Below are 81500 nucleotides of genomic sequence, written 5' to 3' on the forward strand. Positions count from 1 at the left end.
TGGCGATTTAATCAGATCACACTGAGGGCCTTTTTTCCACACCTTTCAACTACTTTTGCTTAAGATCCTGTGTATGACAGCACCCTATGACAGAAGCCGAGCCGATTCGTGTTAGGTTAATGGGAGTAGGGGATTACTCAGTCAATATTAATGTGATGGCCTATATTTGCTGTCGAGATAACGAAGAGTTTATGGCGATACAAGAAGACATTCTATTTGCAGCACTGACCCAAGTAGAGCAAGTTGGCGCCAAAATTGCCCACGCGAATCAGTACCAGTTGGTCGACCCTGCGTCCAGTCACGATCCGAAACAGCAAAATGAAGCGGCGAAAACGGTGGCGCAGTGGCATGAAAATGACACTTATCCGTTTCCAGATTTTAGTTTTGAATATAAATATGAAATCAAAGGCAGCATTATTTATCCGGCTCAAACGTCAGCTGTGCGGCAAACAGCGATGAGCTAAGCAATTATGGTTTTAGTGAGATAACTAAAACCTTGATGACTTTGCTTTACTGATTTATTTTGGGCTCCGGCTGGCCTAACCCATCAAAGTATTGCTGTATAATTTGATGCAGCAATTGGTTTAGCGGAAAACCTCGCTTTGACTGCAAATAGCCACCATTTAATTGAATTTGGCGGGCGTCTTTGGGCATATCGGGCAGTGGGTAGCAGCTGAGCGCTGGGTCATTTTGTGTCATGAAACTGCTGCCATAAGAAATAGCGTTGGAGTTTTTAAGCTTATTCAATAACACGGTTACGCTGTGCGTTTCTAATACTAAATTGGCTTGGTAGCCTTTTGCTATGTATAACTCTTCCATTGGCGAGCGTTTGGCATTGATACCATCAATCAAGATTCGGGTAATCGGCAACTCATGAATCGCTTGCCAGTCACTGCTTTTTTTCAGTACTGGATGATTTTTTTTCGCGATTAAGCAGAGTTTTACCTGTTTTAGCTTATGCTGGTAAATTTCTTGTGGTAGCGGAAAGGCGGCAAAATGCAGCATATAGTCAATTTGGCCATTTAACATGTCCCCCACGCTTTGGTCTTGCCAATAGGTCATTTTAAAATTGGCATTTGGCAAAACGTCGCGCAGTGCAGTGAAAATTCCTTCTCCAAATAAATCCAAAATGAATATATTCATCGAGATATTCACGTTGCCGCGAAAGTTCTCCGGTTCAAAGTTTTGGTAAGACTCCATGACTTTTACTACAGGTATAAACATTTCATCAGCAGCAATCGCTAACCTGGTTGCTAACTCAGATGGCTCTACCCCGTGAGCTTTGCGAATAAATAACTGATCGCCAAAGGTTTCCCTTAATTTTGCCATGCCTCGGCTAACACTGGTTTGAGAAATCCCCAGCTTGTCTGCAGCCAGGTGGGTGTTGCGGGTTTCAATCACAGCTTGTAGTAATTTAAGCAAGTTTAAGTCTAAGTCTCGCAACTCTCGCATCGCATTTCCTTATAGCGCAGTGTAAGTGTCTGACTTATAGAGTAAGGGAACTGAAATATTGTTCAAGCTAAGATGATAGAAGAGTAAAAAAAGCAGGCGGTAGCGTCCTTGCTACTAAAGGATAGAGTTAGCTTAGCAAAGCATGAATTTCTTGGCTGATTTCAGTGATGCCAAGGGTAAAGAATTGCACGCCCATGCAAATTAATAAAAACCCCATGATACGGGTAAATGCTTGAATGCCATTTTGACCTAAGAGTTTTAATAATGGGTAGGCCATGCTTAAGGTCAGGGCTGCGATGGCAGCGACCACGGCAAATCCCAGTACCACCCCAGTGTAAACGCTCAGAGTTTGCAGCTCTTCACCTTGCATTGCCAGCTCAGCGGCTAAACTGATGATCAGTGCCATGGTGCCTGGGCCACATACAGAAGGAATGGTCAAAGGGACCAGCGCAATCGAGTCTTGTGAGGGTGTTGTGCTAGTACTGTCTGAATTAGGAAATAGCATATTGAAGCCAATGGCCATTATGATAATGCCGCCGCCGAGGCGCAGGCTTGGAATGGAAATGCTAAACAGTTCAAGTACTGATGAGCCAATAAAAAAGGTGATGCACAAGGCCACAAAGAGGTAACAGCCAACGGTTTTGGCTTGCGTCACCATGTAAGCTTTGTCTCGCCCTTTACTTAGCCCCAGTAGAACGGTGGCAGCCGCAGGCGGATTCATCATCGGCAATAAGGCCAGTACGGTTAAGCTGAGATAGGTCAGCATGGTTTCTAAGTTCATAAAAGAGTCCTTATTAATAGGTTAAAGTAAAATCATGCTTGCCAGTGTCAGCACACTTAAAAATGAAATGGCATCGGTTAACGTGGTCAAAAGTGGGCTGGATAACATCGCGGGATCCAGCTTTAACTTGGCTAACAGCAGAGGTAAAGCGCCACCAATAAGTACCGCGAGGGTAGATGAAATCATGTAAGCCATGGCAACCAATAAGGGCAGGGCGAGCTGCTCTTCACCGTAAGTGAAATAAGATAACAGCGCCAAGACGGCGCCAATTAATACACCGTTGACCATGCCTATGGGGATTTCCTTGGCTAATACATAGAGCCAGTCTTTACTGGATATGGTGCCCACGGCAAGCTCGCGAATAGAGATAGCCACAGCCTGATTCCCCGCCGCGCCAGACAAATTAGCCACTAAAGGTAAAATGGCGGCCAGCAATGCAAACTGCGCAATGGTAGACTCAAACTGCGCAATAATGGATACCGCCGCATAGCTCAGGACTACGGACGGCAATAAAAAGGCCAGCCGACGTATGTTGCGCTTTAGGGTAGGCATGGTGCGAAACTCATCGCCGCCAAAAACGCCTGATTGCTCCAGTAATTGCTGTTTAGATTGGCGATATAAGGCTTCATTGAGCTGCTTAAAACCTACCACTCCTAACTGCAAGCCGCGACTGTCTACCACGGGCAATACAGGATGGGGGGTATTGTTCAGTTGGCTTCTCAGCGCTTGTAAGTCAGAGTCAGGCTTAATGACCGGCAACGAGGCGTCCAAGTAATCTTGTAACAAGCTATCTGGCGGCAAGTTAAACACGTCTTTTAATTTCAGACCGCCCAAATAGCGGCCATCTGGATCGTGTAAAAACACATAACGCCATTCTTGATATTCGTAATGCTGCTCATCATCATGCAAAAACTGGCTTAATTGCGACACGGTAGCGTGTTGGCTTAGCTTTACCACTTCATTTTTACATATGCCGGCCGCGGTATAGGCTTGATAGGTTAAGCTGGCCTCTTCGGCAGCTTTCCAAGTTGATGGCATGGCTTGCTGTAATTTTGTTTGCTGTTTGTTGGGTAAATCATTGAGCAAAATACGGCGGTCACTGGAGCGCAAATACGGGAAAAGGGTGTTAACACAGTTGTCAGGCAGGGCGCTGGCTAATTGCACCATTTCCGTATTGCTGTAGTGATCCAGTAGGTTTGCCGCTAGCTCAGGGCTGACTTTGCTGAGAAATGTCCAAGTGAGCACGCGCTCTTGCAGGGTGAGTTGCCTTAGCAGCGCTGGCATCAATGTCGGCTCGGCGTTACTTAAAGTGGTGAATATTAACTGCCCATCGTGAGTATTAATGGCAAGTTGTACCTGTAGGTATAAAGCCGCTGCCGCTGAAGTTTGATGGGCAAGAGGCAGTGAAATAGAGACGGTCATAATAGACTCCTGAATTGATGACTCAGTTGGAGTTTGAGTGGATAGTGGACTGGCGGCGCTGTTTGGTTAAACGAACAAACAGCGTAATAAAGGCGCTTACCATTAGCGTGACGCTAAAGATCAGCAAGCCTTTGGTGGCTACTTCTTGGTAGGCCATCACTAATGGGTGGCCCATGAGCCATTGCCCCGCCAGCAGTAAGACGAGCACCCAAGTAAAAGAGCTGGTAAAACTGATTATCACAGTGCGAGTAAAGCTCAGTTTTGACACTCCCATTAACATGGGGGTAAGCACGCGAACAAATGGGATAAAGCGCGAGATAAACAAGGATGAAAAGCCATACTTGCTTAGCAGGTGTTGAGAGCGAAGCAGCGCCTTGTCGGGCAAAATGACTTGCAGTTTTGGCATCAATGAGCTGCCTTGCAAGGTGCGCCCTTGAATGTAAGCCAATAAAGAGCCCACAAACGACGCCAAGGTTAACCACAATAATGCTTGGGGGAATGAGATGGCGTCGATTGCCACAAGGCCTCCCACAAAAAGCACTAGACCATCACCGGGTAATGGCAAAAATACAAAGCTTGACTCAAGCAATAATACTGTTGCCAACAATAAGAGTAATAAGTGCAAAGAGCTAAGGGCGAGTAAAGACTCAAAGTCTTGCATCCAAATAGCAGAAAGAATGTCTTGCATGGCTGACTCCAAACGGCCCCCTAATAGCATTGAGCTATCAGGGGGGAACGAGGTTAATCAAACATTAAAATGATGTAGGCGAAAAATAAGATTAAGTGAGTGGCGCCATTGAGCGAGTTGGTGCGCCCGCTACTGAAGCTGACGCTCGTCATTAACAAGGTGGCAATCAGTAACACAATTTCTGCCGGGCCTAAGCCAAGTTGAATTGGCTCACTCATTACTCCGGAGATAAGCAAAACAGCAGGTACGGTTAGGGCAATGGTTGCCAGTACCGAGCCGAAAAATAGGTTCATTGCGCGCTGCAGTTGATTGGTAAATGCGGCTTTTACAGCCCCAACGGCTTCGGGAGCTAAGATAATTAAAGCCACAATCAGTCCGCCGAGCGCGGCTGGTGCGCCCATTTCCGTGATGCCATCATTTATAGGCAGAGCTAAGCTTTTGGCTAAGAAAATCACCACCATCAGGTAAGCCACTAGCATAATGGTATGAAACAGGTTGCTTTGCAGCGGGCCGTGATCTTCATGACTATCTTGGTGGTCCGCATCAACAAAAAAGTGAGTGTGGCTGCGGGTTTGCACAAACAAAAATACCGCGTAAAGGGCTACCGAAGTCAGTACCAAAGTCCAAGTTAAACCACTAGACATATTGCCAAGGGCATTCACGCTGGTAAAGCTGGGTAGTACCAAACACAGCATGGCTAGAGGAATAATGGCAACCAGGTATGCTTTTATGCCTTCTAAGTTATAGGTTTGGGTATGGTACTTCATGCCACCGATTAATAAGGTAATGCCCACAAAGCCGTTGAGCACAGCCATGACAACCGCGAACATGGTATCTCTGGCCAGTACCGGGTTAGACTCGCCCGTTAGCATCACTGAAGACACCATAATCACTTCGAGTAACACCACGGATAAAGTTAAGATCAAAGTGCCATAAGGGTCGCCAAGCTTGATGGCGAGGGCATCTGAGTGGCGCACCACAGAGAAAATCGCGGTCATCACCACATAGAGCAGTATGCCCGTGGTTAGCATATAGGGCAGGGGGGCCATGCCACTGGCAAGTAAGTTGTCTCCTATCATTTTAAAAAATAGAACTGCGATGATGCCAATAAGCATCTTGTATTCTTGCTGTATGAGTTTGAGCATATGACGCCTTTTTAAGTGCCGCCAACGACCGGTTATATCCTTCAACAAGTAAGTTGGACGAAACAAGCTACTGATTCCAATGCTGTAGTCGATGGTGTCAAACTAACGATGAATGCAGCTGAAAACCATGAATTAGAGAAATTCATAATTGGGGGAAATTTGATAAGAATCAGCATATTTGAATTTCTCTAATTCGTATCCAAGCGTGGTTGCGCGCCATAACATTTTCCTCGTCAACAACACGAGGAAATCAAAATGAAAAAAACAACTCGCACTAAAATTACCGTCGGTGTATTAGCATCTGTTATGCTGGCGACGTCTTTTGCCGGCCAAGCCAACTCGTTGTTCAAGCCTCATGATTTTACTTCTTCCATTGCGGCAGGCTATGGCAGTGAAGGCGCACAATTAGGTGTGCAAAGCGCGAAACAAATGTCTGATAGTCATGGTCTTGTATTGGCTTATGAGGCGAAAGAAGACTTCGATGTGCATCATTTCTCAGGTGAGCTGATTAACCTTGATGGCGGCCTTGGCTACCATTTAAGTTATGAATATGGCCGTCATCACCTGGCCGACGGTGAGCGCTCTCATGAAACTTACTTAGCCACGTTCCAACGTTTTGCTCTTGGCAGTCAATGGAGTATTACCCCAGACGTAGGTGCAGGCATACTGACTCACTCACAAGCTTCCAATAATACTTTCTTTGCAAAAGTAGGCGCTGAGCTAACTTATCAGCCAACCCCAGAGGCTTGGCTAAGTTTTACTCCTAGTTATGCTTATGGCCTTAACACGATGAAATATAAAGACGGCTCGTCAGACAAGCTCAGAGACTTAGATTATCAAGCCCGCATAGGCTTTTCATTTGCCAATAATCATAGCCTTGAATACAGCTATACCTGGGCGGATAACGACGATAATCAATCGTTGATTTCATACCGCTTTAGTTTCTAAACCCCATGGCGGCGCCCGGTGTTAAATGAGGCGCCGTAATGTATGTCATATCGAAGGCATTCACGCTTTATTTGCTGTTGCCTTCATTCATTAAATAAGCAGATACAGTAAGGCAAAGGGTGAGCATCATGTTAAGAATCTATCAAACCACGGCAGCAAAATGGATTGCATTGGGCCTGTCATTAAGTCTTGTGAGCGGTGTAAAAGCCGATATTTTTAGTCATCCACAACAGGTTTACAATGGCGCAGAGGTAACGCTTGGCCAGTTTGCCAATGGCGGTTTGGTAAACGCCAGTTATATGGCCAAGTTAAACCAAACCCAGCCCGAGCAAGCTTATATCAAACAAGTGACCGACGGAGTCTGGGCCATTGTTGGTCACCACTTTAGTTATAAAACCGTAATTGAAGGGGATACCGGGTTGATTATTTATGATACCGGTGACGATCTTGAAGAAGCGCAGGAGGTGCTGGCGCTGATTCGTCAGCATATCAGTGATAAACCTATTCACACCGTTATATATAGTCATGCTCATTATGCGTTTGGCACTCAGGCTTTTGCTGATGTATATCAAGGTGCGCTGACGGTGATTGGTCACCCAAAGTTAAACCATAACATCTCTGCAAGCCTTGGCATGGGGGCGGCCATTCCCGAGCTTGCCCCAGTGTTAACCGCCAGAGCGTTGCAACAATTCTCGGTATTTTTGCCTAGTGAAGGGCCTGACGCTGAAGGAAAATCACCGATAGGGAAAACGCAAGGGTTTGTACCCGTAAATACCCCAGTTAGCCATGGCCAAGCCATGACCATAGACGGGGTAGACATGGTGTTTTACACCGCATTTGACAGCGATAGCAATGACCAAGTCATTGTTCATTTACCTGAGTCTAAAACGGTGCTTAATAACCATTTATGGCCAACTTACCCTAACTTTTATACCCTACGAGGCTCGGTGTATCGCGACCCAACAGTGTGGGCGCAGGGGATCCGCTTGATGCGAGATCTACAGCCCGAGCATTTAATTAACACGCACACACATCCCATTAGTGGACAGGGGCAAATTCAAACCACGTTAAACGGCTATTACGATGGCATTATGTACCTTTATGACCAGACTATTCGCGGTATTTTGCACGGTAAAACCCCACAAGAACTACGATATTCCGTGCAGTTGCCTAAAGATTTGGCCGACATGCCTCACAACCAAATGACTTATGGTGAATTCTCGTATTACCCAAAATATATATATCAGCATGCTTTAGGTTGGTTTGGCGGTGACGTTGAAAACTTGAACCGAGTGGATCCTGATAGAAAGGCGCAAGAGATTGTAACGGGCTTTGGCGGCGTAGATGCGGTAAAACAAGCGATAAAAAAGGCACTAGCTGAGCACGACTACGCATGGGCGTCAGAATTAGGCGGGTATTTAACCCGTTATGTGCCAAGTGATGCACAAGCGAAGCAGTTATTAGCAGACGCATTAAGGCAGATGGGGTATCGCACCGAAGCCTCTATTCCCCGCTCTTGGTACTTGACTCGAGCGCTTGAATTAGAGGGAAAAATTACCTTGCCACAAGTCGTTTATGCAAATGCCGAGACAGTGTTTGAGGCAGCCGATAGCACCTATATCAGCCAGTTTAGGGTTCGCCTCGACCCCGTTAAAAGTTATGGCGCAGACCAATTACTCGCGATTGCATTTACTGACAGTGATGAGACAGCAATGGGCTTACATGTGCGCAGTACAGTAGCAGAATTTATAACCGATGTGAGCGCTTATTCTCGCCAGCCCGATATTGAAATGCGCTTACCTAAGCGCACTTGGGCGCAATATTATGTGGGGGAAAAGAGTTTGCAACAAATGTTGGCAAGTGAAAGCGTCACCAGCAGTGATAATCAGCGAGTGGAAGCGTTTTTTCAGTTGTTTGATCAGCTAGATGAGAGTCAAACGCAGTGGCGCAATACAGCGCAGCATACGCGTTAAGAGGTAACCATCGACCGCGTTTTGAATGTTGAATTTGGGGCTAAGTGGATATGGAAATTTCTTAGCCTTTACTTTAACTTAGAATTAGTCGCAGAGAGGGCTGTAAAGCTACGGCAGATACAAAAAAGGCCAGCTAACAAGCTGACCTTATAAATGTGGTCGGTATGAGAGGATTTGAACCTCCGACCCCTGACACCCCATGACAGTGCGCTACCAGGCTGCGCTACATACCGATATTTCCCATATTAAGCATTTTTGCTCCCTTTGCAAGGGAGATTTTATGCAGTTGAATTAACTGCTTAGTCTTTGACCACTTACTTCGGTTTGGTTAAGGGCTGGCGCTAATTATTAGGGTAAAAGCGGCGTAATTCATTCAATACCTTCATCAGTACTTGAATGTCTGGCTCAGCGTTTTCCAGTTCATGATAATTTCTGTCCAGCACGTACGCGTTGCCTTTAGGGGTAAACTCAGTGATGCGGTCAGCTTGATATACCACGTAGTTTTCTTCGTCACCCAACAAAATGAAATCGCGCTTAAGTGGACCAAATAAATTTAGCCCTGAGGTGTAATAACGACTTGCCGTTGTGGTTTCAAACAGGCCTTGCATTAAAGTAGGCACGATATCTAAATGACTGGTGTCTTTGTCTACTTGTATTGGCGTTTTACCCGGCCAGTGGATCACCAGTGGCACCTGAGTTTGGGCCCACGCGTAATTACTTTGGTGACCCCAGTTATTATTCCCCGTATCGTCAAACTCTTGACCATGGGCCGAAGTCACAATCACTATCGTATTTTCAAGCGCCGAAAGTTGGGCAAGTGTTGTAAAAACCCGATTAAGTTGTTGGTCAGTGAACAATACAGCGTTCTGGTAATCGTTAAACAAGCCTTTAATTAGGCTCTCAGGCCCAGCTTGCTGAGCTTGTAGCATGGTACTGGTCGGCTGGTGCGGGCCATCAAACTCTGGCGGCACTTCCATTCCGGTAGGTGTGTTTAGATACAAATAACTAAACCAAGGTGCACCATTATTATTTTGCTGATTGAGCCATTGTTGCCATTGTTTGACGGCTTGGGTATCGCCATCGTAAACCGGCGATATAGGCTCGGCCATGTTGAGCTGTTCAATACTGTTAAAGCTGGTTTGCATGTGCTCAGGTTGTAAAAAACCTTGGCCTGAAAATAAACCAAATTGGTAACCCGCTTGCTGCAGCTGGGTCATTAAGATAGGTGGCGTGTAGGCGTCGCTGATGTCTGGCCAGTATTGACTTGGCAAACCATAAAACGTGGTAAATATGCCCAGTCGTGCATGATTACTGCCACTAAAGTGATGGTTAAAGGTACTGGCCGAACCGGCAAATTGGCTAAGCGCAGGCATATTCGTGGGGTTTAACATGTCTGCACGCAAGGCATCAATCATCACCAATAGCACGTTCATTTTCGGCTGTGGTTGATTGACCTCTATGGCGCGTAATGGGTATTTAATTTCACGGCCAGGATGTGTATGGCGGTTACTTTTCTCTTGCTCGTTTTGTTGCATCCAGCCGTGGCGTATTAAAAACGTTTTTGCTGTCATGGGGTAAGACAGTGGAAAATTCGCTTTTTGCATCGTGATTGGGCGATAGTAACTCGCGTCAGCCCAGATATGGATAGTATGAGTCAATAAAAAAGCCACGAATAAGCTGGTCGCGATCACCGGCCCTAACTTCTTTTGATGCAAGGTTTTCAGATTACGCCAAATCAGCCCGGATGCGGTGAGCTGTAACAAGAAAATGAACGGAATGGCGATAAACAATAAATTGGTAGCTTGTGGGCCTTCACCGCCAAACAAATAATTCCACACCAAGGGGTTGAGGTGAAAGTTAAACAGGGTAAAGCTTTGGGTGTCGAGTAATAGCGTGGTGGTGCCCACTGTGGCGATAAAAACCGCAATAAGGCGCATGGCCTTTTCGTTTGGCACCAAAAAGCTGATGGGGAAAATCAATAACAGATAAAAGGCAAAACCGAGAAAGCTGAAATGGCCTAACCAACTGACCAGCATATAGCCTTGACCCAATAAACTTGGGGGCCAGTCTGCCGCGACCAAATAACGGGTGGCAATAACCAAAGCAAAAAGGATATTGATAAAGCTGAACCAGTGTCCCCAACTAATCAGTTTGGACACGTTATCCATGTATCTGTTTCCGGTTTCGACCATGAGTCTGCTAGTTTTCCAATAATTATTAGAGTGTTGCGCAATAATCTTGGTTACGCAACTGCTAACTTATTCTTGATCAATTGCAGCAGTCAGGGCAGCAGCGAACTTTTCGGCGATGGCCGCGCGCTGGGCAGGCTGAATGTTGGAATTAATTAAGTCTGAGGTAGTATTACCTAACACCATGAGGGCGAGGTCCATCGGTGCATTGTGCTGTTGTAATACGGCCACTACGTCATTGATGATAGCTTCGACTTGTTCGTTTTTATACTTAGAAACGATAGGCATTGTTTAATCCTATGCTGATTGTTTTGGCAAAGCCGCATATAATACCTTACCGGTATCCTTAACACTATGTTTTCTTATGAGCCTCGAACTAAATGATATTATACTTCATTCACTTGTAATGGGAGATGAAGGCCAGTTAATTTGTCACACTCGTGAACAAGAGTTACCTATCACCAATAATGTGGTGGGGTTGGTGGAAGAGCTGCAAACCAGTTATCAAAGCAAAGCAGGTAAAGGTTTTGGTTATTTCACCAAAGATGAGGAAAAAGCCACGGCATTCCCTGAGCAGCTAACGCAATATTTGGCGGGCGATTTAAGCTTTGTTGAGATGTCTAAATCGAGTGCGCACTTGCTCGCGAATGAAATTTCTAAGTATGACTTTGCCGAAGAAGGCGTATTTCTGTTAGCCAAATACTCTTGGGTTGCCAGTGATTACTTACTGTTAATTTTACTCGCTAACAAAGAAACCGTGTCAGTGACAGACGAGCTAGATGTTAGCCCCAGTCGCCACCTTGACTTAAGCAAGGCGCAACTTGCCGCGCGCATTGATATTACCCAGTGGCAACAAGACCCAGACTCCAACCGTTATATTTCATACATTAAAGGTCGCGTTGGGCGCAAAGTGGCTGACTTTTTCTTGGATTTCATGGGCTGTGAACCAGGCTTAGATGCCAAGGTACAAAACCAGGGCTTAATGCAAGCGGTGGATGAATATTGCCAGCAACAAGCGTTACCACCTGAAGAAAAACAAGAATACCGCGAAACGGTTTTTAATCACTGTAGTGAACAATTAAGTCAAGGGGAAGACGTTGCAATCAAAACGCTCTCTGAAGCGCTTCCCAGTAATGCTGAGGGCAGTTTCTATGACTTTGTCAGTGAAGATTACCAGCTGGAGGACAGCTTTCCAGTTGATCGCAGCACGATCCGTAAACTTACTAAATACGTGGGCTCTGGCGGAGGTCTAAGCATCAGCTTTGACCAAAAACATTTGGGAGAGCGGGTAATGTATGACCCGGAGACCGATACCTTGACCATTCAAGGAACGCCGCCTAACCTGCGTGAGCAATTGAAAGGCAGCTAATCGTCGTTGGGCGCTTTACGACTCCTGCCAATGTAGATGCGAAGGGGTCAGCTCCTAAAAAAACACACTTAATGCTATGATTATGTTGTTAAATGCAACATAGTCATAACCATTAGTGGACGATTATTAAGTTTTTCTCAAAAACGCCTTGTCCGACTTTCGCTTTGCTATTGGCTGTGGGATAAAGGCAAGCATTAGGCTCGGTGTTGTTTTGAGTAGGGTTTGTTTGCAGTTCCATCAAAGGTTAAGGAAAACGTCTTGGTTTCACTCTATCGTGTGCTTTGTTGCTTTGCGTTATTGTTAAGTTGTTCGTTGCACGCGGCGCCTGAAAAGCTATTAATCTGGATTGAACCTTCCCAAGCGCGCCAAGGCTTGGAAAAAGTGGCTGCGCGTTTTTCTGAGACGTTTGGCATGGCGGTGGAAGTTGAAGCGCCGCCGATAGCTGCCAGTAAGTACCCACTGTTTGCTGCCAATGGCAATGGTCCTGATATTATCATCTGGTCCCATGACAAAATTGGCACTTGGGCTCGCCAAGGTGTGATTGCCCCTGTTCCTTTGAGCGCTAAGCAGCAAGCGCAATTTGTGCCTTTGGCAGTGCAAGCCATGACGTTTTCAAATCAGGTTTACGCCTACCCATTAGCGATAGAAGTATTGTCCTTGGCGTACAATAAAAACTGGGTCTCGCAAGCGCCGAAAACTTGGCGCGACATTGAGCAGTTACAGGTTAAGCTGGCCGCTGAGCAAGTGCAAAGCATTCGTTGGCATGATACTGACTCCCATTATCAATTTCCCTTTTTAGCCGCTTTTGGCGCCTACAGTTTTGCTCGCCACCATAACCAATACGACACCAGTCACTCTGGCATTGAAGCTGGTAATGCCCATCAAGGGTTAGATTTTCTGCGCGATTTGTACCAATCGGGTTGGTTAGTGCAAGGCTTTGGTCAGCACACTATTTACAATGATTTTCAGCAGCAACGCCAAGCCATGATTTTAGTAAACCCGACCCAATGGCGACAATTACAACAACTCGACTTTCCGGTAGGACTGACGACCTTACCTGAAATCTATGGCCGGCCAATACGACCTTGGATCACCGTTTACGCGGCCATGATCAACCGTTATAGCGAACAGCAAGACGTGGCGCAGTACTTTATAGAGCAATTTTTATTAACTGAGCCAGGTTTGCATGCATTAAACAGTGATGTGCCGCTTGGCGTTCCTGCTTTTATTCCCTATTTAAACCATATCGCCAGCCACCCTTGGGTTCAGGTAAGTTTCAATTCACTTAAACACGCCGATTTATTGCCTAATGTACCGAAAGTAGGGCGGTTGTTGGCAGCTTTAACCGGGGTCTGGCAAAACCTGCATTCTGAGGTTCCTTCTAAAGAGTTGCTCAAATACGCGGACAAAATGGTGGAAATGCCATGAAGGCTTATTTACTCGCTAAGCTGCAGCGTATTTGGTTATTTGCCCGCTTTTGGTTGTTGGTAAAAGCGGTGATAGGCATGGCCCTCGGCGCTTTTGTAGTTGCGCTCTTATGGCAGCAAGAGTATGTGTTTGCGATAATCTTTACTTTACTGGGTTGCAGCGGTCTGTGGGTGTATAGTAGCGTTAAAGGTAAGCCATATCGACTTTTATACCCGGCTTTTGCCTTTGTTGTATGTTTTACGTTAGTGCCCTTATTGTTCACTGTGTTTATCAGTTTTACCAATTATTCCGCCAGTCACGGCGCTTCCTTGCAGCGCACTACTGACTTATTGCTAGAGCAAACTTTTGCCCAGGGCAAACGGTATCAATACAGTTTGTTGTTTGATGGCAGCTTGTATCGTTTGAAGCTGTATCATGGGGCGCATACTTTTGTAAGTAATCACTTCTCGTTAAAGCAAGATGAAGTCAGTGAGCTGCAGCTTAAACCCGGCGGCTCGGGATTGTTTTTGGCCAAAACCAGTTTGAAAGAACAGTTAACCTTTCGTCAGCTTTATGGTGCACAAACGTTAATTTTGCCAACAGGGGAGCGTATTCAACGCATTGATTTTCAGCATTACAGCCAATTTCAACCGTTATACCAACAGTTGAAAGAGGGGGTTGTGCTAACCAATGGAGACATGCTCACCGATGCCTATACTTTGCTGAACAAACAAACCAACGCCTTGCTTCGACCAAACATTGCCAGTGGTTATTATCAGCACATTGATCAGCAAGGAGAGTTTATTGGTGAGCCGATTGCTCCGGGGTTTGTGCAGTTTGCACACTTATCTCACTATCGCGAAGTACTGTCGAAAGATCATATCTTTAACCCCCTTGTTAGTATTTTGATATGGACTTTTTCATTTGCCTTATTGTCGTTACTTGGCGCTTTGTTTGTGGGCATGATCTTAGCGGTGCTAACCAGTCAAAAAAACGTGATAGGTGCTGGTATTTACCGCGCTATATTGCTGCTGCCATGGGCTTTGCCGCCCTTTATCACGATCTTAACGTTTAAAGTATTACTTCATCCTCACGGCGGCCAACTTACCATGCTGCTAGAAGCATTATTTCACGTCAAAATTGATTGGATGACCGATCCCGCAGTCGCCCGCAGCTTGGTGTTATTTGTCAGTGTTTGGCTAGGTTATCCATATATTATGTTGCTTTGCATCGCCAGTTTAAGAAGCATTCCATCGGTGCTGTATGAGTCTGCACGCATAGCCGGTCACGGTATTATTAGCCAATTTTTACGCATAACCTTGCCGCAACTCATCAAACCATTAAAGCCCGTATTGTTGGCGCTGTTTGCGCTGAATTTAAATAATTTTGTATTGGTTTATTTCTTAACCGATGGTGGGCCTGGCATCGCTGGTTCTTTTCCTAGCGCCGGCTATACCGATTTATTACTGAATTATGTGTTTGATACGGCGTTTGGGGCGCAACAAAATTACGCGCTGGCGGCGGCGGTAACATGTTTAGGCTTATGTTTTATTTCGGTATTGGCATTCTTTTGCTGGAAAGCATTAGCGCCTCATAATCGTTATGAGAGGTTAGAATGAAGGGCATGATCAAGGCAGTTGCGACGCATGCGGGCTTGTTGCTGGCTTCTGCTACTGTGTTGTGCCCATTATTCATTATTACCTGGCTGTCTTTTGGCGCGCCAGGGTTGGGCGGAAATCTAGCCACGCTAATGCATTGGAAATTATTGTTTAACTTGCCGGTGACAACCGTAAATGGCGAGTTATTGACGCCAGATTTGCCGGCGCTGACTTGGCTCTGGAATTCATTGCGCATTGCCCTCATTTTTGCTGTCACTGCGACAGCTTTGGCGGCGATGTCTGCTTATGCGCTGGTTAGAAAGAGCTTTATAGGTAAGCGAGTACTTAATCGCGCTATCTTGTTGGTGCAGTTTTTACCTTCGGTATTAGCCCTGGTGGCCGTGTATATTTTACTGCGTAAGGTCGGCGGATATTTTCCACTCTTTGGGGTTAACTCACCGCTTGGTTTGGGGCTGGCGTATTTAGGCGGATTAGCGTTTTATATTTGGATATTGAAAGGGCAAATTACCAACTTGCCAAGTACCTTTGAAGAAAGTGCTCGTATCTCTGGCGCCAGCCAATGGCAAATTTTATGGCGGGTGATCATTCCTTTGATTATGCCCGGCTTGATGATCACTTTTCTTATCGCTTTCGCGATGGCCTATAGCGAATTGCCGCTGGCCACCATATTATTGCAAGACAAGCAGTCATACACCTTGGCAATTGGAGCTGGCCAATACTTGGCCCAACAGCAGTTTTATTGGGGAGAATTCGCCGCCTTTGCCTTGTTGTCGTCGTTGCCTGCGATATTTTTATTATTGCTTTTACAGCGCTGGTTATTACGCGCTAACCGGTATTAAGGACCGCTATGCCTCAAGTTTTATTTAGTCATGTGAGCAAAAGCTATACGGCGCAAGCGCGGCCTGACACCCTCTTAGACATTAACTTTCATGTCAATCAAGGGGAAAGCTTAGCCATTGTTGGCCCTTCCGGTTGCGGTAAAACCACTTTGCTGCGCATGCTGGCAGGCATTGAGTCGGTTACTAAAGGTGAAATTAGTATTGCCGGTAAGGTGGTGAATAATTTAGCGCCAGCCAAACGCGGTTTAGAAATGGTGTTTCAAAGCCAGTCTTTATATCCTCACATGACGGTACAGCAGAATTTGTCGTTTGGTTTGCTCAATAAACGCTTAAAGCGGGCAGAGATACAACATAGGGTAAAGTGGGCGGCCAAGTTACTCGATATTGAGCGCTTTTTAACCTTATACCCTCACGAACTGGCTAAAGGTGAACGGCAAAGGGTAGCCATCGCAAGAGCGTTAGCGCCGCAAACACCTTTGGTGCTCTTTGATGAACCGTTTGAGCACTTGTCCGGTGAGATCCGTAGCCACTTAAGGCTAGAGCTCATTCGCATTCAACGTCAGCTAGGCACCACTATGATCATGGTCACTCATGATCATGAAGATGCGATGGGCTTTGCTGATCGTATGGCGCTGCTGAGTCAACTTGATGCCAGCAGCCATACCAATTTAGAGCAAATTGGGCCGCCATTGGAGTTGTATCATCATCCTCGTAATATCAAGGTAGCCAGCTTTGTAGGTAAGCCCAAAATGTCATTTTTTCAGGCTAAATTGACAGATAAAGCAAATCCAACCAGTACTATCGCGCTAAGCAATGGTGAGACCTTGTCTGTTTCGGCCGATACCCGACACGGTGAAGAAGGTGAATATGTCACCTTGGGTTTAAGGGCTGAGCATATTGAGTTAGCCAGTTCAGCCGCAGCGGGTCAAATTCATGGCCAGGTTATCGGCATTGAGCGTTTTGGCAGTGATACATTTGTGTACCTTGAATATCAAGGAGAGCAGATCGCTTTTCGCTGCGATCCGCATCAAAACCTGCCAAGTAGCAGCCAACTTGCGCTCAAAGTCAGTCCTCAAGTATGTTATTTATTTAACCATCAAGGCGTAGCTTACCCGCGAACGGTGGAGCACCTTTATACATAATTGTGAGGCAACCGCGAGTAATCCTTGTTGCCCTATGCTTTCTGGCTATAATAGCGCTACTTGTTAATTTGATGGCTAGTTTATGAAACTGTTTGTACGCGCATTAACCGTGATAGATTCTTCCTTTCTTGATGTTCAACGAGGCATGGTAGGGGAAAGCTATCAAGTCGATGTTGAGCTTGACGGCCAAGTCAATGAACAAAACATGTTGCTGGATTTCTCTTTAGTCAAAAAGCAAATCAAGCAGATCATCGATGCCGAAGTGGACCATCGCCTGATCGTGCCTATGAAAGTGAGTGGCATTGATAAGCAAGTTGCAGACGATGAGGGCCAACAAACAGAGTTACATTTCCCATTAAGCAGTGGCCAATACATTAGTTTGTCGTGCCCGGAGCAGGCATTTTGTTACTTGCCTGCAGAGCAGGTTAATGTGCGCACCCTGACTACTCATTTAGAAAGTATTATTTTAGCAAAATTGCCCGATAATATTTCTGGCTTAACCATTAACCTGAGCCATGAAATTATTGCGACACCGTTTTATCATTACAGCCATGGCTTGAAAAAGCATGATGGTAACTGCCAACGCATCGCCCATGGCCATCGTTCGCGGTTAGATATTTACGTTGATGATTTGTGGCACAAAGACTCGGTTAACCTATGGGCAGAGCGCTGGCAGGATATTTATCTAGGCTCTCTGGAAGATCAAGTGGCTCTTCAGAAATTGTCCATAGCCAACCTCAACAGCGCTGAAAGTTTTGGCTTTCGTTATCAAGCTCAACAGGGCATGTTTGAACTGATAATGCCTGCGCACATGTGTGATGTTATCGATATTGATACCACCATAGAGTCCATCGCAGAGTATTTGTGCCAGCAAGTAAAACAGTCTCACCCTGATAGTAAGGTTAAAGTGCTCGGCTATGAAGGCATTGGCAAGGGCGCTATTTTTGAACTTTAAATAATACGCAGATTTACTCTGCCTATTACAGGGCATAAAAAAGCCGGGCAATGCCCGGCTTTTTGTTGGGATAAACTGAGTTACAGTTTGAAATGGCTGACCAGTTCATCTTGGTTTTGTGCCAGCTCTTCCAAGATGTGTCCGGCATTGGCGATTTCTTCGATGCCTTGATAGTTCACATCTGAAATATCTGAAATACGGTTAATATTATTCGCAATTTCAGCGCTGGTTGCTTGCTGTTCTTCTGCCGCTGCTGCGATTTGACTACTCATATCAGAAATCAAAGTGACAATGCCTTGGATCTCTTCCATTGCGCCATTAGCGTCTGAGCTTTGGGCTATGCTGGCTTCCATTTCATGGGAGCATTCCGACATCACGTTAACTGCGCGGCGAGCACTGGACTGTAAGTTTTCAATCATCGACTGGATTTCAGACGTTGAGTTAGTGGTCTTTTGCGCAAGGTCTCTCACTTCATCTGCTACTACGGCAAAGCCTCGTCCTTGCTCTCCGGCACGTGCAGCTTCAATGGCAGCATTAAGAGCTAATAAGTTAGTTTGGTCAGCAATGCCACGGATGACATCTAAGATGCCGCCGATGTTATTACTCAAGGCCCCCACTTCTGCGATAACATTGCTGGAGTCTTGAATTTTATCTGACAGCTGGTGGGTGGTAGAAATATTCAGCGCCATGACCTCTCGGCCGGTATTAGAGGCTTGCTCTACCTGATTCACTTGCTCTAAGGTCATGTTTGCAGCATTGGCCACTTCACGTACCGACTGCTCCATTTCGGTCATGGCTGCCGCTACGCCTGCTGTTTCATGGCGTTGGTTATCTAGCTCATCTTTCGATTTATCCATGGTGACTTGGTTTGTGGTCGCCAAATCATTAAGTTTGTGGGACGCCTCGGACAGTTTACTCAAGATAGAACGCATTTGTTCAACCAAGGTATTCACCTGGCTGGAAAGTTGGCCAAACTCGTTATTACTGGTGTATTTGATTTGTTGTGTCATGTCGCCATCTGTGACGGCGGTTAATACCTGTAGCAAGTTTTGCAGTGGTTTTTTGATGCTGCGCGCCACGCTAAAACCAACCACTACCGCGATAGCCAAGGAGATCAGTGCGCCAATGATAATATTACTGCGACTGGCCACCAATGCTTGGTTAGTATTACTTACCGCGTCGTCAACCACGCTCTCTGCGCTTGCGTTGATTTTGATAAGTTCAGCCACTGCTTGGTCAACTTGTTTTGCACTCTCTTGAACCGCGTTAATCATTTCATTTTGTACCGTCACTAACTTTTGGTAATCCGCCAGTAGGCCGGCTTTAGGGTTAGTGGTGTCCGCAACAAACTGATCAATCAAATCTTTGGTCTGACCGTTAAACCCTGGAATGCTGTTTCCTAGGGTTTTCGCTGAGTTTTGAATCGAGCGAATTTGCATTTTGTTACGACGCATGGTCGATTTGACTTTCTTCGGGTCGTTTTGGTTCAAGGCGTCATTGGTGCCCAGCTCTAAAATAGCGATTTTGCTGACGATGGTATCGGCCGTAAACTGATGACTGGGGGAGTCTTTAGCCAAATCCGCAATGCGTTGTTTGAGGTTGGGTGTCATCACCGCAAACTGACTTTTCTTGGAAGCAAACGCTTTGTTTTGCTCTAAAAGCGACTGCCATTGCGGCATAACTTGCGCGGCAGTTTCAAAATAGTCCTTTTCCAGTTTTATAATGCCGTCAATTTGTCTTTGTAATTGCGGCTGTCCAGTGGCCATCATTTTTAGTTGCTTTAGGCCATCCTCGAACTCCTTCTTTTCGCGCTCAAATTCGGCTTTTTTGGGCGCCAGTTCATCCACTTTATTGGTTAATAGGTAATATTTAAGCTCGTTATCGGCTTGCAGCAGTGCGACTGCAATTTTGTTAGTCTGCAGTACGAGCGGGGTTGCTTTTTCTGTCACATCAGACATCAAGCTTTCGAGTTCGCTGCCTGTTTTCAGTGCCATCAAATTGTTCAACATGATCATCGCCACCAGCAGTACAAAACCTGAGATGACCATGTGGACTATCGAGAGATTGTTCCAAAATTTCTTCATAATATTACTCGTACTTCCTGTTGGAGCTAAGTTATGCACTTACGTAACTTGCACAACAAGCACGCCTATATAGTAATTAACCAATGTTCAGGATTAACAATAGCCTAATGCCTGAGTATGACTTTACCTGTATCGCCTTTAGCCGATGATTCTTGAGCCTTGCGGTGATTTAAATAGCTTTTTATGCCATTATTTGCGTTGAATCACCTTTTACAGCTTATACCGAACTATATTGCCAGCTAAAAAACGTTATTACTGCTGTAAATAACCCGTTTTGAGAGTTAGGCATATCAAGCTTTTAGCATTAAAATAAAAAAAATATTAAACAGTTAAGCATGGCGCTCTCAAACCGCTTAAAGTAGATTAAGCCAACGGCAAGAGCACTATTCTGACTTGCCGATATGAATTAAAGATAGCTGATATTTAGGAGAAATTTGTGGCTGAAGAAACGATTTTTAGCAAAATTATTCGCCAAGAGATCCCAACCCCTTTGTTGTATCAAGATGATTTAGTGACCGCGTTTAGAGATATCGCGCCACAAGCCCCAGTGCATATTTTAATTATTCCCAATAAATTGATTGCTACGGTGAATGATATTGAGGCGGAAGATGAACTTACCTTAGGAAGAATGTATAGCGTAGCGCGCCAGCTGGCAAAAGAAGAAGGTATTGCCGAGTCGGGGTACCGTTTGGTCATGAACTGCAATGATGACGGCGGCCAAGAAGTTTACCACATACACTTACACTTGTTAGGCGGCGAGCCGATTGGCCCATTACGAGGTCGAGCATAATTGATTCGCATCCAATCTGTCACTGCCGCGATGTTGCTCCTTATTTTAACTGGGTGTAGCACAGTGGCAGTGAAAAGTGTTTTTGTTGGCTATGACCAACAATTACAATCGACACGACAACTGGCGTGGCAAGGGCAGTTTGATGCGGCTGCGCAAAGCATTGAATTAGGTCCGGTTGACTCTCGCAATCATATTTTACAATTGCTACAGCAAGGCCGTGCATTGTTTCTTGCACAAGATTTCGAAGCCAGCTTAACGCGGTTTCAACAAGCTGCGCAGGTGTTGGCTCAGCTAGACCGTCAAGCGCAATACCGTTTGTCTCAAGGGGTGAATCTCGCAGCGACAACGGTTACCAATGATAACTTGATACCTTACGAACTGCCGGATTATGAACGCACCATGTTGCATCATTACTTGGCTATTAACTATTTGGCCCTAAGTCGGGTAGAGCCGGCGTTGGTTGAAGTCAGAAAAGCTCGACAAGCTCAGTTGATGGCGGCCCAAAAGCGCCAAGATGAACTGCGCCAAGCTGCCAATGAAGCTGCGGAGCAAGGTGTTATACCTGATGTTAACGCTGCATTTAATGGCTACCCGGACATGTCAGGTTTGATTGGGAACGTGAAAAATGGCTATCAAAATGCGTATACATTTTATGTTTCGGCCTTACTGTACGAGCTGGTTGATGAGCCTAATGCAGCATATATTGATTATAAAAAAGCCTTAGAGATAGCGCCTGATAACCGTTATATACAGCAGCGATTACTTGTACTTGCGAAGCGCTTAGGCATGACGCAAGACTTGGCTATGTATCAAAAGCTCTTTACCCAGTTTGATAGTCATTCGGCTCAAGACGGGCGAGTGGTTATCCTTATCGAGCAAGATCTCGTTGCTGCTAAACAAGACATGCATTTACCAATTCCTATTCGTTCAAGTGATGGCTATTACGGTGTGTTTAACGTTGCGGTACCTGTATATAACCAAGCTCCGCGCCGGGCTGCACCTTTGAGCATCTATCAAGGAAATACCTTGGTGGCTCACAGTGCAGAAATTACCGGAATCACTAATCTGGCGGCAAAACAGCTACAAGAAGACATGCCCGCGATGTTAGTCAGACAAGCCATCCGGGTTTATACCAAAGAAATGGTACGCAAGAACGTGGCCGACAGTGCCGGTGATTGGGGCAATTTGCTGGTTAATTTATACAACACCCTGAGCGAGACGGCGGATACGCGCAGTTGGAGTTTATTACCTGGTAATGTTCAGGTGATGGATCTATCGCTGGGAAGCGGTGAGCAAAGCCTTGAATTACGTCAAGGCGCCAGTAGGCTACCGCTGAACATTGCGGTGGCACCTGGACAAACCCGCTTACTGCTTGTGACATCTATGGCCGGTAAGCTTTATTTATCAGCGTCAAATTGAGGTAGCTATGAACACAAAAACAATGATTCGGTGGAGCGGGGCGCTGATTGTCGCGTTACTGAGTATTAGCGGTTGCAGTCAAAAAAAATCATCCGGTATTGGCGCACAATCGGCGCCAGCGGGCACTGAGTTTGTGGTTGATAACCCAGATTTGGCGGCTAAATTACAATTATCTAATGTCATGCAAAAGCGTGAAAATAACTTTTTAGTAGTGCAAGCTCAGCTTGCGAGCCTGTATGATTTTGAACAAAAACTGCAATATCAATTTCGCTGGTTTGACGAAGCTGGCTTTCAAGTGGAAAAAGACAAAAGCGCTTGGCGCGCGTTAAAGCTCCACGGCAAACAAACGGTGACCTTGCAAAGCACGGCACCTACAAAAAAAGCGCAACATTTTACAATTTATGTCCGAGAAATATTAGATAAATAAGGATCACCAATGAAACGTACTGCACTTGCGATCACTCTAGGTTTAAGCGTGTTAACCATGGTGGGTTGTTCTAACAAGGTAAGTTACGGCGATGCAACCGAAGTAGAAACTGTCGATGTGGGCTTTGGCTCAACCGATCTGCAAACCGTGGCTCAACAAATGACGGATGATTTACTGACTTTCCCTGCGGTAGTCGCAATCACAGCGAAAGAGCGCCCTGTGGTGTATGTTGAACGTATTAAAAACAAAACCAGTGAGCATATTGATACTGAGTCCATCACGGACAGTATCTCGACCAAGTTGCTGCGCTCAGGTAAGTTTCGCTTTGTGGATATGGCTAGGGTAGATTCGGTGCGTCAACAGCTTGAGTTTCAAAATAGCGGCGGCATGGTTGACCCTGCGACAGCGGTCTCATTTGGTAAACAAATTGGCGCGCAATATATGTTGTATGGCAATTTATCGAGCATAGTTAAAGACAATGGCAAACAAAAAGACGTTTATTACAAGTTCACCATGCGCTTGATGGACTTGCAAACCGGCATCTTAGAATGGGCTGATGAGACCGAAATTCGTAAAGTTGAAGAGCGCAGTAAGTTTGGTCTATAAGTTTCAGAGTTTGTTGTAAAAAACATCCCGATCTCACTTTCAATAGGGGTGAGATCAAGCAAGCAATAAAATGCCATTGACGCTGCTTTAAGTTCGGGTACATTGGCAATAAAACAAAGTAATTAGGTTTAGATCAATGTCTAAACCAGAGGAATGCCTATGATTATCTACCTACACGGGTTCGACGCAACGAGCCCGGGTAATCATGAAAAAGTGATGCAATTGAAATTTATTGATGATGACGTGCGGTTTGTTCACTACAGCACGATTCATCCAAAAATGGACATGAGTCACTTGCTCAAGGAAGTACACAAACACATTCAAAATTGTGATGATCCCACCCCACTAATCTGTGGTGTTGGCCTCGGCGGTTATTGGGCTGAGCGTATTGGTTTTCTGTGTAATATCAAGCAAGTTATCTTAAACCCTAATTTGCACCCAGAAGATACCATGGTTGGCAAGATTGAATGGCCAGAAGAATATGAAGACATTGGAAGTAAGTGTGTTTCTGATTTTCGTAATAAAAATTCAAATAAATGCGTAACCATCCTTTCAACTGGCGATAAAGTATTGGATAATGAAAAAACAGCGTCAGAACTGAAAGAATATTACAAGATCATTTGGGATGAGACTCAAGCACACAAGTTCAGGGATATCTCGCATCATTTGCAAATGATCAAAGCATTCAAAGCTCAGGAATAATTGCACGACACAGATCCAAGTTAAGCCGTGCGGATCCCTGAGCCCGCAGCTTAAATTGGAGAAGTGTTGCAATGACAAAAATTATCGTAGTAGGCGGTGGTGCCGGCGGATTAGAGCTGGCCACTAAACTGGGACGAAAGCTCGGCCGTAAACAAAAAGCCGAAATCACACTGGTTGATAAAAACCGCACCCATCTATGGAAACCATTGCTACATGAGGTCGCTGCAGGCTCTTTGGATGACGGCGTTGACGCTCTCAGCTACCGCGCGCACGCAAAAAATCACGGATTTTTCTTTCAATTAGGTTGCCTAAGCAACATCAATCGTGATGACAAAACCATCACTTTATCGGCCATGCTAGACGAAGAAGGTAATGAAATTTTAAGCCAACGTAAGTTGTCTTACGATTACCTTGTGATGGCTCTTGGCAGCGTCAGTAATGACTTTCGCACTCCTGGCGTTAAAGATAACTGTATCTTCCTCGACAGCCCTGAACAGGCGCATAAATTTCACCACAAAATGCTCAACAAGTTTTTACAACTGGGTGAGAAGCAAACTCAAAAAGTCAACGTGGCAATTGTTGGCGCAGGCGCGACGGGAGTAGAGTTATCCGCCGAGCTTTATAACTCTTTAAAGCAAGTTAAGAGCTATGGCTTTGATGATATCTCATCGTCAGACTTAAACGTGACCTTGGTCGAGGCGGGCGAGAAAATCCTGCCAGCATTACCGGTACGTATTTCTAGCGCGGCGCATCACGAGTTGTCGCAATTAGGCGTTGACGTTCGCACCGCAACCATGGTGACAGAAGCCACCGAAGCGGGTTTGATGACTAAATCTGGTGAGTTGATTGAAGCTGACCTGATGGTGTGGGCTGCAGGCATCAAGGCACCCGATTTTTTGGCAGATATTGCAGGCCTTGAAACGAATCGGGCGAATCAATTAGTGGTTGAGCGGACTCTGCAAACCAGTCGTGACGGCAATATTTATGCGATTGGTGATTGTGCGGCGTGTACGCTGGAAGATGGTAAGCAGGTACCGCCAAGGGCACAATCTGCACATCAGATGGCCAGCTGCGCTTACGACAATATTATTGCGCGAATTAATGGTAAGCCACAAAAAGACTATCAATACAAAGACCACGGTTCGTTAGTTTCACTCAGTCAGTTCAGTACGGTGGGCAGTTTAATGGGGAACCTGATGAAAGGCTCCATGATGGTCGAAGGGCGCATGGCTCGTTTTGTTTACGTGTCGCTGTATCGCATGCACCAAATTGCTTTACACGGTTACGTGAAAACGGCGTTAATGACCATGGTCGGACGAATTAACCGCGTATTAAGGCCAAGGTTGAAGCTACATTAACCTGATTTATTTGCTAATCAAAATGGTGAAACAGCGGCTTAAGCCGCTGTTTTTTTACCTATTTGATAATCGTTAAAGCTGGCGGCTAAACGCTTGCTGCTGGCTACGTACAATAAAATCCAACAAGCCAACACTAACTGCACTGAAGCGTGCCACGAATAGCTGAAATGGTGAAACAGCAAGCCTTGTATTTGCAAGCTGATATCTACCAGGGTGGCCAGTAATAATAAGCTGCGTCCGCGGTGCCATATTGGCGCGAGCCAACGGTTTTGTTTTCGGTGAGCAATTAAAAACAACAAGACTGCGCACACGCCGCTGGCCAAACCTAATAAGAAATTGGCTTTCAATGGGTAAAATAAGGCTAAGATTTTACCGCCGTCTGGCCTGATGGTTAATGACATGATCCAAATGACCCAGGTGCGGGCTAAAAAAATCAAAGACAAATAAAACCATAAGGGTGGTTTTAAGTCCCCTTGCTGATCATAATGGGATATTGGATATAACCGGCGCATACATCACTCCTTCGTTTATGCTGATATGGGGGTGAAAACGCATAACACAAGCAACTACTATGAAACTCAATAAAGACGTGCCTAATCCTTGGCAAACGCTGAACATTTCAACTCGTTATGAAAACCCCTGGCTCAAGGTGGAACACCATGACGCGATAAACCCAGCAGGTCAAGCTTGTATCTATGGCAAAGTGCACTTTAAAACCCGCGCGGTGGGTATCATTCCCATTGATGAAAATGGTTACACTTGGCTGGTAGGCCAAACACGCTACACTTTGAATGAGTTCAGTTGGGAGATCCCCATGGGCGGGGTGCCGTTAGATGAAACCAATTTAGCCGGGGCGCAGCGTGAGTTATTAGAAGAAACTGGCTTGGAGGCGCAGCAATGGCAATCTCTTTTAGCCATCCATACTTCAAACTCGGTCACTGATGAACAGGGCGAGGTGTTTGTGGCCCGCCAGTTATCCCAGCAGCAAGCTTGTCCCGAGCCCAGTGAAGACATTCAAATGTTACACTTGCCTTGGCATCAAGTAGTAGAAATGGCATTAGAAGGCCAGATCACGGATGCCATCAGTCTTGCCGCTATATTAAAATTAGCGCTGCAATGCCCTAATTTATCTGTTATTTCTGCCTCAAATTAAGTAGAGTTTGGGTTTTATTTATATTTTTCGTTTTTAAGGAGCACAATGAAGCGCTTGCGACTGCAACATTGGATGCTTGTATGCTTGGTCATGGTTCTGACGGCTTGTGGAAATCAACAAGAAGAACTGCGAGATAAAAATATCCAAGTAGCCAAGCATAAAGTAGAAGCGTTAGGGCAACAGCTCAGTACTGGGCAAGTTCGTAACGCCAATATACTCAAACAATATGGCATGATGCTCAGTCAGCAAAAGCCGGATTATGCTTCCTTGGCCGAAGTAATGGTGCAAGATGCCACCACGCAAGGGCCGATGTACCAAAGCTTGGTTCGTCGCTTAGATAACGCGACCAGCTCACCGCAAAACTTTGTCAGTATTGAAGAGCAAATTGACGAGTTAGAAAATATAGCGTCCGCAGCTGATCCCGTGCTTTTTTCGGATGCCTTATCCGATCCCATTAACGTATTAGCAGATGTTTCTGACGGCAAACTGGCGCGGGTAAATTCAGTTAGCAAAGAAGCCAGCATACAAGCGAATGGTGCAGAGGACTTTGGCGCTGGCAGTCAATTGGTGGGTAACCCCAGTTATGGCCAATGGCAGACAAACAGCAGCGGCATGTCTTTTTGGGCTTGGTATGGCATGTATTCCATGTTCTCCAACCTGACGCGACCTGTGTATTACGATTCGTGGTCAAGAGGACGTGATTACAGCTACTACAACGATTACGGCCGTTCTCGTTACACCAGTCCTTCGCAGTACCGCCAGCAAGAGCAACAAGTGGCGCGCACCAAAAAGACTTTTGGTAACAACAAGTCCAGCTTTAAAAGCCCATACGCTAAAAACCGTACCGGCAGTACGAATGTTTCCAGTGCCAGCCGTAAAGCACAATCTGCAACCAGCTTTGCAAGTCGTTCGAGTTATGCCAAAAAGAGCAGCTCCAGTAATCGCAGTAGCAGTTTTAGAACCAATCGAAACACCAGTTCCCGCAGTCCAAGTCGTGGCAAATAAGGAAAGGCAACAGACATGAACGAAACCCTATCTATCATCGAGTTTAACCCTGAACTGCTGGTGTTCTTACTGATTGACATCACCATCGCTATTTTACTACTGAGTACCATGCGTTATGTCATGGGCTTAACAGGCAAGGTGGACACCACCGACGAACTGGCTAAAAAAGACAACTTTGCTTACGGTATCAGCGTGGCAGGTAGCGTCATGGCTATGGGTATTGTGCTAACGGGAGCCATCACGGGGGAGTTAGCCGAAACGTATTTATCTGAAATCATCGGCATGGCGGGCTATGGCCTGGTAGGGCTTTGCTTGATCAAAGCCGGTCGCTGGGTACACGATAAATTCTCCCTCAACCAATTTAACAAGCACCAGCTGGTTCTTGAGCGTAACATCGCGGTGGCGCTGACCGACGCGGCGAGTGCTATTGCAACGGCCATCATCGTTCGTGCTGTATTGATTTGGGTAGATGGCTTTGACATCTCAACCTTTGTTGCCATTTTGGTCGGTTGGTTAATTAGCCAAGTCATTTTATTGTTGGTCACTCGTATTCGAGAACGACGCTTTAATCGCAACCATTCTATGAGTTTCCAGCAGTCGCTGGTGCAAGGTAATGTAGCAATAGCAGTGCGCTACAGCGGCCATTTGATTGGTACAGCAATCGCCGTAACAGCAGCAAGCCACTTTGTATATTATGAACCCGATATGTTAATTGCTGGCTTAGGCGCTTGGTTTGCTATCAGCTTGGCGATGATGGTGCTGTTAAAAGTCTTATCTCACCTTGCGAAACGTATCGTGTTAATGGGCATTAACCGTGACCAAGAAATTGAAGATCAGCATAATGTGGGCGTAGCGGCCATTGAGTTTGCCATTAACCTAGGCTTGGCACTCGTGCTGAGTGCGCTAATGGCATAACCTTTTTGTGATTCGTTTAAGCCCTCGCCAGCGGCTGCTGTTAGACGATACCTTATTAATTTCCATCATGGCTGTATTAGCGGCCTGTGGATTAATTTACGAGTATTTGTTGTCTCACTATGCTGCCAGAGTCCTTGGCAGCATGGAAACCGTCATATATGCCATGATTGGCATCATGATAGTATCGATGGGGTTGGGGGCGTTTGCCGCAAAACACATCAAAGATCCGTTTAAAGGCTTTGCTTGGCTTGAAGTCAATGTTGCCTTGTTAGGTTGCAGCGCCACCATCATTTTGGCCAGTTTGACCGGCTTTACGCTAGCATTGCCTAGCATTATTGCCAACACCTTCTCGATTCCTCAAGACATGTTGCCACTGGGTGGTTTATACCAACAGTTGGTTAGCGTTACCGAAGTCTTACCCTATTGTTTTGGGTTTGTTCTAGGCTTTTTAATTGGCATGGAGATCCCCCTTATTGCGAGGATCCGCGAGCATGTTTACGGCAAACACCTAGCCAACAATGTGGGCACGATTTACGGCGCCGACTACATAGGCGCCGGTGTTGGCGCTGCTGTGTGGGTGCTTATCATGCTAAAACTTGAAATCAACCAAGCCGCAGCCATTACGGCGAGCTTGAACCTGATTGCTGGCGGCTGTTTTTTATGGCGTCATTTTAAGCATATTAAACAAGGTACCTTACTGATCATTTGCCACTTAGTATTGTTGGTCATGATTGTTATGGTGTACTCATTGGGTGGGCGTTGGTCAGAGAAAATGCAAGACTTGTTGTATCTCGATAAAGTGGTGTACCAGCAACAAACACGATTCCAAAATTTGGTGTTTACCCAGCGTGACATGTCCGGTGAAATGGGCAGTATTTACAGTTTTTACATCAATGGTCGGTTGCAGTTTTCAAGTTTAGATGAGCAAATTTATCACCAAATGTTGGTGCACCCGGCAATGGCTATCTCTGCCCGTCAAGAAAAGGTATTAGTGATAGGCGGGGGAGACGGTCTAGCCCTGCGAGAAGTGCTTCAATGGCCCGTAGAGCAGGTGACCTTAATTGACCTTGATGATGAGTTGGTGGCGTTGTTTAAGCAACCTGAACGTTTTTTACCGCCGCATTTAGCCGATAAAATGAGTAGTTTAACTCAGGGAAGCTTCAGCGATCCTAGGGTCGAGTTATTTCACAACGATGCTTTTGTACAAATAGAGCAACTGTTGGCCCAAGGTCAATTATATGACAGCGTGATCATTGATTTACCTGATCCTAGCCACCCAGATTTAAACAAGCTTTACAGTAAGCATTTCTACGCTAAAGTCAGGCAGCTATTAGCGGCAGATGGTGCCTTAGTCGTGCAGTCTACGTCCCCCTTCCATGCTAAACACGCGTTTATTTCCATCGGTAAAACCGTAGCCGCTGCCGGCTTTCAGCATACCCAGCAATACCATCAAAACGTCCCCAGTTTTGGCGAGTGGGGCTGGACTATTGCCACCAAAATGGGTGCGTCGCCAGAGCAAAGAATCAATACCATGATGGCGCCTTGGCCAATGGAGTTTAGCTGGCTTAATGAAGCCGTATTAAAGGCGGCTTTTGTTTTTCCTCATCGTTTTTACGATAGTGCGCCCGACGTTGAAGTCAATGAGTTGGGCTCCCATACCCTCTATCATTATCATCACAACGCCTGGCAATCAGAAATGGGCGTATTCATTGAACCTGAAACGCGACCTTAACAGTGAAGACTGCTTGGCTATAGATCAGACAATTTAAAATGACAGACTTGGTATTGCTGCTGGCTAATATACTGCTGTCGTAAGCGTTTTAGCCAGCTCGAGCCCGTTGGCTTAAGTGGGATTCCTTGCGTCTTAATCAGCTCTAAGCCCGCATGAAGAGCGCAGATATTCTGTGTTGGCTCATTACCATACGTGCAACGCTCCAACAAAATATCCACTTGTGGGAAGGATTGCAGCAGTTGGTCGCATAAGGCGCCAATGTGGCGTCTGTGGGTAAGCTTGTCAGCATTCATTAACACCACGACTTTTTGCCCCGGTTCTCGCCGTACTTTGGTTAGCCAATCAAGCTGTTTGATCGAGCCTGCAATGCTTGTCGCGTAGCGACTTCTTGCTTTGCCGGATTGATTGACATCAATCCAAGTAAATGGCTGATTTTTGTCGGGTGCGATGTCGTGCTTAGTCAAATTCAGTACTATTGCGTGTGGGTTTCGTTGTAAAAGCGTTTGCGCACTACGCGCTAATACTTGGTTAAACGGTTTTCTTGTAGCCACGTCAGTTAATTGTGTTTTCATATCCCCTCGCTATTTTCAACCTGAAAAATATAGAAGCAGGACAGGCAATTGTGAAATCGATTTCTGTTAAATTTTAATGACAGTAATGCAATGATTTGCTGTAAGTTTTAGTTAAGTGGTGGAGCATAGCAGTGGTGCGAAGGGAAGGGGGCATGGCAGCATATTGTGACGAACAAAGATAACTTGGCTAAAGGAAGAGGATAAGGCATAAAAAAACGCGGCCAAGCCGCGTCTTTGTTCCTTTTTTTAAGCCATCATTGGTGGGTTACATTCGACGAATTTGCACTAACATGCCCATTAGAGGGTGATCAAAGTAGTGTATTTCACCGCTTTTCACGCGACGCTTTTGCTTAAACGGGTACTGGTGCAAGTAGCTATCTAGGCTGCTTCCATCACCACTGGCGCTGACCGGCTCACGTAATAAAAATTCTGATTCTATGTACAGGTAATGCTGTAAATACACCCGAAACATACCGTCTAGCTCAAACACTGGGCCACCATCACTTTGTTCTGCTTTTAATGGGATGTCAGTGAAATATTTACCGCCAATCAAGTGCGCAGGTTTAGCGTCTATGCTATTTCTCACCGGCATCTGCCAGCCCATGTGCAACAGGGGCTGGTAAGCCGCATTGCTCGCTAAACGATTGCGAGGTGTTTTAAGGCGCAGTTGATTAGAAGGAAGGATCTTAAAGCTACCTGATCCTGAATGCGCAGTGCGGCCATCGACCACAGTAGGAACATCACCGTAATTCAAACTGTTCATGACTTGCATGCCTTCACTGCGAGCATGCATAGGTAATGAAAAGTCCCAATTTTCTGCGCTATTAGCAGGGTTTACGTTACGTTTGAACACTAATATTTCGATTTCGAACCAACGAGCCGCGTGGGCGGTTTGAATACTGCCTAGGCATAAGATCAGCAAAGGTAATAATAAACGGACTAACATGTGGCTCCTTTAAACTAAATTGGCTGAAAATTCAGCAAGCATGGAAGAGACTAACTGAATGCGATCTTCTCGTTCCGGTGCAGGAATGGTAAAGCGCAATCGTGAAGGACCGTCCATACGATATATATTAGGTTGATTCTGCAGCAAAGATACCAGATAAATAGGATTAACTTTAGTTTTTTCTTCAAACTCTACGTATCCAGATTGGCCGTTGGCTTCAATTTTCTTGATCCCCATTGGTGCTGCCAGTAATTTGAATTCTGCCAATGAAATAAGGTGCTTACTTGGCTCTGGCAGTAATCCAAAGCGATCTATCAGTTCCACTTTTAAGTCTTTTAGTTCAGCTTCGGTGGCACAGCTGGCAATGCGTTTGTACAAAGACAAGCGCATGTTTACGTCTGGAATATAATCGTCCGGTAATAAGGCCGGCATGCGTAATTCAATTTCGGTTTGGCCACTGAGTAGCTGTTCTAAATCGGGTTCTTTACCCTCTTTGAGTGCGGCAACAGCTTGTTCGAGCATTTCCATGTATAAGGTAAAGCCAATGGAAGCAATTTGACCGCTTTGCTCATCACCCAACAGTTCCCCCGCGCCGCGAATCTCTAAGTCGTGGGTCGCTAGGGTGAAACCTGCGCCTAAGTCTTCTAACGAAGCAATGGCCTCTAGGCGTTTTTTGGCGTCTTTGGTCATCATTTTTGGATGCGGCGCTAATAAGTAGGCATAAGCTTGATGGTGAGAGCGACCTACACGGCCTCGTAACTGGTGAAGCTGTGCCAACCCTAGGTTGTCCGCTTTATCCATAATAATGGTGTTAGCGGTAGGTACATCAATGCCAGTTTCTATGATGGTTGTACATACCAAGACATTAAACTTTTGGTGGTAAAACTCACTCATCACACGCTCTAGCTCGGCTTCTCGCATTTGACCATGGCCAACCGTGATGCGAGCTTCTGGCACTAATTCTGCCAGCTCTCTGGCTGTTTTCTCTATTGTTTCAACCGCGTTATGCAAAAAGTACACTTGTCCACCGCGCATGATCTCACGGCGAATGGCTTCTTTTAGCAAAGCATCCGATCTTTGTCTGACAAAGGTTTTAACCGCTAAACGCTTCGCCGGCGGCGAGGCAATAATCGATAAGTCACGCATGCCACTCATGGCCATGTTCAAGGTACGCGGAATCGGTGTGGCGGTGAGGGTTAAAATATCAACGTCTGCTCGTAGCGCTTTAATTTTCTCTTTTTGTCTTACGCCAAATCTGTGTTCTTCGTCGACAATAAGTAAACCAAGCTCTTGAAACTTGATGTCTTTACTTAGTAATTTATGGGTACCAATCAAGATGTCGACTTTGCCTTCATCCAACCGCGTCAAAATGTTTTTTTGTTCTTTGGCTGTGCGAAAGCGCGACATCACCTCCACTTCTACGGGCCAGTTAGCAAACCTGTCTTTAAAGTTCTCAAAATGCTGCTGGGCAAGCAGGGTTGTGGGCACTAACACGGCTACCTGACGGCCGCCATGTACCGCAACAAATGCCGCACGCATGGCGACTTCGGTTTTACCAAAGCCAACGTCACCACAAACGAGGCGATCCATGGCTTGATTTTGCTTCATGTCATTGAGTACGGCGGTAATCGCATTAGCTTGGTCTTCTGTTTCCTCAAACGGAAAACCGGCAGCGAAACTGGCATATTGGCCTTTATCGATGGCAAATGCGTGGCCCGGTTTGACCGCGCGATTGGCGTACACATTCAGTAACTCTGCTGCTACATCTCGTACTTTTTCGGCGGCTTTTTGTTTTGCTTTTGACCAGGTTTCGCCGCCTAGTTTGTGAATATGTACGGTATCATTATCGCCACCGCTGTAACGGCTGATAAGGTGTAGCGCAGAAACCGGTACGTAAAGCTTGTCGCCGCCGGCGTATTCTAAGGTGAGGTATTCGTTGGCCATCCCCCCGATATCTAGGCTTTGTAAGCCTAAGTAGCGACCCACACCATGGTCGAGGTGCACCACAGCTTGGCCGATTGAAAGCTCTGCAAGGTTGCGAATAAGGGCGTCGGCGTTGGTGGTTTTTTTGTCTTTACGACGACGCTGAACCACACGTTGTCCGAGTAACTCGGTTTCACAGATGATTGCCACGTTCAATTCGTTCAGAATAAAACTGTGGTTAATGTCAGCAACAATCAAACCCAGCGGGCATGTGTCTGTGGCAAAGTCATTAAACTGCGCAAATTCTTTTGGCTTGATGTCTGCTTTTTGCAGCAGTTCAAACAAGGTTTCGCGGCGACCTTCCGATTCTACCGAAAATAAAATACGGCCATCAAACTCAGCCATAAATTGCTGCAGCGCCTGATAAGGTTCACTGGCTTGTGGCTTTATCGCCACTTGAGGCAGCGCGTTAATGTGCGCATTCACTTGGCCAGATTTGGCGTCTAAGGCTTGTTCACAGAAGTGCAGGCGAGGTCTTTGTTTTAGCTGTTCAAAGCATTCTTCAATGCGTAAATATAGCTGCGCCGGGGCTAGCAGCGGGCGCTGTAAGTCGTACCTGCGGTCTTCATAACGCTCTTCGACGTCAGCTAAGAAGCGCTCTGCGGCATCTTGAATGTCGCCAACACTGGCAACAGCGGTATGCTCAGGTAAATAGTCAAAGATGGTTGCCACACTTTGGTAAAACAGTGGTAAATAATATTCAATGCCCGCCGGCAATGTGCCTTTAGTGACTTGTTGATAAACGGAGTCTGCTTCTCTGCTGGCGTTAAATTGCTCTCGGTATTGACTGCGAAATAACTCAATGGCTTCCTGATGAGTCGGGAATTCTCTGGCTGGCAGCAATTTAATCGCATCAACTTTTTCGGTACTGCGTTGGGTTTCTGGATCAAATTGGCGAATACTGTCCACCTCATCGTCAAAAAAGTCGATGCGGTACGGCGTTTTGCTGCCCATGGGAAATAAATCAAACAAAGAGCCGCGAGCAGAGTATTCGCCGTGCTCCATGACTTGGTCAACTTGATAGTAGCCGGCTTGATCAAGCTGAGTTCGCAAGGTTTGAATGGCACTTTTTTCGCCGGTGTTGACGATTAAGCTCTGACGGGTCAGGTAATCTGGCGGCGCACAGCGCAGCAGCAAGGTGGATACGGGTAAAATAAGTACCCCGGTTGTTAAACTGGGCAGCTTGTATAAGGTGGTTAAACGCGTCGAAATAATATCTTGATGCGGTGAAAAACTGTCGTAAGGCAGAGTTTCCCAATCTGGCAATGGTAAGATTGGTTTATCCGGAGCTAAAAACACCCGCATTTCACTTTCAAGGCTCAATGCTGTGGGCGTATCTGGTACCACAAGCAGCACCATGCCTGCTTGCTGATTCACAAATTCGGCTAACGCTAATGCTAGGCTTGAACCGCTTAATTGGCCGATGGCCTTTTTATCTTTATTGTTAGCAAGCTGAGGCAAGCCAATGATTCGGCTTAAGTTGATAGGGGCATTCATGTATTAAAACGATTCCGTATTTCGTTGTTCGGCGCGAAGCTTGAGTTGTTTAGATTGTACGTGCAAACTGGCGCGAACGATTAACTCGCGATCCACTTCTCGAATACTGCTAAACGCAATATGAATATCATAGCCTTGGTCCTGCTGCTTGCAACTGACTATCTCTCCGAAGCAAAAAACTGCCGCAGCTTCTTCTAACAAGAATAATTTTAGCTGTACAGGTTGGCCAATGGTCATCGATTCTTGGTGCATAATGCTAATGCCGCCTCCACCAAAGGCATAGGTTTGATGGCGATTGGCCGCGTTATCTTCTTGAGCAATGATATGGCACAGCAGTAAGTCGATTTTTTTTGCTTGCAGTTGTACGTAATTAAGCAGCTCTTGGCTTTGCTCGCCAAGCTTGGTGAGAAAGCGCATGCTGCCAGCGTCGATATTGGCAATCTCGCTGGCAATATGAAAAGAAGTTGGCATATGTTGCAGCAAATCTTCTGGTTGCGGAACCGTTGCTGAGGCTGCTAATGGTGAAATATTCACATCTACAGCATGTTGCACCGAAAAATAAGAATCTGTCTGCATTGAAAGCCATTGCCTCTTGTAACCACACCCATAATGCTTTTATTATCCTTTATCTTTGCTCAATCGCAAACTATTGAATCAACATTATGTTTTATCCACTTAGCCTTTTTATAGGCCTTAGGTACACCCAGGCCAAAAAATCCAATGGCTTTGTTTCCTTTGTTTCTTTATTTTCCACTGGCGGTATTCTCATCGGTGTCATGGCTCTCGTGACTGTGCTTTCTGTGATGAATGGCTTTGAAGAGAAACAAAAAGTGCGGATTTTGGGAGCCATCCCCCACGTTATTTATAGCAATGATAAGCAACAACTTACTCAGTGGCAGGATAAGTTAGCCGAGTTTGCTACCTTGCCACACGTTACCGCGGTCGCCGGAATTGTGACCGCAGAGGCCTTGGCACAGACGCCAAAGGGTTTAGAAGGTGTGCAAGTGCAGGGGGTATTTCCTGATATGCACCCTGCTAATGAAAGAGTCAGCCAGAGCATGTTGGTGGGAGACTTTGCCGAGCTCACCGCTGGCAGTTATCACGTGGTGGTTGGTCGCCAGTTAGCCAAAAAGTTGGGTGTCACCCTAGGCGACAAAATTCGGCTTATGTCATCCAAGGGCTCGGTGTTTACGCCTTTGGGTCGAATGCCAAGTCAGCGGAACTTTGTGGTTAGCGGTATGTTTGAAGTCGGCGCTGAAGCTGACAGTTTGCAAGTATTTGTTAATGCTGAAGATGCTGCGAGATTGATGCGTATGCCAAAAGGCAGTGTAAGCGGCATTCGGTTCTACTTGGACGATCCTTTTCAGCTTGACGCCTTTGACCAATACCCGTTAACAGCGGGCGAAACGTTCATTGATTGGCGAAGCAGTCATGGCCAGTTTTTCCAAGCCGTTAAGATGGAAAAAAGCATGATTGGTATTTTACTTTGCCTGATTGTAGCCGTAGCGGCGTTTAATATTTTGTCGTCATCGGTAATGTTGGTGACAGACAAAGAGTCAGAAGTGGCCATTCTCAAAACGCTGGGCCTAAATAATCAAAATATTATCGCTATTTTTATGGTGCAGGGGGCGTGGAGCGGTGTGCTAGGAGCGATAGTAGGAGCCATTACTGGCTTGGTGTTAAGCATCAATATTAACCCGGTTTTATCTACTATTGGCCTCAATTTATACGCGGCTGCCGGTCAAGGTGGCCAACTCCCTGTGTTGTTTGATCCTGTTCAAATTGCATTTATTATCGTCGGCGCAATGACCTTGAGTTTGGCTGCCACGTTTTATCCGGCATGGCGCGCAGCCCGTGTCAAACCAGCTGAGGCATTAAGATATGAGTGATGTGTTGTTAAGTTGTCGCGGTGTGACCAAAACTTACCAAGAAGGGAAACTCACTACGTCAGTGCTGAATGGCGTTGACTTAGACATTCGAGAAGGCGAGCTTCTTGCCATTGTCGGCAGCTCTGGTTCGGGCAAAAGCACGTTATTGCATCTTCTTGGCGCTTTGGATGAGCTAACTGCTGGCGAAGTGCGTTTTCAAGACAAGGTACTGCATCAGCTAAGCCAGAAACAACAAGCAAAAATGCGTAACGACTCTTTAGGCTTTGTTTATCAATTTCATCACTTATTGGGCGAGTTTAGTGCGTTAGAAAACGTAGCCATGCCTTTATTGATAAGCGGCATGAGTATTAAGCAAGCGAAAGCTAAGGCGCAAGCCATGTTAGACCGAGTGGGCTTATCACACCGCGTAGCACACCGTCCTGCTGAGCTTTCAGGCGGAGAGCGCCAGCGGGTGGCCATTGCTCGAGCACTAATTAATGAGCCCGCATTGCTGCTTGCAGACGAGCCCACGGGTAACTTAGATGCGCACACCGCTGAGAGCATCTATCAGTTAATGCGAGAGTTAAACCAGAGTCTAAAAACAGCGTTTGTGGTGGTCACCCATGACTTGAGCCTCGCTGCCAAGTTTGACCGTCAACTGCATATGCAAGATGGCGTGTTACAAGGAGCGATCGCGTGAGCCGACTTGCCTTGATGATTGGCTTGAGATACAGCCGAGCCAAACACAAAAACCGCTTTATTTCGTTTATTTCTTTGTCGTCAATGATTGGCATTATGCTCGGCGTAGCCGTGCTGATCATTGGTGTATCGGCGATGAACGGTTTTGAACAAGAGCTTAGACAAAGAATTTTGGCGGTAGTCCCTCACGGTGAGTTGGAAACTCCCGATAAGCCTTTTGCTAATTGGCAGCAAGTGGTAGAAAAGATTGAACAAGACCATCAAGTGATTGCCGCAGCCCCTTATATAAAAATGACGGGCATGCTGCAAAAAGGCAACGATATGAAAGCGGTGGCGGTCAAAGCCATTGACCCTGCGCAAGAGCAATTGGTTACCCAAGTGAATCAATACATGCCGGCCGCCAGTTGGCAATCATTAAGCCAAGTTAACCATGAGATAGTGATAGGGCAAGGAATTGCTAAGCAATTAGGCTTAGTTGTGGGCGATAAAGTTACTTTGATTTTGCCTAATACCAGTAACAGTCATAAATTAAGCGCACCTAAACGTGCTCGACTTACCGTTATTGGCCTATTTGAAGTGGGTGGACAACTGGATAATAACCTTGCATTTGTGAACTTAGGTTTGGCTGAAACCTTAACCCCCGGGGTCAATGGCGTGGCGTTTAAAACCAATGATGTAATGGACGCAATGGCGATTTCTAAGCGCGTAGGATACGCCTCGGGTGAACGGGTATACATTCGACCTTGGCTGCGCTCACAAGGGAATATCTACCAAGATATTCAAATGGTGAAAACGTTAATGTACGTAATCCTGTTGATGGTAGTTGCAGTAGCGTGTTTTAACATAGTGTCTACTTTGGTGATGTCGGTCAACGAGAAAAAATCAGACATCGCGATTTTACAAACCATGGGAGCAAGGCCTGCCTTGATACGGAATATATTTATCGTGCAAGGCTTATTAAACGGCGTGGTTGGCGCTTTACTTGGCGTAGTGATTGGTACCCTCGCAGCGCTTAATTTGACCGCCATATTTAATGGTGTTGAAGTTTTATTGGGCCGCCAATTACTTTCCGCTGACGTATACTTTATTAACTTTATTCCTACCCAGCTGCAGCTGAGTGACGTCAGTGTCATTGCGGTTGTTGCCATCGTGATGAGTTTAGTGGCCACCTTATACCCCGCTTGGCGGGCCAGTAAGGTGCAGCCGGCGCAGCAATTAGGCCACGGATAGGGCGTATTGACCTGCCAAGGTTAACATTTTTACTATAATTTTAACCTTGGCAAACGATATCTATCCTTGCCACCTAAGCCAATATTGCTGGATAAAGGGTACAGCGATATGAGTCGACCCTTTTGGGCAGCGTTTGCGAGCATTCCAGCTGAGTTCGCTTTTATGTAAAATAATTACACCGCAAGCCTCTGCTTTGTATCAATGCCCAACAAATTACCGCAAAAATCAGCTCCAAAAGACCAATGCAGTTATTCAAAGTCATAACTTTACCTGTTTCATGAAAAAGGGCTTAAAGCGCCTTTTTTGCACCTTACGTTATAGCCGTTCAGCAATAAAGCTGCTCGAATTGCTGATTGAGTCTAGTCGAGGACGCTTATAGCGTACTCGGGGGTTGTGCTTGAAGTTGAAAGTGCTTGGTTATTTGTCGCCAATGTTGAAAGCTAAGGAAGGGTTGTTGTCTACAATTTAGCGTGTAAGCTGCGAGGTCATTGACGTTGAAAGTACTCGGTTATTTGTCGCCAATGTTGAAAGCTAAGGAGGGGGTGTTGTCTGCAATATAGCGTGTAAGCTGTGAGGTCATTGACGTTGAAAGTACTCGATTATTTGTCGCCAATGTTGGAAGCTAAGGAGGGGTTGTGGTCTGCAATTTAGCGTGTAAGTAGCGAGGCCATTGACGTTGAAAGTACTCGGTTATTTGTCGGCAATGTTGAAAGCTAAGGAGGGGGTGTTGTCTGCAATATAGCGTGTAAGCTGTGAGGTCATTGACGTTGAAAGTACTCGATTATTTGTCGCCAATGTTGGAAGCTAAGGAGGGGTTGTGGTCTGCAATTTAGCGTGTAAGTAGCGAGGCCATTGACGTTGAAAGTACTCGGTTATTTGTCGGCAATGTTGAAAGCTAAAGAGGGGGGGGGTGTCTGCATTTTAGCGTGTAAGCTTCGAGTTCGCGACGGAGCAAGCGCCGCGATACCATGTGCGAGTACGTGGTTTAAGTCTAGGCTAGCAGAGGCTAGTTTGATGGAGAAAGTGATTTATTGCATTACCATAATCAGGTATAAAAAAACCGCAGCAAGCTGCGGTTTTTATCATTACAAATTTAAATGAGATTAGAATTTGTAAACTGCTGCAATCGCTAGCACGTCTTCAGCATCTTTTTTACCAACATCTGCTGATTCAGCGTTGTTGATTAGGTATTCAGCGAATACTTTAAAGTTTTTGTTGAACTTGTACTCAGCACCAACTGTGTAGTAATCAACGTTGTCAAATTTAACGTTGTTGCCTTTTACGTCAGTTTCTTGAACGTTGTAACCTGCAAGTACAGAGAAGCCGTTAGCAAATTCATAACCTAATGCTGCTTCCATTGCAGTGTTGTCAGCGTTAAAGTCTTCAGCTTTGTTGAAGTTCTCACCGAGAGAGTATAAGAATGCTGCGTAGATGCCGTTGTTCTCATATTTAACTGCTAGAGCTGTCATTGAAGAATCATCAAGGCCTGTCGCACGTTCGCCGGCGTTGTGCGCAACACCAAAACCAAGACCAAAGTCAAACGTGTAAACCGCTGCTAGACCGTAAGAAGTCATGTCATCGCCTTCTTTATCGTTGTCTAACTGGTAGTTAGCTTCGAAAGCGAAGTTATTTACTTCTATAGCGTATTTCAGTAGTGAGTCTGCTTTACCAGTACCGAATTGGTCAGTACCTGTACCACTTGCATCGCCACCGAATTCGTAAAGTACGTCAGTGAAATCTGCAACTAGCGTGTAAGCACCGTATTGGCGACCGTAAGAAAGTGCGCCGTAATCGCTGCCAAGACCAGCGTAACCAAGACGTACGTCAACGTCGTCGTCTTTGTCTGCTGCGTATTCAACTTCGAAGCGACCAAAAGCTTCTAGGTTAGCGTTGATTTCAGATTTTGCTTTAACGCCAAGACGGAAGTAGCTTTCGTCGCCGTCAACTAGCTTATCACCGGCGTAGTACATGCCTTGAATTTTACCGTAGATGTCTACTTTAGAAGTTTCGTTGTTGTAAACTTCTGCAGCTGAAACGTTTGTAGATGCAAGCGCTGCGAAGATAGCAGCAGATAGAACTGTCTTTTTCATTACTATTTCCATATTTGTAGTTATTCATTTTCATTACTTAAAAACGGCATCACTAGAAAGGTGATCTAAGTAACAAAACGAGGGCAATATAAGGCGAATAGGAATTAGTATCAATAGGTAAAAGGACTATTTTGTTATTTAATGACAAAATCAGTCCTTTTGGTACAAAAAATGAGCGGTTGCGTAAATTATCTTTTAATTTTAGATATTTTATTACGGCGGCTTTTCATGACAGAGTAACGCCAGATCCACGTGATGATAAAGTAGCCGGCAAGAGAGCATACCGCGGCCCAAAAAGCGCAGCCTAGCAAGAAAGCCGGGCCATAAGTCACTATGGCGTGCTCTACCCACTGCCATGACAGTTCAAAGAACCATGGCTCAGGCTGGCTTTGCAAAATAAAGCTGCCGCTCAAGTATGCAAAATAAAACATAGGTGGCATGGTCAATGGATTAGAAATCCACACTAAAGCGACCGACAAAGGCAGATTAACCCGGAAAAAAATAGCCAAGCCCGCTGCCATGATCATTTGTGATGGCAAGGGTACCCAACACATAAACAAGCCTACCGCAAAAGCACCGGCGGCAGAGCGTCGATTTAAATGCCATAAATTACCATCAAGCAACAAATCACCAAAAATTTTCAGGTGCTTGTGTTCTTTTAACGACTCAGGGCTGGGTGTATAGCGCTGGATGAACTTTTTTGGCATATAGTTTACTTATCTGATTCAGGTATTAATGCTTATGCGTCGATGGTGTGCCATCTATGTTATTGGCGTAGTCTGTTGTTTGGTTTTGCCACGTTTATTTAACGTTTACGAGAGTATAGCCATTTTGGCCTTAGCGTGTGTGTGCTTCGGTCATCGCTATAGTCGTGAGCTTGGCATTTTTTTGCTGAGCATCTGTTGGTTCAGTTGCTTCGCGCAGTGGCAACTGAACTGGTTTAGTAACAGTGCTGCCACGGTGCAAGAACATAGCATAATTGCGCAGATAAATTCATTACAAAGCAACGAAAATAGCCGTTTTTTTTCTGCTGATTTAATTCAGTTTGATCAACAACACTTTTTTATACGAAAATCGATCACGCTTTATATTCCTGATTTAACCTCCCCTTTGTCTGCGGGAGAAGTGGTTTATGGCCAAGCTAAAATTAGGCCTCTTTGGTCGATGGCTAACCCTGCTGGCTGGGATCAGCAAAGGTACGGCTTTAGTCAGCACCTGGGGTATCAGTTAAAAATTACCAAGCTGAGTGCAATAGAGGGCTCGCCCAGCTGGCGCAGTAAGGTTTTCCAGCGCAGCGTGGAAATGACACAAGGCATGGCGCAGCAGGGCCTCTTTTTGGCGCTCACTTTTGCCCATAAGGCGTTGCTAACTTCTGAAATTAAGCAACAAGTCAAAACGCTTGGGCTTGCGCATCTATTAGTCATTTCTGGTTTACATATCAGCTTGGTTGGGGTAGCAAGTTATGGATTGATCTTGATGGCATTGAGAATGCTCCAGGGATTAACAGGCATCAACTTGGCGGTTAAGCCAATAGCCTTGTTGGTCGCGGTCATCGCCGTTTGCGGATACGGGTATTTAGCAGGTTTTACGTTACCTGTTCGCCGAGCGTGTTTCATGTTTTGTTTCGCGGCGATGTTACTGCTATGGCAGCGGCACGTTAAAGCGTTTGATTTATGGTTGTGGGTGTTGGCTCTTAGCTTGTTGATTGATCCGCTTGCGGTGTTAAGTGGCGGTTTTTGGTTATCATTTTTGGCGGTGCTCGCACTGCTTTTTATTGCCAGAAATCGGCCGAGGTTCAAATGGCCAAAACCTTGGTGCTGGTTACGCCCTTTATTGTTGTTTTGTAGCTTACAGTTTGCATTTTTATTGCTACTTAGCCCGCTGCAATTGCATTTGTTCCAGGGCGTGAGTGCCTTGTCACCTTTTTATAACATGATAGCTATTCCATGGCTGAGTACATTACTGTTGCCTGCCATATTGTTCATGGCTATCTTGTTATTTGTGCTTCCTGGCGCAGGCATGTGGATGCAGCCGTATTTAGACCGTTTATTGCAATATTCGGTCGAGCAGATAATGGTTTGGCCGAGTGTTTGGGTTGATGTCAGTCAGCAAATGTGGTGGCTCTGGCTTGGCGTTTATTGCAGTGCGTTGCTATGCCTTGCCTTTTATCTTGGCCCCGCGATGATAAGTGCGCAACCAACCGGTATTGAGAAGGGTAAAGCCACTAGACCATTGGCATTGAGTGTATTTGGGGCTTTGCTATTTTGTTTTGCTCATCAGCTGTATATGTTGCGCGCCAAGCCTCTGTGGCAAGTGACAGTTTTTGACGTTGGGCAAGGTTTATCTGTGTTGGTGAGGGTAGGCGATAAGCACCTTTTATACGATACAGGTTTTGCCCGCAGCGCGCATTTCAATGCGGCGAATTTAGTCGTGCTGCCGAACCTTAAGCGGCTGGGCGTCAAGCGGTTATCTCATTTGGTCATCAGTCATGACGATAACGATCACGCGGGTGGTAAAGACGTTATGGTGCAGCAAATGCCGATAGACACGCAATGGCACAGTCACCCCTTAGGATCAGAGCAGTTCTGCGAAGCTAATAAGTCGATAAATCTTGGCCAAGCCGTCGGCACTTTTTTGACGGTGAAAGGATTTGGGGTTGGCAATGGCAGAAATAATAATTCTTGTGTGCTGTTGTTAGACTTTGGCGGTTGGCGGTTATTGTTGCCAGGAGATGTAGAACGACGTGCTGAGCGCAAGTTAGTTAAGCACTTTGCAGATGCGCTGCAAGCAGAGATCTTGGTCAGTCCTCATCATGGCAGTAACAGCTCTTCGTCTGCTCAATTTATTGAGGCTGTTGCGCCGCAATATGTGGTGCACAGTGCCAGCCGTTATAATCAATGGGGCATGCCGAAAGCGCAGGTGGTTTCGAGATATTTTGAGGCAGGAGCGAAACAATATAATATCGCGAATACAGGCATGTTGACCATTCAACCCCAAGGCGAGTCTTTGCAAGTCGTTCGCTATCGTCAAGACAGCAGCTTTCGTTGGTATCACATGGCGCTTTTACCTTTTGTGCCATAAGGTTTAGAATGAGCCTTTCTGTCTTATAAAAGAGTAATTAATGAGTCATACAAAACCTTCTTCAATGGCGACATTTAAGCGTTTGTTAGGGTATGTAAAAGACAAAAAAATCGGCCTTATTGGCGGCATTATTGGTATGTTGGGCTACGCCGCCGTTGACGCCACTTTTCTCTACTCACTTAAGCCACTACTTGATGAGGGATTAACCGGCAAAGATCCTGATGTATTAACCTATATGCCGATCTTTGTCTTAGTCATTATTACCACGCGAGGCATTGCTGCATTTTTAAGTACTTATTGCATGGCGTGGGTCGGCAATCATGTTGTGATGAAATTACAACGAAGCCTATTTAACCACCTGATGCATATGCCCGTTGCGTTTTTTGATCAACGCAGTACGGGTGACTTGTTATCTAAAATAACCTACGACTCTAACCAAGTAGCCAACGCGGCCAGTAATGCTTTAGTGAGCATCTTTCGGGAAGGGGCGACAGTAATTGCTTTGTTATGCTTGATGTTTTATCAAAGCTGGCAATTGTCGTTAATTTTCTTTTTGGTTGGCCCGGTAGTGGGTTTAGTGATCAACAAAGTCAGTAAACGCTTTCGCACCTTAGGACACCAAATTCAAGATGCAATGGGGTCTGTAACCACGGCGTCAGAGCAAATGCTTAAAGGCCACAAAGAAGTATTAATGTTTGGCGGCCATGAAGAAGAGCAAGAAAAATTCGGCTCTGTCAGTAATTCTGTTCGCAGACAAAATATGAAAATGATCTCTGCCAAAGCAATCAGCGTGCCGGTGATCCAGTTTTTGGCGTCTATCGCCTTGGCTTTTGTATTGTATTTAGCGACTTTTCCGCAAGTGATGGAAACCCTGACTCCAGGAACGTTCACCTTGATAATTAGCTCGATGTTTGCCTTGATGAAGCCCATCAAGTCAATTACTCAGGTGAACAATGAAATTCAAAAAGGCTTAGCAGCCTGTGACAGTTTGTTTGCCATTTTAGATGATAATCCTGAACAAGATACGGGTACCAAAGTCATTAAACGCGTAGCTGGCGACATCGAATTTAAAAATGTCACGTTCACCTATGAAGGCAAAGAAAAGCCGGCTTTAAAAGCGGTCAATTTCAAGGTGCAAGCGGGTCGCTCTTTGGCTTTAGTGGGGCGCTCTGGCAGTGGTAAATCTACCATAGCGGCTATTTTAACGCGCTTTTACGATGGCATAGAAGGCGATGTGTTAATTGATGGTCAAAGCATTTATCAATACCCCCTCAATAACCTGCGTGAGCAAATGGCGTACGTTTCGCAAAAGGTACACCTATTTGACGATACTATAGCGAACAATATTGCCTATGCCACCGGAGACACTTATAGTCGTGAACAAATAATCGCGGCTGCGGAAACGGCTCATGCGATGGAGTTTATCGATAAATTTCCTCAAGGTTTAGATACCGTTGTCGGTGAAGATGGCGTCATGTTGTCTGGTGGTCAGCGCCAGCGTATCGCCATTGCCCGTGCCTTGCTGCGAGACTCGCCCATTTTGATCTTGGATGAAGCAACCTCGGCTTTAGACACAGAATCTGAGCGCCACATTCAAGAAGCCCTCGATGTACTGCAAAAAGATCGTACTTCTATTGTTATCGCGCACCGCTTATCAACCATTGAAAATGCGGATGAAATCTTGGTAGTTGATGACGGCGCCATTATTGAGCGTGGTAACCATCAAGCCCTTAGCGAAGCCGATGGCATTTACGCTAATTTGGTAAAAATGCAGCAGGTGGCAGAGTAAATGCAGTTTTGGTATCAAGACTCTTGGTTACGACTGCTGCTGTTGCCATTGTCAGCATTATTTGCGCTGCTCGCTGGTCTGCGTAAAAAGCTGTTCGAACTAGGCCTTAAAAATCGCTATCGAGCGGATGTGCCTGTAATAGTGGTGGGCAATTTAACCGTGGGCGGCAACGGTAAGACCCCTGTGGTGATACATTTATGTGAACAGCTCACTCAAGCCGGCTTTAAACCTGGCGTGGTGAGTCGAGGCTACGGAGGAAAAGCCGATCATTACCCTTATGTATTGACTGAAAATAGCCAAACCGAACAAGCCGGTGATGAGCCCGTGCTCATTTTTCAACGCACGGGTTGCCCTGTGGTGGTGGATCCTATTCGCAGTCGAGCGGCGCAAGCTTTGACCACACAATTTGACGTAGACGTCATCATTGCCGATGACGGTTTACAGCATTATGCTTTAGCGCGAGATATTGAGATAGTGGTGGTGGACAGCGAGCGTCAGTTTGGTAATCAATGTCGTTTGCCTGCCGGGCCATTGCGAGAGCCTTTATCACGATTAAGAAGCGTTGATTACGTGATTTTAAATGGCTCTACGACGCAATTACCTGCTTGGACGTCGCTAGTAAATACCACACCTTTTACCATGACATTAGCGCCACAATTACCGCGCAGAGTCGATGGTGGCGATGGGCAGTTACTCCCGCAGTCAATCAATGCATGCGCAGCCATCGGCCATCCGCCGCGTTTTTTTGATAGTTTGAGACAGCTCGGCTTTCAGTTAAATCAGGTTCAAGCATTTGCCGACCATCATCAATACCAAGCGCAGGATCTGGCGCTATTTAAGTCTGACACACCGTTGCTAATGACGGAGAAAGACGCGGTAAAATGTTTAACGTTTAGCCAGCCCCATTATTGGTTCTTGCCTGTATCTGCGACCTTAGATCGCGATATGATAGAGCCTATTGTTACCCAATTACGTCAGCGCCAATAAGCTGTATTACTGTAAGAGAGACGTTATGTTAGATCACAACCTACTTGAAATTATTGCTTGCCCAATCTGTAAGGGAAAATTGCATTACAATAAAAATGAAGAAGAACTCATTTGTAAAGCGGACAGGTTGGCGTATCCCATTACAGAAGGGATACCTGTGTTGATTGAAGAGAAAGCTCGAGAGCTATCTTTAGATGAGGTAAATGCATGAGTTTTATTGTGGTGATCCCGGCGCGTTATCAATCCACTCGCTTACCCGGTAAGCCACTGTTGGAGATTGGTGGTAAAGCCATGGTGCAACACGTGGTGGACAAAGCCAGAGAAAGTGGCGCTGATCGCGTCATTGTGGCAACGGATGATGCTCGTATTGCTGATGCCGTTGACTGTGAAGTGTGCATGACGGCGGCGGAACATGAATCGGGAACTGAGCGTTTGGCTGAAGTTGTCAGCCAGCTGGAATTTGCTGACGATGCCATTGTGGTAAACGTGCAAGGGGACGAACCGTTTATCCCAGCTGACAATATTCGCCAAGTGGCGGATAACTTAGCCAAGGCCAGCTTAGCTAAAATGGCTACCTTGTCTACCCCTTTGACCGAAAACGGCGATGTATTTAACCCTAACGCGGTGAAGGTGGTCACTGATCATCAAGGCTATGCGCTGTATTTTAGCCGCGCAACGATTCCTTGGAATAGAGACGAATACCCGGACAAGGTTTCCCCTCAAGCCGTGCAAAGGCATATTGGCATTTATGCTTACCGTGCAGGTTTTATCAGCGAGTACATTAAACTGGCTGTATCGCCCCTCGAACAAATTGAAAAGCTAGAGCAATTACGGGTGCTGTGGCATGGTGAGAAAATTCATGTAGCACCGGCGTTAGTCCGCCCAGAAGCAGGGATAGATACGCCGGAAGATCTGAAACGTGCAAGGCAGTTCGTCACTTAGATGACGGTGCGTGTTCGCTCCAGTTGCTCGCTAACTAACGGCCTTACTCAGCCATGGCCGAGTAAGGCCGTCGTGTCAATCTCACCAGTTAATCGATGCGCTTTAGTGGCAGCTTACTGATAACTTTTACCAAACTGTATTGAATCGATGATGCATCCGCTGGCGGATTGTCTACCTTTTGTTGACTTACTTGCAGTTGATATTGATAACCTGGCTGGTAATCAAAACCTTCAATCTGACCGTAAAAAGATTGCCACTCTTGCGTGTCAGGTGTTTTCACTAACATGCACGTCGCTTTACCCGCGCCAGCATCACATTCGTGGGTGGAGGCATTTACATACATCAGGTTTTGCGACGTCAAAGGCGCTGAAGAACAAGCAGCTAACACTAGAGCTGCGGGTAGCAAGGCAAATAACTTCATGTTTTCTCCATAAAAAAAGAGGTCATAATGACCTCTTTTCAGTTTAGATGTTTATTTTAATACTGCTATTATTCACGTTCTTCGATTGAAGAAAAATCCCGTGAATTGTGACCAGTATACAGCTGGCGAGGACGACCAATTTTTTGTCCAGGCTGGCTTAACATTTCATTCCAGTGTGCAATCCAACCCACTGTACGTGCCATCGCAAAGATAACCGTAAACATAGAAGTAGGAATGCCCATCGCTTTAAGAATGATGCCTGAGTAGAAGTCTACGTTAGGGTAAAGCTTCTTCTCTACGAAGTAAGGGTCTTCTAGTGCAATTTGCTCAAGTTTCATCGCTACGTCAAGTAGTGGATCTTGAATATTTAGCTCAGACAATACTTCATGACAAGTTTCACGCATTACCGTTGCGCGAGGGTCATGGTTTTTGTAAACACGGTGACCAAAGCCCATTAGGCGGAATGGGTCAGACTTGTCTTTAGCACGGGCAACATATTCGTCGATGCGATCAACGCTGCCAATTTCTTCAAGCATGTTTAGACACGCTTCGTTAGCACCGCCGTGTGCTGGGCCCCAAAGAGACGCAATACCTGCTGCGATACACGCGAACGGGTTAGCACCAGATGAACCAGCTAGACGTACGGTAGACGTAGAAGCATTTTGCTCGTGGTCTGCATGAAGAATAAGAATGCGATCCATGGCTTTTTCAAGCACAGGGTTAACCACATACTCTTCACAAGGCACTGCAAACATCATGTGTAAGAAGTTGCCTGCATAGCCTAGATCGTTACGTGGGTATACAAACGGTTGACCGTTTGAGTACTTGTAACTCATTGCTGCTAGCGTAGGCATCTTTGAAATTAGACGGTAAGCCGCAATTTCACGATGACGAGCATCTGAGATGTCTAAAGAATCATGGTAGAAGGCAGAAAGCGCACCCGTAACGCCACACATAATGGCCATTGGGTGTGAATCTCTACGGAAACCTGAGAAAAAGTCTGTTAACTGCTCATGTACCATAGTGTGGTGCATGACAACACGATGAAAATCATCGAATTCTTTGCGGCTTGGCGCTTCGCCATTTAACAGAATGTAACAAACTTCTAGGTAATCAGATTTTTTCGCTAATTGATCGATTGGGTAACCGCGGTGTAGTAGTACACCCTTACCGCCATCGATGTAAGTGATTTCTGATTCACACGAAGCTGTTGCTAAAAAACCAGGGTCGAAAGTGAAATATCCGTGTCCACCTAGACCGCGTACGTCAAGTACGCTGTGACCTGCTGCTGCTTCTAGAATTGGCAGCTCGATAGGCTCCTGGCCTGGTAGATGTAAAGTGGCTTTTTGACCAGCCATAGCACGTCTCCTTTGCTCTTATTATGCGAGTCGGAATAACAAACGCTGCCCATTTCTACAGATCTAAAGGGCATTTGTCAATTTTGTTGGTGTTATATAATTGGGATGTTAATGAAAAAATGAGTGCTGGTTACGATTTTTTGACACAAACTTATTCAATTTGTTGAAACTTGATTGTAAAAGCATTTTGGTCTACTTATAATGGCGACGAGGTCTCCGGTAGGTTTAAATGCTGATATTTTGGTGTTTCATCGGTGGTTGTTGGTAACGCTACCTTTGGATGAATGTTAAATTATTGCAACATGCATTTAACAAGCCAGATGTTCCAGAGACCGTACAACATAACTAAAATGAAAAGCTCAATGGAGCTGAGTGGGCAACACTGTGAAAAAGCAAAGACCTGTAAACCTCGACCTACAGACAATTCGCTTTCCTGTAACAGCCATCGCATCTATTTTACACCGTGTGTCTGGTGTGATTGTGTATGTGTCACTGGCAATTTTGCTAGCCTTGTTAGCAGAATCGCTGGGCTCAAAGGAAGGGTTTGATAACGTAGCTAGCCTAGCGGATAGCTTTCTAATTAAATTCGTACTTTGGGGCATCTTGACTGCCTTGGCATACCATATCGTCGTTGGCATCCGCCATATGATCATGGACCTAGGTTACTGGGAAGAACTAGAGTCTGGTACACAAAGCGCGAAAGTAAGTTTCGTTATCGCAATCATCTTGTCACTACTAGCGGGGATATTGGTATGGTAAAATCTGTCTCTGGCTTAGGACGCAATGGTGTTCACGATTTTGTTCTGATCCGCGCATCCGCCATCATTCTTACGCTATATACCCTGTATCTGGTTGGCTTCGTTGCCACCAACGATATTACCTATGAAACTTGGCAAGCATTCTTCTCTGGTATTTGCACCAAAGCATTCACCATGTTGGCCCTTGTCGCCATGCTGATCCACGCTTGGATCGGAACTTGGCAAGTTCTCACAGATTACATCAAGTGCGCTAAACTTCGCGGCTTGCTGCAGTTTGTGCTGGTTTCTATCGCCTTCATCTATACGTTTGTTGGCTTTTCAGTGTTGTGGGGTGTGTAGTGAGTATTCCAGTTCGCGAATTTGACGCCGTAGTCATCGGCGCAGGTGGTGCAGGCATGCGTGCCGCGCTGCAAATATCTAAAGAAGGTAAGAGCTGTGCGCTGTTATCTAAAGTTTTCCCAACTCGCTCTCATACAGTATCTGCGCAAGGTGGTATCACAGTAGCGCTGGGCAATGCCCACAAAGATAACTGGGAGTGGCACATGTACGATACCGTTAAAGGTTCGGATTATATCGGTGACCAAGACGCAATCGAATACATGTGTAAAACCGGCCCTGAAGCCATTACTGAATTAGAGAACATGGGTCTGCCATTCTCTCGTTTTGAAAATGGTCGCGTTTATCAGCGTCCATTCGGTGGCCAGTCGAAAGAATTTGGTGGTGAGCAAGCGGCGCGAACGGCGGCGGCTGCTGACCGAACAGGTCATGCACTCTTGCATACCCTGTACCAGCAAAATGTAAAAAACCAAACCACGGTTTTCTCTGAGTGGTACGCCTTAGATTTAGTCAAAAATGAAGATGGCGCGGTCGTTGGCTGTACTGCTATCGACATTGAATCTGGCGAAGTGGTTTACTTCAAATCTAAAGCCACTGTGCTTGCGACCGGTGGTGCAGGGCGTATCTACGCTTCGACTACTAATGCGCATATTAACACAGGTGACGGCGTTGGCATGGCCGTGCGCGCTGGCGTGCCAGTGCAAGACATGGAAATGTGGCAATTCCACCCAACGGGCATCGCCGGTGCGGGTGTACTTGTGACTGAAGGTTGTCGTGGTGAAGGCGGTTACCTGCTTAACAAAGACGGTGAGCGCTTTATGGAACGTTATGCGCCAAATGCTAAAGACTTAGCAGGCCGTGACGTAGTTGCTCGCTCTATCATGATTGAGATTCGTGAAGGCCGTGGTTGTGATGGTCCTTGGGGTCCTCACGCTAAGCTGAAATTGGATCACCTTGGTAAAGAGATGCTCGAGTCTAAACTGCCGGGTATTTGTGAACTATCACGTACTTTTGCTCACGTGGATCCGGTAAAAGAGCCTATTCCAGTCATCCCAACTTGTCATTATATGATGGGTGGCCTGCCGACTCGTGTTACTGGCCAAGTACTTAAGCAAGACGCTGAAGGTAATGACATTGATGTAACCGGTTTGTTTGCCGTCGGTGAAATTGCCAGCGTATCAGTACACGGTGCCAACCGCCTTGGCGGTAACTCACTGCTTGATCTAGTGGTATTTGGTCGTGCGGCAGGTCAGCACCTAGGTAAAGCGTTAGACCAACTGCAAGACGTTAAAGATGCTCGTCCACAAGACGTTGATGCGGCGCTTGCTCGTTTCAATCGTTGGGAAAGTGGTGAAGGCACTGAAGATCCAGTGCAAATCAAAAAAGACATGCAAATGTGTATGCAGAAGAATTTCTCGGTATTCCGTGAAGGTGACTCTATGGCTGAAGGCTTGCAAGAATTGAAAGAGATTCGCGAGCGCCTCAAGAACGCTAAACTGGATGACACCAGTTCTGAGTTTAATACCCAGCGCATCGAATGTTTAGAGTTAGATAACCTAATGGAAACGGCTTATGCGACTGCATTAGCGGCCAACTTCCGTACTGAAAGCCGTGGTGCTCATAGCCGATTTGACTTCCCAGATCGTGATGACGCTAACTGGCTATATCACTCTATCTATAACCCTGAGACAGAAGAAATGGTGAAACGTGACGTCAACATGACGCCAGTCCACCGTGATGCTTTTGAACCAAAAGTTAGAACTTACTAAGGGGTTATTCAGATGAAAGTAGATTTTTCTGTATACAGATATAACCCAGATGTTGATAGCTCACCTTACATGAAGGATTACTCGTTAAACCTTGATGAAGGTTCTGACATCATGGTGTTAGACGCGTTATTGCTGTTAAAAGAACAAGATCCAACGCTATCTTTCCGTCGTTCATGTCGTGAAGGTGTATGTGGCTCAGACGGCATTAACATGAATGGTAAAAACGGTTTAGCGTGTATCACGCCATTGTCTGACCTTTCGGGTAAAGGCAAAATTGTGATCCGTCCATTGCCTGGTTTGCCCGTTGTGCGTGACTTGGTCATTGATATGACGCAGTTCTTTACGCAATATGAAAAGATCAAACCGTTCCTTATCAATGATAGCAAGATCCCACCTGCCGGTGAGAACTTACAGTCACCTGAAGAGCGTGCCAAGTTAGATGGTTTATACGAGTGTATTTTATGTGCTTGTTGTTCCACTTCTTGTCCTTCGTTCTGGTGGAACCCTGACAAGTTCATTGGGCCTGCGGGTTTGCTAGCGGCTTACCGCTTCTTAATTGACAGCCGTGATACCGCGACTGACGAGCGCTTAGCGGATCTTGATGACGCGTTCAGCGTATTTCGTTGCCACGGCATCATGAACTGTGTCAGCGTGTGTCCAAAAGGGTTAAACCCAACAAAAGCCATCGGCCACATCAAGTCGATGTTACTAAACAAGGCTGTTTAGTAGAACTGTTACCTAACTCTATGTTTCGTAGCACAAACTAAATAGTCATCTCTATCGAGATGGCTATTTTTTTGGTACAAAGTAATTTCAGGAACCTGGCCCTTGGCCGGTTTGCCCAAGAAGTATAATAAGGGAAAATTAATGCAAAACAGCGTGATGAAAGCCTGGCTAGAATCTTCTCACCTGGCTGGTGCTAATGCGGCTTACATTGAAGAGCTGTATGAAACCTATCTGCAAGACCCTATGGCTGTTGACGCTAACTGGCGTGGCATCTTCGACGATCTTCCTGCCCTTGAAAATGTTCAAGCTGAGCAGGCGCATTCAGATATTATTGAAGAGTTTCGCCGACTAGCAAAATCTCCTAAACGTTTTACAGCGCCATCTGGCGAAATGCACAACGATGCTAAGCAAGTAAAAGTACTACAGCTTATCAACGCTTATCGATTCCGTGGTCACCAACAAGCACAACTTGATCCGCTAAGACTTTGGCAGCGTGAACCTGTGCGTGAGCTTGACCCATTTTTCCACGATTTAGAAGGCGCCGATTTCGACGCGAGTTTCAACGTAGGCTCTTACGCGGCTGGCAACGAAACCATGGTACTTAAAGACTTGGTTGAATCGTTGAAGCGCACATATTGTGGTTCGGTAGGTGCTGAGTACATGCACATTACCAACACGGAGCAAAAACGTTGGATTCAAAATCGCCTTGAGTCTTGTGAAAGTAAACCTTCGTTTAGTGAAGATGCCAAAGTCCGCTTCTTAGAAGGGTTATCTGCCGCTGAAGGCCTCGAAAAATACATTGGCTCAAAATTCCCGGGTGCTAAGCGTTTCTCCCTAGAAGGTGGCGATAGCTTCGTACCTATGGTGAAAGAACTCATTCGCCGCTCAGGTGAGCAGGGTGCCAAAGAAGTTGTAATCGGCATGGCTCACCGCGGTCGCTTGAATATGCTAGTGAACGTATTGGGTAAAAAAGCCGGTGACCTATTTGATGAATTCGCGGGCAAGAAAATCCATGATGACAGCGCGGGTGACGTAAAATATCACCAAGGCTTTAGCTCAGATTTTGCGACTCCGGGTGGCGACGTTCACTTGGCTTTGGCCTTTAACCCGTCTCACTTAGAAATCGTTAACCCTGTAGTGTTAGGTTCAGTACGTGCTCGTCAAGAGCGCCTTGGTTGTGAAGATGGCTCTTCTGTAGTGCCAATCACGGTACACGGTGACTCTGCCATTGCTGGTCAAGGTGTGGTGCAAGAAACTTTTAACATGTCACAAGCACGGGCATTTAAAGTGGGCGGTACCATTCGCATTGTTATCAATAACCAAATTGGTTTCACAACTTCTAACCCTGAAGATACCCGTTCAACCATGTATTGTACGGATATTGCGAAAATGGTGCAGGCGCCTATTTTCCACGTCAATGCTGACGATCCTGAAGCCGTTATCTTTGTAACTCAGATTGCCCTTGATTTCCGTAACACCTTCAATCGCGACGTAGTGATTGACCTTGTGTGTTACCGTCGTCATGGTCATAACGAAGCGGATGAGCCGAATGCGACTCAGCCGTTGATGTACCAAAAAATTAAAAAGCACCCAACGCCGCGTAGTATCTACGCTGACCAATTGGTCAACGAAGGGGTGGTTGATAAAGTTCGCGCTAAAGCTATTTCAAGTGACTACCGCGATGCCTTAGACAAAGGCGATTGTGTGGTAGACGAATGGCGCCCAATGCAAAAGCATTCGGTTGACTGGACGCCTTACCTGAAACACGACTGGGATACGCCATACGATAGCCATTACCCGATTGAGCATTTAAAAGAGTTGGGTGAGAAGGTCTGTCAGTATCCGGAAGAGCATAAGCTGCATTCCCGTGTTAATAAAATTTACCAAGATCGCGTCGCCATGGTGCGCGGTGAGAAAATGATAGATTGGGGGTTTGCTGAAACACTGGCTTACGCCACCATTCTTGATAGCCAATACAATGTGCGTATTGTGGGACAAGACTCCGGTCGTGGTACCTTCTTCCACCGTCATTCTGTGTTACACAATCAGACTGATGCGAGCACCTACATGCCACTGCGTCATATGAAAGATGACCAAGGCCGCATCGATATCTACGACTCGGTATTGTCGGAAGAAGCAGTATTGGCATTTGAATACGGATACTCTACCGCTGAGCCAAAAGGTCTAGCAATTTGGGAAGCGCAATTTGGTGATTTCGCCAACGGTGCCCAAGTCGTATTTGATCAATTCCTCAGCTCTGGTGAGCAAAAGTGGGGCCGCATGTGTGGTTTAACATTATTGTTACCTCACGGTTACGAAGGTCAAGGCCCAGAGCACTCGTCTGCTCGTTTAGAACGTTACTTACAGCTTTGTGCAGAGCATAATATGCAAGTTGTAGTGCCTTCAACGCCGGCGCAAGTGTTCCAAATGTTACGTCGTCAAGTTGTGCGCCCAATGCGTCGCCCACTGATTGTGATGTCTCCTAAGTCTTTGCTGCGTCATCCGTTAGCGGTTTCGAGCTTGGATGAGCTTGCAAATGGTCGTTTCTTCAACGCAATTGACGAAATTGATGATCTTGATCCCAAACAAGTCAATCGGGTAGTGATGTGTAGTGGTAAAGTCTATTACGATTTGCTCGAACAAAGACGTAACAAAGAATTAACGAATGTTGCGATAGTGCGCATCGAGCAGCTTTACCCATTCCCGTTGGAAGAAGTAAGCGAAATCTTTGAGCAATATCAACACGTGAAAGATTTTGTTTGGTGTCAGGAAGAGCCACAAAACCAAGGCGCTTGGTATTGTAGCCAGCACCATTTCAGAACTGTAATTCCGCAAGATGCTAGCTTAACGTACACAGGTCGAGCCGCATCAGCCTCTCCAGCAGTGGGTTACATCTCTGTGCATTTAAAACAACAAAAAGCGTTAGTGAATGACGCACTTGGTCTAGAAGAATAAGAGTTTAAGGAAATAGTGATGGCGATTGAAATTTTAGTTCCTGACCTGCCAGAATCCGTCGCTGATGCCACGGTAGCGACATGGCACGTTCAACCTGGTGAATTTGTTGAGCGTGACGAAATCTTGGTAGACATCGAAACTGACAAAGTGGTACTGGAAGTACCTGCTTCTGAATCAGGTATCTTAGAAGCGATTGTAGAAGAAGAAGGTGCGACAGTACTGTCTAAGCAACTGATTGGTCGCTTGCAACCAGGTGAAGCGGCAGATGCGCCTGCTGAAGCTGCTGCTGAAGAGACACCAGCTGCTGCCCAAGGCACCGCGGATGCAAGTCCTTCTGTGCGCCGTTTAATCAATGAGCTAGGCTTAGATGCTAGTCAGATTAAAGGCACAGGTAAAGGCGGCGTAATCACCAAAGAAGACGTCGATAACTTCCAAAATGCAAAAGCGGCTCCAGCAGCGGCCAGCGCAAGTGCTCCAGCGGTTGACGTACCTGTAGCTGCGCGCAGTGAAAAGCGTGTGCCTATGACGCGTCTGCGTAAGCGGATCGCTGAGCGTTTGCTAGAGGCGAAAAACTCGACGGCCATGTTGACCACGTTTAACGAAATCAACATGAAGCCAATCATGGACATTCGTAAGCAATACAAAGACGTGTTTGAAGAAAAGCACGGTATTCGCTTAGGCTTTATGTCTTTCTACATCAAAGCTGTGACAGAAGCGCTGAAACGTTACCCAGAAGTGAATGCTTCGATTGACGGTGACGACATTGTTTACCATAACTTCTTTGACGTCAGCATTGCGGTGTCAACGCCGCGTGGTTTGGTGACGCCGGTTCTTCGTGATACCGACACCATGGGCCTTGCTGATATTGAAAAGAACATTCGTGAGCTTGCTCTTAAAGGTCGTGATGGCAAACTTACCGTTGAAGAAATGATGGGCGGCAACTTCACCGTTACTAACGGCGGTGTATTTGGATCATTATTGTCAACGCCTATTATCAACCCGCCACAAGCGGCTATCTTGGGCATGCATAAAATCCAAGAGCGACCAATGGCGGTTGACGGTAAAGTTGAAATTTTACCTATGATGTATTTGGCTCTGTCATACGATCATCGCTTGATTGATGGTAAAGAGTCAGTGGGCTTCCTTGTAACAGTGAAAGAGTTATTAGAAGACCCAACACGTTTATTACTTGACGTATAAACGACATAATTAACCTTGGGCCTGATTTTCAGGCCCTTTCGTTGGGTGCATTCACCCGGAAACGTAGTCAAAAGAACGGATAAAACACATGAATTTGCATGAGTACCAGGCAAAACAGCTTTTTGCTGACTTTGGATTGCCAGTCCCAGTAGGTTTCGCTTGTGATACCCCACAAGAAGCCGCTGAATCAGCCAGCAAGATCGGTGGAGATAAATGGGTTGTTAAGTGTCAGGTACACGCCGGTGGCCGTGGTAAAGCGGGCGGTGTAGAACTACACACAACTAAAGAAGGTATCAAAGGTTTTGCGGAAAAATGGTTAGGCAAAAACCTAGTTACTTACCAAACAGATGCAAACGGTCAACCGGTTGCGAAAATCTTGGTAGAAGAAGCTTCTAACATCGCTAACGAACTGTACCTAGGTGCTGTTGTTGACCGCGGTACACGTCGCGTTGTATTCATGGCGTCGACTGAAGGCGGCATGGAAATTGAAAAAGTAGCAGAAGAAACGCCTGAGCTTATTCATAAAGCCGCTATCGATCCTTTGGTTGGCCCACAAGCTTACCAAGGCCGTGAACTGGCGTTTAAATTGGGCCTAGAAGGCGACCAAATCAAGCAGTTCACTAAGATTTTCTTAGGCCTTGCGACTATGGTTCTTGAGCACGATTTAGCCCTACTAGAAATTAACCCACTGGTTATTACTGGTGAAGGTAACCTAGTATGTTTGGACGGTAAAATTAACATCGACTCAAACGCGATGTACCGCCAGCCTAAACTACGCGAAATGCACGATCCTTCACAAGAAGATGAGCGTGAAGCACATGCCGCTAAATTCGAACTTAACTATGTTGCACTAGACGGTAACGTAGGTTGTATGGTGAACGGTGCAGGCCTGGCAATGGGCACTATGGACATCGTTAACCTACACGGTGGCAAGCCAGCTAACTTCTTAGACGTTGGTGGCGGCGCAACCAAAGAACGTGTAGCAGAAGCATTCAAAATTATCCTATCTGACGACAACGTGAAAGCGGTACTGGTTAACATTTTCGGCGGTATTGTTCGTTGTGACATGATTGCAGAAGGTATTATCGGCGCTGTGAAAGAAGTAGGCGTTGAAGTGCCTGTTGTGGTTCGTCTTGAAGGTACTAACGCTGACCTAGGTCGCGAAGTGCTTGCAAATTCTGATTTGGATATCATTGCTGCAACAAGTCTAACAGACGCTGCTCAGCAAGTTGTTAAAGCTGCGGAGGGCAAATAATGTCTGTACTAATTAACAAAGACACTAAAGTGATCTGTCAAGGTTTCACTGGCGGCCAAGGTACTTTCCACTCTGAGCAAGCGATTGCTTACGGTACGCAAATGGTAGGCGGTGTTTCACCTGGCAAAGGCGGTCAAGAGCACTTAGGTTTACCTGTATTTAACACAGTGCGTGAAGCGGTAGAAGCCACAGGCGCAACGGCTACGGTTATCTATGTACCGGCTCCGTTTTGTAAAGACGCAATTCTAGAAGCGATTGATGCAGGCATTGAGCTGATTGTAACCATCACTGAAGGCATTCCAACGCTGGATATGCTTGATGTTAAAGTGAAGCTTGAAGAGACAGGCGTGCGCATGATTGGCCCTAACTGTCCGGGTGTTATCACTCCGGGTGAGTCGAAGATTGGTATCATGCCTGGCCACATCCACAAGCCAGGTAAAGTGGGCATTGTTTCTCGCTCTGGTACGCTTACGTATGAAGCGGTTAAGCAAACTACAGATGCAGGCTTTGGCCAATCAACGTGTGTTGGTATCGGTGGTGACCCAATCCCAGGTACTAACTTCATTGACGTACTAGAAATGTTCGAAAATGATCCTGCGACTGAAGCGATTGTAATGATCGGCGAAATCGGTGGCACAGCAGAAGAAGAAGCAGCAGCTTACATTAAAGCTAACGTCACTAAACCTGTTGTTTCTTACATTGCCGGTGTAACGGCTCCTGCAGGTAAGCGTATGGGCCACGCGGGTGCCATTATCTCTGGTGGTAAAGGTACTGCAGAAGACAAATTCGCAGCTTTAGAAGCGGCAGGTGTACGTACTACTAAATCTCTTGCCGAGATTGGTACCGCGCTGAAAGACATTACTGGTTGGTAAGCTGTATTTATCAACCGCAAAAAGCCAGCTATGCTGGCTTTTTTTATGCCTACTGGATCGCTTAAAGCGTAATCGTATTAGCTAAACGCGCGTCAAGTTATCAAGTTTCTTTAAGGTATTGGCTACTCACTATGGCGCCGAGATAACACTGTGTTTTGATATGTCGAAACTTCATCGGCTCGGTTAACTCGCCGAACAATGAGGTACCAGCCCCAAGTAAAATGGGGAGGGTTGAGATGGTCATTTCATCAATTAAACCTGCTCGTAAAAACTGCTGGATCAAGTTGCCACCGTCGACATAGAGGTTATCGAAACCCTGCAATGCCAATTGCTGGCAGATTTCCTCAGCCGTGCCGGACAATATGCAAGCCTTTTCGGTTAACTCGTCAGGGACGTGAGTGAGACTGCGGCTGCAGACAAACACCGGCACTGGGTAGGGCCATTCACAGTCAAAGCCGGCGACAGTTTCGAAAGTGTTTCTTCCCATCACAATGGCGTCGACCCCCGCGATGAACTGGCTAAATCCGCAATCATCGCCCGTTGGATTATCAATATCATGAAGCCAATCAATTTGATTATTACTATCGGCAATATAGCCATCTAGGCTAGTGGCGATAAAAACGTGCTTTTTCATACTCGACCTTTTCTCTTGTTATCTTAGTTGTTTAACTGTCTAGAAAGACATGGCTATGAGTAAAATTACCTTGCTGATAATGGCCATCAAATTGTAGGCAAATAGGCCTGTTAAAGCATGGTGCATTGGTTACGATAGTATGAAACTCACCATGTTCACCACATGGATCAATATTGGGCGTGAGTTGTTGAACCAACGCGCTGTCATACGCTTGGCCGCAGTAACTAGGGGCTAGGTAGCGGTTATCAACGCAGCTAATATAACATTCTATGAGTTGGCTTAGAATCTGGCGGGAAAGTCGTTGGCTGATTTCGCGATCATTTTCGCCGATTTTTCCCATCAAGGGGAATAAAGCCTGCCAACCTGCTGGCTCAATATAGCTTTTTCGGTATGCGGCGATGCCATTGTGAAACATATCCCCAAAGGCCACAGCGTCAATGTTCAAGCTAGCGTTTTTCAAACCTTCCACAACTGCACCTTGATACACATCGTTGGCAGGGAAAACCGTTGGCAACTCAATCAAAACTAGCGGCAGGCCAATGGCTTGAGCTTGTGCTTGCACCACGCCTATAGGGGTATTTTGAAAAGGCACTACTCCTTTCACATGGGTGGTAAATAGCGCGCATACTTCTACCTGAGCTTGCGCCTGTAAAGTCAGTAAGGTTAAACACGCATCCTTTCCAGATGACCAGCTTAAAGCAATTTTCTTCAACTTTTCTTCTCCGTATCAATCGCTAGAGAGTAAGCTGAAAGATTATTTTAAGCCAGTATTTACCTGAGTATTAGGCCCATTGCTGATGCACGCCATTACCTTGGGCCTTAGCCTCAAACAAAGCATCTTGTGCTTGCTCTAGCATTTGTTTCGCGCTTTCTTTGCCATAACTTTGGGTGATACCGATAAACAGGTTGATTTTCATGCTTTGAAACAGGTCGTCGCTCAATGCTTTATGCAGCTTACTTGCTAAGGCTTGGGTTTGATGGACGTCAAACCTGGGGCAAAAGACGATAAACTGTGGCCCTGCCCAACGAGCAATGAAGGCCTTGTCGCCAATGGCTTGCTCTAACAAGGTTGCCTTTTTTACTAATATTTCATCGCCTACGTCATAACCCAAGGTTTCATTGATTTGCTTGTAGTTATCGATGTCTAGCAGTAAAACGCCATAGGGCTCCGCGCGTTTTTGTAATCTGCCAAGTTCAATATTGGCTGCGCGGCGGTTATTGATATGGGTAATGGGATCTTGAAGGGATAGCTTTTCTACCGCATGGTAAAGTTGCGTTATTTCTTTCCAGCGACGCCATGAAAACCAGCCAAAACACAGGCCCATTACCATGCCGACTGGCATTAGCTCATCCAGTTCAAAAGTTTCATAACGGCTTGAGAACTCAATCAAGAACTCCGCCATGTCGTACCGGATTGAAATAAAAGATATTACTGCAATGATGCACAATACTAACGTGAGGTCTCGTCTTGCAGACCCTGTAAAACTGATAGGGTTATTACATACTTTCATCGGTTGCCTCCTTGCGCTCGATACTTTTTAGCTTAGATGAATTAGTAAAAATTGCTGTGCTGAAATGCAAAAAAACGCGAATAGTTTGCATTTAGCACGGATGAAATGCACTTTTTTACCTTTGGTGCATATTCCTTTAATTTTGCTGTCTATAATCAATAAGTTGCTAGAACATTGCGGCTAAGTAGTGATTATCACTGAGGCGGTTAGGTAACGAAAGAATATTGAAAAACGGCATTGAACAAAATAGGTTGTATGGGTCTTATGAACTTATCTGAAAAACAATTTGCGGTGGTGGGCTTGGGTCGGTTCGGTTCGGCCTTGTGTGAAGAATTAAGAGAGCAGGGCGCACAAGTGTTGGCGCTGGATATTGCAGAAGACAAAGTCGCCAAATTGGTCGATACCGTGTCTCATGCTGTGGTGGCGGATTGCTCCAATGAGGCCACCATTGCCGAGTTGAAATTGGATGAGTATGACATCGTGATGGTGTCGATAGGCGATGACGTTAATGCCAGTATTTTAACCACCTTGGTGTTAAAAGAAGCCGGTGTCCGAACGGTATGGGTAAAAGCCAAAGATAAGTTTCACGCCAAAATTCTCAATAAGATCGGCGCCGATAAAATCATTAGCCCAGAGCGTGACATGGGCATTCGCATTGCGCGTAATATGCTGGATAAACGGGTTTTTGATTATTTGTCGCTTGGTAGCGGACTTGCTATCGCGGAAGTGGTGATTACCCGAGAGCACTTTGGAATGCCTTTGGGGCAACATATTTGTGTTAAAAAAAGTACCATTGAAGTGCTGGCGGTGAAACGCGGGCCAAGTATTCATAAAGACTTTGGTCTTGATACCCCGCTTGAAATGGGAGACATTTTAATCGTTGCTGGGGCCGAAGATGAATTAGCTGAAAGGTTAAAACACTTATGAGCCTGCAGCACCAGCGCCACTTTACTTATCCGCTAAAGACGGACAAACAAAAAAAGCCATGGTCTGAGCCCAAGCTGATTGTGACCAGTTTTCTCGCGATTTTATTTCCTGCGGCGATTCTGCTTACCTTACCCGTTTTTTCTGTGACCGGTTTAGGCATTGTCGATGCGCTGTTTACAGCCACCTCGGCGATTAGCGTTACTGGACTCGGCGTCGTCGACACTGGCGAGCACTTCACCATCGCCGGAAAAATATTACTCATGCTACTGATGCAAATTGGTGGATTAGGGCAGATGACTTTATCTGCAGTGCTGCTTTATATGTTTGGCTTTCGCATCAGCCTGCGTCAGCAAGCGCTCACAAAAGAAGAACTAGGACAAGGGAAAGCCGTTAACCTGAGGCGGTTGGTTAAGCACATTATTATTTTTTCCATGCTGGCTGAGCTGTTAGGAGCGATTATTCTCGCCATTCGTTGGGTGCCAGAAATGGGCTGGGCAGAGGGCGTTTTTTATGCCATTTTCCATGCTATCTCGGCTTTTAATAACGCCGGTTTTGCGCTTTTTTCTGACAGTATGATGAGCTTTGTGGGCGATCCCTTGGTCAATTTTACGATAGCGGGCTTGTTAATTTTTGGCGGTTTGGGCTTTACCGTCATTTCAGATCTCAGTCGTAATGGTCACCGCGGTTTTAATCACTTGCAGTTACACAGTAAGGTGATGGTCACCGCGACGCCCATCTTGTTAGCCATTGGCGCTTTGTTGTTCTGGCTGTTAGAGCGAAACAACCCTGCTACTTTGGGCAACTTGTCTCAAGGGGAGCAATGGCTGGCAGCATTTTTTCAATCTGCCAGTGCCCGCACCGCAGGTTTTAACTCGGTAGATCTCAGTCAGTTTACCCAGCCTGCTTTATTAGTGATGCTGGTATTAATGCTGATTGGCGCCGGTTCAACGTCAACCGGAGGCGGCATTAAAGTCTCAACCTTTGTGGTGGCCATCGCGGCGACGTGGACTTTTTTGCGCCAACAAAATCAAATAGAGTTGTTTCGCCGATCTATTCCTTGGCAAACGGTGACCAAGTGTTTAGCCATTATTGTGGTCAGTGGTTTATTGCTGCTTATTGCCATGTTTTTATTGATGCTTACCGAGCAAGCGAAATTTGAAGTAGTCATGTTTGAAACCATTTCTGCGTTTGCCACTGTAGGGTTAACCGCTGGGCTGACCGCCAATTTAAGTGAAACGGGCAAACTGATTATGGTGGTCGTGATGATCATTGGCCGCATAGGTCCGCTCACCTTAGTGTATATGTTGGCAAGGCCAAAACCGAGCTTGCTAAAGTACCCTCAGGGTTATGTATTTGCGGGTTAATCACGCATAAACTGTTATACTGGGCCCATTCTATTTTTTGTTGTAAATGGGCCTAACCTTGACTGATACCGCGTTTGACTCCTTGGCTTTAAAAGCTGACTTATTATCCAACCTCGCTTCGCTTGATTACCACCAGATGACCCCGATTCAAGGGCAAAGTCTGCCCCATATTCTCGCCGGGAAAGACGTCATCGCCCAAGGTAAAACAGGCTCGGGCAAGACCGCAGCATTTGGTTTAGGGTTATTACAAGCGTTAGATGTAAAGCGCTTTCGGGTGCAAAGCTTGGTATTGTGCCCAACCCGAGAATTAGCCGATCAAGTAGCCAAAGAAATCCGTCGTTTGGCCCGCAGCATCCACAATATTAAAGTGCTCACTTTGTGTGGCGGCACGCCTTTTGGTCCTCAAATTGGTTCGCTGGAGCATGGCGCGCACATCGTAGTGGGAACGCCTGGGCGCATTGTTGAACACATTAACAAAGGGCGTTTAAAGCTTGAAGACGTCAACTGCTTTGTGCTCGACGAAGCAGACCGGATGTTGGAGATGGGCTTTCAACCAGATCTCGAAACCATCGTCGCGGCTTTGCCTGCGCAGCGACAGAATTTACTGTTTAGCGCAACGTTCCCAGCGCAGATTAATTCTATGGCAAAGAATATTATGGACGCCCCTGAAGTGATCAAGGTGGCATCCACTCACGAACAAAGCAGCATTTCCCAGCACTTTTACGAAGTAGACAGTCACGAAGCCAAGCTTGAAGCAATTCGTTTACTCATCATGCAGCACCAACCTGAGTCATGCGTGATTTTCTGTAATATGAAAAAAGACACCCAAGAAGTGGCCCAAGAGTTACTCAATTACGGCTTTAGCGCGGCGGCCTTAAACGGCGACCTTGAGCAAAGAGACAGAGACCAAACCCTTGCTCGTTTTGCCAACAAAAGTATCAACATACTAGTGGCGACTGACGTTGCAGCACGTGGTTTAGATATTGATGCACTTGATGCTGTGATTAACTATCAGTTGTCCCATGATCCTGAAGTACACGTGCACCGAATCGGTAGGACGGGGCGCGCCGGCAGTAAAGGCATCGCTTGTTCACTGGTAAGCTTAAAAGACACCCAGAAAGTGATCGCCCTTGAAGATTACCTGCAACAAACCATTACGCCAGAGAGCTTGCCCCCTGTGAGCGTCATGAATCAAGCGTTACCTGTGCCGAACATGGTCACCTTAAGAATTGACGGGGGTAAAAAGCAAAAAGTTCGCCCCGGCGACATTCTTGGTGCGCTGACGGGTAAAACGGGCATAGACGGATCCACAGTAGGTAAAATTCAGGTGTTTGAGTTTTATGCGTATGTGGCTGTGCGCCGTGATGTGGCTAAAGCGGCATTGAAAAAGATCCAAGAAGGAAAAATTAAAGGTCGCAGTTTTAAAATCAGCCGTTTGCGATAGCGACGGAAAAGAGATTATAAAAAAAGCATGTCAATGACATGCTTTTTTTGTTTTTAGCCCTATTAGGCTTTAAACGTTACCGGCTTTTTAGGCGCGCTATTACTTTGCTGCGATTGAGTTGCTTGACTGGGTTTGCGCCGACGATTTGGTGTCGGCTTAGCAGCTGTTCGCTCATGATTGGCCCATGGGTTATCAGACTGGCTGCCTGAGTTCGGCTTACCTTTACCGCGCTGCGGGCGTTGACCTTGAGGCGATTGCTGAGGGCCTTTACCGGTATTTTGATCTTTTCGCGATTGGCCATGGTTAGCGTGACCACCTTCTGAGCCACCCGTTTTGGCGCCTTTGTGGCGACGGTTTGACTTAGCTTGGCCTTGATTTCGGCGTGGCTTGGCCTTGCCATTACCCGCTTTATTACCTTGCTGAATATGCGAGTGGGGCAGCGGATGCTCCGGCTCAAACCCTGAGATAACTTGGCGCTCAATCACCCCACCTGTGAGTTTTTCGATACCGTTAAGCAGCTTTATTTCATCTGCGCATACTAAAGACACGGCTTGCCCGGTTGCGCCCGCACGACCGGTTCGACCTATGCGGTGCACATAATCTTCCGCCACTTGTGGCAAATCAAAATTGACCACCTGAGGCAGTTGGTCGATGTCTAGCCCACGTGCGGCGATGTCTGTTGCGACCAACACCCGAATGCTACCGTCTTTAAATCCGGCTAACGCTTTAGTTCGAGCACCTTGGCTTTTGTTACCATGAATCGCTGCGGCTTCAAGGCCCTGCGCTGCCAGCGTTTTACTCAAACGGTTGGCACCGTGTTTGGTCTTTGAAAAGACCAATACTTGCTGCCAATTATTGCTTTTGATGAGGTGACATAGCAGGCGTGATTTACGGCTTTTGTCGACCGGGTATACCCATTGTTCAACAGACTTAGCGGTGGTATTACGTGGCGCCACCGAAATCTCTACAGGGTTATTCACTAAGCCTTTCGCGAGTTTGCGAATGTCGTCTGAAAAGGTGGCTGAAAACAGTAAGTTTTGGCGTTGAGCGGGTAACACCGCCAAAATGCGCTTTATGTCATGGATAAAGCCCATGTCCAACATTCGGTCTGCTTCATCAAGCACCAGCACTTCAAGTTGTTTAAAGCTTACCGCTTGTTGTTTATATAAATCCAATAAGCGACCCGGGGTCGCCACCAGCACGTCGCAACCTTGTTTTAACCGGCTGATCTGCGGGTTAATTTTAACACCGCCAAACACCACACTCGAAGTGAGTGGTAAGTGTTTGCTGTAATTGGCAACACTTTCTGCCACTTGCGCGGCGAGTTCACGCGTCGGCGTCAATACCAAGGCCCGAACTTGTTTATTATTAGCTTTGCCTTTGTGACGTAAGCTCTCAAGCAAGGGCAAGGTAAATCCGGCGGTTTTTCCGGTACCGGTTTGTGCTGCAGCCATTACGTCTTTACCTGCGATGATCGCGGGGATTGCTTGCTGCTGAATCGGAGAAGGGGTGCTATAGCCTTGTGCTTCAATGGCTTGCAAAAGTTGAGGACATAGTCCTAAAGCGTTAAAACTCATGCTGGTCTCTATACTGGGCTCGGCGAACGAACTCGCTTAAGCGGGCATGCAGGTTACAGCATCATCCTCTGTTAGGCAAATAATCTTGACTGGATCACACTTTTTACGCCCTTTCTGGCTCAAACCTGTTGTATGTCATGGTGGCTATAAAGGGGCAAGGTAGGCTATGCGAGGTTTTAAGATGGTTGCGAAATAATCGAACGAGGCGCAGACACATCTTCACATTACAACTATAACTAGAGTTAATATTAAATTTTTTCAGGGAGTTAACTTGGCATGATAGAAAATAGCTTTGCCATCACCGCCACCTTTTTATTGTATTTAGCCATGATGCTTGGCATCGGTGTTTGGGCTTACCGGCGTACGCTTAACTCATCTGATTATTTTTTAGGTGGCAGGCAACTTGGTCCTTGGCCAACGGCCCTATCTGCTGGCGCCTCAGACATGAGTGGCTGGTTGTTACTGGGTTTACCCGGTTATGCTTATGCTGCTGGTATTGGCTCGTTGTGGCTAGCGGGCGGCTTATTAATTGGCACTTGGTTGAACTGGCTTATTTGCGCCAAACGGCTGCGTACTTACAGCATTATCACTGACAACTCTTTAACCTTACCAGAGTACTTATCTCGGCGTTTTAATGATAACTCGAAAGTGATTCAAACCGTGTCTGCGTGCTTTATCTTACTGTTCTTTTTGTTCTATACCAGTTCTGGCTTAGTGGCAGGCGGCAAATTATTTGAAACCGTATTTGGTTTAGATTACACCTTGGCTCTGATCATTGGCACCGTGTGTGTGGTGTCTTATACCTTATTTGGTGGTTTTCTCGCGGTATCATGGACCGACTTGGTACAAGGACTTTTAATGTCAGCCGCGCTCTTGGTTGTACCTCTTGCTGCACTTGATGGCAGCTTGACGGATTTACCTCAGCAACTAGAAGCCATCAACCCTGAATTATTGACCCTATTTGCGGACGCGAAAGGTGAGCCCATGACCTTGATTGGCATTGTCTCATTGGCTGCGTGGGGCCTAGGCTACTTTGGCCAGCCTCACATATTGGCCCGCTTTAAAGCGTCTCGCTCAAATAAAGATTTAGTCACCGCAAGGCGCATCGCGGTTGTATGGACGGCATTGTCGATGTTTGGTGCTTTGCTGGTCGGCCTTGTCGGCCTGTTGTACGTGACCAACAACGGTCTAACAGTAGAAGACAGCGAAAAAATCTTTATGCTGCTTGTGAACGCCATGTTCCACCCTGTGGTTGCGGGTATTTTGCTGGCCGCTATCTTGGCGGCAATAATGAGTACCGCGGACTCTCAGTTGTTGGTATCTTCTTCCGCTTGGGCTGAAGATATCTACAAGCAGCACATTAACCCTGAAGCCAGCTCTGAGAAGATTGTTTGGATTGGTCGGGTGAGCGTGATTGCCTTGTCAATCATTGCCTTAATTTTAGCCCTTAATCCAGAAAGTTCGGTGCTGGGCTTGGTATCTTATGCTTGGGCTGGATTTGGCGCTGCGTTTGGGCCGGCGATTATCTTAAGCTTGTATTGGCCGCGCATGAACCGTTTTGGCGCAATCGCCGGTATTGTCCTAGGTGGCGTGACAGTGGTTGTTTGGAAGCAGTTATCAGGCGGTATTTTTGACTTATACGAGATTGTGCCAGGGATTATTTTGGCCACTATCGCTATTGTTGCTGTTAGCTTAATGACGGCCGCGCCGGATAAAAGTGTGGTGCAAAAATTCTTGCAAATGGAAACGCAGATTGACGAGTTGTAATTCTCACGTTGTGAACGTTGGCCTCAGGAAATCCTGATAGCCAAATAAAAAAACCGCCTTTGGGCGGTTTTTTTATTTCTGTTGGATGTTGTGGATTGGCTCAGATTTATGTTCTCAAATGCGAGCAATCTACAGCTGGGTAAGCGCAGCAAGTTTACACGGTTATTTGTGAGATAAATATTATTAATGCTTTAGTATAGCTAAAAGGTATTTTTCGCTCGAAATATCGGCGTATTTCATTACAATGCGCCTGGCGCTGTCATCTATATAAGCGTTTTGACCTTTTAATTTAACCCTCTGCGGCATGGTCATTGTTTACCTGTAAGTTAGTCCTTTGCATGGAGCACAAAGTCATTGAAGTTATTGACCCCTCAGTCGTTACTGCAAATAGATGAAGAGCTTAAATTACGCCTGATCCATTTGATGCTAATTTTGGAGTCCGTGGTCAGCGTTATCACTTTGGTGATGAGCTGTTTCCGGGCCGCAGAAATTGGTTTTTCGCCTCGTGATATGGTGCAAATGACCTTGGTCTGTATTCTGTTATTGGTTACCGTCAGTCGACATCAATTGAGCATTAGCAGCCAATTCATCTTTTTGCTGGTATTTAACTTTATTGTTTTAAATGCCGGCCTTTTAACCCTTGGGCCACTTGCGGGTAGCGTATTTTTCTTGTTCCTTACCTGTTTTATGGTGGCATTGTGCGGCAACCGTCGATGGTTATACGGATTCTTCTTGTTCTCAACCGCCTACCTGGTATTAGTGGCTTATTTAATTACCAGCCAAACGGTTGTAATGAACAACAACATTCACCGCTTGCTGTACAATGTGCCGCATTGGGCGGTTTACATTACCTGTTTGCTGTTGGTATTAATGATCTCTGGTATTAGCCTGATCAGCTACCGTGAGCGAACGCAAAGCTTGTTAAAGCAAATGGTGCAGCAAAACAAAGATATCGCCTGGTTTGCCGAACACGATCAATTAACCGGTTTAAAAAACTTCCGCGCGTTACAACGCCACGCACAGCTTATTGAAGCCGACCTTTCATCCGCTTTATTGTTCATTGACCTAGACGGCTTTAAAGCGGTGAATGACAGTTATGGACATGACGCTGGAGATGAATGCTTACGCCAAGTCGCGCGGCGATTAACGCAAATATTTGGTGAATTTGGCGTATGTTGTCGCCATGGCGGAGACGAGTTTTTGGTCTTGGTTAGCGCGCCGCAAGGCTTAATGCTGTTAGCGCCCCTTGCTCAAAAATGCCTCAACAGTTTAGCGCAGCCCATTGAATTTGAGCAGCGCCGTTTGCAAGTAGGGGCAAGCATAGGTATCGCCATCAATAAGCATAACCAATTGCCCTTGGAAGCGTTACGTCGTCAAGCAGACGCCGCGATGTACCAAGCGAAAAAGCGGGGCAAAGGCTGTTTTGTTAACCATGGCGTTGAAACGTCAAATTGCGCCATGAGTGATGCCCAGGCATCCCCTTGTAAGCAAAACCAAGCCGCTTAATCATCACTCCTTTGTGACCGTTTACTGAACTGCCATGGCTGGTTAGCGGGGTAAATAACGGTAGTGGCCGGTAATTTTAAAGCTGAACAACATGTCTTCAAGAATCGGACCAGAGCCAATATTGTGCACCACCTTATGGCGGCTATTATCCGCTGAACGCTCATCGACTATGATGCCTATGTGGGGCAAGTTTCCCGGCAACATCCAAGTGACAATATCGCCTGGCTGGTAGTCTTTACCATCGTCAGTGATTGCCAGAGTTTGGCCGTGACGACCAAAATACGCTTGCAAATTGGGTACTCGTCGATGGTCAATATTGGCGTCGGTTTTACTCAGTCCCCAGATGCGTTGCGACGGATATTGCTCAAAGTGCTGTTGCATGTCTTCGTGAACCCGCTGCTGTAAATCAATTCCCAGTTGCCGATAGCTGCGTATGATCACGTCCGTGCATACACCAATGTGGCTGGGTACATCTCCGCCAGGGTAACTCATAGCATGATAACTGCCGTCGTAAGTCACTTTTTGTGTTGTGCGATTCATTGCCGCATCCACCAGTTGTTGCTGACTGTCCGCGAATGCAGGTGAACTGTAACTGGGCACTGTAAAGGCGAAGACTAAAACGGCTTGGTAGAGGTAGCGAGCAAACATTGAAGGTCCCTTTGAATACTGTTAAACCAATTAGCATTGAATATTTTAGGTAAAACTGCAACCCAGTCGATAGTCGATAAAGTGGGCGCCATTAACGTTTTCGGCCGATTAGTAACGCCAATCAGTAGGCTTTCATTAACCGGATGACGCGGGTGCCATTTTAGGATCTCAATAAGACTGACAAGATTGCAGCCAATTTAAATAAATTGTGATTAAACAAATAGCTGGATGAAGCATTGCCCAGTACACTTAAGATAACCTTCATCGTTGTGAGTCATTATGAGTCAAAGAAACCTCGACCTGTTGTTAAAACCTCAATCGATAGCCGTGATTGGCGCCTCAACCCAACCGATGCGCGCCGGCAACGTTGTCATGAAAAATTTACTGTCAGGCGGTTTTTCTGGCCCTATTATGCCGGTGAGCCCAAAATATAAAGCGGTACTAGGGGTGTTGGCCTATCCCAACATTGAAGCTTTACCGCAAGTGCCGGATTTATCCATTGTGTGCACTGCAGCATGTCGCGTACCCGCCATTGTCGAAAAACTTGGCCAGCATGGCTGTAAAGCTGTGGTAGTCATGGCGGGTGGGTTTGATGAGGTTAACCCTGAAACCGGTGAAGCGTTTAAAGAGCAATTGCTGACGTTAGCTAAAAAATACAATATTCGTATTCTAGGGCCAAATAGCTTAGGCATGATACTGCCCCACATTGGCCTCAACGCCAGCTTGTCCCATGACCATACTAAACCCGGTAAATTGGCGTTTGTATCGCAATCTGCTGCCATTTGCACCACGGTATTGGATTGGGCCAATAACAAAGGCATAGGATTCTCTCAGTTTATTTCGTTAGGCGATGCCATCAATGTGGATTTTGACGAGCTGCTTGATTTGCTTGGTCGTGACGGCAAAACCCGCGCTATCATGTTGTATGTCGACTCTATCAATCAAAGTCGCGATTTTATGTCTGCGGCGAGGGCCGCTTCGCGCAACAAACCAATCCTGGTGATTAAATCAGGTCGCAGCTTACAAGGCGCGAAAGCGGCTGAGCTTCATACTGGTGGCCTTACTGGCTCAGACGCCGTATATGATGCGGCCTTTAAACGGGCTGGCATGTTGAGGGTAAACGATCTTCATGAGCTATTTGCCGCAGTGGAAACCTTGGCTCACGCCAATCCACTGAAAGGTGAGCGCTTGGCCATTATTACTAACGGCGGCGGCCCAGGTGTTTTAGCGGTGGATGCGCTGATCGAGCGCGGCGGCAAGTTAGCGCAGTTAGATGAGCAAACCTTGGCGAGCCTAGATGAGGTGCTACCTGCTAACTGGTCTCGCGCAAACCCGGTCGACATTATTGGGGATGCCACGCCAGAGCGTTACGCCCGCGCGGTAGACGTGTTAATGCACTCCAAAGAAATTGATGCTGTGTTAGTAATGCACTCTCCTTCCGCTTTGGCGCAAAGTACCGAAACGGCTGAAGCGGTGATTTCTGCGGTAAAACTGCACCCCAATAAAAACCGCTTTAACATGCTGACAAACTGGACCGGCGAACGAGCAGCGTATGAAGCTCGTCATTTATTCTCTAAGGCCGGCATACCGACTTACCGCACTCCCGAGGGCACGGTGGGGGCATTTATGCACATGGTGGAGTATCGCCGAAACCAAAAAATGCTGATGGAAACACCGCAGTCGGTGTCAGCCGACTTACCAACCGATGCCAGTAAGGCGCGGGGGTTATTACAGCGCGCTTTGCAACAAGGCCAGCATGTGCTTGAAACCCACGAAATGCAGCCGATTTTAAAAGCCTATGGCCTTAAAACCATCCCCACTTGGCACGTCAAAAATGCCGAAGAAGCGGTCAACATTGCCAATGAAATTGGCTACCCGGTGGCGCTAAAAGTGCAATCCCCCGATATTCATTATAAATCGGACGTGCACGGCGTGATGCTCAACCTTAATTCCGACGCCGAGCTGACCCAAGCGGCCGACTCTATCTTACAGCGAGTCATGGACACTTTCCCTGAAGCCCAAGTAGCGGGCCTTATCGTGCAAAAAATGGCGTTAACCGCGGGGGCACAAGAGTTAAGGGTGGCGGTGAAAAATGACCCCGTTTTTGGCCCTGCCATTTTATTGGGTGAAGGGGGCTCGGAGTGGGATATTAGCCGTGACGCTGCGGTGGCACTGCCGCCCCTAAACATGGCGCTATCTCGTTACATGGTGATAAACGCCCTTAAGAGTAAAAAAATCCGTAATCGCCACTTGCCATCAGGCTTTGATATTACTGCTTTATGCGAAATGCTAACTCAAGTAGCTCACTTGATCATTGACTGCCCTGAAATATTGGAAATTGATTTTAACCCTGTGTTAGTGGCAGGCAACAAATTGACTTTGCTAGATGTTAACGTGCAACTGCAAGCAGATGCCAAAGACACCACAGACCGTCTTGCCATTCGCCCTTATCCCAAAGAGCTGGAAGAGTTTTTCCAGTTGCGCAACGGTAACCGAGTATTGATTAGGCCGATTTTGCCGGAAGATGAGCCCAAGCATAAGGTGTTTGACTCGGGCTTATCTGCTGAAGACAGGTATAAACGCTACTTTGGTGAACGCGCTCAGATGACCCATGAAGAAATGGCGCTGCTAACACAAATCGATTACTCCAGAGAAATGGCCTTTGTGGCAATGGGGCTCGACGGTGACAAAGAAACAGAAACCTTAGGCGTGGTGAGAGCGTCTACCGATCCTGACAATACCAACGCAGAATTTGCCATGGTGGTAAAAGGCGATATGCAAGGGCAAGGGTTGGGTCGTTTTTTACTCGATAAGCTCATTCGTTATTATCAAAATAACGGCACAGGTGAATTGATGGGCTTTACCATGTTACAAAACAAAGGCATGGCCGAACTGGCGCGTAAGCTCGGCTTTAAAGTTACCATTGAACTGGAAGACGGATTAATTGAGATGGTACTGCCTTTACAGCAAAACCAAGATTAACTCATTCATACTTTGGGGTAGGTGTCGCCCTAGTACGAATAGATGCCGCTTCCCCTGAACGGTTTTATCACGAACCCCTTGGCGGATTCGATCCTTATTGATGCGGTTGACTTAGCGCGTCAAGGTGAAAGTTATGTCGCCGTTGATGGCACAGCCACTCCTAAAAGTGTTCGAACAAAAATAAAAAGTGTTTGAACGGCAGTAAAAAGGCAACTAAAAGGCCAGCGAGATGCTGGCCTTTTTACTGACATTAAGGGTGGCAAGGATTTGCAGCCTGTTAATGATTGCGCATACCACTTACTTTAAAAACATATTCACGGCCATGACAACTAACAGTACCGCAAAGATTTTTTTGATTGTGGGCACAGGTAAATACTGCGTGGCTTTTGCGCCAAGGGGGGCGGTAAACCAAGAAGTACATACAATGCCAAATAAGGCTGGGAGGTAAACAAAGCCAGCGAAACCGTCTGCAAAAGAGAAGTGCGCTAAGCCTGAGCTGATGTAGCCAATCGAGCCAAACAGCGCAATCACTATGCCACAAGCTGAGGCGCAGCCAATGGCTTTTTTAATATTGAGCGAGAAAAAGGTCAGTAAAGGTACTAACAGCGCCCCGCCGCCGATGCCAATGATGGCGGATAATGCCCCTGTGATCGTGGTCAACACGGTTAATATGCCTTTATTTGGCAGCTGACGCTCATTGGTGTCATTACCTTTGCCGCTAAAAAACATCTTTAAAGCAATTAAGGCCACGCTGATAGCAAACACTAAACGCACCGCTTTTTCAGGCAATAAGGCGGCCATAAAACCGCTGATCAGTGCGCCAATAGCCACCCCTGTCATGATCCAAGGTGCAAGGTCCCAAGGTACGTTACCGTTTTTATGGTGTGCAAGAGCAGAAGAGGTTGATGTAAATAAGATAGAGGCGAGGGACGTCGCTATCGCAACAATCACTACCTGCTCAGCCGGCAATACCTCTAAATAGAGTAAAATGCTACTCAACACAGGCACTATGACTAAGCCACCACCTATGCCTAGCAAGCCTGCTAAAAATCCTACGCCGCATCCTAATAGCGCACAATATACAACCAATAAAAGCATTTCGCTCATTCCCTTTGCCTCTTTATAAAATTGGCGGGCAACTATACTACAGAAATAAAATAGGAGGGCGAAAAACCGGTTTAATATTTTTCACGTTAACTTGAATTTTTTACATGTAACGGTAATGAGATATTTTCAATTGATGTTGAATTTTATACATATAGGCTTATGAGTAAAACTCATGTTAAATGTGAAATAAAACCATTTTCAATCTTTCTTCTCTCCTAGTATAAATTGCCACCTGATGTTAACGCTAAAAATGAAAGCTGTTCCTTGATCTGTGTTAAGTTAAATTAGAATTTTTCAAAAGCAATTATCGGGAACTGTTACCACAAAAATGCTAAAGGATTTACCCGTCTTTTATCATAGGAAATAGGATACCTAATCACAATGAGTAAAGAATTTACATTTGCTATTAAAAGCATTTCTCTCGATGAAAATTATCAGCCTTCAGACAATACGCGTATTACTACTAACTTTGCGAATTTGGCAAGAGGCGAGAGCCGTCAGCAGAATTTACGCAATGCACTGAAAATGATCGACAATAGTTTCAATGCATTAGCACACTGGGATAACCCTAAGGGTGACCGTTACTCCGTTGATCTTGAAATTGTATCGGTAGAAATGGCCATTGAAGACGCGAGTAAACGTTTTCCTTCAATTGAAATCTTAAAAACGAACATTGTTGATCATCAAACGAATGAACGCATTGAAGGTATTGTGGGAAATAACTTTTCTTCTTATGTGCGCGATTATGATTTTAGCGTGCTGTTATTAGAGCATAATAAAGAACAAGAGAAATTTAGTATCCCATCTGATTTTGGTGAGTTGCACGGTAAATTATTTAAACACTTCGTTCAATCTGAAGCTTATAAGCAGAGTTTTAAAAAGCTTCCTGTAATATGTTTAAGTGTATCTGATAATAAAGTATATCGTAGAACAGAGAATCAACACCCGGTATTAGGTTTTGAGTATCAACCAAATGAGTCATCGTTAACGGAAACCTATTTTCAAAAAATGGGCCTGCAAGTTCGTTATTTTATGCCGTCAAATAGCGTTGCACCTTTGGCATTTTATTTCTTTGGTGATTTACTTAACGATTACACCAACCTGGAGCTAATCAGCACGATCAGCACCATGGAAACATTCCAGAAAATCTACCGCCCTGAAATTTACAATGCCAACGCGGTAGCGGGTAATTGTTATCAGCCAAATTTGAAAAACCAAGACCACTCCCTGACTCAAATTGTCTACGACCGTGAAGAGCGTGGCCGTTTAGCCAAAGAGCAAGGTAAGTTTGCTGAAGAGCACTTTATCAAGCCTTATCAATCAGTGCTTGAACAGTGGTCTGCGAATTTCGCTTAATTTTCACCTTACAATAGAGTGGCCTTAATTATGAAAACATTATTACCGACTTCTACCGCGGGTAGCTTACCTAAGCCGTCATGGTTGGCAGAGCCAGAGAAACTATGGTCGCCTTGGAAATTGCAAGGTGAAGTACTCAATGATGGTAAACAAGATGCGTTACGTGTGTCCTTGCAAGAGCAACAAGTTGCGGGCGTGGATATTGTCAGCGACGGTGAGCAAACGCGACAACATTTTGTAACCACGTTTATTGAACACTTAAGCGGTGTGGATTTTGAAAATCGCAAAACCGTTAAAATTCGCGACCGTTACGAAGCAAGCGTGCCAACGGTTGTTGGACCCGTATCGCGTCAAAAACCGGTATTTGTAGAAGACGCCAAATTTTTACGCCAACAAACGTCGCAACCGATCAAATGGGCCTTGCCTGGTCCTATGACAATGATTGACACGCTGTATGATGACCATTACAAAAGTCGTGAAAAGTTAGCGTGGGAATTTGCCAAAATCTTAAACCAAGAAGCCAAAGAATTGGAAGCGGCCGGCGTTGATATTATTCAATTTGATGAGCCCGCCTTTAATGTTTTTTTTGACGAAGTAAATGAATGGGGCATAGCTTGTTTAGAGCGCGCCATCGAAGGTTTAAAATGTGAAACTGCGGTGCACATTTGTTATGGCTACGGCATTAAAGCCAATACCGATTGGAAAAAGACATTAGGCACCGAGTGGCGCCAATACGAAGAAGTATTTCCTAAGCTGCAACAATCTAACATCGATATTATTTCTTTAGAGTGTCATAACTCTCGTGTGCCTATCGAGCTATTAAAACTGATTCGTGGCAAAAAAGTCATGGTCGGGGCCATTGATGTCGCTACCGATACCATAGAAACGCCTGAAGAAGTGGCAAATACGTTACGCCACGCGCTGGAATATGTAGACGCAGAAAACTTATACCCTTGCACAAACTGTGGTATGGCCCCTTTGTCACGTGAGGTGGCCACGGCGAAATTAAAAGCACTCAGTGCTGGCGCAGAAATTGTGCGTAATGAGCTGCGCACCTAACCACCTTGTGTGACCTTTGCAGTGGCTGCCTCTGGTCACTGCACCTTCTCCTTACTTACCTTTTTGACTTTCCTTATCCGCCCTTAGCTACGTTGAGTATTGTGCTTTCTATTGCTCTGCTGCGCTTTATATGTTGTTTAATCTGGCTTTAGGTTACCATTATTATTTTTTAGGCAGGGGTGAAAAATGGCCAAACCAATCATGATGTTAGGTTGTACCAGTGACGCGGGTAAGTCGTTATTAGCGGCAGCGGCGTGCCGGGTACTGGCTAATCGTGGCATTAAGGTGGCGCCATTTAAAGCGCAAAACATGAGCAATAATGCTGCGGTCACGCCAGATGGCTTAGAAATCGGCCGTGCGCAATATTTACAGGCGATTGCCGCCAAAGCTGTGCCCGATGTGCGGATGAATCCGGTGTTGTTAAAACCTTCCGCGGATACCTTTAGTCAAGTGATAGTGAATGGCAAAGCCGACCCTGCCATTTCGGCGATGCCGTGGATGGATCGTAAAAGCGTATTATGGCAACACGTCACAACGGCGTTACACAGTTTGCAACAAGACTACGAACAGCTAGTGATTGAAGGGGCAGGCAGCCCCGCGGAAATTAACCTGCGCGCCGGCGACATTGTAAATATGTCGGTAGCGCTGGAAACCCAAGCCGACGTGTACTTAATCTCTGATATTGATCGTGGTGGCTCATTTGCCCACTTACTTGGTACTTGGGCCTGTTTAGCACCAGAAGAACAAGCCTTGATCAAAGGCTTTGTGCTCAACAAGTTTCGCGGCGATCCGGCATTGTTAGGCAATGCCATGGACTGGTTAGAGCAAAAAACGGGCATTGCCACCGTTGCGAACATACCGATGTACGATCACCGGTTACCCGAAGAAGACGCCTTTCGTGGCAGCGACAGTTTTGTCAAAGGAGAGCTAAACGTGGCGCTGCTGATTTACCCGTACGCTGCAAACATGGATGAATTTGATCCCTTGTTTCATCAGCAGGGCATCAATGTTTCAGTGATCCGTGAGCAGCAAGATCTCAGTAAGTTTGACGCCGTGATTTTACCCGGCAGTAAAAACTCGGGGGCTAGCATGGCGTATTTGAAACAAACCGGTTTAAGCCAAGCCATTGTCGAAGTGGCTTCGGCGGGGAAATTAGTGCTGGGCATTTGCGGTGGCTTGCAGATATTAGGGCGTCAGCTCAAAGATCCTTTGCACCTTGAAGCCGGCGATTTTGACGGCTTAGGCTTATTGGATATAAAAACCGAGTTAGCCAGTGTTAAGGCGACTTCTCAGGTGCAATTTCAATGGCAAGGTGGCGTCATGCAAGGTTATGAAATTCACCATGGGCAAACCCACACCACGGCGAAAGTCAGTGAGTTTTTACAAACGGGTAATGGTTGGCAGCAAGACAACGTATTGGGTATTTATTTACACGGTGCATTTGAGAACGCCGTGTTTATGCAATGGTTTGCCGAACGCTTAGGGCATGATCTGCACACGCAAGACTGGCATCATGTGATTGACCAAGAGCTTGACGTATTAGCCGAGAAATTTGCCCGAGACAGCTGGCTCTAAAGGGCCATCAAATCTTCGTCAAACCGACACGTTTTGATTGGCTTTGCGCTTAACTTCACTTATTTTCGCAACGGTTGTGCTGTTAGGTTGGCACGTGGTGATTATCTTTTTTAGGACAATAAATATGGGTTATTGGTATTTAGCCATTGCGATTGGCGCGGAAGTGATTGCGACCATGGCGTTAAAAGCCTCTGATGGATTTTCTCAGCATGCTTACAGTGCTGTGTGTGTCATTGGCTATATTATTGCGTTTTATTTTCTTTCTTTGGTATTGAAAACCATTCCTGTTGGCATTGCTTATGCAATTTGGGCCGGGATGGGAATATTTTTGATTTCGTCGCTCAGCGCCGTAGTGTATAAGCAAATCCCAGACGTTGCCGCGATGGTGGGCATGGCGTTTATTCTGGCGGGTGTGATCATCATAAATGTGTTTTCAAAAACCGTGAGCTACTAACTTTCTTTTATCACAGAGGGAATACCGCCCATGGCGAATATCTTTGCCGACATTCCAGCAGACTTAACTCAAGAAGTGCTACAAGACATTGTAGTCAGCGACCAAGTTAAAATTGAGCGTATTATTTCCAAAGGCCATGTTTCCCCTGCCAAAGGGTGGTATGACTGCCCGCAGCCGGAATGGGTGATTGTGTTACAAGGCCAGGGAACGCTGTTGTTTGAAGACGGCCGAGAAGTGGTCTTAAAAGTGGGCGATTACATCAACATACCGGCGCACATGCGCCACAAAGTCAGCCAAACAGACCGCGAAGGTATCACGATTTGGCTGGCAATTTATTACTGAGTCCTTACCGCTGCTCCCTTACTACAGAGTCTGCTTTCGAATGCCCATACCTGAGTCTTGGCTATACTTAAAGGTATGCTCACCTCGTGCGGTCACACAAGATCCACGCTCAATGCCTGCATCACACCGTTAGGCGAGGTGAATAGGGGCGTGCGTTTACCCATTTCTATTTACTAGGGAACGGTTAAATAGTAGCAGCTTATGCTTGGAGGGCCGATTATGTCCCGTATAAGCCAAGAATTTATCACCGAATTTAATCATAAATTTACCGAGAGTGTTGCACGCCAATATCAGCAGCAACACCAACTGAATTGTCACCACTGGGACTTCACCTTCTTATTGTGGCATCGCAAATTTATTGGCCAGTTCTGGCAGCAATTAGACTTACCTCCTACCTACGCAGTGCTCACCCAAGACGAAGATCGTCAGTTGTATCGCCAACTGCGTAAATCGCTGGTGCTGGATAACGCAGGCAACATGATGTTTGTAGAAGACAATCACAAGCTAAACTCTTTGACCGGCCAAGATCTTGCACAAATTGAGTTGGATATTGCCGAAGCCATGGTATGCAACCGGTTTGCGATAGACTTGGATTTTGAAGGCAGTAATCGCGATAGGTTTGCTTATAACCTTTCGTTTTCTTCACAAGTGGAAGAGTTCCATGACATGATCCACGGTGAAACTGGCAGGGGCATGCGCAGCGTTAGCACTGCCGGCGGCGACCAGTGCTTTTTCATCCATCATACCTTTGTGGATTTAGTGTTTGAAACCTGGCTTGATGAGCACCCCGACATGGCGTTGCCGATTAGCCAAGATCACTTCGACACCAGTCCCGACTTACAGCAAGACTATCAAGACTACGGCGAGCTGGTGGACTTGTGGCAAGCTCGCCACTTTAGCTTCGACGACTATAAACACGTGCGCCGTATTACGGCGCCTATTACGCGCCAAGCCATCGTGTTTGACCGTATTGCCCATACCGAAGACTTTCGCCGCGTGATCATGTTTCACGGTCAAGATGAAATAGGCCGTTTTGCCATATTAACGGGCAGAATTGAAACCTGTTTAACGTGTGCCCGCCGGCAAGCCCACTCAGGTCAATTTTTGTTGCGCCGCTTAGTGCCTGTCAGCGAAATTATGTGGAACATCAATAACCAATGGTTTACGTGGGATTCAGCCATCGACAAATTTGATGAAATTGGCATGTCAGTGCCTTATGTGGTGTCGTTTTAGTCTGAGCATGGCCAATAAAGCGCGCTTGTTTGGATCTGTTCAAACCATGCAGGCCAAGCAAGCTCGCGAGCTCACTGATACCCTAGTGGGTTGAAGTTTTGACTAGGTGCCGCTCAGAGTGGCAATCGCGAGTATCTTTTTTGTTGATTCATAACCTTGCGCTGGCGCAAGGTCGCTATTGATGCATTTACTTATAATTAACTGATAATTTCGACATTGATTACTGTGGCCACAGATAGGATATTCTACCTTATAAGGTTGAGCATGTTCTGGTTTAATCATCGCAGACTTTACTCATCGTTGGGTTACGTCTTGCCAGCAGATTATGAAGAAAATTATTATGAGCAAATTAAAGAGTCAAGTAAGGTAGCCTGACTTAGAAACTGAGTCTCCAATGAACCCAAGGCGATCCATGGCAGAGATAAAACGAATGTGCAGGAGGTCGACACTGTGCACAGGGAATCTTTATGTTTGTCGTTTGCGCAGGGCGGGATCGCACTTTTTCAACGAATATGATCTAATAGGCTCAAACCCGTAAATCGATACGAATTTTGAGCCTG

70 protein-coding genes and 1 tRNA gene are annotated in these 81500 nt (G+C 46.1%); 47 read left to right on the forward strand and 24 right to left on the reverse strand.

Annotated elements, in window-relative coordinates:
• The first annotated feature begins 86 nt into the window (after positions 1–86).
• Positions 87–464, forward strand: coding sequence for a hypothetical protein (locus D1Z90_RS15135; protein ID WP_147378778.1), 378 nt, complete (start codon positions 87–89; stop codon positions 462–464).
• 46 nt (positions 465–510) lie between these two features.
• Here the strand turns inward: D1Z90_RS15135 and D1Z90_RS15140 are convergent, their stop codons facing one another.
• From D1Z90_RS15140 to D1Z90_RS15160, 5 genes are all read right to left on the reverse strand, one after another.
• Positions 511–1452: a LysR family transcriptional regulator gene (locus D1Z90_RS15140; protein ID WP_119911629.1), complete on the reverse strand. Its 942-nt coding sequence runs from the start codon at positions 1450–1452 to the stop codon at positions 511–513.
• Between the two features lie 127 nt (positions 1453–1579).
• Positions 1580–2233: a MarC family NAAT transporter gene (locus D1Z90_RS15145; RefSeq protein WP_119911630.1), complete on the reverse strand. Its 654-nt coding sequence runs from the start codon at positions 2231–2233 to the stop codon at positions 1580–1582.
• Between the two features lie 21 nt (positions 2234–2254).
• Positions 2255–3655, reverse strand: coding sequence for a magnesium transporter (locus tag D1Z90_RS15150; RefSeq protein WP_119911631.1), 1401 nt, complete (start codon positions 3653–3655; stop codon positions 2255–2257).
• 22 nt (positions 3656–3677) lie between these two features.
• Positions 3678–4343 (reverse strand): DedA family protein, encoded by a 666-nt coding sequence (locus D1Z90_RS15155; RefSeq protein WP_119911632.1) that lies wholly within the window; start codon positions 4341–4343, stop codon positions 3678–3680.
• Between the two features lie 53 nt (positions 4344–4396).
• The gene (locus D1Z90_RS15160; protein ID WP_119911633.1) at positions 4397–5488 is read right to left on the reverse strand and encodes a calcium:cation antiporter; all 1092 of its coding nucleotides are present in this window, start codon (positions 5486–5488) and stop codon (positions 4397–4399) included.
• Positions 5489–5743: 255 nt separating this feature from the next.
• Here D1Z90_RS15160 and D1Z90_RS15165 point away from each other — a divergent pair, with 255 nt between their 5' ends.
• Both D1Z90_RS15165 and D1Z90_RS15170 read left to right on the forward strand, forming a co-directional pair.
• Positions 5744–6436: a hypothetical protein gene (locus D1Z90_RS15165; protein ID WP_119911634.1), complete on the forward strand. Its 693-nt coding sequence runs from the start codon at positions 5744–5746 to the stop codon at positions 6434–6436.
• Between the two features lie 128 nt (positions 6437–6564).
• On the forward strand, positions 6565–8409 hold the full coding sequence (locus D1Z90_RS15170; RefSeq protein ID WP_119911635.1) for an alkyl sulfatase dimerization domain-containing protein: 1845 nt from the start codon (positions 6565–6567) through the stop codon (positions 8407–8409).
• Positions 8410–8565: 156 nt separating this feature from the next.
• On the opposite strand, the gene D1Z90_RS15175 is transcribed toward D1Z90_RS15170, so the two are convergent.
• From D1Z90_RS15175 to D1Z90_RS15185, 3 genes are all read right to left on the reverse strand, one after another.
• Positions 8566–8642: transfer RNA gene (locus D1Z90_RS15175), tRNA-Pro, on the reverse strand.
• A gap of 108 nt (positions 8643–8750) precedes the next feature.
• The gene (locus tag D1Z90_RS15180) at positions 8751–10577 is read right to left on the reverse strand and encodes a DUF3413 domain-containing protein (protein ID WP_158587153.1); all 1827 of its coding nucleotides are present in this window, start codon (positions 10575–10577) and stop codon (positions 8751–8753) included.
• Between the two features lie 90 nt (positions 10578–10667).
• Positions 10668–10886 carry a DUF1414 domain-containing protein gene (locus D1Z90_RS15185; protein WP_119911637.1) on the reverse strand — a complete coding sequence of 73 codons (219 nt, stop codon included), beginning with the start codon at positions 10884–10886 and terminating at the stop codon, positions 10668–10670.
• 76 nt (positions 10887–10962) lie between these two features.
• Here D1Z90_RS15185 and yejK point away from each other — a divergent pair, with 76 nt between their 5' ends.
• From yejK to D1Z90_RS15215, 6 genes are all read left to right on the forward strand, one after another.
• Positions 10963–11967, forward strand: coding sequence for a nucleoid-associated protein YejK (gene yejK / locus D1Z90_RS15190; protein WP_119911638.1), 1005 nt, complete (start codon positions 10963–10965; stop codon positions 11965–11967).
• A gap of 258 nt (positions 11968–12225) precedes the next feature.
• Positions 12226–13395, forward strand: coding sequence for a maltose/maltodextrin ABC transporter substrate-binding protein MalE (gene malE, locus D1Z90_RS15195; RefSeq protein WP_158587154.1), 1170 nt, complete (start codon positions 12226–12228; stop codon positions 13393–13395).
• Entirely contained in the window at positions 13392–14993 is a 1602-nt protein-coding gene (gene malF / locus D1Z90_RS15200; RefSeq protein WP_119911640.1) for a maltose ABC transporter permease MalF, read from the forward strand. The genes malE and malF overlap by 4 nt, the downstream gene beginning before the upstream one ends.
• A 5-nt stretch (positions 14994–14998) precedes the next feature.
• Complete coding sequence (locus D1Z90_RS15205) at positions 14999–15832, forward strand: ABC transporter permease subunit (protein ID WP_158587155.1); 834 nt, start codon at positions 14999–15001, stop codon at positions 15830–15832.
• Positions 15833–15840: 8 nt separating this feature from the next.
• Positions 15841–16974: an ABC transporter ATP-binding protein gene (locus D1Z90_RS15210; protein ID WP_119911642.1), complete on the forward strand. Its 1134-nt coding sequence runs from the start codon at positions 15841–15843 to the stop codon at positions 16972–16974.
• Positions 16975–17056: 82 nt separating this feature from the next.
• Positions 17057–17929 carry a 6-carboxytetrahydropterin synthase gene (locus D1Z90_RS15215; RefSeq protein ID WP_119911643.1) on the forward strand — a complete coding sequence of 291 codons (873 nt, stop codon included), beginning with the start codon at positions 17057–17059 and terminating at the stop codon, positions 17927–17929.
• An 80-nt stretch (positions 17930–18009) separates the two neighbouring features.
• Here D1Z90_RS15215 and D1Z90_RS15220 read toward each other — a convergent pair whose 3' ends face one another.
• Positions 18010–20013: a methyl-accepting chemotaxis protein gene (locus D1Z90_RS15220; RefSeq protein ID WP_119911644.1), complete on the reverse strand. Its 2004-nt coding sequence runs from the start codon at positions 20011–20013 to the stop codon at positions 18010–18012.
• A 436-nt stretch (positions 20014–20449) separates the two neighbouring features.
• Between D1Z90_RS15220 and D1Z90_RS15225 the strand changes: the two genes are divergently transcribed.
• The 6 genes from D1Z90_RS15225 to D1Z90_RS15250 all read left to right on the forward strand — a co-directional run bounded on the left by D1Z90_RS15225 (position 20450) and on the right by D1Z90_RS15250 (position 25315).
• Positions 20450–20803 (forward strand): HIT domain-containing protein, encoded by a 354-nt coding sequence (locus D1Z90_RS15225; RefSeq protein ID WP_119911645.1) that lies wholly within the window; start codon positions 20450–20452, stop codon positions 20801–20803.
• 63 nt (positions 20804–20866) lie between these two features.
• On the forward strand, positions 20867–22222 hold the full coding sequence (locus D1Z90_RS15230; protein ID WP_147378779.1) for a COG3014 family protein: 1356 nt from the start codon (positions 20867–20869) through the stop codon (positions 22220–22222).
• A 7-nt stretch (positions 22223–22229) separates the two neighbouring features.
• Positions 22230–22649 carry a YcfL family putative periplasmic lipoprotein gene (locus D1Z90_RS15235; RefSeq protein WP_119911647.1) on the forward strand — a complete coding sequence of 140 codons (420 nt, stop codon included), beginning with the start codon at positions 22230–22232 and terminating at the stop codon, positions 22647–22649.
• 9 nt (positions 22650–22658) lie between these two features.
• Positions 22659–23255: a penicillin-binding protein activator LpoB gene (gene lpoB / locus D1Z90_RS15240; RefSeq protein WP_119911648.1), complete on the forward strand. Its 597-nt coding sequence runs from the start codon at positions 22659–22661 to the stop codon at positions 23253–23255.
• A 159-nt stretch (positions 23256–23414) separates the two neighbouring features.
• The gene (gene ycfP, locus D1Z90_RS15245) at positions 23415–23957 is read left to right on the forward strand and encodes an alpha/beta hydrolase YcfP (RefSeq protein ID WP_119911649.1); all 543 of its coding nucleotides are present in this window, start codon (positions 23415–23417) and stop codon (positions 23955–23957) included.
• 71 nt (positions 23958–24028) lie between these two features.
• A complete protein-coding gene (locus D1Z90_RS15250) occupies positions 24029–25315 on the forward strand; it encodes an NAD(P)/FAD-dependent oxidoreductase (RefSeq protein ID WP_119911650.1) in 1287 nt (428 codons plus the stop codon).
• Positions 25316–25353: 38 nt separating this feature from the next.
• Here D1Z90_RS15250 and D1Z90_RS15255 read toward each other — a convergent pair whose 3' ends face one another.
• Complete coding sequence (locus tag D1Z90_RS15255; RefSeq protein ID WP_119911651.1) at positions 25354–25827, reverse strand: DUF2919 domain-containing protein; 474 nt, start codon at positions 25825–25827, stop codon at positions 25354–25356.
• 59 nt (positions 25828–25886) lie between these two features.
• Here D1Z90_RS15255 and D1Z90_RS15260 point away from each other — a divergent pair, with 59 nt between their 5' ends.
• From D1Z90_RS15260 to D1Z90_RS15275, 4 genes are read left to right on the forward strand one after another with little or no spacing between them, the layout of a single operon-like run.
• Positions 25887–26468, forward strand: a complete 582-nt coding sequence (locus D1Z90_RS15260) for an NUDIX domain-containing protein (protein WP_119911652.1) — start codon at positions 25887–25889, stop codon at positions 26466–26468.
• Positions 26469–26513: 45 nt separating this feature from the next.
• Positions 26514–27473, forward strand: a complete 960-nt coding sequence (locus D1Z90_RS15265) for a hypothetical protein (protein ID WP_119911653.1) — start codon at positions 26514–26516, stop codon at positions 27471–27473.
• 15 nt (positions 27474–27488) lie between these two features.
• Positions 27489–28388 (forward strand): DUF350 domain-containing protein, encoded by a 900-nt coding sequence (locus D1Z90_RS15270; RefSeq protein ID WP_119911654.1) that lies wholly within the window; start codon positions 27489–27491, stop codon positions 28386–28388.
• Positions 28389–28395: 7 nt separating this feature from the next.
• A complete protein-coding gene (locus D1Z90_RS15275) occupies positions 28396–30120 on the forward strand; it encodes a polyamine aminopropyltransferase (protein WP_269777043.1) in 1725 nt (574 codons plus the stop codon).
• Positions 30121–30137: 17 nt separating this feature from the next.
• Here D1Z90_RS15275 and D1Z90_RS15280 read toward each other — a convergent pair whose 3' ends face one another.
• From D1Z90_RS15280 to D1Z90_RS15295, 4 genes are all read right to left on the reverse strand, one after another.
• A complete protein-coding gene (locus tag D1Z90_RS15280) occupies positions 30138–30692 on the reverse strand; it encodes a hypothetical protein (protein WP_119911655.1) in 555 nt (184 codons plus the stop codon).
• A 265-nt stretch (positions 30693–30957) separates the two neighbouring features.
• The gene (locus D1Z90_RS15285; RefSeq protein ID WP_119911656.1) at positions 30958–31638 is read right to left on the reverse strand and encodes a peptidoglycan binding protein CsiV; all 681 of its coding nucleotides are present in this window, start codon (positions 31636–31638) and stop codon (positions 30958–30960) included.
• A gap of 9 nt (positions 31639–31647) precedes the next feature.
• The gene (gene mfd / locus D1Z90_RS15290; RefSeq protein ID WP_119911657.1) at positions 31648–35118 is read right to left on the reverse strand and encodes a transcription-repair coupling factor; all 3471 of its coding nucleotides are present in this window, start codon (positions 35116–35118) and stop codon (positions 31648–31650) included.
• Between the two features lie 3 nt (positions 35119–35121).
• The gene (locus D1Z90_RS15295) at positions 35122–35694 is read right to left on the reverse strand and encodes a PilZ domain-containing protein (RefSeq protein WP_119911658.1); all 573 of its coding nucleotides are present in this window, start codon (positions 35692–35694) and stop codon (positions 35122–35124) included.
• Between the two features lie 86 nt (positions 35695–35780).
• Between D1Z90_RS15295 and D1Z90_RS15300 the strand changes: the two genes are divergently transcribed.
• The 3 genes from D1Z90_RS15300 to lolE are packed head-to-tail and all read left to right on the forward strand — an operon-like array spanning position 35781 to position 38915.
• Entirely contained in the window at positions 35781–37007 is a 1227-nt protein-coding gene (locus D1Z90_RS15300; RefSeq protein ID WP_119911659.1) for a lipoprotein-releasing ABC transporter permease subunit, read from the forward strand.
• A complete protein-coding gene (gene lolD, locus D1Z90_RS15305; protein WP_119911660.1) occupies positions 37000–37686 on the forward strand; it encodes a lipoprotein-releasing ABC transporter ATP-binding protein LolD in 687 nt (228 codons plus the stop codon). The genes D1Z90_RS15300 and lolD overlap by 8 nt, the downstream gene beginning before the upstream one ends.
• Entirely contained in the window at positions 37683–38915 is a 1233-nt protein-coding gene (gene lolE, locus D1Z90_RS15310) for a lipoprotein-releasing ABC transporter permease subunit LolE (RefSeq protein ID WP_232525269.1), read from the forward strand. Before lolD ends, lolE begins: the two co-directional genes overlap by 4 nt.
• Before the next feature lie 1103 nt (positions 38916–40018).
• On the opposite strand, the gene D1Z90_RS15320 is transcribed toward lolE, so the two are convergent.
• The gene (locus tag D1Z90_RS15320) at positions 40019–41005 is read right to left on the reverse strand and encodes a porin (RefSeq protein WP_158587156.1); all 987 of its coding nucleotides are present in this window, start codon (positions 41003–41005) and stop codon (positions 40019–40021) included.
• 188 nt (positions 41006–41193) lie between these two features.
• Positions 41194–41712 carry a DUF2062 domain-containing protein gene (locus D1Z90_RS15325; protein WP_119911663.1) on the reverse strand — a complete coding sequence of 173 codons (519 nt, stop codon included), beginning with the start codon at positions 41710–41712 and terminating at the stop codon, positions 41194–41196.
• A gap of 34 nt (positions 41713–41746) precedes the next feature.
• Here D1Z90_RS15325 and D1Z90_RS15330 point away from each other — a divergent pair, with 34 nt between their 5' ends.
• Genes D1Z90_RS15330 through kdsB form a run of 5 tightly spaced genes read left to right on the forward strand, consistent with a single transcriptional unit; the run spans position 41747 to position 47804 of the window.
• Complete coding sequence (locus D1Z90_RS15330; RefSeq protein WP_158587157.1) at positions 41747–44086, forward strand: DNA internalization-related competence protein ComEC/Rec2; 2340 nt, start codon at positions 41747–41749, stop codon at positions 44084–44086.
• A 40-nt stretch (positions 44087–44126) separates the two neighbouring features.
• Complete coding sequence (gene msbA, locus D1Z90_RS15335) at positions 44127–45875, forward strand: lipid A ABC transporter ATP-binding protein/permease MsbA (protein WP_119911665.1); 1749 nt, start codon at positions 44127–44129, stop codon at positions 45873–45875.
• Positions 45876–46862 carry a tetraacyldisaccharide 4'-kinase gene (lpxK, locus tag D1Z90_RS15340; RefSeq protein WP_119911666.1) on the forward strand — a complete coding sequence of 329 codons (987 nt, stop codon included), beginning with the start codon at positions 45876–45878 and terminating at the stop codon, positions 46860–46862.
• Positions 46863–46887: 25 nt separating this feature from the next.
• Positions 46888–47073 carry a Trm112 family protein gene (locus tag D1Z90_RS15345; RefSeq protein ID WP_119911667.1) on the forward strand — a complete coding sequence of 62 codons (186 nt, stop codon included), beginning with the start codon at positions 46888–46890 and terminating at the stop codon, positions 47071–47073.
• Complete coding sequence (gene kdsB, locus D1Z90_RS15350) at positions 47070–47804, forward strand: 3-deoxy-manno-octulosonate cytidylyltransferase (RefSeq protein WP_119911668.1); 735 nt, start codon at positions 47070–47072, stop codon at positions 47802–47804. Before D1Z90_RS15345 ends, kdsB begins: the two co-directional genes overlap by 4 nt.
• A gap of 88 nt (positions 47805–47892) precedes the next feature.
• Here the strand turns inward: kdsB and D1Z90_RS15355 are convergent, their stop codons facing one another.
• Together D1Z90_RS15355 and D1Z90_RS15360 are read right to left on the reverse strand one after the other, a co-directional pair.
• Positions 47893–48225 (reverse strand): DUF4377 domain-containing protein, encoded by a 333-nt coding sequence (locus D1Z90_RS15355; protein WP_119911669.1) that lies wholly within the window; start codon positions 48223–48225, stop codon positions 47893–47895.
• Positions 48226–48293: 68 nt separating this feature from the next.
• Positions 48294–49583: a citrate synthase gene (locus D1Z90_RS15360; RefSeq protein ID WP_119911670.1), complete on the reverse strand. Its 1290-nt coding sequence runs from the start codon at positions 49581–49583 to the stop codon at positions 48294–48296.
• Positions 49584–49967: 384 nt separating this feature from the next.
• Between D1Z90_RS15360 and sdhC the strand changes: the two genes are divergently transcribed.
• The 8 genes from sdhC (at position 49968) to sucD (ending at position 59454) form a co-directional block, all read left to right on the forward strand.
• The gene (gene sdhC / locus D1Z90_RS15365) at positions 49968–50342 is read left to right on the forward strand and encodes a succinate dehydrogenase cytochrome b556 subunit (RefSeq protein WP_369122273.1); all 375 of its coding nucleotides are present in this window, start codon (positions 49968–49970) and stop codon (positions 50340–50342) included.
• Positions 50336–50680, forward strand: a complete 345-nt coding sequence (gene sdhD / locus D1Z90_RS15370; protein ID WP_119911672.1) for a succinate dehydrogenase, hydrophobic membrane anchor protein — start codon at positions 50336–50338, stop codon at positions 50678–50680. The genes sdhC and sdhD overlap by 7 nt, the downstream gene beginning before the upstream one ends.
• Complete coding sequence (sdhA, locus tag D1Z90_RS15375; protein WP_119911673.1) at positions 50680–52446, forward strand: succinate dehydrogenase flavoprotein subunit; 1767 nt, start codon at positions 50680–50682, stop codon at positions 52444–52446. Before sdhD ends, sdhA begins: the two co-directional genes overlap by 1 nt.
• Before the next feature lie 12 nt (positions 52447–52458).
• Positions 52459–53172, forward strand: coding sequence for a succinate dehydrogenase iron-sulfur subunit (locus tag D1Z90_RS15380; protein ID WP_119911674.1), 714 nt, complete (start codon positions 52459–52461; stop codon positions 53170–53172).
• A gap of 141 nt (positions 53173–53313) precedes the next feature.
• Positions 53314–56127 carry a 2-oxoglutarate dehydrogenase E1 component gene (sucA, locus tag D1Z90_RS15385; RefSeq protein WP_119911675.1) on the forward strand — a complete coding sequence of 938 codons (2814 nt, stop codon included), beginning with the start codon at positions 53314–53316 and terminating at the stop codon, positions 56125–56127.
• A gap of 18 nt (positions 56128–56145) precedes the next feature.
• Entirely contained in the window at positions 56146–57327 is a 1182-nt protein-coding gene (odhB, locus tag D1Z90_RS15390; protein WP_119911676.1) for a 2-oxoglutarate dehydrogenase complex dihydrolipoyllysine-residue succinyltransferase, read from the forward strand.
• An 88-nt stretch (positions 57328–57415) separates the two neighbouring features.
• The gene (sucC, locus tag D1Z90_RS15395) at positions 57416–58582 is read left to right on the forward strand and encodes an ADP-forming succinate--CoA ligase subunit beta (protein ID WP_119911677.1); all 1167 of its coding nucleotides are present in this window, start codon (positions 57416–57418) and stop codon (positions 58580–58582) included.
• Entirely contained in the window at positions 58582–59454 is an 873-nt protein-coding gene (gene sucD, locus D1Z90_RS15400; protein WP_119911678.1) for a succinate--CoA ligase subunit alpha, read from the forward strand. Before sucC ends, sucD begins: the two co-directional genes overlap by 1 nt.
• Positions 59455–59554: 100 nt before the next feature.
• Here the strand turns inward: sucD and D1Z90_RS15405 are convergent, their stop codons facing one another.
• From D1Z90_RS15405 to D1Z90_RS15415, 3 genes are all read right to left on the reverse strand, one after another.
• Complete coding sequence (locus D1Z90_RS15405) at positions 59555–60088, reverse strand: dihydrofolate reductase family protein (protein WP_119911679.1); 534 nt, start codon at positions 60086–60088, stop codon at positions 59555–59557.
• Between the two features lie 31 nt (positions 60089–60119).
• Positions 60120–60800, reverse strand: coding sequence for a Dph6-related ATP pyrophosphatase (locus tag D1Z90_RS15410; RefSeq protein ID WP_119911680.1), 681 nt, complete (start codon positions 60798–60800; stop codon positions 60120–60122).
• Between the two features lie 70 nt (positions 60801–60870).
• Positions 60871–61599, reverse strand: coding sequence for a GGDEF domain-containing protein (locus D1Z90_RS15415; RefSeq protein ID WP_119911681.1), 729 nt, complete (start codon positions 61597–61599; stop codon positions 60871–60873).
• Between the two features lie 264 nt (positions 61600–61863).
• Here D1Z90_RS15415 and D1Z90_RS15420 point away from each other — a divergent pair, with 264 nt between their 5' ends.
• From D1Z90_RS15420 to dbpA, 3 genes are read left to right on the forward strand one after another with little or no spacing between them, the layout of a single operon-like run.
• Positions 61864–62526, forward strand: a complete 663-nt coding sequence (locus D1Z90_RS15420; RefSeq protein ID WP_119911682.1) for a potassium channel family protein — start codon at positions 61864–61866, stop codon at positions 62524–62526.
• Positions 62523–63890 (forward strand): TrkH family potassium uptake protein, encoded by a 1368-nt coding sequence (locus D1Z90_RS15425; RefSeq protein WP_119911683.1) that lies wholly within the window; start codon positions 62523–62525, stop codon positions 63888–63890. Before D1Z90_RS15420 ends, D1Z90_RS15425 begins: the two co-directional genes overlap by 4 nt.
• A gap of 46 nt (positions 63891–63936) precedes the next feature.
• On the forward strand, positions 63937–65334 hold the full coding sequence (gene dbpA, locus D1Z90_RS15430; RefSeq protein ID WP_198419221.1) for an ATP-dependent RNA helicase DbpA: 1398 nt from the start codon (positions 63937–63939) through the stop codon (positions 65332–65334).
• 62 nt (positions 65335–65396) lie between these two features.
• Here the strand turns inward: dbpA and D1Z90_RS15435 are convergent, their stop codons facing one another.
• Positions 65397–66911, reverse strand: a complete 1515-nt coding sequence (locus D1Z90_RS15435) for a DEAD/DEAH box helicase (protein ID WP_119911684.1) — start codon at positions 66909–66911, stop codon at positions 65397–65399.
• 276 nt (positions 66912–67187) lie between these two features.
• Here D1Z90_RS15435 and putP point away from each other — a divergent pair, with 276 nt between their 5' ends.
• Together putP and D1Z90_RS15445 are read left to right on the forward strand one after the other, a co-directional pair.
• The gene (gene putP / locus D1Z90_RS15440) at positions 67188–68678 is read left to right on the forward strand and encodes a sodium/proline symporter PutP (protein ID WP_198419222.1); all 1491 of its coding nucleotides are present in this window, start codon (positions 67188–67190) and stop codon (positions 68676–68678) included.
• A gap of 354 nt (positions 68679–69032) precedes the next feature.
• Complete coding sequence (locus tag D1Z90_RS15445) at positions 69033–70184, forward strand: diguanylate cyclase domain-containing protein (protein ID WP_119911685.1); 1152 nt, start codon at positions 69033–69035, stop codon at positions 70182–70184.
• Between the two features lie 42 nt (positions 70185–70226).
• On the opposite strand, the gene D1Z90_RS15450 is transcribed toward D1Z90_RS15445, so the two are convergent.
• Positions 70227–70832: a DUF1287 domain-containing protein gene (locus D1Z90_RS15450; RefSeq protein WP_119911686.1), complete on the reverse strand. Its 606-nt coding sequence runs from the start codon at positions 70830–70832 to the stop codon at positions 70227–70229.
• Positions 70833–71111: 279 nt separating this feature from the next.
• Here D1Z90_RS15450 and D1Z90_RS15455 point away from each other — a divergent pair, with 279 nt between their 5' ends.
• Positions 71112–73814 carry a bifunctional acetate--CoA ligase family protein/GNAT family N-acetyltransferase gene (locus D1Z90_RS15455; RefSeq protein WP_119911687.1) on the forward strand — a complete coding sequence of 901 codons (2703 nt, stop codon included), beginning with the start codon at positions 71112–71114 and terminating at the stop codon, positions 73812–73814.
• A 297-nt stretch (positions 73815–74111) separates the two neighbouring features.
• Here D1Z90_RS15455 and D1Z90_RS15460 read toward each other — a convergent pair whose 3' ends face one another.
• Complete coding sequence (locus D1Z90_RS15460; RefSeq protein ID WP_119911688.1) at positions 74112–74921, reverse strand: sulfite exporter TauE/SafE family protein; 810 nt, start codon at positions 74919–74921, stop codon at positions 74112–74114.
• A 381-nt stretch (positions 74922–75302) separates the two neighbouring features.
• Between D1Z90_RS15460 and D1Z90_RS15465 the strand changes: the two genes are divergently transcribed.
• The 6 genes from D1Z90_RS15465 to D1Z90_RS15490 all read left to right on the forward strand — a co-directional run bounded on the left by D1Z90_RS15465 (position 75303) and on the right by D1Z90_RS15490 (position 80940).
• Positions 75303–76277: a DUF1852 domain-containing protein gene (locus D1Z90_RS15465; RefSeq protein ID WP_119911689.1), complete on the forward strand. Its 975-nt coding sequence runs from the start codon at positions 75303–75305 to the stop codon at positions 76275–76277.
• Between the two features lie 30 nt (positions 76278–76307).
• Positions 76308–77336: a methionine synthase gene (locus tag D1Z90_RS15470; protein ID WP_119911690.1), complete on the forward strand. Its 1029-nt coding sequence runs from the start codon at positions 76308–76310 to the stop codon at positions 77334–77336.
• A gap of 186 nt (positions 77337–77522) precedes the next feature.
• The gene (locus tag D1Z90_RS15475) at positions 77523–78911 is read left to right on the forward strand and encodes a cobyric acid synthase (protein ID WP_119911691.1); all 1389 of its coding nucleotides are present in this window, start codon (positions 77523–77525) and stop codon (positions 78909–78911) included.
• A gap of 124 nt (positions 78912–79035) precedes the next feature.
• Positions 79036–79365 carry a DMT family transporter gene (locus D1Z90_RS15480; RefSeq protein ID WP_119911692.1) on the forward strand — a complete coding sequence of 110 codons (330 nt, stop codon included), beginning with the start codon at positions 79036–79038 and terminating at the stop codon, positions 79363–79365.
• A gap of 30 nt (positions 79366–79395) precedes the next feature.
• Entirely contained in the window at positions 79396–79707 is a 312-nt protein-coding gene (locus D1Z90_RS15485) for a cupin domain-containing protein (RefSeq protein ID WP_119911693.1), read from the forward strand.
• A 219-nt stretch (positions 79708–79926) separates the two neighbouring features.
• A complete protein-coding gene (locus D1Z90_RS15490; RefSeq protein WP_158587158.1) occupies positions 79927–80940 on the forward strand; it encodes a tyrosinase family protein in 1014 nt (337 codons plus the stop codon).
• Positions 80941–81500 lie beyond the last annotated feature (560 nt).

The organism is Motilimonas pumila, from assembly GCF_003596335.1.
Lineage (GTDB): Bacteria > Pseudomonadota > Gammaproteobacteria > Enterobacterales > CBDFNC01 > Motilimonas > Motilimonas pumila.

Excerpts from the sequence above, each read along its gene's own strand:
- D1Z90_RS15215 (WP_119911643.1), top strand. The coding sequence starts at position 17,057 with ATGAAACTGTTTGTACGCGCATTAACCGTGATAGATTCTTCCTTTCTT.
- D1Z90_RS15455 (WP_119911687.1), top strand. The coding sequence starts at position 71,112 with ATGAGTCAAAGAAACCTCGACCTGTTGTTAAAACCTCAATCGATAGCC.
- lolD (WP_119911660.1), top strand. The coding sequence starts at position 37,000 with ATGAGTGATGTGTTGTTAAGTTGTCGCGGTGTGACCAAAACTTACCAA.
- D1Z90_RS15145 (WP_119911630.1), bottom strand. The coding sequence starts at position 2,233 with ATGAACTTAGAAACCATGCTGACCTATCTCAGCTTAACCGTACTGGCC.
- D1Z90_RS15185 (WP_119911637.1), bottom strand. The coding sequence starts at position 10,886 with ATGCCTATCGTTTCTAAGTATAAAAACGAACAAGTCGAAGCTATCATC.
- D1Z90_RS15380 (WP_119911674.1), top strand. The coding sequence starts at position 52,459 with ATGAAAGTAGATTTTTCTGTATACAGATATAACCCAGATGTTGATAGC.
- D1Z90_RS15425 (WP_119911683.1), top strand. The coding sequence starts at position 62,523 with ATGAGCCTGCAGCACCAGCGCCACTTTACTTATCCGCTAAAGACGGAC.
- sucA (WP_119911675.1), top strand. The coding sequence starts at position 53,314 with ATGCAAAACAGCGTGATGAAAGCCTGGCTAGAATCTTCTCACCTGGCT.
- D1Z90_RS15270 (WP_119911654.1), top strand. The coding sequence starts at position 27,489 with ATGAACGAAACCCTATCTATCATCGAGTTTAACCCTGAACTGCTGGTG.
- D1Z90_RS15180 (WP_158587153.1), bottom strand. The coding sequence starts at position 10,577 with ATGGATAACGTGTCCAAACTGATTAGTTGGGGACACTGGTTCAGCTTT.
- lpxK (WP_119911666.1), top strand. The coding sequence starts at position 45,876 with ATGCAGTTTTGGTATCAAGACTCTTGGTTACGACTGCTGCTGTTGCCA.
- dbpA (WP_198419221.1), top strand. The coding sequence starts at position 63,937 with ATGGGCCTAACCTTGACTGATACCGCGTTTGACTCCTTGGCTTTAAAA.
- kdsB (WP_119911668.1), top strand. The coding sequence starts at position 47,070 with ATGAGTTTTATTGTGGTGATCCCGGCGCGTTATCAATCCACTCGCTTA.
- D1Z90_RS15170 (WP_119911635.1), top strand. The coding sequence starts at position 6,565 with ATGTTAAGAATCTATCAAACCACGGCAGCAAAATGGATTGCATTGGGC.
- D1Z90_RS15330 (WP_158587157.1), top strand. The coding sequence starts at position 41,747 with ATGCGTCGATGGTGTGCCATCTATGTTATTGGCGTAGTCTGTTGTTTG.
- sucD (WP_119911678.1), top strand. The coding sequence starts at position 58,582 with ATGTCTGTACTAATTAACAAAGACACTAAAGTGATCTGTCAAGGTTTC.
- D1Z90_RS15480 (WP_119911692.1), top strand. The coding sequence starts at position 79,036 with ATGGGTTATTGGTATTTAGCCATTGCGATTGGCGCGGAAGTGATTGCG.
- odhB (WP_119911676.1), top strand. The coding sequence starts at position 56,146 with ATGGCGATTGAAATTTTAGTTCCTGACCTGCCAGAATCCGTCGCTGAT.
- D1Z90_RS15415 (WP_119911681.1), bottom strand. The coding sequence starts at position 61,599 with ATGAAAGTATGTAATAACCCTATCAGTTTTACAGGGTCTGCAAGACGA.
- D1Z90_RS15210 (WP_119911642.1), top strand. The coding sequence starts at position 15,841 with ATGCCTCAAGTTTTATTTAGTCATGTGAGCAAAAGCTATACGGCGCAA.
- D1Z90_RS15160 (WP_119911633.1), bottom strand. The coding sequence starts at position 5,488 with ATGCTCAAACTCATACAGCAAGAATACAAGATGCTTATTGGCATCATC.
- D1Z90_RS15465 (WP_119911689.1), top strand. The coding sequence starts at position 75,303 with ATGAGTAAAGAATTTACATTTGCTATTAAAAGCATTTCTCTCGATGAA.
- D1Z90_RS15260 (WP_119911652.1), top strand. The coding sequence starts at position 25,887 with ATGAAACTCAATAAAGACGTGCCTAATCCTTGGCAAACGCTGAACATT.
- mfd (WP_119911657.1), bottom strand. The coding sequence starts at position 35,118 with ATGAATGCCCCTATCAACTTAAGCCGAATCATTGGCTTGCCTCAGCTT.
- D1Z90_RS15475 (WP_119911691.1), top strand. The coding sequence starts at position 77,523 with ATGGCCAAACCAATCATGATGTTAGGTTGTACCAGTGACGCGGGTAAG.
- D1Z90_RS15165 (WP_119911634.1), top strand. The coding sequence starts at position 5,744 with ATGAAAAAAACAACTCGCACTAAAATTACCGTCGGTGTATTAGCATCT.
- D1Z90_RS15235 (WP_119911647.1), top strand. The coding sequence starts at position 22,230 with ATGAACACAAAAACAATGATTCGGTGGAGCGGGGCGCTGATTGTCGCG.
- D1Z90_RS15155 (WP_119911632.1), bottom strand. The coding sequence starts at position 4,343 with ATGCAAGACATTCTTTCTGCTATTTGGATGCAAGACTTTGAGTCTTTA.
- D1Z90_RS15460 (WP_119911688.1), bottom strand. The coding sequence starts at position 74,921 with ATGAGCGAAATGCTTTTATTGGTTGTATATTGTGCGCTATTAGGATGC.
- D1Z90_RS15220 (WP_119911644.1), bottom strand. The coding sequence starts at position 20,013 with ATGAAGAAATTTTGGAACAATCTCTCGATAGTCCACATGGTCATCTCA.
- D1Z90_RS15360 (WP_119911670.1), bottom strand. The coding sequence starts at position 49,583 with ATGGCTGGTCAAAAAGCCACTTTACATCTACCAGGCCAGGAGCCTATC.
- D1Z90_RS15490 (WP_158587158.1), top strand. The coding sequence starts at position 79,927 with ATGTCCCGTATAAGCCAAGAATTTATCACCGAATTTAATCATAAATTT.
- D1Z90_RS15140 (WP_119911629.1), bottom strand. The coding sequence starts at position 1,452 with ATGCGAGAGTTGCGAGACTTAGACTTAAACTTGCTTAAATTACTACAA.
- sdhD (WP_119911672.1), top strand. The coding sequence starts at position 50,336 with ATGGTAAAATCTGTCTCTGGCTTAGGACGCAATGGTGTTCACGATTTT.
- msbA (WP_119911665.1), top strand. The coding sequence starts at position 44,127 with ATGAGTCATACAAAACCTTCTTCAATGGCGACATTTAAGCGTTTGTTA.
- D1Z90_RS15150 (WP_119911631.1), bottom strand. The coding sequence starts at position 3,655 with ATGACCGTCTCTATTTCACTGCCTCTTGCCCATCAAACTTCAGCGGCA.
- D1Z90_RS15355 (WP_119911669.1), bottom strand. The coding sequence starts at position 48,225 with ATGAAGTTATTTGCCTTGCTACCCGCAGCTCTAGTGTTAGCTGCTTGT.
- sucC (WP_119911677.1), top strand. The coding sequence starts at position 57,416 with ATGAATTTGCATGAGTACCAGGCAAAACAGCTTTTTGCTGACTTTGGA.
- D1Z90_RS15285 (WP_119911656.1), bottom strand. The coding sequence starts at position 31,638 with ATGTTAGTCCGTTTATTATTACCTTTGCTGATCTTATGCCTAGGCAGT.
- D1Z90_RS15300 (WP_119911659.1), top strand. The coding sequence starts at position 35,781 with ATGTTTTATCCACTTAGCCTTTTTATAGGCCTTAGGTACACCCAGGCC.
- D1Z90_RS15205 (WP_158587155.1), top strand. The coding sequence starts at position 14,999 with ATGATCAAGGCAGTTGCGACGCATGCGGGCTTGTTGCTGGCTTCTGCT.
- D1Z90_RS15135 (WP_147378778.1), top strand. The coding sequence starts at position 87 with ATGACAGAAGCCGAGCCGATTCGTGTTAGGTTAATGGGAGTAGGGGAT.
- D1Z90_RS15255 (WP_119911651.1), bottom strand. The coding sequence starts at position 25,827 with ATGCGCCGGTTATATCCAATATCCCATTATGATCAGCAAGGGGACTTA.
- D1Z90_RS15280 (WP_119911655.1), bottom strand. The coding sequence starts at position 30,692 with ATGAAAACACAATTAACTGACGTGGCTACAAGAAAACCGTTTAACCAA.
- D1Z90_RS15485 (WP_119911693.1), top strand. The coding sequence starts at position 79,396 with ATGGCGAATATCTTTGCCGACATTCCAGCAGACTTAACTCAAGAAGTG.
- lpoB (WP_119911648.1), top strand. The coding sequence starts at position 22,659 with ATGAAACGTACTGCACTTGCGATCACTCTAGGTTTAAGCGTGTTAACC.
- D1Z90_RS15295 (WP_119911658.1), bottom strand. The coding sequence starts at position 35,694 with ATGCAGACAGATTCTTATTTTTCGGTGCAACATGCTGTAGATGTGAAT.
- D1Z90_RS15420 (WP_119911682.1), top strand. The coding sequence starts at position 61,864 with ATGAACTTATCTGAAAAACAATTTGCGGTGGTGGGCTTGGGTCGGTTC.
- D1Z90_RS15470 (WP_119911690.1), top strand. The coding sequence starts at position 76,308 with ATGAAAACATTATTACCGACTTCTACCGCGGGTAGCTTACCTAAGCCG.
- D1Z90_RS15405 (WP_119911679.1), bottom strand. The coding sequence starts at position 60,088 with ATGAAAAAGCACGTTTTTATCGCCACTAGCCTAGATGGCTATATTGCC.
- D1Z90_RS15450 (WP_119911686.1), bottom strand. The coding sequence starts at position 70,832 with ATGTTTGCTCGCTACCTCTACCAAGCCGTTTTAGTCTTCGCCTTTACA.
- D1Z90_RS15250 (WP_119911650.1), top strand. The coding sequence starts at position 24,029 with ATGACAAAAATTATCGTAGTAGGCGGTGGTGCCGGCGGATTAGAGCTG.
- D1Z90_RS15265 (WP_119911653.1), top strand. The coding sequence starts at position 26,514 with ATGAAGCGCTTGCGACTGCAACATTGGATGCTTGTATGCTTGGTCATG.
- ycfP (WP_119911649.1), top strand. The coding sequence starts at position 23,415 with ATGATTATCTACCTACACGGGTTCGACGCAACGAGCCCGGGTAATCAT.
- D1Z90_RS15325 (WP_119911663.1), bottom strand. The coding sequence starts at position 41,712 with ATGCCAAAAAAGTTCATCCAGCGCTATACACCCAGCCCTGAGTCGTTA.
- D1Z90_RS15435 (WP_119911684.1), bottom strand. The coding sequence starts at position 66,911 with ATGAGTTTTAACGCTTTAGGACTATGTCCTCAACTTTTGCAAGCCATT.
- D1Z90_RS15345 (WP_119911667.1), top strand. The coding sequence starts at position 46,888 with ATGTTAGATCACAACCTACTTGAAATTATTGCTTGCCCAATCTGTAAG.
- yejK (WP_119911638.1), top strand. The coding sequence starts at position 10,963 with ATGAGCCTCGAACTAAATGATATTATACTTCATTCACTTGTAATGGGA.
- D1Z90_RS15320 (WP_158587156.1), bottom strand. The coding sequence starts at position 41,005 with ATGAAAAAGACAGTTCTATCTGCTGCTATCTTCGCAGCGCTTGCATCT.
- malF (WP_119911640.1), top strand. The coding sequence starts at position 13,392 with ATGAAGGCTTATTTACTCGCTAAGCTGCAGCGTATTTGGTTATTTGCC.
- putP (WP_198419222.1), top strand. The coding sequence starts at position 67,188 with ATGATAGAAAATAGCTTTGCCATCACCGCCACCTTTTTATTGTATTTA.